This is a genomic window from Mycobacterium sp. NGS45, from assembly GCF_059812645.1.
On record NZ_JCALDB010000008.1, the window covers coordinates 1 to 115,343 of the forward strand.

A 115,343-nucleotide genomic window follows, 5' to 3' on the forward strand; every position below is an offset into this window, starting at 1 on the left:
CCGCCGCAGCCGCACCGGAACCTGCAGTAGGTCCGGGCGGCCCAGCGCGGTCACCGTGCCGGTCCCCACCAGCCCGACCGAAACCGCGCCGGCCGCGACCGCGCACGAACGGGCCAGGAACAGCCGGCGGTCCAACGACGGCGACCCTGCACCGCGCGGCTCTTCGGCGTCCGCGGTCTCGACCCGAGGTTCGTCGGCATGCTCAGCGACGGCGCCCCGCGCTGGTGCACGCCGGCGCTTGGTCCAGGGCCGCAGCACCAATCGCAGCGGTTCCAGCGCCAGCAGAGTCAGGAACAGGTACGCAACCAGGCCGAACCACAGATATCCCGGCCAGGCAATCCACCGCGTCGAGCTGATACCCAGCATCCGGGGCGCGACCAGTGCGGCGACCACCGCCGCGAACAGCACCAGCAACGCAGCGGTGCCGGCCCAGCGGGCCCGTCTCGTCGCCGTGGTGTCCCGAATCAGCCGCTTCCACAGGTACAGATGCAGCGCCGTCAGGATCGCCAGGACGATGACGAAGAACATGTCGCCTTACTTGGAGCGCACGCAACGCAGTCGGCATGAACACGCAGACCCGACGCAGGCCGGCGACGGCGACGGTGACGGCATGAGCACATCGTAGGACTCTGCTTCAAACGCGGGCGCGCGCCACCTCGTCACGCACCACCGGCACGACGTCCGCAACGAACCGCCGGGTTTGATCGACGTCGTCGTCATCGGTGGCGAAGATGAAGGTGTCCATGCCGGTATCCAGGACCAGCGACGTCAACGTCTGAGCCCAGCGTTCGGCGGGGCCGACGAACGGATCCGTTCCGGGCGCCTCGGTGATCTTGCCGAAGACGTTGTAGGCGCGGGTGATCGACGCCGGATCACGACCGGCTTCGGCGGCCCCGGCATCGATGAGACGTTGCATGCCCGGCAGCTTCTCGACAGGGAAATAGGTGTTCGACGGAACCCAGCCGTCGGCGTGACCACCCAGAAAACGCAACAGCTTCGGCCCGCCCACACCCAACCAGATCTGCATGTCGTGCACCGGTTGCGGGCCGGGATGCAGCCCGGCGAGCGAGTAGAACTCACCGTCGTACTTGACGGCGCGCTGCCCGGACCACATCAACCGGGTGACCGCGACGGCCTCCTGCAGCGCCTGCGCGGCCTGCTTCGGAGTGCGGCGCGGGCCACCCATCGCCACGATCGGATCCCAGAACGCGCCCGCGCCCAGTGCCAGCTCCACCCGGCCGCCGGACAGCAGATCCAGGCTGGCCGCGGTCTTGGCCATCACCGCCGGATTGCGCAACGGAACGTTGGCGACGTCGGGTACCACCCGAACCCGTTCGGTACGCAGCAACAGATCGGACATGAACGCCCAGGCGTCGAGGAACCGGCGCTGGTACGGATGGTCCTGCACGGCGATGAAATCCAGCGAATCATCGGCCAATTCGGCCAGCGCTCGGCTGTTCTCCAACAGATCGACCCGCGGCGTGACGAACACCCCGAACTGCAACTCCCGGCCATAGTCGGTCACCAGCAACCTCGATTCATCGGCCTGACCTTACGACGACAGTGGGTCCATTACCGTCGATCGGGTGAGCCTGTCCGGATCCCGCATCGCGCAGGTCTGCGCCGCCGGCATCGTGGTGCTCGGGGTGGCCGCGGCGCCGTCGTGCACCCAGCCGGCCGAAGCACCGCCGCCACCGGCCACCGACACCACGGCGGCCGCTTTGGCCCCGACCACCATTCGGCCCGCACCGTCCACGCCGGAAGTCGTCCCGATCGCCGACTTCGGGGCGGTCGCGCAGCTGGTCGATCAGGCGATCGCGGCGAACCGGCCACCCGGAGCGGTGGTGCTGATCGGGCACGACGGCAACGTGGTGTTCCGGGAGGCGTTCGGATCCCGCAAGCTCGACGGCGAACCAGGACTCGACGGCGCGCCGGCGCCGGCCGAGCCGATGACCGAGGACACCCTGTTCGACCTGGCGTCGCTGACCAAGAGCCTGACCACCGCAACCGCCGTCATGCAGCTCTATGAGCAGGGCCGACTCGAACTCGACGACCCGGTGCAGGACTATCTGCCGGAGTTCAACCCCACCGGCGATCCGCGCCGCGCGCAGGTGACGCTGCGCATGTTGCTCACGCACACCTCCGGGATCGCCGGTGATCTGAGCCTGGACGGGCCCTGGGGACTCGAGCGTGCCGACAAGGCCGAAGGCATTCACCGTGCGCTGGGGGCGTGGGTGGTGTATCCACCCGGCGAGCTGTTCCACTACTCCGACATCGGGTTCATCCTGCTGGGCGAGGTGATCGAACGGCTGACCGGCGAGCCGCTGGATGTCTACATGCAGAACAACATCTTCGACCCGCTCCAGATGGCCGACACCTACTACCTTCCGGCGACGGAGGCCTGCGGCCCGTACCGGACCGTCGGCAATGCGTTGTCCTTCGACGCCGATGCCGCCGTACCCGAACAGTGCCCGCCGGGCAGCTGGGACACCGACCTGTTGGCCCGGGTCGCGCCGACCGCGCTGGACGAAGACACCCCGGAGCTCAACCCGCACTTCGGGCAGCAGCTGCGCGGCACCGTGCACGACCCGACCGCCCGCCGGATGGGCGGCGTGGTCGGCAGCGCCGGGGTGTTCGCGACCGCACAAGACGTGGCCCGCTACGCCCAAGCGTTGCTGGATCGCCTCGCCGGCCGGCCCAGCCCGTTCCCGCTGCAGCAGGCGACCGCGGAGTTGATGACCACTCCGCAGCAGCCTGGCCACGACGGCTTGTCCGGAACCGATCTGCGGGGTTTGGGCTGGGACATCGACACCGCGCATTCCGGCGCGCGGGGCGAGATCTTCCCGGTCGGCAGTTTCGGGCACACCGGCTTCACCGGCACCACGCTGTGGATCGATCCGGGCTCGGATACCTTTGTGGTGGTGCTGGCCAACGTCATCCACGTGCGTGGCGGCCCGCCGATCATCTCGCTCAGCGGAGACATCGCCACCGCCGCCGCGCAAGCCTTGCATCTGTATGGAAGCTGAACCGCTGCCCGGTGCTTCCGATAGCACCAAATCTGTGCACGAATGTCACCGCTCAGCGCCAGCATTTGTAATGTGCACATGCCGGCGCTGAGCGGTGACATTCGTGCACAACCTCCTTGGTTCAGCAGCGACAACAGGTGGTCGCCGCAGCAGATTTCCGCTAGCAATTCGCCCGAGCGGCCAATCTCGGGGCTGCTGCACCCCAGCCTCCAAAGTCCCGACACGCTGCGACTCCGGCGACCATCATGGAGACAACTGCTCGGTGAGGAGTGCAGATGACCGACGGGTTCCAACAGTGGCAGGAGTTCCGGCGCGCCCGGGAAGCCGAGCTCCCCCAACCACGAGGCTGGTTGACGCTCACCGGATTTCATTGGCTGCCCGATCAGCCCACCGAACTCGAGGGACTACCGGGACGCTGGTCCAGCGACGGCGAGCACGCCTACCTCGACGCCGCACCGCAGGACGGGCTGACCGTCGACGGGAGCCTGGTCGACGGCCGCTCACGCAAGACTGTCGCCGAGACCAGCCGGGTGCCCTGGGCCGAACTCGGGGACACCGAGATCGAGCTGTTGCGCCGCGGCGGCCGGCTGGCCATCCGGTCCCGGGCCCAAACCTCGCCGGACCGCGAGAACTTCGCCGGGGTGCCCACCTTCGACTACGACCCGGCCTGGGTGATCCCGGCGACCTTCGAGCCCTACCCGCCCGGCCGCACCGTCGACGTCGCGACGCACAAACCCGAACTGCGTCAACAGTTGCCCGCCATGGGTGAGGTGGTGTTCAGCATCGACGGCCAACCGCAGCGACTGGTCGCCACCAACATCAAGACCGGTCTGAGCATCGAATTCCACGACCCCACCAACGGGATCGAAACCCCGGCGTGGCGCCAGCTCAAATTCGATGACCCGGCCCCGGACGGCAGTGTCGTGCTCGACTTCAACCTGACCATCAACATGTGGTTCGCGTTCACCGATCACGCCACCTGCCCGATGCCGGTCAGCGGCAACACCATCAGCATCGCGGTGCGGGCCGGCGAGAAGTCGCCACACTGACGCGATTTCGGTGCGCCCAGGTGCGCCAGGCGCCCCCAAACGCACCGAAATCCCACGTCATCGCTGCGCTTTGGGCACCAGGAACCACTTCATCAACTTGGTCAGCACCGGCGCGACCAGGAACGTCATGAACCCGACGATGAAGACCACGTTGATCGCGGTGATCAACAGATACGGCAGGCCGAGGTCGGCCCAGATCGGATTCAGGATCCAGTTGATCACCGACACCAGCGGCCAGATGCCCATCCAGGTCACCACCGCGGTCTTCCATTTCGGCGGGTGCATCGCGGCCGGCACCGATGGACCGATGAACCACTCCTCGAGCACGTCGAGGCGCCGATGCTCGGGTTCGCTTTCGGCGTGCTCGCGCATCCGGCCCAGGATCGCCTTCCGGTCGGCCGAGTTGTCCCAGCCCGTCAGGTCGGCCTCACTCGCGAAGTGCACCACCACCTGGTAGACCTCGCCGGCGTGTGCCGGCGGGATCAGTTCGGCACCCTGGAAACCGCGGTGTTGCTTCATCAGTGCGAACATCTCGCGGACGAGTTCTTCGTACTCCCGCTCGTGTCCCGGTATCGCCTTGCGGCGCGCGATGCGGGTGACGATCGAACTCGGCCCGCGCGACGGACTGGACAGCGGCGCCGGCACCGCGGAGGCTTTCGTGTCGCTGCGGCGGCGGGTGTTCGACGCGATCTTGGCCGGCGACGCGGCCAACCGGCAGTTCGCGGCCAGGTTGATCGCCGACCGCGCGCCGGCCGAACTGGCTGCCGTCGCTGCGCCTGCGCGCCGGCCAGTGGCGGGCCTGGCACGCCCAGACGCTCTGGGAAGACCACGCCGGCGCTCGCCACGGAGCCGCCGTGATCGCCGTGGACACCCCGGCGTCGTTCCTGATCGCCCACCCCACCGATCCGCATGCGGTGGATCTGATCGCGGTCCGGCCCGCTGACATCTGGCGGCTGCTGTTGCGGTTGAACCCGCCGCGCGAGCAGATCACCCCGACCGAGTTGCTCTGACGTCCGCGTCGGCTCTTTCCTCGATCAGCCGGTAGCCCGGCTGAACCCCCGCGCCGTTTTCTGCGGCGAATGCATCGTGCTCGGCGATTCCTGCTGTGTCCGACGGCGTTCATCGCAGCTAAACGTGGGCTGCATCACGTCTGAGCTTAATTGGAATGAATCCAGATAAAGCTGAGTTGAACGGTATGTACATCGGCAATCCCGGTAGTCATACCCGAGGCGGCGCATCTCCTGGCGAGCCAACTCAGGCACCGACCGGGCTCCGTTAGAGACGAAGGAAGGGCATGGAGATGAAGAAGATTGGTATTGCCACCGTCGCTGCGAGCGGGTTGATTGCCGGCCTGATCGGTCTGGCCGCCCCTGCGCAGGCTGCCGCCCCGGCCCTGAACTTGGCCGTCGACATCGCCACCGGCATCGACCGTCACCAGTGGTTGGACAACCAGCAGCAGCAGGTGAACGTACCCAAGGTCGACACCACGGTCCGGCACCACGGCCAGCGGTACGTCAACCCGTAACCACCGCAACGACTCTGGTCACTGAGGGGGTCCGGCTACGCCGGGCCCCCTCAACCGCGTCGGCATAGCCGAGGCGTTCCGTCGCGGTCACGTGTCACCAGACCTTGCTCGGCGAACGCCGACAGCCATCCCGCCATGGGCCAACTCTCCCAGCGCCGGTGGAAGATTCGGGAATTCCGCACGATGTCGTGCAGGTGCCGCACCGGCGGGTCGTCGACCGGATGGTACTGATGGAAGGCGTGCGCCCCACCCACCCAGAACATCGGGACGCCGGCTGACCGGGCAGACCAGGCGAAGTCGGTATCCTCGCCGCCGTAACCCTCGTACTCCTCACAGAAGCCGCCGATGCGCTCCCAGGTGGATCGGTGGACGGCAAACGACAGCGACCAGAACAATGCGTAATCGCTTGTCTGCATGCTGATGTCGGCCGGCGGCGTGGGCCGGGCCGGATGCGGGCAGACTTGGCAGTCCAGCCTGGCCAGGTCATACCCGCTGGGCGCGGGCGGGGGCAGATAGGTCACCGGTCCGCACAGCAGAGCATCGCGGCGGCCGAGGTGTTCGGCCGCGGCCCGGTAGCGCTCGAGCAGCCTGGTCGCGGGGATGCAGTCGACGTCGAGGAAGACCAACAGTTCGGCACCGGCCGCTATGGCGTGCCGCGCGCCGATATTTCGCGCTCGCGCCATCGGAAGGTGCACTCCTGCCGAGCACTCCACCACCGTCGCGGGGCGGCACTCGTCGTGCAGGACCGACGCGATCGCCGGGTCGTCGATCGCCACCACCAGGTACGCCTCCGGATGCAGGGTGCTGCGGGCGAGGCCACGAATTTGGTTGCGCAGGTGTAGATGCCGGCCGTGGACCGCAGTGATGACGGCAGTTCTCATGCGCGGGCCCGATCCTGGCGGCAGGCCGCCGCAGTGCGTTCGATCGCCCGGGCGGCCCGCGCGGCCGCGCCGGCCACCTGCCAACGACACCAGCCTTGCGGATCGGCCGCCCCGGCCCGACGAAGCAGCTCGGGCCACTGGTTCGGCCGGGGCCATCGGGGCGTGACGATCGCCAATCCATTGCCGCCCAACATCTTTGCGGTGGCGTGTTGTTCGGCGAAGGGGCGCTGTTGTGGGATGATCACGGCCGGGCGTCGGGCCGCGGCGATGTCGGCCACGCTGCTCTGGCCGGCATGGCTGATCACGACGTCGGCGTCGCACAGGTACGGCCAGGGATCGGCGCACCAGGTTCCCGATCCGCCGCCCAGCATCGTCGCACCCGGCACCGGAGCGCGCGCACCGAACTGATCGGCGGCACCGCCCAGACACAGCAGCCGCGGTTCATCGTGTGGACTCCGCGCGTTCGGCGGCCGGGGTCGGCTCTCGAAGCGGCTGATGCCGCCGACGTAGCTGGTCTTGTGGGCGTGTGGTTGCAACCACTGCGGAGTGTGCAACCGGGCCGGCCACGCGGCCAGTATGTGGTCGGCCGCTTGGTGCACCAGCACGTGCGGTGGATCTGTCCGTTCGCCCGGCAGCGCCACGACCACCGTAGGTATGCCCAAAAGCCGTACGAACAGCGCTATTTCGACTGATACGTCCACCACGACCGCTTCCGGTCGGGCGTCGGCCACCCACTGAGCCACGGTGTGCATCCGGGACCCGTAGCCGGCGTCGTGGTGCGGGGCCCAGTGCAGGGCGCCGTGTGCGGTGGGTTCGTGTACCCGGTCGGCGTCATCATCATGCGGAAGGTTGATGACCGAGGAGAACGGGTGCGGCTGCGGCACTTTCATCGAAGTCAGTGTTGTCACGGGCCGGTGTAGCTGGGCAGCGATGCTGAGGGCCCGGGCGAGATGGCCGTACCCTTGGTGGTGGATGTAGTAACCGATCGTCAGAGTCGCCTTTTACCGAGATTATCTGGCGGTAGCGGGTCAGGTAGGTCTGCAGCATCGCCTCGGCCGAGCAGCAGCGCACCGCGTGCTGGTGCACGGGCAGGCGCGCCAGTTGTGCGGCGACCGGAATCGCAGCGGCCAATGCGGCGACGTCGCCGACCGGCACCAGACAACCCGATTCCGCCGTGACGAGTTCAGGGATACCACCGCAACCGAAAGCGACAACCGGTGTGCCACAACTCATCGCCTCGGCGACCACCAAGCCGTACGGCTCGTCCCATACCGGTGTCACCAAGGCGACCGCGGAGGCCCCTACCAATTCGGCAAGCCGCCGTTGGGTGAGGTGTCCGACGTAGCGCACGTCCTGGCCGAGCTGCGGTTCGATGAACTCGGCGAAGTAGCGTGGATCTGAGATCGGGCCGGCCAACGTGATGTGGCGCCCGGCCCGGCGCGCCGCCGCGATTCCCAGATGCGGCGCCTTCTCCGCGGTGATGCGACCGAACCACACCACCGACGCACCTCCCGGACCCAGCGGCCAGCTTCGCGTGTCGATCCCGTTGCGTACCACCGCGAACGGTCCGCCGATCGGGTGCCAGGTGGCGGCGGTGTGCTCCGACACTGCCGCGAACCATGACCCGCGGCTACTGGACGCCTTGATCGCCGATTCCAGCCAGGGGGTCGGCGGCGTGTGCACGGTGGTCAGCATCGGCGTGCGCAGCGCCGGCGCCATCGCCACCGGCAGGTAATGCAGGCTGTGATTGTGAATGATGTCGAAGCTCTCGGCGAGCGGGCCGGCCAACTGCACCATCAGAGACAAGTAGGCATGGTGATCATCCATGAAACTGGTGGCCGGCATCGAGACGTCCGACCGCGCCTCCGGGCTCAGGTTCAGCTCGCACACCTCAAGGGCGGCACAGCCCAGCGCCGGATCCGACCCGGCTGCGGCGAACAACGTGACCTGATGACCGTGCGCGGCCAGTTCCCGGGCCAGCAGCCAGACGTGCGCCTCCAGACCGCCGGCGAACGGTTGCCGGATCGGGTGCCGGCAGGAGGCGATCAACGCGACGCGCAACGGCTGCGTCATCGCACCGCGGCTTCATACAAGACACGATGCGCCTCGGACAGCATCCGACGTTCGGCGCGGCGCTGCGCCCAGGTGGCGCGCGGAGCCGGCGTGCCGTCCGCCCACCGGGTGTAGGCGGTTGTGACCGCCGCGCGTAGTGAATCCGGGTCGAACTCATCCTCGGTGAGGGTGAAGACGCCGCACTCACGCTGCTCGGCGTAGAAGCCGCAGTTCGGGGCCAGCACTGCGGTTCCGAGATCGAAGCAGGCTTCCAGCCATCCCGAGTGGGTGCCGAACCGGTAGGGCAGCACCGAGACCGACAACCCGGCAAGGTACTCCCACAATTCGGCGTCGGAGAAGTACGGATGCACGCACACGTAGGTGTGTCGGTGGTGATCCAGCGCCAACACTTCGGCACCGAACGCGGGCGCATACCAGTGGCTCGCCGGATCGAAGACCTCGTCGTGAATGTCGATGCGTAGTGCGGCATCTGGCAATGCGTCGACGGTGTCGGCGAGGACCTCGAGCACCGGCAGCGGGTCCATGTTGGCGCGCCGGCTCTTGACGTGCACACCCACCACGAACCGGTCCGCACGGCGCCGGTCTGCTTCGATGTACTGGCGGGGCAACACGTGCGGATGCGGTAATACACAGGCCTGCTTGTCCCACCGCCGGCGGATCTCACTGGCGGCGCCCGGGGTCAGGGTGATCAGTGTGTCGGCGGCGGCGACCAGTACGTCTTGCTGCAGGATGTGCGTCTCGGGGTCGGTGTGATGTGGATTGCGCAGATCGCGGACCGTGTACACCAGCGGCTTGTCGTGAGCCTTCAACTCCTGCATGACCTCGGTGAGTACATCGGCGCCCACCGCATCGAAGCCGAAGTGCACGTGGAAGACGTCGAAGTCTTGATGGTTGGCGCTGACCCACCCGGGTTCGAGCATCAGCGGCGGCCACCACCCGCCAGGCACGGTCCGCCCGTCGGCGGGCTGCGGGTCAGCCAACCTGACCACCGCGTCGTCGCCGTCCGGATCGGCCAGGTGGCGCACGTAGACGTGCGAGGCGGGTACGGATGCAATGCGCAACAACGTTTCCTCCACCGAATGTGATTTAAACGCCGAAGGATCCCGCGGTCACCAGAAGTGCCGTCGCCGATCGGCTGCTGTGTCTCTACCTTCTGAAAGACGGGCACGCTGGCTATACCCCAGGTAGCGCAGCCCAAACGTGGCGTCGTCGTGGTGCCGGTCGGAGTCCCGCGGTCGGGAGTTCCCTCGCGACTCGAGCGGCGATGCGTTTGGACGTCCGGTCAGCGGGTAGCCCACGACGGACCCCAGTTCGCGACGAGAGGACCGTGATGGGCATCCGTTCGATTTCAACCCTGATGGCCGCCGGCGTGCTCGCCGCCGGACTGTCGGGAGGCGCCGCGTGGGCCGATCCGGCCGATGACCCGGGCACCGGCGATGACACCACCCAAGACAGCTACGTAGCCGTCGGCACCGGCACGTTCCGTGATTCGCTGTCCGGATATCAGGCCACCGGTGCCACCCGAGAGGAAGCCGCGGCCGCGGTGATCGCCGCCTGCGAGGCCGACGGCGGCCAGGACTGCACCAGTGACGCCGAGACCAACGACGCCGTCTGCATCGTCTCCGTCGCCGACGACGAGACCGATCGGGTCGCCGGCGGTGGCGGCCTCACCGTGGAAGATGCCCGAACCGATGCGCTGCGCCGCGCTGCCGAGAGCGGCAGCCCCTTCGGTCCGAACTCCGTCGTCGTCATTTCCGACTGCCCGCCAGCGGGTTGAGAGGAACACATGAAACACCCAGGTACGTCAACACTCTTGATTGCCGCAATGGCAGCGGCCGCGCTGGTTAGCGCGCCCGCGGCCGACGCGGAGCGGCGCTGCCAGGCGACTGGTGTCGCCACCACCACCTGCCAGACCAATGGCAGTGTGTCGATCAAGTCTCGTCCGTCGACCACCGCACCGCCGGCCAACCGGCCGGTGATCCCGTGGATCGGCGTCCCGGGGACCTGAGCATGGCGAAATCATCGGTGACCGGCCGCATCGACGACGTCGCCCCCGGTGACATCGTGACCCTGGACCGTGGCCAGGGTGACCGGCCGTACAAAGTCGTCCACAAAGAACCAGCCGAGTCCGGATTCATCGTCACCTTCGAAGGCAACGACGGCGAGACGTTCCAGCTCGACCTGCCCGAGGGTGCGCCCGTGCAGCGGTCACTGGAGGCCAAATGGGAGTCGGCGCAAAGTCCGACCCCGCACGCGGATTGACCCGACCGCTGAATACCCAGTGACGCCGAACGCCCGGAGTGGGTACTCCCCATCGATGACACCGAACAAACCCCGCAGCGGTCGGTCCCAAGACTCCGGCGACGCAGCCGATTCCAGCGTCGCCGACCGCGACGCCGTCGTCATCTTCGCGCCGATGCCGGTGCTCACGGTCACCGTCGAAGACCGTTCTGGTGAGGCCGACATCCACGTGCACGCCGGCGGACAGGGCGTCTGGCAGTCCCGGATGATGTCCTCGCTCGGCGTGCCGGTCGTGCTGTGCGCGGCACTCGGCGGTGAGACCGGCGAGGTGCTGAGCCATCTGCTGCCGGTGCCGGATGTCACGGTGCGGACCGTGCCGGTCAGCGCGCGCAACGGTGCCTACGTGCACGACCGCCGCAGCGGCGAGCGCGAGATCATCGCGGAATCCCCCGGCAGTCCGCTGGACCGCCACGAGCTCGACTCGCTCTACGAACTCACCTTGACCGAAGGCCTGACCCACGGGCGGGTGCTGCTTTCCGGGCCGCAGGACGACCGGGCGCTGCCCGCCGACCTGTACCGGCGGCTGTCCACCGATCTGGGCGCCAACGGCTGCAAAGTGTCCGCCGATCTCGCCGGTGACCGGCTTGAGGCGGTGCTCGCCGGTGGTCCGGACCTGATCAAGGTGAGTCACGAAGAGCTGCTGGCCGACAAGCGGGCGAAGTCCGACGAGGCCAAGGATCTGGTGGCCGCCATGCATGAACTGCGGGACGCCGGAGCCGACACCATCGTGGTGTCACGTTCCGGGGATGCGCCGGCGTTGGCCATGCTCGGTGGGCACGACGACACCGTCGTCGAAATCGTGATGCCCACGTTGGAGCCCGCCGACCCGGCCGGGGCCGGGGACTCCATGACCGCCGGCATCGTCGCCGCACTCGCCGGCGGCCGCGAACTGCACCAGGCCTTGCAGATCGGCGCGGCGTGCGGGGCGCTCAACGTGGTCCGACACGGACTGGGCACCGGCGGTGCCCGCGCGGTAGAGGCACTCGCCGAACGAGTTGAAGTGCGGCCATGGAAGTAAGCACCGGACGACAGACCAGGAGGAGCGACGCGTGCCACGCGCCTTGGTGACCAACGACGACGGGATCGACTCCCCCGGCCTGCACGCGCTGGCCGGCGCAGCCCTCGCGGCGGGGCTGGAGGTGGTCGTGGCAGCGCCGGCCGAACAGTCCAGTGGCGCCAGCGCCGCACTGAGCGCGGTCCGCCGGCAGGGCCGCACCATCGTCGAGCGGCGCGAACTGCCCGACCTGGACGGCATCGAGGCGTGGGCCGTTCAGGCCCAGCCCGGTCACATCGTGGTCGCCGCGCTCAACGGCTGGTTCGCCGAAAGACCGGACGTGGTGCTCTCCGGGATCAACAACGGCGCCAATGTCGGTCGCGCCGTGCTGCATTCGGGCACCGTCGGTGCCGCGCTCACCGCCAAGATCAGCGGAACCCGCGCGCTGGCGGTCTCCCTCGATGTGGCGCTGCACCCGACCGGCGAGCGCCACTGGGCCAGCGCGGCCGGGCTGCTCGCACCCGTGCTGGAGTTGTTGTTCGAGGCTCCCGAGGACACCGTCTTGTCGCTCAACGTGCCGGACCGACCGGCCGGCGAACTGGGGCCGATCCGGCAGGCGCGGTTGGCCCGGGGCGGAACTGTGCAGGCCCGGGTGGAGGAGATCAACGGTGGGACTCTGCGTCTGGCCGAGGTCGAGGTCTCCGATGAACCCGAACCCGGCACCGACAGCGCGTTGCTGGCGGCCGGGCATCCGACCCTGACCGCACTGCGGTCCGTCGACGCCGACGACGGTGAGCTGGTGCAGAACTGGCTGGCGTCGATGGCGCAGCAGCGCTGAGCTTCACGCCAACGGGTGCCACTTCGCCACCCGGCAGGTGAACGCATATCGGCCGTCGTCGACCCCGATCAGCAGGGTGCCCGCGATGACGCCGTCGATGCCGCGGTGCAGCAGCTTGAACGGACTCGCGTCGTCGTCGTCGCGAATCTCCGCCACTGGCCCGATGGTGCCGACGCCGACGTCGTTGGAATCGATGTCGTCCTCCTCGATCACCTTGACTTCGACGCCCGTCAGATACGCGGTGATCTCGGCAGGGATCTTGTCGCCCACGACGCGCACCGCGTCATCCTCGAAGTCACCGATCACTGAGTTCGGGATGTCGGCGATCAAGTCGCCGTCGGCGCGGATTTCGACCGCGATGTCGTCGGCACCCCAGCCCGAGGTTTCCTCCTGGCAGGTCAACGTCGTGTCGATGGCCGGCCGGGCGATGAGCAGATTGATCGGCGTGCTCAGCACGATGTCGAAGGAGACCACGTGCGAAATGGACGAAATCCGCTGCACCAGAACGAAGAAGTGCTCCTTTTCGGCGGCTGGCCAACTGATGTTCAGCGGGGCGTCGTCGGGTCCGGTCTCGCCGATCCACGACGCCGGCGGGTCCAGGCCATCCCACTTGCCGACGGTCAACCGCACCGGGATCGGACTCGCGCCGCCGCCGTCCTCCTCGACCTGGTTGAACACCCCGACCGACAGGTCGACGCCGTGCGGCAGCGGGATCTGTGGCGTCTCCACGAGGAACCACTTGCTCTCCGAGTCGTCCCAGTCGGCGTCGCTGGTATCGACGTTGAACTGCTGAGCCGGAAAGTGTTCGTGCCGAATCTGTTCGGGCACCAGCACGATCGCGTCGCGCCAGGTTCGGCCCTCGTGGCGGTGCGTCCGCAGTGTGTAGGAACATTCGCTGCGGCGCTCGACGGGGTGCACCTTCACGAAGAACGGTGCCGCCAAGACGAATCGGGTGCCGCGCTCGGGGTCGGTGGCGTTGCGGTACGGGTGCTGCGGGGTGCTGAAGTCGTCACCGAGGTAGATCTCGTAGGTGGTCTCGCCGCCGAGTTGGTCCAGCGCGATGTCATAGGTGCCGGCGATGTCGAACCGGTACCACTTCACCCGGCCGTCGACCAGCACGTCGTCATCGTCGAAGTCGACGACGTCGGGCACCGGAAAGGCCGTCGCCGGAGTGCAATTCGGCGTGACCCGGTGAAAATCGGCACGCAGCGGCTGATGATCGCTGAGGAACGGCATGACGCCGTGCGGGTTGGCGAGCTCACGGTCGATCCGTAGGTGCTGCACTGCCAGTTGGCTGGAGGACGAGGTGAACAGGTAGTCGAGGCGCTGCCGGTACGGCGGGTAGACGACGTCGGCGGTGTAGCCCCGATCAGTGCGGCCGGAGCTTCCGCCGGGACATTGATCGCGGCCCCACCGGTCGATGAGCTGGTCGAACATCGGCGCCCCGGGCGTGCCGAAGAGCGTGGTCCACTCCGGGGCCTGCGCTGGATCCGGCGGGTGCGCAGCCGCGTTCAAGTCGCCGTACCCCACGATGTTCAGGTCGCCGAGGAAGAACACCTCTTCGGAGAACGGCGGTGATTCGCCGACGCACTCTTCGACGAACGCCGCGACGTCCTTGATCTGCTTGCGTCGGTCACCGACGTTCTCGCCGACCTTGTCGGTGTCGGCTTGGGTGTGGCTGATGAAGATGTGCCGGGCGGTCTCCCCGGGCGGCTTGACGCGCACGTAGAGAACGCCTTTCGCGGCGAACTTGTCGTTGTCCGATGCGGCTTCGTACATCAGGAAGCGGACGACCGGCACCCCGGTCGCGAACGCGATCGGGTCCAGCATACCGGCCACCTCGGGCGGGGCCGGCACGGTGACGAACGGGAACCTGCTGGCGAGGAACAGCCCGCTGTCCTCGAGCTTCAACTTGGCCAGCGCGGCCAGGTCGGCGACCGGACCGAAGGTCAACTCCCAGACCTTACTCGCCAGATCACCGGCGAATCCCGGGCGCACGACGCGGGTGTAGAAAGTATCCGCCTTGGTCACCTGGTAGGGGAACTGCGCGCGCAGTCGTTGACTCAGGATCTGCCGAGCCGGTTCGTCGAAGATCTCGTTGAGGCAGACGACGTCGATTTCCTCCGGGCTGGTCAGGATGGCCTTGGCGATCATCCGGGCTCGGGTCGGCGCGGTGTAGACCGGTGGGATCGACGGCGGGAAGCCCGTCTCCATCAACGCCGACCTCATCTGGGTGTTGTAGGTCAGGATCCGCATCGACTTGCTCATGACCCGACACCTCCGATCGAATCGAACAGTGCGACAGGGCGATCCGGTGGGCTACCGCGCAGACTTGCTCTGACCGCGAAGTCATCGCCGTCGGGTTCGAGCAGGCGCAGTTCGTTGGCCACCAGGTCAGCGACGACGACGTCGTCACCCAGGGCGGTGACGAAGGTGGGGCCCAGCCAGGTTCCGGCGCCGAGGGCGCTGACCGTCACGCCGTTGTCGTCGATCCGCAATAGTCGCGCATTGCCGACATCGATTACCAGGACACCGTCCTGGTAATCGCAGATCCCGTACGGCACAGTCGGGTTCGGGCCTGCGGGCAGCGCCACCTGAAGCCAGCCGGAGCCATCGACGGCGTCGATGCGGATGACCCGGTGGGCGCGAGGGTCGGTGACCCAGATGCGGTCGGCGGTGTCGACGGCGATGCCGCGTGGATCCGCGAACGCGGCTTCGGCCACGTCACCCGCGCTCGGGAGGCCGCGGTGGCCGTAGGCGGTCCAGCCGGTACCGGTGAGATCATCGAGGCACACCAGCCGGCAGTTTCCGGCGTCGAGCACCAGCAGCGCTCCGGTACTCAGGAACCCCGTTGCGGCCGGGCGGTCGAACGCGCCGACTCCGGGGCCGTGGGTGCCGAATCTGGTCCAACCGGCACCCGGCTGGGCATGGGCGATTTCGTGGGTGGCCATCGCGGCCACCAACACCTCGCCCGCCGCATTGCGGGCCGGTCCGGACGGCGTCGACAGCGGCGCATCGCCGACGGTCACGAGAGTGTTCTCGTCCAGGTCGTCGATCTGATAGACCGTGCCGCCGACGAGTTCGGTGAACGTGAACGTCGTCACCGGTGAGCTCCCCCCTGCTCTGCGGGCATGGAACTGGCTGTGGTCAATGGTGACCTGCCCAGACGCTCTGTGATTGCGGAATCACACCCGTGGGCCGCCGCGGGTGCTGACGCTTCGAGCAGCGCGATGCCACCGCGACGCCGGATGGCGCCGGGCAGATCGAGACTGCACCGCTTCTGCATCGTGTCGAAGCCCGCGACGCCAAGCGATCCCGTGACGGTGGCGGACCCGGTCCGGATCTCGACCAGACGGCCCTGTCTGACCACGGCCAAGGCACCGGTCACGGTGAACCCGATGCGCACCGTGAGTTCGACGATGCTGTACGGCGTCCCGTCGATGTGCAGCTCGACCCGAGGACGGTGGACCGAGTCGATGTGGTGAGTCGCCAACACAACGACTTCTTCGGTACCCGGCGCATCGCGGGTCCGACGCGCAGCCTGCTGCAGTGCCTCATATTTCTGCCACCCGGCGGCCAGGACGTCGGCCAGACTCAGCGACAGGAGTTTGTCTATGGCGGCGGCTATTTCGCGTTCTGCTGCGCTGCGGACCGGCCCGGCCGGGAGCAGCCGACCGAGGGTGTCGTGTTCGCGCAGTGACACTGCAAGGGCATCGGCCGGCGCCTCGGCGGTTTCGGTGAAAAGCAGGTCGCGCACGGTGGCGGCCTCGTTCAGCAGTGCACTCATCATCGGCCTTCCGTGATCGTCAGGGTGGTGGTGCCCGGGAGGATTTCGACCCGGAGGGCACGTGTCTGCTCGCCGCGCTCCGGTGACTCGCGCACCGTGGTGGCCGGGCAGCCGTCGACCCGGGGTACGGCTTGTACCCACGGTGGGCGCGGTTGGCGCCCGGGCCGGCGCCGTCGGATCAGTTCAACTGCACCGAGCGCGGCGGCCACGATCACCGCGATCAGCAGCCACGGCGTGCTCGATTCCGTTGATGGCGGTGGTGTTTCGGAGCGGTCGGTCGTAGGCCGGTCGGTCTGCACCGAGGTGACCTCCGGTGTGCGCTCGCCGATCGTCACGGAACTCGTCACGGTGAAGGCCCGCTCGGCGCTGATCTCGGGGTCGTTTCGACATGCGGCCCTCACCCGGTGGGTGCCGGCCGCGGCGTCCGCGGGGACGGTCACGGACAGACTGAAGCTGCCCGCCGGTGCAGCCTGGGGCGCGCTGCTGCCATCGTTCCAGTTCAGCTCCACATCCCCTTCGGGACACGCGAATCCGCTGCCGGAAACACGAACCACCGAACCGGGTGGCCCTTGTCGTGGCTCGAGATTCAAGGTGGGTGCGGCCACTGCGGTGACGGTGAACGTCGCTGCCGGCTGCGTGTCTGCGCACGCAGCGGTCACGGTGTGCGGGCCGGCCGAGGATCCCGGCGGCACGGTGAAGTCGATCTGCAGGTCGGCGCCGTCGTTGACGATGCGCGATTCGGACGGCACCACGACGGTGGCCTCGCCCCAGCGCAGCGCTGTGTCTGCCTCCGCACTACCGGTGCTGCCGAGGCAGGTTCGAACATTGGTCAGCGTGGCGGTGAGCTGGGTCCCGGGCGCGCCGGTATCGGGGCTGAGCGTCAGGGAAGCCACCGGCGCGGTCACGGTGAAGGATTGACTCAGCGGTACCCGGCGATGGGTGGAAACGCCGCTGCAGGCGGCCAACACGGTGTACTCACCGGGTTCAGCCGTTTCGGGCACGACCAGATCCACCGAGGCGCTACCCGAGTCCAGCGGCGCCGACCCGAGCAAGGTCTGCCTGTCCCAGATGAATCTCACTTCACCCAGGCAGTCCCCGAACTGGGTGACCGTAGCCGTGAGGGTGTCGCCCGGCCCGCCTTGAGGCGGTGTGAGTTCGAAAGTCGGCGCAACGTCCGGGATGTCCTCGGATGGAGACGTCGATGTTTCGGTCGGCGACGGCGACGTGGTCGGGTCGTCGGCCCGCGCCGGGCCACCGGTCAGCGCCAGCAGCACGCATGCTGCGCCCACTGCAGCTAGCACCGTGCGCCGCCGTCGCGCGCCGAACCGTCTCATCCCAGGAGCGTCGCAACCCCGCGACGTCCGGGCACGCGTAGCGGGCTACTCATCCCGGCCACCGTGTCGGCGAACCGGGTCACCAGAATCCAACGGGCTTCGAGGAGATCCGCGTGCTGAGTGGATCCCGTACCCGCCCCGGGAGACTCAGGCCCCGCCCGTCGCGGCGATCAGTAATGCCGCGCCCACGACGAGCAACACGATCGCGGTCACCAGCGCGCGACGACGCTCGATCCACAGCTTGACGCGCTCCAGCGTCGGGTCGATCCGCCGCCCGGCCGCCAGGTAGGCCAGCACCGGCGCGGCAACCGTGCAGCTGGCGACGGCGGCGTAGAAGGCGATCGCCAGTACCGCCGCCAAACCCGTCACATTGGTGCCGATCAGCACGCCGGCCACGCCGTTGGCGGCCATCATCTTCGGGTTGGCCAGGACGAAGACCGCGCCGAGCAACGCTGCGCCCAGCCAGCCGAGTCGCGCGATACGTACCTCCCAGCGGGGTTGCGCACTGGCTCGGTCGCGTCGCAGCAGCACCCAGCCGCCGAGCAGCACGAGCACGAGCCCGAAGACGCCCAGCACCCAAGTCGTCACCGTCGGGTTGGGTTGGGCGAATCGATCCGCCAGCCGAGGCACCTGCAGGAAAACCGCCGTCGCCGCAGCCAACGCGGCCAGCCGGGCAACCAGGAAGGCGATGCTGACCGGACGTGGGCGGTCGCTGTGCAGCAGTAGTACCAACACTGCGACGATCGACACCGGCGACAACGCCACCACCATGGCCGGTGCTGTCAGCTGGCCGAGCAGAACTGCGGAGAGACCCGACATGCACTTCCTCTCCGCGAGCTTTGGGTAGCACGACAGTAGTGGCCGCCGCATCGAACTGCATGACCGGCGGTTGCGTGCCGTAGTTGCACACTGGGTGCACGCAGTGCACATAAAACTGCCAACTTGCGTGCCCTGCTTGCACACTCTGTGCAGTGAAGGCACGGCCCCGCGCCGTTTTGCGTGCCCTGGCTGCACACTCTGTGCAGGCAGGGCACGTCCGAGTCCAGCTCGTCCCCGATTGCCGACCATTTATATATATGTGCTACACATATATATCGTGCAGCACTCCCGCTACGACCAGCTCGACGACCTGCTGACGCGGCTTCACATCTCGCGTCAGCGGCCGAGTTGGCGGCGCCGCCTGCTCGACGGCGCCGGCCCGGTGACCAGCGTGTCGACGTTGCGCGTGCTGCGCGCGGTCGAACAATGTCAACAGTCCGGCGGCGCCTCCATCCGTGACGTCGCCGACTATGTCGCCGTCGAGCACTCCACTGCCAGCCGGACCGTGACCGGACTGGTCGATGCCGGGTTGCTGACCAAGACTTTCGCCGCCGACGACCAACGCCGGTGCGTCCTGGTGCTGACCGACGTCGGGCGCGACGCACTGTCCACAGTCAGCGACCGGCGCCGCGAACTCGTCGCCGACACCATCGCCGACTGGCCGGACACCGATATCGACACCTTGGTGACACTGCTCGGCCGGCTCACCGAACGCTTCGAACGCGAGACCGACGCATGACCGCGGAACTCACTTCGCCCGCGCGCCCGCGGGGTGCGGTCAAGTTGATGTTCGACCCGGTCTTCGGGGCGCTGTTCTGGGGCAAGATGTTCTCGGTCGTCGCAGTGTGGACCCACGGCATCGCCGCGGCCATCGTGATGTACGCCGCGACGGGCTCGGCGCTGATGGTGGGCCTGGTGGGGGTCGTGCAGTTCGCACCCCAGTTGATCCTGAGCCCGATCAGCGGCAAGTGGGCCGACACCGGCGACCCGTGGCGCCAAATCCTGAACGGCCGCGTGCTGTGTGTCGCGGGGTCTGGTCTCACCGCGGTGTGGTTGGTTCTCGATCCTTCGATGCACGGCACCGCGGCCGCCATGCCGGTACTGCTGGGAACGCTGCTGGTGGGCTTCGGCTTCGTCATCGGCGGACCCGCGATGCAGTCCATCGTGCCGAACCTGATCCGCGACGGTGAGTTGTCAACGGCCATGGCGCTCAACAGCATTCCGATGACCATTGGCCGGATCATCGGACCCGTCACCGGCGCGTACCTGGCCGCACACTTCGGCTGGGCGTCGGCGTTCGCGGTCAGCGCCGCCCTGCATCTGGTGTTCGCGATCTTCCTGTTGGCCGTGCGATTCCCGGCGCCGCCCGAACGACACCCGGACGCCGATACCCGGGTCCGGTTCGCGATCAAGTACGTCCTTCGGGACCGCCCCCTGCTGTTGGCGCTGATCGCGGTGACGACAGTGGGGGTCGCCTCCGACACCTCGATCACATTGGCGCCCTCGATCTCCGACGCACTCGGTGGCGGAGCCACTTTGGTCGGCACCTTGTCGGCGGTGTTCGGCGTCGGCGCAGCGCTCGGCATGGTGGTGCTGGCCGGGCTGCAAGGGCGGGTCAGTTCAGCACACGTGTCGGGGATCGGGCTGGTGGGCCTGACCGTGGGGTGCGGTCTGCTCGCCGCCGGCACAGTGGTCGCGGTCGCATTCGTGGGCTTCGCGCTGGCCGGACTGGGCTTCGGTTGGGCGATGACCGGCCTGGCCACCGTGGTGCAGGAACGCGCCCCGGAGGAACTGCGCGGCCGGATCATGGCGCTCTGGTTGGTCGGCTTCCTCGGATCGCGCCCGATCGCCGCGGCGGTCCTGGGCGGCACCGCCGACGCGCTCAACGTCTACGTGGCATTCGGGCTGGCGGCGGTGCTGTGTGCGGTGGTGACGGTGATGTGCCGCCCGGCGAACCTGTGGAAGCCGCTGCCGGACTCGGCCTAGCCGCCCAGCGTGAGTCCGGCGTCGAAGAACGCCAACTCCAGCTTCATCGCGCGTCGGTAGGCCACCCGGGCCGCCTCGACATCGCCGGCCAGCCGGTCGAGCAGCCGTTCCAGCAGGGCAGCGACTTCCTCGAAGCCCGGGTCGGCGTAGGTCTGCACCCACGGCGCATACGGTCCGGCGCTGTTGGCATCCAGCTGTTTCCCGACGTGCGAGTACAACCGCATGCACGGTGTCATGGCCGCGCACACCACGCCCAGATCCGATGTGGCAGCGGTGGCCAACAGGAACTCGGTATAGGCCAGTGTGGCCGGTGCCGGCACGACGCCGGCCATGTCGATCCCCCACGACGCCGCATACGACGAATGCAGCCCGAGTTCCTCACGCACCCCGGCGAGCAGATCGGCGAAGGTCAGCAGCGTCTCGGTGTCTGCGCTGCGGGCCAATGCCAATCCGTAAGCGCGGGCGAAGGATTCGAGGAAGAACGCGTCCTGGGCGATGTACCCGGCGAACAACTCGCGCTGCAGTGAACCGTCGCCGATGCCGCGCACGAACGGGTTGGCCAGCACCTCGGCGACCACGTCTGCGTTCTCCGCCCACAACTTCTCTGCCAGTGTCACTGCGCCTCCAATGCCATATCCCAAAACGCCACTTCGAGTTTCAGTACCTCGGCCACCAAGTCGTCGTGCCCGTCGGTCGCCAGCTCGGTCAGACCGTCGACGTAGTCGGCGAACTCCGGCACGGTCCAGTGCTCCACGAACGCACTGAATTTGGACGTCGGCGAGGCCGCCGAACGCCAAGCCAGCAGGTAGACCCGTTCGATGACCCACAGCGCGGTGACCGCGGCTTCGTATGGCTGCGCGTCGAGTGACTGCAGCAGGTCGCGGTAGGCGAGCGTGGCCGGCTGCGGTTCGGCCGGCAGGGCCAGGTTGCGCTGTGCGGCCTGCTCGTCGAACCAATCCAGTTCGGCGACCAGCGCGGTGCACCCGCCGGCGATGACCGCCTGCGCGTGACGCGGCGCGCGGGCCAACAGCCGGGCCTGGAAGGTCAGCAGATCGGCGACGAACAGCACGTCCTGCGCCAGCCAGCGATCGAATGCTGCGTCGGAAATGCTGCCGTCACGCACGGCGTCGAGGAAGGGGTGCCGGGTCGCGGCTGTCCAAAGGTCATCGAGCACGTCACCGACCCTAGCCCGAGGCTGCAGGGCGTTGGCCCACGCCTACTCCGAGTCTGGAGCTTCTCGGAGAAGTCCCGACGAGTGCGTGCTCGCCGCCGCCAGTACCTGAAGTTCGTGCTTCCCTGGGTTTGTCCACGCCAGGGATCTTCGGGCCGCTCTCCTCGACGGCACGGTCGAGAGCCCGCTCGAGCCGGTCGCCGGTGCCGGGTTCCCGCTTGGTCTGCTGATCTTGCCCGGGAATCTCTGGACCGCTTTCCCGCACGGCTTCGTCCAGTGCTTCTTGCAGTCGGTCGCCGGATCCCGACTGGCTGTCCTGCTGTGCTTTGTCGTGATCACTCATGGTTCACGGCATACCCGCTGCCATGCGCGCAAAACTCGAGCAGTTCGACTGTCACCGACGACCAGGTTCGTGCCATCACCCGAGCTTGGCATGTCCCCAATAGGGCAGCCAGTGCTGCTCCAGGAACCCGCGTAGTTCCGCGCTGCCCTGCGGTGCCGCCGTCGTCGTTCGCCACGCGACATGGCCGTCGGGGCGAACCAGCACGGCACCGTGCTGCCCGACTTCGAAGAGCGCACACAGTTGCTGCTGGTCGCGCGGATCCGGGGCGGCCAAGCAGGCCGTCACGATCGGCAAGGCAGCGCAGTTCCACTGCGCGTGCAGCGCAGCGCGCCACTCGGGCGCACTCGCGGTGAGCAGGGTGAGCCCGTCGGCACGCAGCACATCGTGAACCGGGGTCTTTCGACCTTCGTGCAGCACGACCGCGTGCGGCAGGCGTGCCCCGGGATTGGTGGTGGGGCGGTAGGTGACGACGTCCTCCGCCTCGGTCCTCTGGTCCGGGGGCCGGGCACTCTCCTGGTCTGTCAGTGGGCCTCGGTAGGTGTAGCCGAACTCGAGGCCCTGGAAGACGAAGTGCTCGAGTTGACCCGGGATTGCCGCTGCGATCTGGGCGCGCAGCCGCCGGGCACGGGCGCCCGAACCCAGCAGCGCTTTGGTCCGCCGGGTCTGCAGCCGGGTTGCTCGATCGCAGGCCGCTCCCAGCAGGCGTCCCGGCAGCCAGGACAACGGCGGTCTGGCGACGGCGTTGGTCGCTCGGCAGATCGCCGTGTTGGTGATGCCCACCGGGCGGGTGACCTCATCGAGCCGGAAGAAGTTCTTGACGCTTTGCTGCGCGAACCGTTCCACGACTGGTCGCCGCTCCGGCTCGTAGGTGTCGAGCAAAGAATCGACCGCATGTCCATCGATGATCGCCGCGAGCTTCCAGGCCAGGTTCTGCGCATCCTGCACACCGCTGTTGAGACCGAAGCCACCGGCGGGCGGGAACCGGTGGGCGGCATCACCGGCAAGCAGCAACCGGCCACGCCGAAACCGGTCGGCGATCTGCGAGGTCATGGTCCAGGTGCCGGTTGAGCGGATCGCGAAGTCCTGGCCACTGCCCAAAACCTCGGGAAGCACCCGGCTCCAGAACGCCGCGCCGGCGCGGGCAACAGCCTGGTCGCGGTGCAGGTAGGGGGTCATCAGCACGTAGTGCTCGTCGGCGTGCGCGACCAGCGCGCCACAGAACCGCGGCCCGTACAGCCACGCCAGTAGCGGCCTGGAGGTCCCCGCGCCGAACAAGCCGGGTGCGTGAAAGAAGACGCTGCCGATGTGGGTCAGGACTTCACCCTGCATCTCGATGCCGGCGCCCGCACGCACGGCGCTGTTCGCCCCGTCCGCACCCACCACATACCGGCCAGCCAACCGCTCTGTCGGCCCGGCTCCGGAACGGACGTCGACGACCATGCCCTCGGCCGTCTCGCTGACGCGTTCGACCACCGTGCCGCGCCGAAAATCCACCAGCGGTTCACGTTCCAGCGCTGCCCAGAACACCGGCATCAGAAGATGCTGCCCAATGTGGGAGATCAGGAACGGGCTGTAGCTGCGTAGCCGCTGCTGCAGTTCGGGATCGGCTGCCACATCGATCTCGCCCAGCGCCGGCTCCCCCAGCACGCTGCACCAGCGGATGCCGCCCACCTCCTCGGTGGGGGTCGCCAGCGCATAGAGCTCTTCGGCCAGCGACGCCGAGGCCTGGTGCCAGATCTCGAGCGAACGCGCATTGATGACGTGCGCGGCGGGATGGACCAAGGGCTCGTCGCGGCGCTCGAAAACGGTGCAGGGTATCCCCCGCCGGGCCAGCTGCAGGGCCAGCGTGCAGCCGGTCGAACCGCCGCCCACGATGACGACGTCGTCGTCATCGCTCATCGTCGCCACCTTGCGGGTCTCCGAGCCGGGAGGCCTCGAGCACGCAGACCGGCGAGATGGTCGGGACGATCCGATTCAGCTGAAAGCCGCTGTGCTGCAGGAGTTCACGATACTCATCGGCGGTGCGCTCGCGTCCTTCGCTGAGCACCAGCATCTCCAGATCGGACCAGTTGCCGGTGAACTCGCGGTGGTGTTGCGGAATCACCATCTCGGCCAGCAGCAAGGTGGCCCCGCTCGGGGCGCTTGCCGCGACATTGCGCAGGATCGTCTGCGCAGCCTCATCGTCCCAGTCGTGGATTACGAACTGCAGGACATAGGCGTCACCGCCGGCCGGCACGCTGTCGAAGAAGGAGCCGCCCTCGACCCGCACCCGGGCGCCGACACCGGCGCGGTCGAGCACTCGCGCTGCACCGGTGACGACGTCGGGCAGGTCATAGAGCACGCCGCGGAGGTTCGGGTTCGCGGCCAGTATCGCGGCCAACAATCGCCCGTGGCCGCCGCCGACATCGACGACCACGGGAAACTTCCCGAAGTCGTAGGCGTGCACCACCGAGGCCGCGGTCACCTCGGAGATGGCCGTCATGCCGTCGTTGAACAGCGCTGCCAGATCGGGGTTCTCGGCCAGATAACTGAAGGCATCCATGCCGGTGATCGCCGGAACCACCGGCTCTCCGGTGCGCACTGCGTCGTTCAGCGCCGACCAGAACTCGCGGTATTGGTGCGATCCGTAATAGCGGGCCCACCCGGCCACCGACAGCGGTGCGTCGGCGCGCAGAGTTTCGGCCAATGGCGTCAACGCGTAACGGCCATCCCGCGACTGGCGGAAGATCCCGCGACTGGTCAACGCCCGCAGCAACCGGGCCAGCGCTGCGGGGTCCGCTCCCACCCGGCGAGCCAAGTCGTCGCGGGTCAGGGGCCCGGGTGCCAACGCGTCGGCGAGGCCCAGATCGGCGGCCACCGCGATGGCTTGCGACAGCATGTGCCCCATCAGCAACTCGGTCATCGCCAGCTGGGCCGGGACGAGCCCTTGATGCAGACGCTGAAGCCGGTGCCGCAGACGTTCCAGTGCACGCACCAGCGGAACCGGCGGTGCGGGAAACGGCAGTGAGGTCGTCCGCTTGGCCATGACGGAGTCCTTCCGGCTGGACGTGGCCACTGCAGCCGGCCGGCTGGACACGTCCCGCAACGGCTGCGGACGGACCGGTCAACACGACAGTCACGTCATGCATGCGCAGCAAGATTACGCCGCACCAGCGCCACGGACCTGCTGATCGGTTCGGCCGCCGCGTGGTGGGCATCGTGAGTATCGTGGGCACAGGCCCACTGATCCTCAGCCGCCCGATGAACCAAGCTGGGGTTGTCCGGTGGACCTACGAAGGGGTTGAGGCCTTGAGCCCCCAAGGAGGTCTACACCTATGACGAACCTCGACGGGATCCCGCGCAGCGCGCTGATCGAGCGCGACATCATCGACTATCTGCGTGCTCATCACGGCATCGAAACCGGTGAAATCACCGATGAATCCACGCTCGTCGACCTGGGGCTGGACTCCCTGGAGCTCTTCGCCATCGGCGATGTCCTGCAGAGCAAATACGGCATCTCGATCGATGACGAACGCATCGCGAGTGTGCGGACCTTTGCCGACTTCAAGGCCTTCATCGACATGAAGCAACACGAGCGACCGGTGGCCGGGCAACCTGGCTGACGGCACTGATCAGCGGACGGACACCGTCATGAGCACCTACATCACGGCCACCGGCGCATTCCTTCCCGGATACCCGGTGCCCAACGACGAAATCGAAGACCACATCGGGAAAGCCGGACGGGCGTCGGACGATCTCAAGGACCTCATCCTGGCAAATTGCGGAATCAAGACGCGGCATTACGCGATCGACAAGAGCCAGCGCACCCTGATGTCGAACGCCGCGATGGCGGCTGCGGCAGTTCGCGCCGCCGTCGAACGTGCCGGACTGGGCCCCAACGATGTCGAAATGCTGTCGGCGGCCACCACCATGCCGGACGTGCTGGCGCCCGGACACGCCAGCATGGTGCACGGCGAGTTGGGTTACGGCCCGCTCGAGATCGCCACCGCGCACGGTATCTGCAGTAGCGGCATGATGGCCCTGAAGAACGCCTATCTCCAGGTCGCTGTCGGCGAGAAGCGCACCGCCGTCTGCGTGGCCAGTGAGTTCGCGTCCCGGGGCTTCAAGAGCACCCGCTACCAGGAGATGGCAGCGGTCGCGGACGACGGGTCGCTGCCCATGGAGACCGCGTTCTTGCGGTACATGCTCTCCGACGGCGCGGGCGCAGTCGTGCTGCAGGACGAGCCTGCAGCAGCGGGGATCAGTCTTCGTATCGACTGGATTTCGCTGACCTCGTTCGCCCACACCGAACAGGCCTGCATGTTCTTCGGCAGCAACGACAACGCCTGCGACAAGACCTGGGCCGACTACCCGAACGTCACGGCCGCGGCTGCCGACGGGGTATTCGCGCTGCGGCAGAAGCTTTCGCTGCTGCCGCACCTGGTTCGGGTTGGCATCGATGAGTACGAGCGGCTGCTCGCCCTCGGTAAGTTCGACCCACAGACCCTGACCTGGTACCCGGCGCACTACTCGAGCGAACGCATGAAGACCATGATGCTGGGTGAGTTCGCCCGCCGACAGGTCGCCGTCGGCGGCCCGGAGGCCTGGTACAGCAACCTGACTCGCGTTGGAAACATCGGCAGTGCAGCGATTTTCGTGATCCTCGACGAGATGGTCACTGAAGGTCTGGTCCGCGACGGCGACACCCTGTTGTGCATGGTCCCCGAGTCGGGCCGGTTCGTCGTCTCCTACATGCACCTGACCGCAGTCACGGCGGACACGGCCCCGGACTCCGGACCATGACCCAGCCGACCGAAGTCGTGCCTGGCGGTACCTCGCACCCGCGCGCGGTGGTGTACTGGTACTCGCAGACCGGTCAGCTGCGCGAGGTTGCCGACGCGTTGACCGCTCCGCTGATCGCGTGCGGTTGGGACATCCGCTGGGTGCCGGTGCAGCCGCGCGTGGGGTTTCCGTTTCCCTGGCCGATCCGACGATTCTTCGGGGTGTTTCCCGCCGCCGTGGATCCGGATTCGATGGTGGATCTCGACCAGCCGGCAGCTGGGTTCTGTACTGACCCAGATGAATTGGTGATCCTTGCCTACCAGGTGTGGTACCTGGCGCCCTCGCTGCCGGTCCGGTCGCTGCTGAAGGCACACCCGCAGGTGGTCCGTGGTCGATCGGTGCTGTCGCTGGTCGCCTGCCGCAACATGTGGTACTCGGCGGCGATCGAAGTCTCCGCGCTGTTGCAATCCGCGGGTGCGCGTCACGTCGGGGTGATCGCCGCAACCGATACCCGGCCGCAGGCGACGACCTTCGTGACCACGCTGCGCTGGCTGCTGACCGGTCGTCGCGAACCCTTCTGGTTCTTCGGGCGGGCCGGGATCGGCGATGCCGAGCTGGACCGGATCCGGGAGGTGGGGCGCTGCATCGGCGAATCGGGGCGCTGCCCGCCGGACGCAGCACCCGTCGTTGCGACCTTGGCGGCCGCAGACCTGCTGGCCGGGAGGCTGTTTCGGCGGTGGGGTGCGACGGTCCGCATGGCGCAGCGGCGCGGCGCGCTGCTACATGCCGCGGGCTTGCTGCTCTTCGTGCTCGGTTTGGCGATCGGCATCCTGGCCGGCCTGCCGCTGATCGGGTGTGCAGCGGTGATCGGCGGTGCGCGGTTCCGCCGCGCGGTGCAGGCTTTCGTGCACCACCGAATCACCTCCAACACACCGGTTTTCGGTGCTGCGGCCGACCCTGCCGACTCACCTGGCGGTCCTGGTGCGGTATCCCATGAACGCTGACGCCTCGCAGTATCAGGACCTGGTCGACTGGCTGACCGGGAAAGTGGCCGGCTACGTCAACCTCGCTCCGGAGCTGATCGCCACCGACGTCCCGCTGGCCGACTGTGGCGTCGATTCCGCCTCCGGGCTGAGTTTGTGCGCGGATCTGCTGGACGAGAAGGGATTCGACGTCGAAACCACGGTCGTCTGGGACTACGCGACCATCGAGGCGATCGCGACGTACCTGGTCTCCGAGCGGGCTGCGCCATGATCCCGATCGCCGTGGTCGGCATGGACTGCCGCTTCCCCGGTGCGGCAGATCCGGCGGGGTTCTGGCGTCTGCTCCTCGATCGCGTCGTCACCGACACCGAAGTGCCGGCGCAACGCTGGAACGTCGACACCTTTTATCACCCGGACGGTGTCGCCGGGTCGATGAACACCCGACGCGCCCACTTCATCAACGACGCAGATGCTTTCGACAGCGACTTCTTCGGCATCGCTCCGGTCGAGGCGGCGGCCCTCGACCCGCAGCAGCGACTGTTGCTGCAGACGGCATGGCGGGCCCTCGAAGACGGCGGGATCGATCCGCGGTCGCTGTCCGGCACACCGACCGGGGTCTTCGTCGGAATGATGTCCAGCGAGTGGGGCAGCCGTCAGATGCACGACCTCGCCGGAATGACGGCGTTCCGCGGCACCGGCAGCGGCTATTTCATGACGGCCAACCGGATCTCCTACCACCTGAACCTCACCGGACCGAGTATGGCCGTCGATTCCGCCTGCTCTTCGTCACTGCTGGCCGTGCATCAGGGCTGTGCGGCGCTGCGGTCCGGAGAAGCCGACACGGTCATCGCGGCCGGGGCGAATCTGCTCCTGACGCCGGCGCTGTCGATCTTCTACACCCAGGCCGGGTTGTCGGCGCCGGACGGTCGGTGTAAACCGTTCGGGCAGAGCGCCGATGGCATCGGCCGCGGGGACGGGGTGGCCGCGGTGGTGCTGCGCAGACTCGACGACGCGCTCGCCGACGGCCAACCGATCTACGCCGTGGTGCGCAGCTCGGTGGCCAACCACGACGGCCGCAGCAACGGGATCACCGCGCCCAATCGGCAATCCCAGGTGCGGCTGATGCGCCAGGCCCTCGATCTCGCAGCCCTGGACGCCGAACAGCTCGCGTTCGTGGAAGCGCACGGCACCGGCACCATCCTGGGCGACATGATCGAGGCCAATGCGCTGGGCGACCTGCACAAGACGCGGCGCGGCGAACCGTGCCTGCTGGGTTCGGTCAAGGGGAACATCGGCCACACCGAGGGCAGCGCAGGCATCGCGGCGTTCGTCAAGGCGTGCCTGGCACTGCACCACCGGGTGTTGCCGCCGACGGTGTACGGCAACAGCGCCAATCCCACGCTGCGGCTGGAAGAACACGGACTGCACCTGGTCGACACCGCGCAGGAACTGGCCGCCGGCCAGGCATTCGGGGCGGTCAGCTCGTTCGGCCTGGGTGGTAGCAACGCGCACGCGGTGCTGGAGTCGGCGCCGGCAGCGGCGCCGCCCGAACCCGGTGCGACCGGTGTCCTGACCGTGTCGGCGCCCACCGAACACGCGCTGCAACGCAATGTCGCCGCGACCGGCACCGCCATGCAGACCGTCGACGAGGACCGGTTGGCCGCCTGGTGCCGCACCAGCAACCTGGTGAAGCGCTCGCATCGACATCGCTTTGCGCTGGCCGGTGACCGCGCCGGGCTGCGCGAAGGGGTGCAGGAATTCCTTGCTGGGGGGCGCGCGGAGCTGGCGTCGGCGGCACCGACCCGCAAGGTCCCCGCCGCAGTCGGGCTGCTCTGCTCAGGGCAGGGCACCCAGTACCCGGGAATGACGCGGCCGCTCTACGACGCCAACCCCACCTACCGCCGTCATCTCGATACGGTGGCCGCCGCGCTCGACCCCCACCTGCCCGCGGATCTCCGCTCCACCCTGTTCGGCGGCGAATCGAGCCTCGAACACACCGGGCAGGCGCAGCCGGCGTTGTTCGCCGTTTCCTATGCGCTGGGAAAGACCCTGTTGGAGAGCGGAATCCAGCCGGTCTTCGGTGTCGGTCACAGCATCGGCGAGATCGCCGTTGCCTGCCTGGCCGAGGTGCTGAGCCTGGAAGACGCAGCGCGGTTGGTCGGGGTGCGAGCACGACTGATCGGCTCGCTGCCCGCCGGCGGCGCGATGATCGCCGTCGACCTCGACGCCGAACGCGCGGAGGCGCTCATAGCCGGGCAGCCCGACTGCGCGGTCGCGGCCGTCAACGCGGCCCACTCGGTGGTCATCTCGGGTGCGGCCGACACGGTGGCGCGGGTCCATGCCGCGGTGCTCGAAAACGGGGGGAAGGCCCTGCACCTCAAAGTGTCCCACGCATTTCATTCTCCGCTGATGGCACCGATCGTGGCCGAGTTCGGCAGCGAGCTGTCCGGGATTGGGCCGCGCCCCGCCACATTTCGGCTGTTCTCCACGGTGCTCGGGCGCGAAGTCGCCGGCCCTGAAATGGACTGCGACTACTGGGCGCAACAGATCTGCGCGCCGGTACGTTTCCTCGACGCGATCCGGGCTGCCGCGCACGCCACCCGCACCGACTACTTCGTCGAGGCGGGCCCGCGGCCGATGCTGCTGGCCCTGGCGGCCCAGTGCGGTCTGCCGTCACATGTCACTACCTTGCCGCTGTGCGACGGACCGGGTTCGGACGGGATGGAGATGTTGACGGTCGCGGGTTCGCTGTTGCGCGACGGATTCTCACCCGATCTGACCCCGCTGTACGGCACGTCGGCCGGGTCGCTGCAGCGGATCACGCCGTACGTGTTCGACACGGCCAACCGGTTCTGGTTCGACGGGCAGCACACCGCACCGCCGCCGACGCTGCTGCCCTCCAACGGTGCGCCCGTCGCCAAACCCGATCTCCGGGAGCCGGCGCAGACCGGGCGAGCGGCTACCGTCCTGGAGGTGATCGCCGAAGTCGGTGGGTATCCGGTCGCCGAACTCGGTCGGTCCAGCCGACTCGCCGAAGACCTGGGCTACGACTCGCTGCTGCAGCTTCGTCTGGTCGATCGGCTGCGGGCCGAGTATCCGCAACTCGGGCAGATCACCGTCGCCGAAGTGCTGCCGAAGATTCGCAGCGTCGGCGATCTCGTCGACTTCGTGACGGCGTGGTTCGACAACGCTGATCTGATCCGATGAGCGTCGTGACCCGCGAGATGATCGCCGCTGCGGCGTCGTCGCGGCATGGGCTGACCGCCGGCACCGTTGCTGAACCCATCCGATTGAGCTGGGCCGAAGTCCATGACCAGGCGGTCCGGATGGCCGCCGGCTTGGCGGCCAGAGACGTTGGCCGGCACGGCTCGGTTGCGGTGCTGGCCACCGACGCGGCCGACGTCGCGCCGCTCGCGCAGGCAATCTGGCTGCGGGGCGCGGCGCTCACGATGCTTCAGCACCCCACGCCGCGCACCAACCCCGCCATCTGGCTGCACGACACCCTGCAGGCGATCCGCACGGTGGGTGCCGACCTGGTGATCGTCGGCGAGCCGTTTTTGATGGCGCAGCACCAACTGTCGGCAGACGGGCGCGACGTCTGCACGGTCGCTGCGCTGCGCGACGCGACGTCAGAGCCCGTCGTGACAACTCCGGATCAGCCCGATGAGGCCGATGTTGCATTGCGCCAGTTGACATCTGGATCGACGGGCAACCCCAAGGCTGTCGAGATCACGCACGCCAACCTCGCGGCCAACAGCATCGCACTGCGTCACGCGTTGCAGATCGACACCGCGCACGACGTGATGGCCAGTTGGCTGCCGCTGGCACACGACATGGGAATGATCGCGTTCTTGCAGTTCCCCATGCAGGTCGGGCTGGAAGCCGTCGTCATCTCCCCCGACCAGTTCCTGCGGCGGCCACTGAGCTGGGCTCAGATGATCAGCCGGCACCGCGCCACCATCACATCCAGCCCCAACTTCGGGTACTCGGTGCTGGCCCGGGTGCTGCAGCACGCCGATCCCGCCGAGATCGACCTCTCGTCACTGCGGATCGCGGTGAATGGATCCGAGCCCATCAATCACCACGACCTGGAGGCCTTCGCGGTGGCCGGCGCCCGCTTCGGATTGCGGCCCAGCGCCCCGACCCCGGCCTACGGGCTGGCCGAGGCAACCCTGGTGGTGTCGGTGGCGGCAGCGCAGGACCGGGCGATCGTCGACACGGCGTCCCGGCGCGCCGTCACCGAGACCCACCACGCACTGCCGGTTCGGGGCGACTCGGAGGACGTGCAGCATGTGGTGTGCGTCGGCTGCGCGGTGACCGGCATGGACGTGCGCATCGTTCGGGACCGAACCGTGCTGGGGCACAGGGAGATCGGCGCCATCGAACTTCGCGGTCCGGCAGTCTCCCGCAGCTACCTGACCTCGGACGGCATGCTACCGGTCGCGCAGCCCAACGGCTGGTTCGATACCGGTGATCTGGGCTACCTCGACGAGCAGGGCCGGCTCTACGTGTGCGGCCGCACCAAGGATCTGATCGTGGTGGCCGGGACGAATCTGTACCCGCACGACATCGAACGTGCCGCCGAGACCGTCGACGGTGTGCGGAAGGGTTGCGTGATCGCACTGCGCGTCGACGTCGATCGGGAAGGCTTCGCGGTGCTCGCCGAAGTCCACGGTGCCGAGCAGCAAGACGCCCGCCTGCGCATCACTCGCGACATCATCACCACGGTGAACGGCCACGTCGGGTATGCACCGCGGGAGGTTCGGCTGTTCCCGCCCGGAACGTTGCCGAAGACCGCGTCGGGCAAGCTGCGCCGCGGCGAGGCTCGGACCCTGCTGTCCTGAAGGTGCCGGGTGCCGTCGCTCCGTCCGGAGCCATCGGGCACGCTGGTCTCAACATGTCTGCCACCTCCGAGTCCGGGGCCGCGAGTCCCCCGCCGCTGCTCGCCGATCCGGACGACCTGTCTTCGCTGCGTGCGCTGGGCGATGACGCCGACGAGGTCTTCACGTCCTTCGCCGCGTGGGCCGAGGCTCAGGGCACCGCGCTGTACCCGGCGCAGGAGGAGGCGCTGATCGAGCTGGTGAGCGGCGCCAACGTGGTGCTGGCCACGCCCACCGGCTCGGGCAAGTCGCTGGTGGCCACCGGCGCGATCTACGCGGCACTGGCCGCCGGGCAGCGCTGCTACTACACCGCCCCGATCAAGGCGCTGGTCAGCGAGAAGTTCTTCGCCCTGTGCGACGTGTTCGGCGCCACCAACGTCGGCATGCTCACCGGGGACGCCGCGGTCAACGCCGATGCTCCGGTGATCGCGTGCACCGCCGAGGTGCTGGCCAACATCGCGCTGCGGGAAGGCGCCGACGCAGACATCGGTCTGGTGGTGATGGACGAGTTCCACTTCTACGGCGACCCGGACCGCGGCTGGGCCTGGCAGGTGCCGCTGCTGGAACTGCCCGACGCACAGTTCCTGCTGATGTCGGCGACGCTCGGCGACGTCACGTTCCTGCGCAAGGACCTGACCCGGCGGACCGGGCGCCCCACCGCGCTGGTGGCCGGTGCGCAACGGCCGGTCCCGCTGTTCTACAGCTACGCCACCACGCCGATGCACGAGACGATCAGCGATCTGCTCGACACCTCGCAGGCCCCGATCTACGTCGTGCATTTCACCCAGGCCTCCGCACTCGAGCGCGCCCAGGCGCTGATGAGCGTCAACGTGTGCAGCAAGGACGAGAAGAAGCAGATCGCCGAGCAGATCGGCAACTTCCGGTTCTCCACAGCGTTCGGTTCGACGTTGTCGCGGCTGGTGCGGCATGGCATCGGCGTGCACCACGCCGGCATGCTGCCCAAGTACCGCCGACTCGTCGAACAGTTGGCCCAGGCCGGTCTGCTCAAGGTGATCTGCGGCACCGACACCCTGGGGGTCGGCATCAATGTGCCGATCCGCACCGTGGTGTTCTCCGCACTGTCCAAGTACGACGGCGTGCGCACCCGCCTGCTCAATGCCCGCGAGTTCCATCAGATCGCCGGACGTGCCGGGCGGGCCGGCTACGACACCGCAGGCACCGTCGTGGTGCAGGCGCCCGACCATGAGGTGGAGAACCTCAAACAGTTCGCAAAGGTTGCCGATGACCCCAAGAAGCGGCGGAAGTTGGTGCGCCGCAAGGCTCCCGAGGGGATGGTGCCGTGGAGTGAGGCGACGATGACCCGGCTGGTCGACGCCGACCCGGAGTCGTTGACGTCCAATATGCGGGTGTCGACGTCGATGATCCTCGATGTCGTCGACCGTCCCGGCAACCCGTTCGAGGCGATGCGCCGGCTGCTCACCGACAACCACGAACCCCGCAAGCGGCAGCTGCAGCACATCCGTGAGGCCGTCGGCATCGCGCGGTCGCTGCTGCAAGCCGGGGTCATCGAGCGGCTCGGCAAAGCCGACGCCGACGGACGCCGGTATCAGTTGACCGTCGACCTCCCGTCTGGGTTTGCACTCAACCAGCCGCTGTCGACCTTCGCGCTGGCCGCGATCGATGTGCTCGATCCAACGTCGGAAACGTATGCGTTGGATGTGGTTTCGGTGATCGAGGCGACGTTGGAGGACCCGCGCCAGATCCTGGCCGCCCAGCTGAACAAGGCGCGCGGCGAGGCGGTGGCGCAGATGAAGGCCGACGGCATCGAGTACGACGAACGCATCGAACTACTCGACGAGGTGAGCTACCCGAAACCCCTCGATGAACTGCTGCAGCACACCTTCGGGGTGTACCTGCAAACCAACCCGTGGGCGGCCGACGGCCGGTTGTCACCGAAGTCGGTGGTGCGGGAGATGTGGGAGCGGGCCTTCACCTTCCGCGAGTACGTCAGCGTGTACGGACTGACCCGCGCCGAGGGCGCGGTGCTGCGTTACCTGTCCGACGCGTTCAAGACGTTGCGGTCCTCGGTGCCGGCAGCGGCCCGCACCGAAGAGCTCACCGATATCGTCGAGTGGCTCGGTGAGCTTGTCCGCCAGGTGGATTCGAGCCTGCTCGACGAGTGGGAGCAACTCACCAGCCCCGATCAGCCGCTGGCCGCGCCGGTGGCTGTGCCGGCCCGGCCGCGGCCGCTGACCGGCAACGAGCGGGCGTTCACCGCGATGGTGCGCAATGCACTGTTCCGGCGGGTGGAGTTGTTCGCCCGGCGTCGCTGGTACGACCTGGGGCAGCTCGACGCCGGCTCCGGGTGGACCGCCGAACGCTGGGAGGACGTCGGGCTGGATTACTTCGACGAGCACGACGACGTCGGCACCGGCCCGGACGCCCGGGGTCCGGCGCTGCTGATCATCGAACGCCGGCCCGACCTGTGGCGGGTGCGGCAGATCCTCGATGACCCGGCCGGTGACCGTGATTGGGGGTTCGACGTCGAAGTGGACCTGGCGGCCTCCGACGAGGACGGCACCGCGGTCATCCGGGTTATCGACGCGGGACGGATGGACTAACCCCAATACGCAAAGCTGCAAGTGGGCTGGACCTCGGTCACGAAGGACACCAACTTGTCGCCGTCCATCGTGATGGTGCAGATCAACTCGGCGCCCCCGCCATCAGCCGTGACTTCGGACTCGAGCTTGTCGTAGACCGGGTATTCCTTCTCCCACGGCAGGCTCACGTTGGTCTCGGTTTGCTCGGGCCCGCCGTTGATCCGATAGCGGATGGTGACCGGCGCATCGCCGCCGCGGATCTCCATCACCGCCGTGCCGACCGGATCGCCGGTGGGGGTCACTTCGGTGGTCGCCGCGGCTGGTGCCGACGTCGTCGTCGCTGTGGTCTCCGGACTCTCGACACTGTCTGCCACCGGGGTACCGGAGTCGGTACTGGAACAACCGATCACGGCAGCGGTCAACCCGACCGCACTGGCGACGACTCCGACAAAGCGGGATATGCGCATGTCTCACCCTACGACGGCGATGAGGCCGTTCCGGGCGGGAATCTCGAGCGGGATCGCGACGTTGGATCCAATCGTGCCGCTCCAAGACTTGTTTCAGCCGTTCACCGTCGGCTCGCTGACCGTCCCGAACCGGTTCGCCATGGCGCCGATGACGCGCCAAGCCTCCCCCGGCGGGGTCCCCGGTGCTGACGTCGCCGAGTACTACCGCCGGCGCGCGGCAGGCGGGGTGGGCCTGATCATCACCGAAGGCATTCGACTACCGGATCCCGCCGCCGGCTATCCGGACAGCATCCCGACGTTGGTCGGTGACGACGTGCTCGCCGGTTGGCGACGCGTGACACAAGCCGTCCACGACGAAGGCGCGACCATCGCCGCCCAGCTGTGGCATCAGGGCGCCGAACGCAGCGACGACGACGGCGTGGTCGTGGTGAGTCCGTCCGGTGTCGACGGGCTGGGCCGGGCCAAGGGGCGGGCAATCGAGCGCGACGAGTTGCCCCAACTGGCTGAGCTCTACGCGCGCAGCGCGGCCACCGCCCGCGACCTCGGTTTCGACGCCGTCGAACTGCACGGCGCGCACGGTTATCTACTCGATGAATTCCTCTGGGCCAGAACCAATCTGCGGACTGACGAATACGGCGGATCGCTGCAGGGACGGACCCGATTCCCGGCCGAGGTGGTGGCCGCCGTCCGCGCCGCCGTCGGACCGGACTACCCGATCATCTTCCGGTTCTCGCAGTGGAAGGGCAGCGATTACACCGCCTCGATCGCCAACGACCCCGCCGAGCTACAGGAAATCCTGGCTCCGCTGGCGGCCGCGGGTGTCGACGTGTTCCATCCGTCGACCCGGCGCCACTACCTGCCGGCGTTCCCGGATCAGCACCCCGAGTTGAGCCTGGCCGGGTGGACCAAGAAGGTCACCGGTGTGCCGGTGATCACCGTCGGCTCAGTGGGTTTGGAGACCCAGTTCCGCAGTGAGAAGCGCGGCCAGGTGATTGCGCCGGCCCCGGTCGACCGGCTGGTCGAACAGTTCGACGCCGGCGAGTTCGACCTGGTGGCGCTCGGCCGGGCCTTGCTCGCCGACCCGGGCTGGGTTAATCGGCTGCGCGACGACGAGCTCGACCAGTTCGGCGGGTACGACCCGGAAGTCGCGCTGGCGGCGCTGGCCTGAGCCGGCCCGGCGCATTCATCTAGAACTCAGGTAGACGAAGTGCGAGTGCGCACCTACCTGGTGTACAACTCGATCGACGTGCAAAGCCAACTCCGTAGGGTGGAGGTATGAGCGTCGCACCGATCAAACCCATCGCCCTGGGCAGCTGGTTTGCGCGCGACCTGCCGGAAATGGCAGTCCCGTCGCAGGGCGCTGTCCCAGCCGCCCCGAAGCTGCTGATCCTCAACGAGGAACTGGCCGCCGACCTGGACCTGGACACCGACTGGTTACGCACCCCGGCCGGGTTGGGCTTCCTGGTCGGCGCCGACGTGCCCGAACCTTCCACCCCGGTGGCGCAGGCCTACGCCGGGCACCAGTTCGGCGGGTTCGTCCCCCGCCTCGGCGACGGACGGGCGTTGCTGGTCGGTGAGCTGGAGGACACCGCGGGCAGGGTGCGCGACCTGCATTTGAAGGGTTCGGGCCGGACCCCGTTCGCGCGCGGCGGCGACGGCCTGGCCGCGGTCGGCCCGATGCTGCGTGAGTACCTGGTCAGCGAGGCCATGTACGCACTCGGGGTGCCCACCACGCGGTCGCTGGCCGTGATCGCCACCGGGCAACCGGTGCGCCGCGAGACGGTGCTGCCCGGCGCGGTCCTGGCCCGCGTCGCGAGCAGCCACCTGCGGGTGGGTAGCTTCCAGTTCGCGGCCGCGACCGGCGACGAAGCCCTGCTGCGCCGGCTCGCCGACCACGCCATCGCCCGGCACGCCCCGCCCGCCGCGCAGGCAGCGAACCCCTATCTGGCGTTGTTCGAGGCCACGATCGCCGTTCAGGCTCGACTGATCGCGCAGTGGATGCTGGTCGGCTTCATCCACGGCGTGATGAACACCGACAACATGACGATCTCCGGGGAAACCATCGACTACGGTCCGTGCGCGTTCATGGACGTCTACGACCCGGCGACGGTGTTCAGTTCGATCGACCACGGCGGCCGTTACGCGTTCGGCAACCAACCCGGCATCGGGCTGTGGAACCTGGCCCGGTTCGCCGAGGCATTGCTGCCGTTGCTGGCCGACGACACCGACGAGGCCATCAGCGTGGCGACGCAGGCCCTCGACGGGTACCGCGGCCAGTACGAGGCAGCGCGGACCGCCGGGATGCTGGCCAAACTCGGTTTGTCGGCCGACGCCGACGCCGAGCAGGTCACGCCGTTGATCGAGGAACTGCTGGCCCAACTGATGCAAAGCCACGTGGACTTCACCTCGTTCTTCCGCCAGCTCGGCCGTGCGGCAGCCGGCGATCTGGAGCCCGCGCGCGGTGTGTTCATCGACCTCGCGGCCTTCGACGACTGGTTGAACCGTTGGCGCGCTTTGCATCCCGATCCCGACCTGATGGATCGGGTCAACCCGGTCTACATTCCGCGTAACCATCTGGTGGAGCAGGCGCTGACCGCCGCCACTGACGGCGACCTCGCGCCGTTCGAGCAGCTGTTGGCCGCAGTGACCGACCCCTACGTCGAACGCCCAAGTCTGGAACGTTACGCCGAACCGGCACCGGAATCGTTCGGCCCGTATCAAACCTTCTGCGGCACTTGAGTTTCTGACCTCCCGGCTTCACGCGAAGGCGCGGGATGCCGCCTCCAGGGTGTCGAGTTCGTCGTCATCGAGTTCTACTTCGGTGGCCGCCAACAGATCCGGCAGCTGCTCGGTGGTCCGCGCGCTGGCCAGCAGCGCGGTGACCCCGGGCCGGGTCAGCAACCACGCCAGCGCCGTCGTCGTCACCGAGATGGACCGGCCCGCTGCCACTTGGTCCAGCACGTCGAGCACGGCGAACCCGTCCAGCGTCAGATACGACGCCAGCATTCGGCTGCGCGCCGCGCCCTCGGCGTCCTGCACTGACCGGTACTTGCCGGACAGGAAGCCCGACGCCAACGACGCGTACGGGAAGACCGCCAATCCGTGTTCGGCGGCCACCGGCGCATAGTTCTGCTCGTAATCCTTGCGGTGCACCAGGTTGTAATGCGGCTGCAGCGCAACCGGAACCGCCAACCCCTCGGCCTGCGCGATCCGGATCCACTCCCGAGTCCGCTCCGGCGTCACGTTCGATAAGGCGATGTGGCGAACCTTGCCGGCTCGCACCAAAGCGTCGAAACCCCCGGCGATCTCGGCCAGCGGAACGCTGTCGTCGTCGGTGTGCGCGTAGTACAGGTCGATGTAATCGGTCTGCAGTCGCTGCAGTGACGCGTCGGCTGCCGCGGCCAGGTTCGCCGGCGCCAGCCCCTGGAAGTCCGGGTGTCCCCCGACCTTGGTCGCGATCACCATCGCATCCCGATTGCCGCGTTCGCGCATCCAGTTGCCGATGATCGTTTCGGATTCGCCCCCGCTGTGGCCCGGAACCCAGTACGAGTACATGTCGGCGGTGTCGAGGAAGTTGCCGCCGGCCGCCGTGTACGCGTCGAGCACCTGCCGGGATTCTGCCTCGTCAGACGTCCACCCGAAGGTGTTCGCACCGAGGCAGAGCGCAGAGATTTCGATACCGGAGTTGCCGAGGGTGCGCATAGGGTCCTTTCGCGTGACGCGGTGCGGGATCAGTGAGGTCAAGGCATAACCAATACCGGCCACGGTAACCGCCGACCGGTTCGCGCAGTCGATCGGTGCTGCCCCTGCGTGGCTATCCTGGTCGTCGTGACGATTCCGTGGTCGCCGAGCCGCCTCGGCCAGTTGACAGGCAAGCGCATCATCGTGACCGGAGCGACCAACGGCGTCGGGCTGGGTACGGCACGGGCGCTGGCCCAGGCCGGGGCGCACGTGATCCTCGCGGTGCGCAACACCGAACTGGGGCGGCAACGCGCGGCCGAGATCGGCGGCTCCACCGAGGTGGTCAAGCTCGACCTCGCGGATTTGTCCTCGGTGCGCGCGTTCCCGGATCTGCTCGACGACGACGTCGACATCCTGATCAACAACGCCGGTGCGCTCTTCGATTCACGCAAGGACACCGTCGACGGGTTCGAGCTGACGTTGGGCACCAACCTGCTCGGCCCATTCGCACTCACGAACCTGCTGTTGCCGCGGATCCGGTCGCAGATCATCAACGTCGGCTCCGATGCGCACCGCGGCGCGAAGCTGCATCTGGACGACCTGCACCTGCGTCGGCACAAGTGGACCACGATGGGCGCCTATGCCCAGTCGAAGCTGACCGTGATGCTGTGGGGCCTCGAACTCGACCGCCGACTGCGGGCCGCCGACTCGCCGATCGTCACCCACCTGACCCATCCGGGATGGGTGGCGTCGAACCTGTCGCAGGTGTCCGACAAGCCGGTGTTGGCGTTGGCGCACAAAGCGGTTCATGCGGTCGCCAGCCGGGTGGCCAATGACATCGACGCGGGTGCAGCGCCGACGCTGTACTGCATCAGTGAGCCGATTCCGCCGGGCAGCTACGTCGGCGTCAGCGGTCGACTGGGCCTGCGTGGCGGGCCGGTGCTGATCGGCCGATCGGTTCTCGCCTGCGACTACCGGGTCGCCGCACAGGTGGTCGAGTTCGCCGAATCCGAAACTGGCACTGTGCTTTCGGTGTAGCCGGCCAATCAGAGCCGGTTCAGTAGATGTAGTTCTCGCCGCTCGCGCGTACCGTGACGTCACTGAGGTTGATCCCCCACGGCTGATCGATCACATGCACCACAGCATTCGCCAGATCGTCGGGGGTGATCAACCAGTAGTCGACGGAGTCGACATCGGTCTGTCCCGGCCGCAGCGACCCGTTGACGAAATTACCGACGTTCTCGGCGAACTCGGCGCCATGCTGACCGGCAAGCCGCATGATCGCGGTCTCGTTGACGATCCAGCTGGCCAGATTGGTGCCCAACACACCGGTCGGTTTCACCGTCGTCACCTTGATCTTGCCCTGCGCCTCGACCCGCAGCGAATCCGACAGCGCCGTCACCGCGGCCTTGGTCGCGCTGTACACCCCGGAGCCTTCGATGCCCCCGTTGCCGTAGATCGATGAGATGTTGACCACCTGGCCACGGCCCTGCGCCATCATCTGGTCGTAGACCGCCGAGATGCCGTTCACCACGCCCTTGACGTTGATGTCGATCGCCTTGTGCCACTTCTCCCAGGCCCGCTCGTGGTCAGCGAAGAACGCCAGCGGCATCACCCCGGCGTTGTTCACCAGCACGTCGATCGCGCCATAGGTGTCCAGCGCGTGCTGAGCGGCGGCCTTGACCTGCCCCATGTCGGTCACGTCGGCCGTCTGAGCGGTGGCTTCGAAACCCGCGGCCCGGATGCCCTCGATGACCTCGTTCAGACCTTCCGCGTTGATGTCCACGCCCACCACCCGGGCGCCGCCGGCCGCGCACTTCTCCGAGATCAGCCTTCCGAAACCACTACCGGCGCCGGTGACGATGGTGACCTTGCCGTTCAGATGCTGCGACATTTGTGCCTCTCCCATTCGAGCCTCGACCGGGAGAGGTTAGCCGAGATGGCGAGGTTGCACCGGCGCTACCTGCCAAACCGGATTGCTACCGTGGGTACGCGTACTCGATCCGTCGGATACCCCACATGATGCTGACAGCCACCGAAATCTCCGCACGCACCGCACGAGCGGTGACCGCGGCGACCGCCGCGGGCCAACACCTCGGGCTCCAGGTGAAAGATCCGCGGGTGCTGCACGACGTGTTCTCGGTCGTCGTTCACCTGTCGCCCAGCCCCGTCGTCGTCCGCGTTCCCACCGTGCTGCCGACTTCCTACGCGAGCGCGCCGGAAATCCAGACCGCGCAACAGCGTTCCGAGCTGGCCGTGACGGGATGGCTCGCCGACCACGGGCACCCCGTGGTGCCACCGAGTCCGCTGGTACCCCGCGAACCCGTTGCCCGCGATGGGTTCTCGATGACGTTCTGGCAGTTCGTCGAGGAGGTTCCGGGCGGCGAGCCGGCGGACCTGCCGACCCGCGTCGCACAGATCGCACGGATGCACGCCGCGCTGCGCAGCTACCCCGGCGACGACCTCGGTCTCTGGGCACCGTTCGGCACGTACATCCCGGCGGGTCTGTCCGCGCTGCAGCATTTGCCCGACCTGCTGGCTCCCGCCGATCTGCAACGGGCGCAACGTGAGTGGGAGGTCATCGCCCCGGTTCTGACCTCCCACGCGCAGTTCGCGTCGACCTTCCCCGGCGTCGACCTGCAACCCATCCACGGCGACGCCCCCTACGCCAACATGATCAACACCCCGCACGGCGAGTTGTGGTCTGACTTCGAACTGGTCACGTGGGGCGCCGTCGAGTCCGATCTGGCGTTGGTGGGTCCCGCGGGTGTGGCTGCCTACGACACCGCCGCCGCCTCGTTGGGGCTGCGGCCCGTCCACGCCGGCGTCCTGCAGGTCACCGAGGCGGCGGCCCGGCTCGGGATGATCGCGGCTCTGTCGATGGCGCCCGAGCTACCGATGCTGGTCGACGCCCTGCGCCCGATGATCGACCAATGGCGCGAGAGCCCCCCGATCACCGCCATCGAAGGATCGCCTTAGACCCGTCGCGGGACGGTCAGAAGAACCCTTCGCGCGGCAACGCGGTCCCATTGACGACGTGGTCGCCGATCACCCGCGCTTTGTACGGTGTCGGGTTGTGCGAGAACAGCGTCCGTAGGTTGCGCCAGTGCCGATCCAGCTGCGCCGAGGCCCGGGTCGCCGATGCGCCGCCGACGGCGAACAGATCGCCGGCTGCCTTCAGGGCCAACGCCTCGATCCCCACCTTGGTCTTGGCAGCCAGCAGCGACGCCTGCTCTTCGAGCGCGTCGTCGGAACGCCCGTGCCGGTAGGCGAAATCGGCGGCGAGGTCTTGCGCGTCGGCGGCGGCCAGCACGGTGGATTCCGCAACGAACACCGCTGACGCCAACTCGCCGACGATCTCGAGCAACTGCGGGTCGTGCACCGGGGAGTCGCTGACCGCCCAGCTGTAGGTGCGTTTGCGGCTGCGCAGCAGTTCGGCGGCGTCCGCGGCCACCGCGTGCAAGATCCCGGCCGCGATCGCGTGCAGGATCAACTGCGGCTGGGACTGCCGCGGGCGGCCCTCCAGACCCAACTCCAGCGGGATCACTTCATCGGCGGCGATGCGCACCCCGGTCAGCACCGTGGTGCCGCTCCCGGTCTCGGCCTGCCCGAATCCGTCCCAGTCGTCCAGCAGGTCGACGCCGGCCCGGTCTGCCGGGAACACCACGACCACCTGCCCGCCGTCGGGATCGTTGACCCCGATCCGCAGATAGTCCGCGTACAGACTGCCGGTGCTGTAGAACTTGCGGCCGTCCAGCCGGAAGCCGTCCCCGTCGGGCGTCAGGCGGGTCTCGTAGTTGCGCACCCCCACCGTGCGGTCGTTGAGTTCGGTGTTCGAGCCGCCGTAGATGGCGCCGTCGAGGATGTTGCCAAGCCAGTCCCGGTCGGCCTCGCTGTGCCGCAGCCGGACCCGGTCCTCGGTGAAACCCCAATGCACGCGCAGGATGTGCGGCACGTCCGGATCGGCCTGGCCGAGCCGGATCACCAGCCGGTACCAGTCGCGCTTGGAGTAGCCGCCGCCGCCGAGTTCGGCCGGCACCCGCACCGCGCCGAGTCGGTGGGTGCGCGCCAGCCGCAGCGCCAGATCGGGCCGCCCGCCGCCTTCGGCCCGACGCCGCGCGGCGTCGTCGGCGATCTGCGCGATGATCGCGTCCAACTCGGCCGAATCGATTGCCGGCGGCCGCACGGCAGTGTCGTTGCGTCCGGCGTTCGTCCGGGAGTCGTGGGCCAGCTGCAGATGTGCCATGTGATTTCCTTGCCTTCGGGGACCTTCGGTGTGGGTGGAGCCGATCACCAGTACGGGCGCGCCAAGCCCAGGTGGTCGCGCAATGTGGTGCCGTCATACTTGCGGCGGAACAGCCCGCGCTCCTGCAGGATCGGGACCACCTCGTCGACGAACAGCGGCAAGCTCTCCTCGATCACGTCGAACATCAGGTTGAAGCCGTCGACCAGACCGGTGCGGAACCACTGCTCGAAGGTGTCGGCGACGGTGCCCGGCGACCCGACGATGGTGAGGTGCCCGGAGCCGTCGCGCAGCAGTTCGCGCAGCGGCTTGCCGGACTCGGCCAGCGCCACGATCGAACGGATGAAGCCCTCGGAGTTCACCTGTTTGCGTTGCTCGAGGTCCACCCGATGCAGCGGAAGCGGTGCGTCGAGGCTCAGCTCGTCAGGATCAAGTCCCAACCGGCCCGCGAGATACTGTCGGCCACTGAGTGATCCGTCGACCCCGTCGAGTTCGTCGCGCCGGCGCGCGGCTTCCTCGTCGGTGGCCGCCAGGGTCAGCGCGGCACCCGGCAGCACGATCACCGGGTCGCGGCCGGACGCGCGCGCCGCACCGAACGCGGCCAGCCTCGCCCGGTAGTCGCGCGCCGCGTCGAGGGTCATTGCCGAGACGAACACGGCGTCGGCGTGCCGGTTGGCCAACTCCAGACCGTCGTCGGAGGCACCGGCCTGGAAGACCACCGGGGTGCCCTGTTCCGACGGTGGGACGGTGGAACCGCCGTGCACCCGGAAGAACTCGCCGGTGTGCGCGGTCTCGGTGACTGAGCCCGGCGCCGCGAACACGCCGGCTGCCTTGTCGGCGACGATCGCGTCCGGCGACCAGGTGCGCCACAGTGCCTGCACCACGTCGGCGAATTCCTTCGCCCGGGCGTAACGCTGAGTCTTCTCCGGGATTTCATCGAGCCCGAAGTTGGCGGCGATGCGCGGATTGTGGTTGGTCACGATGTTCCACCCGGCCCGCCCGTGTGACACCCGATCCAGGCTCTGGATCGAACGGGCCAGGTTGTAGGGGTGGTGCCAGGTGGTCGACACCGTGGCGACCAGACCCACCGACTCGGTGTGCGCGGCCGCGGCGGTCAATGCGATCACCGGGTCGAGTCGGGCTGCGCCGGCGTTGGTCTGCCAGTCCGGTTCCAGCGCCTGCTGGTCGGGCAGGAAGAACGCGTCGAACAGGCCCCGCTCGGCTTCCTGGGCCAGCCGCACGTAGTACTCGCCGGTGGCTGCGGCCGTCGGGTCGATGCCGGGCTGCCGCCACGCCGACCGGTAAGTGCCGAGGCCGGGGGCGTTCAAGCCGAAGTGCAGTTGTCGTTCCGGTCCGGCCATGGTCAGCTCTTCCAGGTCAGGTAAAGCCAAGGGTGGCTTTGGGTTTGGGTGAATCCGTGCACCGAGGCGTTGGACACGAAGGTCTGCGTGCGTTCGATCAGCGGCAGCACGTAGGCCTGGTCGAGGACATACTGCGCCAGGTCCACCGCGGCGGTGTGCCGCTGCGCTTCGTCTTGCGGGGTGCCGTAGAGCACGTTCTGCGCCAGGCCCTCGAGCTTGGTGTCGCTGCCCTGCAGCTTGAACACGTCGGCGCCGTCGGCGCGCACCGCGTTGGCCAACGACCACGCCGCCTCGTGGTTGACGCTCTGGTAGATCAAGCCGATGTCCGGACTCTTCGCGGCGTTGGGGTAGTCCGCCCAATCAGCCTGGCGTAGTTCCAGTTCGACGCCGACGTTCTTCAACTGCTGCTGCAGGAACTCGAAGGTGGACCCGGCACCGACGTTGTACACGTCGATCAGCGCCACCAGTTTGAGTGGTTGCCCGGCGGCGTTGTGGCGGACCCCGTCCGGGCCCAGCGGCCAGCCCGCCTGATCGAGCAACTCGCCGGCTTTGGCCGCATCGTAGGCGATCTGTGCGCTCTGGTCGACGTAATCGACTCCGGCGCTGCCGAATACACCCGATGCAGCCTTGTAGTTCGGGGCGTAGACGGTGTCGATCAGCTTCTGCTTGTCGACAGCCAGGATCAGCGCTTTGCGGACGTTCACGTCTTGCAGGTGCGGCGCGTTGCTGCGCAGCACCAGCAGATAGGTGCCTTGGTCGCCGTAGGACTGCGTGATCACTTGCAGTCCTGAGTCTTCGGCGGCCTGCTGCGAGCTGGGGTCGACGTAGTGGATCAGGTCGCCTTGGCCCGACTCCAGGCTGCCCAGCCGCACACTGTCTTCGGTGACCCCGATGGTGGTGAACCCGTCCAGGTAGGCCTCGCCCTGGTTGGACACTCCTTCCGGTGCCCAGGCGTAGCCTTCGCGGCGGATGAGGTTGACCTCGTCGAGGGTGCCGTCCTGGATGACGAACGGCCCGCTGCCGACCAGGTGGGTGGCGACGTTTTGGCCTTCGGCGTCCTGCTCGAAGTACGACGACGAGACCAACCCCGACGTCGGTGCCTCGGCCAGGACGGTCAGGAAGTACGCGTAGGGCTTCTCGAGTTGGACGGTGACGGTGTTGGTGTCGTTGTCTGCGGTGATGGTGTCGACTTCCGGCCAGGATGCGTGTTTGACGTTGCCTTTGTCGTCACCGAAGACCCGGAACTGGAAGTTCTGCTTGACGTTCTCGGCGTCCAGCGGGGAGCCGTCACTGTAGGTGACGCCGTCGCGCAGCTCGAAGGTGTAGGTCAGACCGTCCGCGCTGGTGGTCCACGACTTCGCGATCCACGGCTTGAGCGTGGTGCCGTCGGGGTCGCGCCACACCAGGCGGTCGAACACATTGTTGGCGATCGGTTGGGCTTGGTACCAGTTCAGGTCGGACAACCGGAACGACTTGATCGGTTGGTAGTCGAGGTAGGTCAGGTGCCCGCCGCGCTGCGGCTCTCCGGTCGCGGTGGCGGGGGCGCGGTCAGCTCCGCTGCCGCACCCGGCCAGCAGCACGATGCCGGCGGCCAAGGCCGCCACGGTCTTTCGGATGGGCCGAATCGGCACGGTAGGAGATCCCTTCTGGTACGCGGGCCACAGCCCGCAGCGTGCGTCGTTGTCGTACTGGTCGATGGATCGGGGTTCGGTGGCTCGTTCTCACCCGCCGGCGGCGTACTCCAGCACGGGCTGGCGCGCAGGTCGGTCGGTGCGGCCGCCCGGGATCGACGCGAGCAGGTTGACCGTGTAGGGATGGGTCGGCGCGGCGAACAGTTCCCGGGTGCTCTTCGACTCCACCAACCGGCCCTGCTCGAGCACCGAGACGTGAGTGGCGATCTGCCGCACCAGGCCCAGGTCGTGCGAGATGAACACGTAGGTGAGGTGCTGAGCCTGCTGCAGTTCGAGCAGCAACTCGATGATCCGCGCCTGCACGGTCACGTCGAGTGCCGACGTCGGCTCGTCGAGCACCAGGATGCGCGGTGCCAGGGCCAGTGCCCGGGCGATCGCCACCCGTTGCCGTTGCCCGCCGGAGATCTCCAGCGGTCGGCGGGTGAGGAATTCGCCGGACAGCCCCACCTGGCCCAGGATCTGGTGCACCGCGTCCTTGCGGTCGGCCCGGTCATGCAGGTCGTGGATGTCGAGCGGTTCCCGCACGATCTGTTCGACGGTGAACCGCGGATCCAACGCCGAGAGCGCGTTCTGGTAGACCAGTTGCAGCTGGCGGGCGTTCGAGTTGGTGTCGCTCGGTCGGGGCGGCAGACGGCGCCCGAGGACGTCGACCTCACCTGCGCGGTAGTCGGTCAGTCCGGCCAGTACCCGCGCCAATGTGGTTTTGCCGGAACCGGATTCGCCGACGACGGCGTGGATGGTCCCGGCGGCGATGGTCAAGCTGAGGTCCTCGATGGCCGGCGGGTTCGCGGCGGCCCGGCCACGCCCGGGGTACACCTTGGTCAGGTGGCGGATCTCGATGGCCGCTTCGGCGGGATCTCTGCTTTCACGGCCGGGGTACCGGTTGCGCCCCGTTGCCAGGCCGGGGGCATCGGCGATGAGCTGCTGGGTGTAGCCGGTCCGGGGTCGGCGCAGGATCTCGGGTGTCGGGCCGACCTCTGCGATCCGGCCGCCGTTGAGCACCACCACCGAATCGCTGCGGTCGTGCGCCACACCGAGGTCGTGCGTGATGAGCAGGATCCCGAGGTGCAGTTCGGCTTGCAGTTCGGCGATCAGGTCCAAGATGACGGCTTGCACGGTCACGTCCAGCGCCGAGGTGGGCTCGTCGGCGATGAGCAGCTTGGGATGGCCGGCGATCGCGGCGGCGATCAAGACCCGCTGCAGTTGTCCGCCGGACAGTTCGTGGGGATAGCAGTCGGCTTTGTTGCGTGCGTCGCGGATGCCGACCCGGTCCAACAGCGCGACCGCTTCGTCGTGCGCGGCACGCCGAGCCAGGCCGCGGTGCAGCGACAGCGAGCGGGCGACGAGCGCGCCCACCTTCTCGAGCGGGTCCAGCGAACCCACCGGGTCCTGCGGAATGTAGGCCAGCAGCCGGCCGTGGCGGGTCCGCCACGCGCGCGCACCGAGTCCGACGACGGACGTGCCGTCCAGCCGCGCCTGTCCGGAGGTGATGCGGCCGTTGGCCGGGAGCAGGCCGGCGACGGCTTGGGCGATGGTGCTCTTGCCCGAACCCGATTCCCCCACCAGGGCCACCGTCTGGCCGGCCGCCACGCTGAACGTGACGTCGTGCACGACGGCGCTGAACTCGCGGGAGTCCCGGCGCCGGTACCCGACGCTCAGTTCGTCGAGGTCCAGCAGCGGCTGCGGTGGCTGCGCTGTGATGACAGCGGTCATCTAACCGACCTTCCTACGCACGAGCTGACTGATCCGGCTGATCGCCAGCACCGAGAAGACGATCGCCGCGGCCGGGTAGAGCAGCAGACCGGGTGCGGCGATGATGTACTTGCGCCCCTCCGAAACCAGCCGTCCCCATTCGGGTTCCGGCGGCGGTGCGCCGTATCCCAGATAGCTCAGTGCGGCGATCCACAAGATCGCCGAACCGAACTGCAACGCCGACAACGCGATCACCGAACCGTACGAATTCGGCAGCACGTGCCTGATCAGAACTCGCAGTCGGCCCGCCCCCAAATGCCCTGCGGCCTCGACGAACTGCAGGTTACGCACGGTGAGCACTTCGGAACGCATCAGTCGGGTGAACGTCGCGATGCTCGCAACCCCGACGGCGACGGCCGCGCTCAGCTGCCCGAACCCGAGAGCGACGACCACCACCATCGACAGCAGCAGACCGGGGATGGACAGCAGCACGTCCACGATCCGGCCGATCACGGTGTCGGTCACCCGACCGAAGTAGGCCCCCACCAGGCCCAGGACGACGCCGGCGGCCAACCCGATGGACACCGCGATCAACGACCCCGACAAGGTGCGGCTGGTGCCGTAGACGATTCTCGAGTACAGATCGCGGCCCAGATAGTCGGTGCCCAGCCAGTGTTCGGCCGAGGCCGGCAGGAAGGATTTGCCGACCTCCTCCAGCGGCCCGTAGGTGGTGACCAGGCCCGGCAACAGCACGCAGACGAGCAGCCCGGCGACCCAGAGCACGGCCAGCAGATCACCGGCGCGGACCTCGCGGACGGCGTTGCGCCACCGCGCTGTTCGCACCGGGCGGGCATCGGTTTCCGGTGCTGCCAGCAGGGCGGTCACGCTGACTGCTCCGAACGTTGCCAAACCAGCCGCGGCGCGGCACCGAACACCCGTCGCTGCGGTGTGAATACCGACCGCTTGTCCACGCGCGGGTCGATCAGCGGATACATCAGGTCGGTCAGCAGGTTGATCAGGGTGAAGATGGCCGCGACCAACACCGTGATGAACAGCACCACCGGGCTGTCCTGGTAGGTGACGGCCTGCTCGGTCTCCCAGCCGATGCCGCGTCGGTTGAAGATGATCTCGGTGATGACCGAGCCGGCCAACAGTTCCGCGGCGGTCAGACCCAGCAGGGTCACGGCCGGGATGGCGGCGTTCTTGAGGATGTGCCGGCCGACGATCAGCGGCAGCGGGTTGCCTTGCGCCCGCAGGGTCGCGACGAACGGTGCATGCGCGGACTTCTCCAGGCCCTGGATGAGCACCTGAGCGATGGGGGCGCAGACCGCGAGCGCCAACGTCAGCGCCGGCAAGACCAGGGAGCGCAGACCTTCGTCCCGGATGCTCGACACCCACCCCAGTTGGAAGGAGAAGAAGTACAGCAACAGCAGCCCGGTGACGAACGTCGGGACGGACAGGAACAGGCCCGGCAGCGCGTGGAAGAACGAACGCACCGCCTGGCCGGGCGCGAACACCGCCGCCAACGCGATCGCGGTGGACAGCACCAGCGAGATGACGAACGCCAGCAACGCCAGCTGCAGGGTCGAGGGCAAGGCGGCGTAGATCATCTCGTCGACGGGCCGGCCGGTGCGCAGCGAATACCCGAAGTCGCCCTGCAAGATCCGGCCGGTGTAGGCCAGGAACTGCTCGAGCAGACTCTTGTCCAGGCCGTAGTAGGCCAGCAGTTTCTGCGCGTCGTCGGCCGGCAGCGGGCTGTCCGGATTCTCGATGCGGGACCGGATCGGGTCACCGGGCAGCACGTAGAGCACCGCGAAGACCAGCACATAGGTGAGCCCGATCACCAGCAGCGCCTGCAAGGTGCGCCGCCAGACGTAACCGGGGTCGATGCGCGCCAGGGCGCCGGTGGGCACGCGAGCATCACCGTCGCCGGTCCGCTGAGCGTCGTCGTCCACCAAGAGCACGTCAGCGATCATCACGGCCAGCGCCGCGCAAACGGAGAGCTTCGTGCTACGGGATCGTCGTAGCGATCCTTAACAGTACGGCGCCGCACCGGCACCGGTCGTTGACACCTTCGCGCACAACGAGCACGCTTTGATGGCAGATGTCGCGGGCAACCGCAGCACTCTCCGGATCGGGAGGGCAGATGACGACTTTGGTCAGCCGCTTGACGTCCCCGGTGAACACCCACCGACTACAAACGCTCGGTGCCGCGCTCACGTCCGGATTTCCCAGCAGTGAACACCCACTGGCCACGCCGCCGGCCGGGTCGGGTCTCGAGCCGGTGATGGGCAACTACGGCTTTCCGGTGCTCGGCCACATCTTGAGTTCGCTGGCCGACCCGTTGGAGTTCGCGCGGCGCAGGTACGACAAGTACGGGCCGGTGTCGTGGGCCGGCGGTGTCGGGTTCCGCGTGGTCAGCCTGCTGGGACCCGAGGCGTTGGAACTTGCCTGGGTCAACAAGGACAAGGTCTTCTCCAGTGAGCGCGGGTGGGCGCCGGTCATCGGCCCGTTCTTTCACCGCGGCCTGATGCTGCTGGACTTCGAGGAGCATCGCGACCACCGGCGCATCATGCAGCAGTCGTTCACCCGCAGCGCGCTCGATGGCTACCTCGCGCTCATGCTGCCCAGCATCGACCGCGCACTCGCCAATTGGTCGTCGGCGCCACGCTTTCCGTTCTACCCCGCGATCAAGCACCTACTGCTCGAACAAGCCGCCGAGGTATTCGTCGGGACCACGCTCGGTCCGGAAGCCGACCAGTTGTCGACGGATTTCCATGCCACCGTCCGCGGCGGGCAAGCCATGCTGCGGGCAGACGTGCCCGGCGGTGTGTGGGCGCGCGGACTGCGCGCCCGGGAGCGCCTCGAGCGGTACTTCGCCGACCAGATCCCGGTGCGCCGGCGCAGCGCCGGAGCCGATCTGTTCTCGATGCTGTGTCGCAGCCAAGACGACGACGGCGCCACGTTCAGCGACGCCGACATCGTCAACCACATGATCTTCCTGCTGATGGCCGCGCACGACACCACCGCCATCGCGCTGTCGATGCTCACCTACGAGCTCGGCCGAAATCGTCAGTGGCAGGACGCGCTTCGCGAGGAGGCGCTGGATCAACCGAACGACGCCCCCAATCTTCTCGACCTCGACGCCTACCCGTTGCTGGACGCCGCCTTCAAGGAGGCGCTTCGGATGTACGCGCCGGCCGGCAGCCTGTTTCGGCAAACCCTGAGAGACACCGAGATACTCGGCCATTTCGTACCGCGCAAGGCGCAGGTGGCGATCGGGGTGCATGCCTCGATGCGACTCGCCGACTGGTGGCCCAACCCCGACACGTTCGACCCGAACCGGTTCATCGACAACCCGCAAGCGCACGCGACCGTCAGCCGATATGCGTTCGCGCCGTTCGGCGGTGGCGCGCACAAGTGCATTGGTCAGCAATTCGCCGGCATGACCGTCAAAACCACGATGCACCAACTGCTTCGACGGTTCACCTGGAAGGTGCCGGACGGCTACCGACCGCAATTGACCTGGGGCACCGGACCGACCCCGGCCGATGACCTGCCTATCGAACTGCGCCGCCGCTACCGGTAGTCGATCACCACCCGGCCGTCGATCTCGCCGCGTTCCATCCGCGCGAACACGTCGTTGATCTCGTCGAGTGCGGCCGTCTCGACGGCGGGCTTGATCAGACCGCGAGCGTAGAAGTCCAGGGCCTCGGCCATGTCCTGGCGGCTGCCGACGATGGAGCCCCGGATCGTCAGGCCCTTGAGCACGATGTCGAAGATCGGCGCCGGGAAGTCGCCGGGCGGCAGACCGACGAACACGATGGTGCCGCCGCGCCGGGCCAACCCGACGGCCTGGCCGAAGGCCTGCGGATGCACCGCGGTCACCAACACTCCGTGCACACCGCCGGTGGCCCGTTGCACCTCGTCGACCACGTCGGCGGTGGTCGCGTTGACCGTGATCTCGGCGCCCAACTCGGTGGCCAGTGCGAGTTTGGCGTCGTCGATGTCGATGGCGACCACTCGCAGACCCATCGCCCGGGCGTACTGCACGGCCACGTGACCCAGCCCGCCGATACCGGAGATGGCCACCCACTGGCCGGGCCGGGTGTCGGTGACCTTCAGGCCCTTGTAGACGGTGACGCCGGCGCACAAGATCGGCGCCACCTCGACCGGGTCGAGTCCGTCCGGGATCCGCGCCGCGTAGGCCGCGTTGACCAGCATGTACGCACCGAAGCTGCCGTTGACCGAGTAACCGCCGTTCTGCTGCTTCTCGCACAGCGTCTCCCAGCCGGTGCGGCAGTACTCGCAGCTGCCGCACGCCGACCACAGCCAGGCGTTGCCGACCTTGTCGCCGATCTCGAGGTCGTCGACGCCGGGGCCGAGCGCCACCACCGTGCCGTAGCCCTCGTGGCCGGGGATGAACGGCGGGCTGGGTTTCACCGGCCAATCGCCGTGTGCGGCGTGTAGATCGGTGTGGCAGACTCCGGACGTCTCGAGTTTGACCAGAGCCTCGCCGCGTCCGGGCACCGGCAAGCCCATCTCGGTGATTTGCAGCGGATCGCCGAATCCTGTGACGACAGCCGCTTTCATCGTCTCGTTGTGAGTCATTTCTCCATCCAAGCCGACCTTGACCTGCGCGTCTTCGGAATCCGGATGCCCGGGGCCAGGGGTTCGGCGTCGATCGGATTACAACCGGCCGGACCCACCGACACGCCTGGGGAAAGATGTCACCTGGGGCGTTTACCATTCCTGCGGCAGCTTTGCCCGGCAATCGATGGAAAGGACGAGCAGTGAGTTACACCGCCGCGGACATCACCGAGCTCGACGATGTCCAGCACACACGCCTGCGGCCGGCGGTGAACCTTGGTCTGGACGTCCTGAACACGGCGTTGCGCGAACTGATCGACAACGCGATCGAAGAGGTGGCGGTACCCAGCCACGGCGGGTCCACCGTCACGATCACCTTGCACGCCGACGGTTCGGTCAGCGTCGCCGACGACGGCCGGGGCCTACCCGTCGACACCGACCCGACGACCAAGAAGAACGGCATCGTCAAAACGCTGGGCACCGCTCGGGCCGGCGGCAAGTTCTCCGCGCACACCGACGCCGCCAGCACGGGCGCGGGCCTCAACGGCATCGGTGCGGCCGCGGCGGTCTTCATCTCCGCGCGCACTGACGTGACGGTGCGCCGGGCCGGCAAGACCTACCAGCAATGCTTCGGCCGCGGCTACCCTGGCACCTTCGAGGGCAAGGAGTTCGACCCCGACGCCCCGTTCACCCGCGCCGACACCCAGAACCTGCGCGGCGTCAACAACCGCAAGCCCGATGCGCATGGCACCACGGTGCGGATCCTGTTCGACCCGGCTGTGGTGCCGGACTCCACCGCCGACATCGGCGAGGTCCTGCTGCGCGCGCACGCCTCGGCGCGGATGTCTCCCGGCGTGCACCTGATCGTCGTCGACGAGGGCTGGCCCGGCGAGGAGATCCCGCCGGCACTGCTCGAGCCGTTCAGCGGGCCGTGGGGCAGCGACACCCTGCTGGACCTGATGTGCACCGCGGCCGGTGCTCCGCAGCCCGAGGTACGCGCCGTGGTGGAGGGTCGCGGTGAGTACACCACCGGCCGTGGCCCCACCCCGTTTCGGTGGTCGCTCACCGCGGGTCCGGCCGAACCGGCCACGGTCGCCGCGTTCTGCAACACCGTGCGCACCCCGAACGGCGGATCGCATCTGACCGCCGCGATCAAAGGCATGTCCGAGGCGTTGGCCGACCGCGCGTCCCGGATCCGCGACCTGGGCTTGGCCAAAGGCGAAAATGGCCCCGAACCACAGGATTTCGCTGCGGTCACCGCCCTGGCCGTCGACACTCGCGCACCCGACGTGGCGTGGGATTCGCAGGCCAAGACTGCGGTGTCCTCACGTTCGTTGAACATGGCGATGGCACCGGATGTGGCGCGAAGCGTCACCATCTGGGCGGCCAACCCGGCCAACGCCGACGCCGTCTCGCTGTGGACCAAGCTGGCCTTGGAGTCGGCGCGCGCGCGACGCAGCGCCGAGGGGGCCAAGGCCCGCGCCCGCGCGGCGTCCAAGGCCAAGGGTCTGGGCACCAATCTGTCGCTGCCGCCGAAGCTGCTGCCCAGCCGCGAGACCGGGCGCGGTTCGGGCGCCGAATTGTTCCTGTGCGAGGGCGATTCGGCGTTGGGCACCATCAAGGCTGCTCGCGACGCCACCTTCCAGGCCGCGTTCCCGCTGAAGGGCAAGCCGCCCAACGTGTACGGGTACACGGTGAACAAGGCGCGCGCCAAGGACGAGTTCGACGCGATCGAACGCATCCTGGGGTGCGGTGTGCGCGACCAGTGCGATCCGGAACTGTGCCGCTACGACCGGATCCTGTTCGCCTCCGACGCCGACCCCGACGGCGGGAACATCAACTCGAGTTTGATCTCGATGTTCTTGGACTTCTACCGACCGTTGGTCGAAGCCGGGATGGTCTACGTGACGCTGCCCCCGCTGTTCGTGGTCAAGGACAGTGGCGGCACCGAACGGATCTACTGCCAGGACGAGTCCGAGCGCGACGCCGCCGTCGCCCGGCTCAAGGAGACCTCCAAGCGCAGGGTGGAGGTGCAGCGCAACAAGGGTCTGGGCGAGATGGACGCCGATGACTTCTGGAACACCGTGCTGGATCCAGCGCGCCGCACCGTGATTCGGGTGCATTCGGACATCCGCGAGAAGAAGCTGCACCACACCTTGTTCGGCGGACCACCCGAGGGCCGGCGCACCTGGATGGCCGAAGTTGCCGCCCAGGTCGACACCGCGGCGCTGGACCTGACGTAGGAAACGACTGTGACTGCCACCCTGGATGTTCCGGAGCAGAACCCGGACCTGGTGCTCGACCAGAGCGCCGATGACTACTGGAATCAGTACCAGCTGACGTTCGCGCTCTACAGCGTCAGCGACCGCGCCATCCCGTCGGCGTACGACGGACTCAAGCCCGGTCAGCGGCGTCTGCTCTACCAGATGCACGAGTCGAAACTGCTGCCCGGCAACAAACCGCAGAAGTCCTCGAAGATCTGCTCTGCGGTGACCGGCAACCTGCACCCCCACGGTGGCGCATCGATGTACGGGGCCGCAGCACTGATGGCCGCGGAGTTCCAACGCGTCAAGGTCATTGACGGACAAGGTGCATTCCCCCGCATTCAGGGCGACATCCCGGCCGCGGACCGCTACACCGAGATGCGGTTGTCGGCTCCGGGTGCGGCGCTGACTGCCGAACTCGACGACCACGCGGTGCCGATGGTCGACACCTTCGACGGCGAGTGGACCGAACCGGTGATGCTGCCGGCCCAGTGGCCGGTACTGCTGTGCAACGGTGCGGTCGGCATCGCCGAAGGGTGGGCCACCAAGGTGCCCGCGCACAACCCGCGCGAAGTGCTGGCCGCATGCCGCGCCCTGTTGAAGACCCCCAACATGACCGATGACCGGTTGGTCAAACTCATTCCCGGGCCCGATTGGGGGTCCGGAGCCAGCGTCGTCGGGACGGCCGGCCTGCGTGAGTACATCACCACCGGCCGTGGGCATTTCACGGTGCGCGGCACGATCGGTGTGGAGGGCAAGAACTGCATCATCACCGAACTTCCGCCCGGGGTCGCCAGCAACACCGTGCAGGACCGGATCCGGGCGCTGGTCGAATCCGGTGAACTGTCGGGCGTGGCGGACATGTCGGATCTGACCGACCGGCGCAACGGTCTGCGCATCGTCGTCACTGCCAAGCGCGGCCACAGCGCCGAACAGATCCGCGAGCAGTTGCTGGCTTTGACTCCGTTGGAGTCCACGTTCGCGGCCAGCCTGGTGGCGCTCGACGAGAATCGGGTGCCGCGCTGGTGGTCGGTGCGGGAGTTGATCCGGGCCTTCCTGTCGCTGCGCGATTCGGTCGTGTTGCACCGCAGTGAGTACCGACTGGAGAAGGTCACCGCGCGCCGCCACCTGGTGGCCGGCCTGATGACCATCCACCTAGACATCGATGCCGCAGTGGCGGTGATCCGTGGCTCCGACACCGTCGACGACGCCCGCCAGGGACTGCAGGAGCGGTTCGGCATCGATGCGGTGCAGGCCGATTACGTTCTGGCGCTGCAACTTCGACGGCTCACCAGACTCGACGTGATCGAGCTGCAGAAAGAAGCCGAAAGGCTGGACGCCGAGTTCGCCGCGCTCACCGAACTGGTCGGCGACCCGGAGGCCCGCAAGAAGGTCATCGACCAGGAGCTGGTGGAGACCGCGAAGCTGTTCAAAGGTCCGGAGTTCGACCGCCGCACCGTGCTGGACTTCGAGGCCTCCCCGGTGGTCAGCGCCGAGCAGGACGGCCCGCGCGAGAAGAAGGTAAACACAGCCTGGCGGCTGGATGACCGCGGCGTGTTCTCCGACAGCCACGGCGAGTTGCTCACCTCAGGGCTGGGCTGGGCGGTGTGGACCGACGGCCGGATCAAGTTCACCACCGGCAACGGGCTGCCGTTCAAGATCCGCGACATCCCGGTGGCCCCGGACATCACCGGCCTGTTCGCCTCGGGTGTGTTGCCGCCGGGCTACCACCTGGCGCTGGTGACCCGGCGCGGCAAGATCCTGCGCATCGATCCCGAGTCGGTGAACCCGCAGGGCGTGGCCGGCAACGGGGTGGCGGGGGTGAAGCTCGGCGCCGACGGCGACGAAGTGGTCGCCGCGCTGCCGGTGTCCTGCGGCAACGGTGAGGCCATCTTGTCGATTGCCGAAAAGAGTTGGAAGGTCACCGAAGTCGCCGACATCCCGGTGAAGGGCCGCGGTGGAGCCGGGGTCGGGTTCCATCCGTTCATCAAGGGTGAGGACGCGCTGCTGGCGGCGACCATTTCGGCGACTGGCTACGTGCGCGGTAAGCGGGCCGTGCGCGCGGAAAACCGCGCGAAGGCGTCGATCACGGGTTCCGGCGCGGACGTCGTCCCGGCGTCCTAGCGGTTCGAGCGGGGTGCACCGGTCGCCGAGGAGGTTCCTCACGGATGACGCGTCCGCTCGTCGGCTCAGATCCGTTCGATCCCGACGTAGCACGAGCCGAGCGTGGCGGTCTGCGAGAGCGGGTCGATCCGTCGGCCGTCCACCAGCAGGTTGCGGTTGACGCCGAACGATTCCGGTGCGGCGCCGCCTCGGGGATCGAAGACGCGGGAGCCCCAGCCGTGGTCGATGAGCACCAAACCGCGGCGCGGCCGATCGGACAGGGTCGCTGACAGGCGCAGTTCCCCGACGGCCGAGAACACCCGCACCTGGTCACCTTCGCCGATGCCGAGCGCCTCGGCGTCGGCGGTGTTGATGACCACCTCACTGCGTTTGCCTGAACGGTGCAGACCGGGCAACTCGTTGAGCCACGAGTTCATCGAGTGCCGGTTTCGCCGGTTGCCGAGTTCGAACGGGAACCCTTCTGGCGCAGTTGGTATCGGTTCGGCCAGCAATTGCCGGGTGCGCTCCAGGAACTCGGGCGGTGCGGCATGGACCAATCTGTCGTCGGTGCGTAGCGCTGCCTTGAAGTGCCCGTATTCGGGTGGGCCGAGGACCAGGCCATGCGGGTGGTCGAGCAGGTCACGCCAGGTGAGCTTTCGGCCGTTCACCCTTCTCGACATCTTGACCACCAGCCGGTCGATCCAGTGCGGCCCGAAGGCCAACGCCGGCCGGCCCGTGATCGCGGCGAGTCGCCGCGTCGCCTTGATGAACGCGTTGAGGCCTTTGATGCCGAACAGTGGTCGGCGCATGGCGAGTGCCAGGTCGGTGAAGATCTGCCATTCCTGGCGGGCCTGCGGCGGCGGGGACACCACTTTGGCGCCGTACTGCACGAACGGTTCGTCGTGCATGTTGCTGGTGAACGCCAGCAGGTCGTCGCGTTCGAGCCAGTGCACCGCCGGCAGCAACCAGTGCGCGTGCCGATGGCTTTCGCGTTGTACCAGGTCGATGACGACCAACAGGTCGAGCTGAGCGAACGCGCGGTCGAGTTTCGCACCGTCGGGCCCCGAGACCACCGGGTTGCCGCAGTTGATCAGCATCGCCTTGATCTGCCCCGGCCCGGGAGTGGTGATCTCGTCGGGCAACTCCGCCAGCGCATGCGCACCGGCCACCATCGGGCGGCCGGCAACCCGACTGAGGTGCGGTTTGGTCGAGGCCAGTTCGGCCAGTTTGAGCGCGTCGAAGTAGCCGGGCTCGAACCGCCGCCCGCCCGGACGATCCATCCGGCCGGTCACCACGTTGAGCACCTGGCCCAACCATTCACCCACCGTGCCACCGGCATGCAGGGAGACACCCGTTCGGGTCACCACCATGGCACGTTCGGCGCCGGCGAAATCCCGTGCGACCGTTTCGATCACGTCGGGCTCGATCCCGCAGCGGGAGGCCAGGTCTTCGAGGTCGGCGTCGGCAACGAGTCGACGCAGATCGTCGACGCCAGACGCCAACTCGATGCAGTCCCGGCGATGTCCGAGACCTTCGGTCAGGATCACTTTCAAGATCGCCAGCAGCAGCGCCCAGTCGGTGCCGGGACGCACCGCCAGGTGCAGGTCGGCCTTGTCGGCGGACTCGGTGCGCATCGGATCGACGACCACGATGCGCGCGCCGGCCTGCTGGCGGCGCAGCGCGCGGCGCCAGCCCGCGGGCACGGTTTCGAGCCAATTCCAGGCGCTCACCGCAGGATTGGCGCCGACCAGCAAGAAGTAGTCGCAGTGGTCGACGTCGGACACCGGGATCATCAATGATGAGCCGTACATGGCTTCGGCGACCACGTGCACGGCGTTCTGGTCCACCGAGCCGACCGCGTAGCGACTGCCGGTCCCCACCGCGTCCATCCAGGCGTTCATGAACACCACGTTCGACGACGAATGCCCGGACGGGTTGCCGTAGTAGGCACCGATCGCGTCGGGGCCGTCGGCGTCGATCAGGGCGTTCATCCGATCCGCGATGTCGCGGACCGCCACCTCCCACGATTCCTCGACGTAGGAGTCCCCGACCCGGCGCATCGGCCGCAGGATGCGGCGCGGGTGCTGCACCGTTTGGTGCGCGTTGCGGCCCTTGGCACAGAAGTCCTGCCAACTGTGCGGGTTCTGCTTGTCCGCAGAAATCTTGTGCACCCGGTTGCCCACCACGGTGACCTCGAGCCCACACGAGGCCAGGCAGGTGCGGCAGAAGGTGTACGCGGTTCTCGCCGACGGTTCTCCCGTCATTCGTCCACACTGCCACACCGGTTACATTTTGTCTCCGGACTGTAACGATGGTTTCGGGGTGTGCCCCGGGTATGTCGCCGGCCTGGCAGGACCGCCGCCTTCGACTATCGACTCAAGTGTTCATGTCCGGGGTCGATGATCGCCGTCGTCGAACGCAAGAACGGGCACCCAGGGCAGGAGTTCGTGGTGACGCGGAAGCCGTTTAGTCTTAGTCGGCACAGGGAACAACCCGAACCGGCGGACGACCGGCGAAGGGCGCTTTGAGCCGTCCCCCTGGGAAGCACTTCGGAGGAGACCTATGCGGCGGCAGCAGCGCCGGTCGATGATCGGCGGGATGGCGACGTTCTGCGTGGCAACACTGCTCGTCAGTGGTTGCGCAGCCCGGGCCGACGGCGCACCTCCAGAGGATGCAGCGCAGGCAACCGTGGCCGCTCCCCAAGCCCCAGTGTCACCGATGCCCGAGGCACCACTGGTCGACGCCGACGCCCGCGTCCGTCAAGCCACCGCCGCCGCCGCCGAATCCGGCGCCGACGTCAGCGTCGCCGTGCTGGACCGCAACACCGGGCAAGCCGTCTCCAGCGGAGCCGACACGCCGTTCCCGATCGCGTCGGTGGTCAAGGTGTTCATCGCCGATGACCTGCTGCTGCAGGAGGCGGAAGGCAAGATCACCTTGTCGGCCGCCGACCTCGACGCACTGGGCTTGATGCTGCGCTCCTCGGACGACGGTGCGGCCCAGACCTTTTGGGACCAGAGCGGGCAGAACGCGGCGATCGAGCGAATCGTTGCCCGGTACCGGCTGTCCGGCACGTCGGCACCGTGGAACGGGCACTGGGACGTCACGACGAGCACCGCCAACGATCTGGTCCGGTACTACGACATGCTGTTGAACGGCGGCGGCGGCCTGCCGGCCGAGAAGGCCGACTTCATCATCGGCAACCTGGCCAGGTTCACCCCGACCGGTCTCGACGGCTACCCGCAGCGGTTCGGCATCCCCGACGGACTCTCCGGCGAGCGGGTCGCGGTCAAGCAGGGCTGGTTCTGCTGCTGGAACGGCGGCAACCAGTTGCACGTCTCCACCGGCGTGATCGGAGCCGACCGTCGCTACGTGATGGCGATCAGTTCACTGCAACCGACCAGCGAAGCGGCGGCGCGCGAGACCCTGACGCAGACGGTCAGGACGATGTTCCCGGGCGGCAAGATCTGACCGGACGGGTCAGCCCTTGCGCAGCCGCCTCTTGTTGGCAGACACGCGGCGCTGATAGATGCTGACCGCTTGCTTGGTGGCCCGGTCACTCTTGCCGGTAGCGGCGGCCGACGCGATCGCGATCTGGCTGTCGGTCAGCGCCTTCACCTTTTCGCTGACCATCAGCACGGCCTCGCGCTGAGCCGCCGCGCCACCGGCTGCCAACTTGAGCAGCCGCATGGCGATGACCTGTTGGAATCCCACGCGAGTTGAGTTCCTGCCGCGGCCAGCGCTAGTCCCGGCCAGGCCGACGTGCTGCGCCGACGTGTGGCCGACTTGCGTCGTGCCGTGGTCGTCTTGCGTCTGGTCGACGTCGTCTTACGGGTTGCCATCATTTCGCCTCGGTCGCCAGGCTAGCGAAACCGGCTGTGGCGCAGGGTCGCGCGCCGAAGACTTTCTGCGCAGTGGGATCGGCGACGTCGCGGCGCCACCGCCCCCGTTCAGTGGGTCGAGACACTCGCTCAAAGCGGCAGGTCGCATCCACGGCGTTCGGCCGCGGTGTGTGCAACTATGAAGCCCGTGGCGGAAATTCCGCGCCGCACTCTCGGTCGTGGCGCGAAAATCGCGGGGCTGTCGGTCGGCGCTGCGGGAAGAGCGGCGCTAGGTCGGGTCAAACGTCTGGGCGGAGCCGACGCCGAGTTGATTGCCCAGCAATGGTCCGCGCGCACCGCCGAGCAGATCTTCGCCGTGCTGGGTGAACTCAAGGGCGCGGCCATGAAGTTCGGCCAGGCGATGAGCATCTACGAGGCGGCCATCCCCGAGCAATACGCACAGCCGTACCGGCAGGCGTTGACGCGACTGCAGGCGTCGGCACCGCCCATCGCCGCCGAACGAATCCATCGAGTGTTGGACCGCCAGTTGGGTACGCGGTGGCGCGAGCGGTTCGCCGAATTCGACGACGTGCCGATTGCGGCCGCCAGCATCGGCCAGGTACACCGCGCGGTGTGGCACGACGGCCGGCCCGTCGCAGTCAAAGTCCAGTATCCCGGCGCCGACACTGCGCTGATGTCCGATCTGCGCCAACTCGGTCGGTTCAGTCGGTTGATCGAGCCGCTGTTTCCCGGCCTGGCTGTGCAGTCGGTGATCGAGGAACTCTCCGACCGGATGGCCGAGGAACTCGACTACCGCCGCGAAGCCGACAATCAGCGCACGTTCGCCACCGCGTTCGCCGACGACACCGAGTTCCTCATTCCCCAGGTGGTGGCTTCAGCACCCAAGGTGCTGATCACTGAATGGGTTACCGGTCAATCCTTTTCATCGCTGATCGGCGGCGACGATCAGTACCTCAAGGACCGCGCTGCCAGCCTGCTGTTCGATTTCTGCGGAGCGTCCCTGTCCCGGCTGGGGTTGCTGCACGCCGATCCGCACGCCGGCAACTACCAGCTGACGCCCGACGGCCGGCTCGCAGTGTTGGACTTCGGTGCCGTCGCCACGGCGCACGCGTCCGCGTTGGTGTTCCTGGACCACATCCGGTTGGCTGAACTTGCCGACTCCATACAGCTGGCCGACATCACGGACCACGAGCTGCAAGCATTGGTGCTCTCCGAGTTGGCGAACGCTCTCGCCGCGGTGGGGTTCAGCGACTCGAACGCCGAGGTGACCCCCGAAGACGTGCTGTCCTACTTCGGCCCATTCGCTGAACCTCTACTAGCACAACGATTCCGGTTCAGTAGGCCCTGGCTGCGAGACCTCGCGCCCCGAATCCCCGGTCTGGCGCGAGGTCAAGACTTTCTCGGTGGCGCCGTGCTCACCATTCCGCCAGAGCACGCTCTGCTGTTTCGTTCCCTCGCCGGGGTCCTGGCCGTAGCCTGCCAGCTCGAGGCCGAGGTGGCGTTGCGCGACATCGTCACGCGTTGGTATCCCGATTTCGAACACCCCAAGATTCCACCGAGACTGGCCGGCGCGCTCGGCATCGACTGAACCAGCTTCGGGGTTGACGACGCCCGCCAGCGAGGCGGAATATGATCTGCGTCACATAATCCGATCGGGGGCGGTTCCATGACCACCAAGACCAAGTACACCGAGGTACCGGAGCCCTTCTCGCTGGCGATGCCCAGCGCTGGCGATGCGCGTTTCACCTGGGAATACGACGAGGGACGCGCCCGGCTGCTGTCGTTGTACCAAAAAGGCAAGGACAAGCAGTGGGACGGCCAGTTGCGCATCGACTGGTCCCAGGAGGTCGACCCCACGAACCCGATCGGCTTGCCCGACGAGTTCACCCCGTTGTTCGGCAGTCCGGCCTGGGAAGCGGGCGACCAAAAGAGCCGCTCCGAGATGCGCCAACACTTTCAGGCCTGGCAGTTCTCCCAGTTTCTGCATGGCGAGCAGGGCGCGATGGTGTGTGCGGCCAAGATCGTCGAGGTGGTCCCGGACCTGGACGCGAAGTTCTATGCGGCCACCCAAACCATGGACGAGGCGCGGCACGTCGAGGTGTTCTCTCGTTTCCTCGAGGAGAAGGCCCAGCTGGTCTACCCGATCAACACGCACCTGACCGCGCTGTTGGAGGACACCCTGCGTGACTCGCGGTGGGACATGCCCTACCTCGGCATGCAGGTTCTCATCGAAGGGCTCGCCCTCGCGGCCTTCGGGGTGCTGCGCGATATGGCTGCACCGGACTCACTGGCCAAACAACTGCTCGCCTACGTCATGCAGGACGAAGCCCGGCATGTGGCCTTCGGCCGAATCTCGTTGAAGGACTACTACTCTGCGCTGACCGAGGCCGAGCGCGACGAACGCGAAGAGTTCGTCGTGGACGCCTGCTACCTGATGCGCGACCGGTTCCGCGGTGAGGAAGTGTTCGAAACCCTCGGACTCAACGTCAAGGAATGCGCCGAGTGGGTCGACACCTCGCCGCTGATGATCCAGTTCCGTTCACATCTCTTCAGCCGGATCGTGCCGATCGTCAAGGACATCGGTTTGTGGGGCGACAAGGTGCAGAAGGCGTTCTCCGACATGGGTGTCCTGGACCTCGCGGGCTCCGACATCGAAGCGCTGATGAAAGCCGACGAGGACCAAGCCGAATCGCTGGAGAAGGCGCACGCCGAGATGGCAGCGCGAGCCGTCGAAGTCGATGACGCCATCGCCGCGGGCGCCAGCTGAGCGCTAGCTGGGCCGGCAGCTGAAGCTCAACCGTCTTCCTCGACGGCGTCCTGGTCGCCGTTGCGCTTCGGGTTTGCAGCCGAGCGTGACGACCGACGCCGCGGAATGCGTTCGGTGAGGCTGCTCAACGAGCTGACCATCCGGTTGAGCGTGTCGACCGCGGACTCGAGGGTGTCAGCGGTGGGCGTCAATTTCTCCACCGACGGTCCGAGCCGACTCAGGATTTCGGCGCTCTCGGTGAGCTGTTCGAGCGGTCCGTTCTTGGCCAGCAGCTTGTCGATGATGCCGTCCTCGGCAAGCAACCGCTCGACGATGCCGTCCTCGACGAACATGCGCTCCACCGGCCCGTCCTCGGCGAGCAGCCGGTCCAGCAGGCCGCCGGGCGCCAGGATCCGCTCCAACGAGGACCGGCCTTCACCGGATACCCGATCGAGCAGACCGCCCGGTGCAGTCAACATGTCGACCACCCCGCCGGAACGCATCAACTTGTCGGCGGGACCGCCGCGGACCAGCGCCCGCCCCAGCGCCCGGTCGCCTTCGGTGAATTCGGCAACGCGGTTGGCACCTATGACCGCGCCGCGCAGCGGGAACAGCTCGGTGATCGGGTCGGCCGGCGTCGCGTCGTCCTCGCCCAGGGACTGCCGCACCGCCCCGACGACGACGGACGCCACGGCGATCCCGGCGTCGGCCATCGCGAGACCGACTCGGATCGGAGTCTTTGCTGCGCTGACAATGGCCTCGCCGAGGTTCACTCGGCCAGTGTATGACCCGGTGCCGTGTCCGGAAGGACGATGGCGCCAAACCTCAGCATCGTTCCGCCACCCGTTTGGTCGTGGGAGCAGGCCGGCGGCAGCCGGGGATCGACCAGGTGGTCGTCGCGACGGAACGACGTGTCGGACCCTCGGAGGACGCTGAGTACACGAACCCAATAAAGCCGTCAGAAGGGATCTACCGTGTGCTGGCTATGCGACCATCCCGAGGCCTCCCGGGCCGACTATCACGACGAACTCCGAAGGAAGATCCTCAAACACGGCTGGGCCGTGCAGTTCGTCGAGGACGACCGGACCCCGTTCGCCTACACCATCGGACTACATCCGGCCGGTCTACCCGAACTGCTGGTGACCGGCCTGTCACCCGATCGGTCGATGCGCCTCCTCAACGCCGTCGCTGACTACCTGATCCGGGAGCGGGTACCCGCTCCCGGCGACACGATGCAACTAGCGGACGGCTGGCACGCCGAGTTCGTCGCGGTGGCAACGCCGGACGCTCATATGGGACTGGCGGTCGAGTTGTACGGCCCCGAGGTGCGCGCTCTGCAGCTCGTGTGGCGAGACAAGGACGGACATTCTCCGTGGTGCCCGGAGTTCCACAAGAGCGGGCACAGGCAACCTGTGCTCGGCGTTCGCGGACCGCAGGGCTAGCGGCATCGGTAACGACTCACCTCGTCGAGCTCTAGAGGCGGACGCGAGAACTCGCTATGGCTCGACCTCCCGTGCGTATCATCCGTCGCGTCGTCGACGGAGTTACTGTCATTGCGAGACAGTAGAATTCGGCCTGCAGGCCATGAGTTCTTCACCGTAGTGCGCGTCGGGGACGCCGATGACCTGTTGCGTCACATGAACGGCTCGAGGGCGAACCGTCCCCACGCCACGAACGCGAACAGGCCGATGAAGACCACGTCACCGACCAGATAACCCCACTCACTGCGCCGGAAGCGGGTGGTCGCCGCGCCCGCCATGAACAGCGCCAGCCCGCACGCAGCCAGCGGAGAGAGGATCGGCGCGATGCCCGTCAACGCCGGCAGCAGCAAACCGATGGCGCCAATCATCTTGATCACGCCGATAGCCTTGAGGTGACCGGCACTGAAGTCGTCGACCCAATGCTGATTGGCACCGAGCCCTCGGTACTTGTCCTTCGTCATGAAGGCCTGGGCCGCTCCCCCGATCAGGAAGGCGACAGCCAGGAAGACGGTGAGGATCCACAATGCGATATTCACGAAAATCTCCTTTCGCGGTTACGTCAGCCCCATCGGGCTCGTCATACCTATGACGGATGCGGGCGCGGAAAGGTAACCAACGATGACGACCGACACCGATCTGGCCGCGGCGTTCAACGCCGAGCGGCACCGACTTGTCGCACTGGCCCACCGCATGCTCGGGTCGACGGTCGACGCCGAGGACGCAGTCCAGGAAGCCTGGCTGCGGCTCTCCCGTCAGGACTCCGGCGCGATCGACAGCCTGCCCGGGTGGCTGACCACCGTCGTCGGCCGGGTCTGCATCGACGTGCTGCGCGCGCGTGGTGCGCGGCCCGAGACCCAGTACGGGGAGCACCTGCCGGACGCCGTCGTCACCGAGGACGACGACGGACCTGAGCAGCGTGCGACTCTTGCGGATTCGGTCGGCCTTGCGCTGCTGGTGGTGCTGGACTCGTTGGGCCCCGACGAGCGCTTGGCGTTCGTCCTGCACGACACCTTCGGTGTCCCGTTCGCCGAGATTGCACAGATCCTCGGCAAGACCACCGACGCGACGAAGATGCTCGCCAGCCGAGCACGCCGGAAGGTCCGTGGCCACCCCGAGCCGAACGTGGATCGACGCCAACAGCGCGAGGTGGTCGACGCGTTTCTGGCGGCCGCACGCAGCGGGGACTTCGAGGGTCTGTTGCGGGTGCTCGACCCGCAGATCACGTGGCGCACCTACACGCCCCGCGGTGTGGTCGTGAAACTCGGTGCGACCGAGGTGATCGCGGCGGCCGAGCGCGGCGTGCGCGCGGCCGGGATCGCACGCCGCGTCCTGGTCAACGGGGAGCCGGGCATCCTGGCCTGGAGCCGGAGCGGTAAGCCGCTCGGTCTGATGGCGTGCACCGTGCGGGACGGAAAGATCACCGATGTGGTCGCACTTCTCGATCCGGCCCGGCTCGCCACCATGGACCTGCCTGCGCCGCCTGGCCAGTAGGAATTGTTGAGACCTAGATTGCGCCGCACGGCGGCAATGACCCGACACAGCTCGTCAACTACGCGCGGGCTGTGAAGCCCTAGCAGATCCTCGGTGACCGGTTGACAGGCGTCCGAGTACCCCAGGGAAGTCCGCTAGTTGGCTACGCGGAAATAGGGTTCAACCGTGCCGCTGCGCTTGACGACCATCGGATTTCCGCGGCGATCCTTCGCGGTTGGGACTTCGATGCGCACCCAACCCTCGGCGACGTTGTATTCGTGAACATTGGTCGTCTCAACGCCATTGAATCGAATACCCACGTCGCGGCTGAGTACCGCTTCGTCGTAGAAGGGGCTGCGCGGATCGATGGAGAGGTGATTCGGTGGAACGTCTGGGTTTTCGTCCTCGGGCATGATGACCTTCGTTGAATGTTGCGTTCGATATTTGGGTTTGATCCCCAAGCAATCTACGCGACTCAGCAGTAGCGGGGTGGATGGGTCACGTTCAGCGCCAGGATTCGACAAAGCCGAGTCTGATGGGGAATCACGTCGCCAAGGAGGGGACCATTGCCGTCGCAGAGGAGACGTTGGCAGCCGTCGTCGCTGAGTTCGAGCGCGCAGGCCAGCGATCGCGCGAGATCACCTCGCGCTTCCCCCTCGAGGCCGCGTGAAGACCCGTCGTAGGAAACCTTGAAGGTGCCTGTCTTGCCATGCTGGACTGGTTGGCTGTGGCCGGGTGTCGCTGGAAAACGGGTCGCTACGGTACTGGAACATGAGCGGCAACCATCCGCGAAAGGGCCCGCGAACTCGAAGCACTTGACGAGGTAACCAGGCAGCACCGATATCCATTGAGAGTCGCTCGCGTGTCCCGTAGGAGGATGACGAAATTCATGTCCAAGGCCTTCGAATACGTGCCTATCCAGCTGACCAAGGCGTTCCGGGAAGCGCAGTCCGATGCGATGTTCCAGAGTTGGCTCCAGATGCAGGAAGCAGCGGCAGAGATCGAGTTCGTCATGTCCGACCTGCCCCAGGTTCGCGACCAGATTTTCACCAATGACAGCCTGGCTGTCGTCGAAGCAAAGCTGCTCGAACTCTACCCCGACCACCGGGTCGCGTTTGGTCCGGAGAACATCCACGCCACAATGCGTTTCGTCTACTACATCGGGGAGACCTTCCGCCGCGCATTCGAGGGCATCTGGGTCAACATTCCGATGAGCGCCGGATTCGTGCCGGCCATCGACTATCCGATGCGCGAAGCCATGAATCCGGCTCCCGAACTCGTCCAGATGGCGGTCAACCGGCGCACCGGCACCGAACTGACGATGGTCTACGGCTTGGCCCAGCGCAGCTACGACGAGTGGACTGCCGCCGGCCGGCCTGAACGGACCTTCCTCGGCATTCTGCGTGAGGAGGATTGAGGGCTTCATCGATCACCGCCACCCGAGATCACATCGTCGCGGGCGTCCACATTGACGCCGGTCAATCGGTCGCGGGCACGCACTTCGTTGCCGCCTACACCGTCGGCACTGTGCCGCCGTCGACCACCACATCCACACCCACGATCGAGGACGCGGCATCGGACACCAGAAATCCCACCACCTCGGCGACTTCACTGGGCCGGGCAGGCCGGCCAAGGGGGATTCCGCCAAGAGCGGACAGCAGCGATTCCACTGCCGCATCGCGGCTTCCGTCACGAGCTGCGGCGATCCGGTCGATGAGAGCGTCGGCTGCGCTGGTCTGGATGAACCCTGGTGACACAGTGTTGACGCGAATGCCTTTGGGCGCCAACTCGTTAGCGAGGCCCTTGCTGTAGGCGCGCAACCCGGCCTTGGCCGCGGCGTACCCAAGGGTGCCGTCATACAGCGGCATGCGACTCTGGATCGATCCAATGTGTACGACTGCGCCGGAACCCGCTGCGGTCATCATCGGCAGCAGCGCACGGTCCAAGCGGACCGCGGCCAGCAGGTTGAGGTCGATCTCACGGGCCCAGTCCTGATCGGTCAGCGCGGCGAAACCACCCGACGGCGCGTCGGATCCGCCTGCGACGTGAACCAGGATCTGCGCGCCGCCGCTGTCGCGCACGTGGGCAGCCACCGCCGCGACGCCCGCTGCCGAAGTCAGGTCGGCGGCGATGAAATCGTCGGCGGCCAGGTCGTCATCGGCGGGACGCTGGCGGGCCACCGCCGTCACGTGCGCACCGGCCGATCGCAACCGACCCACGACCGCGGCGCCTGTGCCCTTGGTGCCGCCGGTGACCACGGCGCGCCGACCCTGCAGTGCACTCATGCGTCGGCCCGAAAAACCGGCCAGCACAACGCAGTCACCCATTGCGCGGAATCGTCGGTGTCCCAGGAGAAGCGCTCGTAATACTCGCGCAGCGGGCCCTGTCAGCGGTCACGTAATTCCCCAGGTGTGAGGGGTTGTCTGTCACGTATTTCCTCACCCGCTGTCACGTAATTCCCCACCCCTTGGGGCGTGTCTGGTCGGGGTTGGGGTGCTGCTCAGGTTCGCTCCGTTCAAGAGCCCCGCCCGGCGCCTTGGAAGGGGCTTGAGTTGGCGAGGAGATCGTGGAACGTGACCGACTTTGTGGAGATGTTCCGGCATTGGCATGCCTGCCGATCCCAGGTGCAGATCTATGAGGCGTTGGGTATCGACCGCAAAACCATCCGCAAGTATGTGGCACCGGCGGTCGCCGAGGGCTTGGAGCCCGCGCCACAGGAGCCTTTCGATGAGCAGTTGTGGCGGGAACGGATCGGGCGGTGGTTTCCCGAGTTGATCGATCCGAGCGTGCGTGCGCTGACCTGGGATCAGATCGCGGTGCATCGGGGCTGGATCGCCGAGCAACTCGACGTGCCGGTCACGGTGGCCACCATCGCCCAACGTCTGCGCGATGACCGCGGCGTGGATGTTTCGGAGTCGACGGTACGGCGTTATATCGCAACGACATTCGCTGAGCAGCACCTCGAAGAGAAGGTGACCGTGCCCCGGGGTGCGGTCGATCCGGGCAGCGAAGCCCAGATCGACTACGGCAAGTTGGGATGTGGCTCGATCCGGCGACGGGCCGCCGCGTCGCGGTGTGGGTGTTCGCGATGGTCCTGTCGTGCTCGAGGGCATTGTTCATCCAGCCGGTGTTGAGGATGGATCAGCGGTCGTGGAACGCCTCGCATGTCGCGGCGTTCGAGTTCTTCGGCGGCGTCCCGGCCCGGCTGGTGTGTGACAACCTCAAGACCGGGGTGATTCGTCCGGATCTGTATGACCCGCTGATCAACCCGGCCTACGGAGAGTTGGCGGCGTTCTACGGCACCCTGATCGACCCCGCGCGGGCCAACAAACCGAAAGCCAAACCACGCGTCGAGCGGCCCATGCCCTACATTCGGGACTCGTTCTGGGCTGGCCGCCAGTTCGAGTCGGTGGCCCAGATGCAGCGTGAGGGGCTGCGCTGGTCGACGGAGGTCTACGGGCTGCATAAGCACCGCGGTCTCGACGGCGCTACCCCGGCATCGGTGTTTGATGCCGTGGAGCGTGAGGCGTTGATGTCGTTGCCGCGCAGAGCGTTTGAGCCTGTCGTCTATACCGTCGGTACGGTGGCTCCGGACTGTCACGTCCGCTCCGGGAAAGCGTTCTACTCGGTGCCGTGGCGGCTGCTGGGCCAGAAAGTCACCGTCCGCGCCGCCGGCGACGTGGTGCAGATCTTCCACGACGACGCGGTGGTGGCCACCCACGTCCTGCATCTGTGCGGGCGCTCGACGAGCTTCGAGCACTACCCGCCGCACAAGGTCGCCCACACGCTGCGCACGGTGACCTGGTGCCGCAGCCAGGCCGAGCAGATCGGTCCCGGTGTCGTGGCGATCGTGGCTGAACTGTCGCAGGTCAATGCCATCCATCGGCTGCGCGCGATCCAGGGCATCATCGCGTTGCGTGATCGCTACGGCGCCCCGCGCCTGGACGCTGCCTGCGCTCGCGCTCTGGAGGTGGGCGATCCGCGGTATCGCACCGTTAAAGGCATTCTAGTCGCCGGCACCGAAGCCGGTGACACCCCGGCAGTCGCCGCGGTGCCGCCGCCGGCGCTGCTGCGCGGACCCGACCCCTTCAACACTGAGCGCACCGCCTAACCCGGTGCGAGGTAACCCTTTCATTTCCATTCTGCTGCAATCACATTCATACGAAGGAATCTTGTTGTGACTATTCATGATCCGAGCCTGCGGGCTGCGTTGAAGACCCTGAAACTGACCGGGATGCTCGACACCCTCGATGCCCGCCTGGCTCAAACCCGTGACGGCAAACTGGGGCATCTGGAGTTCCTGCAGGTGCTCTGTGAAGACGAGGTCGGCCGCCGCGAATCGGCTGCCCTGGCGCGGCGGGTCCGCCGCGCCCGCTTCGAACAACTCAACACCTTCGAGGACTTCGACTTCACCGTCAGCCCGAAACTGCCGGCGGCGATGCTGCGCGACCTGGCCGCGCTGCGATGGCTCGATGCCGGGGAATCGGTAATCCTCTACGGGCCAGTGGGTGTCGGGAAAACCCATGTGGCACAAGCCCTTGGCCATCAAGTCGCCCGCCGTGGTGGGGACATCCGCTTCGTCAAATGCTCCCGCATGCTTGCCGATCTGGCCGGTGGCCACGCCGACCGCACCATCGGCCAACGCATGCGCGAATACACCCGGCCACTCGTGCTGATCGTCGATGACTTCGCGATGCGCGAGCACACCCCCACCCAAAGCGACGATCTCTACGACCTGGTCTCCGACCGGGCCATCGCCGGCAAACCATTGATTCTGACCAGCAACCGCGCTCCGAAAGACTGGTATCCGCTGTTCCCGAACCCGGTCGTCGCAGAATCGCTGCTCGACCGGCTGATCAACACCAGCCACCAAGTCCTCATGGACGGACCGTCCTACCGACCCCGGAAACGACCCGGACCCGCCACCACCTGACAACCCCAGCCAACCGCCCCGCTACCCTCACCGCAGCAGGGCCCGAACATGAGGAAATACGTGACGGCAACCCCTGAGGAATTACGTGACCGTCGACAGTATCAGAGCTGGTGGAGTACATACACAAACGCTCCACACCCAAAGCGGGATGTGACTCAGATCACTTTACTCGCTTCGCATGCCTAAATTACAGGGCGTAGTTAAACAACATGTCTGTTTGTCAAACTTCACTGCATCTCGACAACAACAACAACCTGTAGGTTCTCACGCTTCCCTTCAAATCGCCGGCGAGCTGACGTGCAGTTTCTCGATTTGTCTCACGACGACTTCACCACTGTTTGTCTCATCAGCAGCTTCATTTCCTACAAGTGCCCAAAGTCAACCGTTCCCGACCTACCGGATCGATGCCAGGCATTGCCCCTCTTGATATTCCGGTTTCGTCACAGTGACACTGGCCCGCGGTGCAACGAAGCAGGATCTGCCACACCACCCAGCCTGGCCCGGCGTACTCCGGTGCGTCTCTACGTCTTGTTGCCCTTCGGCGAACGCCGGCCCTTATATGAGACGGTGAACGACCTCGGTTCTTCGGACTTGGCCGCAAGTTCAATCAGGGCATCGCCGGCATCACTCGCACCGCCGCGATACAGGAACTGCCCCAGTGCTTGCCATGTCTCCTTCTCGATCTCGCGGGTCCTAGGCGCGGGAACGCCGAGCTTGGCGAGCAGCTCACCGCGATGGAGATCAAACACAGACCTAACCAGATCGCCGAAGGCCACAGCAGCGGTGACGGCCGAACGATACGATCCGAACGCCACCGCCGCCGCCACGGCTGCCACAGGACCCCACACAACACTCGGTGCACCGACACCATCGAAATGCCAACCAACCAATCCCAACCCCAATGCCGCCAGGACACTCAGAACAGCAGCGGTGGCGATGACGATGAGCTGGTCCACGGCGCGACGAGCGTCATCAAGGATTGCTCGAACATCCGTGGGAACTGAGAGATACAGACGGGGCCAAAAGTACACGCTGTCCAGCCCGTACCGCTCCCGGCTGTAATTCTCGGCGGCCAAGAGCACGTTGCCCAACCTAGTTGGCAAGATGGCCGATGAATCCGACGGATAGTGCTGCAGCCGGCGGAACTCGCTCCAGTCATCGTCGCCGAGGCGGTTGAACCGCCGCCGTTGGATACACGCGCCTGCGCGTGAGCACCATTTGGGCCAGTAGTAGCCCTCCCAGAACGCAACCAGCCGATTGACCTGGGTCCCGAGCAGTACGGCAACCAACAACACCGCCGCGGCGATCACTGCAGCGATCGCCCATCGACCGGGGAGCGGAAGGTCAGTCCAGTACCGCAGCGGACCCGGCCAACCGAGCCCGATGACCACAAGCACCGCCGCCGTGGCGCAGAACCCCAGGGAGGGCAACAGCAGGCCTACAAGGAACCGTTTGTCCAGTAGATCGGCTGTCTTGCCGAACGCGGTGGCGAGCATCGGATCACCAGACGAAAGTATGGCTGTTGAGTCGCAGAGGATTCACACACTTTGGCATCACATGCGGTTTCGATTGAAACTGTTGCATATGGGTGCAGTACGACTGGGACTCAAGATATTTGCAGGAGCGAGCCAATGGCGGGATCTTGGGTCGGCCTGGTAACATTGCACCGGCCAAGCGTCGGTGAACAAGGTCGTGTCGCAGTTGCCCAATCGTTGTAACGCCCACAGTCACACGCGATGACCCGGTGACCACCACGAAAGTGCTGTCGTCCAGACTAAAAGCATCGGCTTGGTCCATCACAGACTGGAAAGTCGTAGTGATCTCAGCGATTAGAAAGGCCGGACCCCGTACCGCGGCCTCTATCTGCTCATGCCCTTTTATCCGTACCAAGAGTTTCAGGGACTGAGCGGGCACAATTCGGATTGGTTGGTTGCCCTGGTCGACAACAACCAAGAAAGGAGCGCGTCCCTTCAATTCCCGGGCGGTGTAGTACGCCGCTTCCACGGTGACGCCCGCCCCCAAGGTCGGGACCTGCTGGAATTGAGCGATGCCCTGTAGCGCCCGTTCATCGAATCTAGGCACCTCGTCCCCCTTGCCTCAGCGCTCCGATACTACCTATAGAACTTATACACCAGGCGCTACACTTCGGCGAAAAACCGTGATCCAGCTACAGCAGCCCAGGACCTCCGGATTCGACCCTTGGCTGCATCGAGCGACTCATGAGCGGGGATCTTGTTGGTTGTCTCACGAACCGCTGCATTTCCTATTACGGACAGAGTGGCACCGCCTGGCGGCCATTTTCACCCAGCGCCCTTTCGGTGAGCACGGACATCTCAACGAACCGAACTCGCATGCTGCGTGTCCCCAAGTAGTTCTCTGCGAGCGCGTTCATTGGTCTTGCCATCCAGCCATTCCGGACATTCCTGCCCATCGCGCAAGGGATCGGCATCCGCATGGTCTTCAACCCATTTTTCAATTAGATCGGCCTCATCGAAGGGACCCCGGCGCTTTCGGAGTACTGTGCATCGGAACTTCCAGTCTGGTGTTGTGAAAGGTCCACCGCTGCGTGAGCAGATTGATGCCCAATTGACTCAACACCGCGATCCTTTCTCGACGTCGGGTATCGTCGCCGCCTCAAGCAGTGCCAGATCCACAAAGCTCGCCCAGTAATCAGTACGGTCAGTGAGTTTCGGTAGGGGCATGATCTTGTGGGAACCCGGCCACTTCGGCGGGAGCTGTCCGCTGATCGCTGGGGTCAGCCATGGCCGATCACCATCGACGACGGCAAGGTCGCGCAGGCGGGCCAGTCGTGGACGGCGAGGGCGGCCGGTACAGCTGGTACAAGACCGCGGCAGCGTCCACTCAATCATCGCACGGGCGCATGACCTCTGATCTCGACAGCTCGGAGACGGCTCTTTTCCCTACTGTGCCAGTGTTGCGGAGCTGGTTGTTGTCATTGCGGTGGTCGCGGACCTCGCTGGCCGGTTCGTGGGATCGGCGGCGTAGGCAGAAAATGAACTCGCTCTCCGCCACGTCGCGAAATGCCGCTTTGTGTTCTGGTTTCAGTCGGCGATAGTCGGCGTCGAAGGCTGGGGTCGTCTCGAATTTCACAACTGCAACGCAACATCGCTGTCGACCTCATCAAGCCGATCGAGGTGGCCGAGGAGCGCCCCGCCGTCCTGGTGGACGTCGATCCGGCCGGCGGCCACTTGCTCGTCGACTTCCTTCTCACGCTGTTGCTGGCGGGCCTCCCAGAACCATCGTTGGTCGGCCGGCACCGGCAGCACGGCCCGAAGCTCCAGCACACCATCTTCACGTTCGATGATCTCGACTTGAGCACCGGATTCATCCAGGTCCATCCGCCGCCTTACCTCAGCGGGCAGCGCAACAACTCCTCGGGCGTGGACGACCACGAAAGCGTGAAACGCCATAAGCCCATGGTCGGCGCACGGCGATAGACAGGCAGGCCGTGGTGCAGCGTTCGGGCTATGCCCGTACGGGGTGGGCCTGCATGTTCGATTGCCGCAGCGATGCCGAGCCAAAAAGAACCCACGATGACGGACCGACCGAGTCAATTCAGGCTCGTCCCAGATCCGCTCGGCCGCCTAAGCGTCGCGATCGCGGGCACCTAGATTCGTCGGTGGGAATCACCAGAGCAACCCAGTTGAGCAAGTAGGCACCGGCCCACTCTGCTTCGCACAGCATTGTCGGCACCATTAACTACAGTGACCGAGCAGGTGAGCCAAGGAGGAGGACATTTATGAGTGTGGCCGCTGCCTTCGGGAAGTTTCAGAGCGTCGTGAACGCTGACATCACACACGTCCGCGAAGCACGCGCTCGCCGTGATCTCTTCAAGGGAGCCTTCGGCGCCGAGAACGATGTGGAAGAAGTTGTCGCGTCCGGGTCGCTCGCGAGAGGGACCCATAAGGACCCGATCCACGACGTCGACGTGATCCTTGTCTTCGATCCGGAACACCATCCTGAATGGGGATCGCCGGGAAGCTCCGCCGCTGACGCTCTCGATTTCGTCCGCACGCGCGTCAACACGCTGCTCGGGGCAACGAACGGCACCTACGACCAAGCGGTCCGCCTGGCCCGGTGGCGCAACCATGCCGTCAAGTGTTTCCTGGATGACCCCGACGATCCTGACGCTTTCACGGTTGACGCCATGCCTGCGCTTCGCCGCGATGGGCGACTCCTCATTCCTGAAGCGCTCTCAGAAGACTGGGTCTCTTGTGACCCCGAATTCCTAATCGCCGAGGTCGCGGAACGGCACGCAACGTGGAACAAGTTCGCTGGCACTGTTCGGATGCTCAAGTGGTGGGCAGCCGAGCAAGACATCAAGGTCAAGTCTCTCGTCATGGAGGTGCTCGCACTCGACTTCCTGCCGACAGACGTCAACCAGCCCGCTGCGGTCAAGCAGTTCTTCGTCGGCGCCCAATACCACATCGAGGGTGGGAACGAAGTCGCCGATCCAGCTGGACTTTGCGGGCCAATTCAGCCTGACATCGACTACGACGCGTTCGGCGATGCCCTGCGGTCCGCACGCGACAACGCTATCAAGGCGTTCCAGGCACAGGCGAACAATGACACTGCTGCTGCGATCAAGCACTGGGGTGCGGTCTTTGGGGACGATTTCCCGAAGCCCCCTGTCTCCACTGGAAACCCGGTGCCAGTAGTTGCACCCGCTGCGCCCCGCCCGGTGAAAGACACTCCGCAGGGATGAATCGCGCAACCGGCCTAGATCTTGGCGCGGGCGTCATCACGCTCAATCCCGTTCTCTGGACTGAATGCGAACTTGTGCGACTTGCGCGCGACCACAACGAGGTCCAGGCGTTCGCGCCATCGCTTGAGTATCAGAGTCCAGCAGTGGACGACTTACCTCACGGCGGATGGATCGGCGTCCTCCCGCGATGGCCTTTCCAGCGACCACAGCCCAAAGCGCTCGATGACCTGCTCGGGGACCGAGAGCTCAGGGTGCTCGCCGTCTACCCTGCGGCATATCCGATGGTTCCGCCCACCATCTATTCCCTCGATCCGAAGCCATCGATCTGGGAACGGACACAGTCCGCATGGCATGTAGCCCCAGACGGATCTCTCTGTTTACTCCAGAGTGACGGCGGCTGGCAGCCCGAGGCCAGCCTCACCGAGCTTCTGGCGAAGGCATCGGGCTGGCGAATCGAATACGCCCTCATGAAAGCCGGGGTCATCGTTGAGATGTCGGTCGATGGCATCGTCTCTGACTCCTCGCACGACCACCTGATTGATCTAGCGATTCAACGGGCAGCGCCAACACTGGCCCCAGAACGTGCGCGAGACACAGATGTCTCCTAGTAACCCCTACATCGTGATGCCCAGAGACGCGGTCGCCAAGATCACAGGCTCCGTCCTGTCTGGCGGATCGCTGGTGCTCCGCAGCATCCCCGCGGACGATATGTACGTCGTCCAGACCGTGGAAGCTAGCAAGGACATTCGTCTTCCAGTCGATGTCCCACGCGAGTACGCCGCTCTTCGTTCAGGCGACCCCCACCATGCAGCTCAGTGGATCAGGGTGGCATCGAACGATACCCATCTTCGCCATCTGTTTTTATCCAGACGCCCCGCTATCTCCATGGATTTCGAGGAGTTCAGGCGGCTGATGCCGGGCGTTACCGACCCCGGCAACCACCTTGGCGTGGTCGTCACTCACGCCCCCGACCTTTCGCCGGAACTGATTGAGGCCGGTGTTTCTGAGTTTGCGGGCTGGGCCGTCCGGCGCACTGGTGTGGCACCACTCCCTATCGAGGTCGAGCCTGAAGTTGTAGGCCTTGCACAGTTGGCTGGCAAGTGGCCGATCGAGCTGCTCACTACCAATAGCGTCATGGTCGTGGGCTGCGGCAGCATCGGCAGTGCCACAGTAGAAGCGCTCGCAGGCTACGGAGTCGGGCGTGTCGAGCTTGTCGACCCGGACCGGTTCCTTTGGCACAACATGGTCCGCCACACGCTCGGACCCGAAAGCGTTGGGCGATTCAAGGTGGCGGCGATGAAAGATCACCTCGCCCAACGCTGGCCACAACAGACAGTGGTTGCACACCGACGCGACGTAGTTGCCGAGGCCCACTACATACGGCCCATCGTCGACCGCGTCGACCTGGTGCTCTGTGCCGCAGACGGTATCGCGCCTAGGCGCGTCGTCAGCCACCTCTCCAGGCGGGCACGGAAGACGGCGATCTTGGCGTGCGTGCTCGACAATGGCTCGATCGGAGAAGTCATCAGGCTGCGACCAAGCCCCCGGTTCGGATGTCTCCTCTGTATACGCCGGCAGCTTGCCGATCAGGGAGCGATGGACGCAGAGGCAGATCAGGAGTTGGCCTACGGCACCGGGCGCATTCATCAGCCTATGACGGCGGTGGCACCTGATCTCCGATACGTCGGCACATTCGCTGCAAAAGTCGCGGTCGCGACACTGCTGGAATCGCTTCACGGTGACCACACCCAGCATATCCCCGACGAACACGCAATCATCGGTCTCCGACCAGCAGGTGACCTCGCAGCGCCGTTCGATCTCAGCCAATCCGGCGAGGTTCGGTGGACATCCATCCCCAGACCTCGCGCGTCGTGCCCGACTTGCTCGCCAGGATGACAGCTCGAAGAAAGGTGCCTCCAGTTACGATCACAGGCAGTGCGCTCAGCTCAATCGCGTGCGAGGCGTTGCGATCCCTCGATGGACTCGAAACTGGCGGCCTACTGCTCGGGGACGACGTGGTTGGTGGAATCGAGATCCGACACGCTGGCGGACCAGGACCCAACGCCACTCGCTCCGAACACACTTTCATGCGAGACCTCGACCATGCCCGGCAGCTCGCGGACTCTGCCTGGTCTGAGGACAATAGCCAGTGGATAGGCGAGTGGCATACCCACCCGGCCGGAGGACTGACCCCAAGCGAGATTGATCTTCATTCCTACATGCGCCATCTCCGCGACCCTGAACTGGGGTTCGACAGGTTCGTCGCGATCATCGCTGGATTCGATTCATCAGCACGTGTGGTCCTAGCAACCTGGCTCGTAGAACAGGACCGAATCTTGGCAGTGATACCCGAGAGACTGCCTACTACGCCTGCGGGGGATAGGCCACACGCCCGCGACGCAATGAGGCGTGCTGCGTTCGTAGCAGAAAAACACAAGGAGACGTCATGACATCAGATTCCCCCGCCCCCGAACCAGGAGGCCCTGTCTTTATCTCGTACCGCCAGAAGGACGGTACGGGTGTTGCCGCGGAACTCGCCTGGCTCCTGCGCGCTGCCGGCCTCCCTGTCTGGCGGGACCGAGACGATCTGCCGCCGGGCGACACCGAGGCTCGACTCAAGCAAGCGATAGCGGCCGGTATCTCCGGTGGCGTGCTGGTGACGACACCGGACGTGGTGAACAGCAGAGTCGTGAAGATGCTGGAAGCGCCTCAACTCCTCCAGCTACACCGCGCCCACGAAGTGTTTGCACTCGGCATCATCAATTCGGTGAAGACAGAAGGCGGCGGAACAGATTACGACGCTCCCGACCGGCTCCTAGACATTCGTCCCGGCACCTTGAGCGGCGTAGACCAGCAATCCGCCGAGCGCAGCGGTCTACTGGCATTGACCCGCGGTTTGGTCTGGCACCGAATAGCGTCTCTGCGCAGCCGAATCGCCGCAACTGACCAGACGTTCCGACTGAGCCTCCAGACCAGAAACACACCACAGGTCTATGACCGAACCGGTGATGAACTCGACATCCGACTTAGACCCGCCGATCACGAACGACTTCCAAGCGCCGACGGACTCCGAGACCTCAAGGACACCATCGGTCTCCTCCCAGATGCCGTGACTCGTTCCGGGGCACATCGCCTACGCGTCGCGGGAGGGGCTCATCTCTCCGTGGCATTCGCCGTCGGGGCGGCCCTGCCATCGTCTCGAGTCGGACATATCGACGTGATCGACCAACAGGGCTCCACCTGGGCGAGCGATGGCGAAGCGCGATTCATCACTCATCCGCAAGTACAAGTCGCAGATCAGGGCGAGAACCCGTCTGCCATCACAGCTGGCCGCCCCCAGGTAGCCGTGTATGTCGATCTCCTGGCCCAACGTAGCGACACCGCCTTCACCCGCTATGTTGAAGACCGTAAGCGGGTTCTCTCGGCCTGGCGTCATCTCGCGAATGTGAGTGGTTCACTCCTCGCCCCCGCTGATGCAGGTTCGATCGCCGCCGATGTCGCCGCGCACATCCGTACCCTGTCGAACGACAACTCCAACGCTGAGGTCCACCTCCTGCTGCGCTGCCCATTCCCACTTGCGCTTCTCATCGGCCGCTTGACCAACACTCTGCGCGTAGTAGTCCACGAATGGGACGACTCCGAACCCATTGGCTGCGAAGATCACCGCGCAAGATTTGTGCCCACCCTTCGCGTACGAACGTCTGCAAAGGCCGGGGTGATTGAAGAAGTGCTCCTCCCCCGATGATGGTCTGTCGGCTCGCGCGACCACGGACTGTTGGTCTCTGTCTCTTCGAAGAAATCCTCCTGTCCCACAGCGACCGATGCTACTTACGGGATACGACCTTGTCCCGCAGCGCGTTAGGTGCCGGAGCTAATCGCATATCGGCGACCGCATCAAGCGCTCGTCGGCCCGCGACGGTGACGACCATTAGACGCCCGCGCTCAGCACACTTCAGCAACTTCACACCAAGTTCCTTCTCAAGCCTCCAGATCTGAGCCGTAAGCACCGATTGCTCTGTGGCCAGGTGCGCCGCGGCGGTGAGTGTTGGGTATTGGATGACTTCAGCGAACCGATGCAGGCGCTTCGCTCCACCAGGTGCGGACAGTACCGACCTCAGCAGATGCGGCGCCTGCGCAGCTAATTCCTGTGCCATCCCAACGACGTGAGGCTGGCACCGCCTGTCTAGGCCCCGGTAGCGGCGTCCTTGACGCCTATTCGTCGTTTTGTTCGGCCAGGAGACCGCGCCGGCGAGGCGGCCGATGGCATCGCGATTGGGGAAGATCCCCACAGCGTCGGTGCGGCGGTGATGGCGCCTGCAAGCAACGTGCGCGGCGGCTGTTACTGGCGACGACGGTGGATGCTGAGGATGAGGAAGCGGTGAGCTGACAGGACACGGATGAAGGCGTCAGCCTTTGACGCCATACAAGCGGTTGACGATCCCTTCGATCTTGGACTCTTCCTTACGTGCCAGCTCGTAGGACGCAGCAGCTTCGTCACGGTACTTGTCAGCGAGTTTCTTGAGGTCGTCCCAGGTATCAAGGGGCAGTTTCGTGCTGAAGGAATCACCTAACGCCTTGACCGAGAGCAGCCACCACATCGCGGACTTGTCCGGTAGTTTCAGCCCGAGCGCATTGTGCAGAGTTGACTTGAACTGGTCGTCAACCTTGCTCAGCTTTTCGTAGGCATCCAAACACGCTTCCACCGCGCCCTCAACTGCCTTCTTGTCGGCGGTGGACGGCACCGCGATGGGTAGACGCTCCAAGTAGTTCTTCTTCACTTCGGCGAATGTGCGTCCCTTCTCCTGTCCGACATCCTGATAGATGGCGGTGAGCAGGGACGTGTTCAGCAGACCGAGTACATAGCGAGCACCGTACTTCGCGTCCACGTTCCCCACGTTGAAGACGTTGTTGAGATTGATGCGCTGCTCGCGGTCGAGGTAGCCGATCAGCGAATCGGCGGTCTGTCGTAGCACAATCTTCTCGTCGTTAAAGAACGGTGCGCTGTTGCGCGGCTCAGCGAGCCACTTGCCGTAGCTCAGGTATCGCGGCGGGTTTCCCAGCAGGCGGTAACGGTCGAAGTCGCCGCCGATGAGATACGGCATATAGGTCTCATCGACAGCGCGATCCGAGGTGAACACCTTTCCCTTCACCATCTCCCGCGTCTGTTTCGGTGTCCCCTTTCCCACCTGGTAGGGCTTGATGCCCATAGTGATGTCCGCGATGTCGCCAAGCAGGACGGTCTTGACCTTCGCGCCCACCAAGGGCGCGGAATCCTGCACCTTGAAGTAGCCGTCGTCATCGACGACGCTGCTGTACGTCCGTTCCTCGAAGCCGATGTCGCTGTTGGCGGGGGCATCGATGACGCGCGTGAGGATGCCTGACTTCATGTTGGGTCGGTTGCACGCCACCAGGACGGCGGTATCGCCCACCGAGGCGTCAGCGAACACCTCGTAGTTGTACTTCGTGATGGATTCAACATCGAACTTCTGCAAGAACGCACGGAGCTTCTTGAAATAATACTGGTAGGTGTAGTTGGCGGGGGTGATGTAGCCCATGTACCCGCCCTCAGCCAACAGGTGCATACCGCGCTCATAGAACAGGCTGTATGAATTGAGCTGGTACTCGTAGGTCTCGTAGCTGTCCTTGAGGTATTCCTTCTGACTCTCCGGGATGTCAGCGCCATAGGGCGGGTTGCTGACGATCACGTCAAAGCCACCGCTCTCAAAGACCTTTGGGAACTCCTTGTGCCAGTCGAAGGCTTCCAGCCCGCCTACAGCGGGGTCGGTGATGAGGCTGTTTCCGACACGGATGTTCTCGTCCAGGGAGGTGAGCTTCCTGCCCTTCTCGGCGGTTTTCAGCCACAAACTCAGCTTGGTGATGTCAACGGATCCTTCGTTGAGGTCAACGCCAAATATATTGTCGCCCAGTATTTTCTGAACGTAGTCTTCGGTTGAGAGCAGGTCAGGCTCCCCATGCTCCGCCAAAATGTCAGCCACGCGGCGGTTCGCCGCCATGAGGTAGTCGAAGACACCGACCAGGAACGCGCCGCTCCCACAGGCGGTTATGCGCTCTTTCTGGGCGTGTCTCACCAGAGATGCTTCCGTGGACCGCTACCGTCGGGACTGGACGCAGCGTTTCGCCAGCAAGCGGAAGGCTCAGGAGGGTGGCCCGCACATGTTTCGAGAGTCGGACGACGCTGTTGGAGCCTTGCTGAAGTCGCGGGTGCTCGGCCAGGCCGGTCAGATCGACGATCCGGTCAGGGTGAGCAGTTGGTGGGCCGATCACGGCATCGCGATTGACTCGGCCGAGCTGGACCGCGAAGCGTTGTTCGCGCTCGCCACACGTTGCCGGGAGAGCAAGGCCCTTGATTGGGTGGCATTCCTTTGGCATGTTCTCGCGTGGGGCGTAATGGGTGATTACCGGAATGCCCCCACGATCGTGGGAAGTGCAGCTGGCCCCGAACAGCACGATCGCCTCAACGACATCCTCTGTGCTGCTGCTGAATCCAGTCATCGCGGTGAGATCGGGGCCGCCTATAAGGCTATCCGTGGCAAGGTTCCTCGACTTGGACCCGCGTTCTTCTCAAAGTTTCTCTACTTCACCAGTGATCGCAACTCGTCAGATCCGCGTCCCGCGATCCTCGATTCCCGTGTCAACTCGGCTGTTTTCACACTCACCGGTCGCGATTACTCCGAGGAGAAGGCGGTGACGTACGAGCGCTTCTGTCATGAACTCCACAAGTGGTCACACCAATTCGATAGCCCCGTTGATGTCATCGAGTTTCGCATGTACCAGTTTGGTCAACTCATAGACACTCGCCGATGGAAATGGCTGCACGCAGAAGCAACGTTGTACCGAGAAGGCCAGCGCCAGGTCGAGTTCGACGACATCGCCGAGCGCCGAGCTCATCTCGCAGGCTGGCGGAAGTAGCACCGTGGAGCTCTACTACGCGAACTGGAACCGAGTCCGCGAGATCGGAAATCACGACCTCGATGTAGGCAGTTCTCCAATAGTCCCGACCGGTACGCCGATCATCGTGGACGACGCCATGCGGCCGTTGGAACCATGGTGCACCTTCCTTCGGCTCTACAGCCAGAACCTGCGGACAAACTCGATATACGCCTACGCCCGTGACGCATTGGAGTTCGGACGGTTCTTAGAAGCGAGAGGGGTCGGAGTACTGGATGTATCCGAGCGTGACCTCGTCGCCTTTCGGCAGCACCGTCGCGACCAAGGCGTGTCGGCCAGATCCTGGTCAAGGCATCTCGTTGTCATTCGAGCCCTCTTTACGTACCTGCACGAAACGGGGCAGCGCGACCATCTGCCCTGGATTCAGGTCGGGAGCAGATCAGTCGTGACTCCGAGAACTCCGCGTACGGAAATGAACGTACGAGCGCTTTCGCAGAGGCAATGGATTGCTCTGCGCAACATCGGCTTTGGTGGTGGGCTCCCTTCAGGAGAACTGGACCCGTCATATCGCGGCCAATCGACCGTCCGAAATGTCTGTGCAGTCGACCTGGCCCTGACCAGCGGGATGCGTCTCACCGAGTGGTCCACGCTGCTGGATGCCGAGATCCCCTCGTCTGATGGCGGCGCTTCGCTGATGCTTGAAGCATGTGCGAAGAATGCGCGCCGCCGACGGGTCTATATTCCGTGTTCAACCGTCAAAACCGTCGACCTCTACCGCGGCACGGAACGTAAAGCCCTTGTCCGCAAGGCCCAGAACGCTCTGCAGCGCAAGCTACCGACGCTGGCGATTGCCACCCACATCGATCCGGCTGCGGGCAAGCTCACGTACCGTCACCACGGGATCGAGAAGCGCGCGGAGTTCGCGATGATCCCTCCCGATGTGCGCCGCGTCCTGGTCCGAGTGGACGAGACCGGAAGCATCGAACCCTTGTCGCTATTTGTGGGCAAGGGTGGACACCCGCCTTCGCAACGGCGCTGGCACCAATACTTCGAGGACGCCAACGACCGCCTTGCCGCGTTTGCGAGTGCAACCCCCACCATGCCTCCTGCGGTCACACCCCATGACCTGAGGCACACATTTGCTGTGGTCATGTTGCGTAGCCTGCAGCGTCGCGCTGCACAGTTGGAACAGCGCAGGAACAGAACAGGATTTGGCACCATCAGCGAACACATTGTGCACAATCCGCTTCTAACTCTGCAGCGTCTACTCGGACACGCCAGCCCGTCCACAACGATGATCTACCTCCGGTACGTCGATGAGTCAGATGAGTTGATCCAGCGAGCCTTTGAATCCTGGAGCGACAACACCCGCGACTACGCCACTTACGTTCTGGACGAGCTGGAACGGGAGGCCCAGACGTCGTGACGTTCGATGACCGTGAACCGCGCATAGTGCACTTCCCGCCCGGCGGAAAGATGAAGTCGGCGCGAATCGACCCCAGTAAATATGTCGCCGCACGGCTGGTCGCCGAGTTGGCTGACGTCTGGAAAGAGGCCGCCGAGCACCTCGACCTCACACCCGGGACCGTCTCTCGCCTAGGCGGGGTCATCAGACGAGTTGGCGAGTTCTTGACCGACCGCGCCGACCGATTTCTCACGTTGTCCGGCGACGGCGCCGAGGTTGCGCGTCGGCTGCACGACTGGGAATCGGCCATGGTCGTGCGCTATCCGCCACCCAGCGTGCACGCAAAAGACCTCGGTATGGAGTTGCGCAATCACGTCTCCCGATATCTCCAATCACACAGGGTGTTTGAGGGTGTGCTCGTGGACTGGGCCAACGCATGGGTGTTGGACGGCAGCCCATGGGAGGGCTTGCCGCTCGACGAGTTCAGCAATAACGAACGCCTCCAGCTTGAGCAGACATGCCGAACGATCGTGCGCGACACCGAAGAACGTCTCGCCCGCGGCAACACGCTGCTGACCGCCGGGAAGGATCCTTGCCGGCACGGCTGGAACCGAGTGGAGAATGTTCTATGGGCGCTTCGGAACCTGCCCTACGACGAATCGTTCCATGCCCACCTGGCGGGGCCACGTCGAGCGCTGAATGGATGCGACGTCGACCGAGAATCCGGATTCAACCGCGATGCCCGCCTGAAGGCCCGCCCGTTGACGACCGCCGTAGGCGCATACCTGACGCCAGAGGATGAGTACCTTCTCGCGATCAGGGTGCTGCTCCACCTGCAAACAGGGTGGGCACCTGAGGAGAGCGGCCAGTTGCTACGAAGCGATATCGAGTTCGGCGAGTCTTCCGTCCGCGTACGAGCGACCAAGCTACGGGCCCAGCGGATCCGTTGGCACACGCTTTCCTCGGCCCCGCAGCCGCCCTGGGGATGGAAGGCCGGCGATCTCATTCGACGCGCCGCCGACGCGTTGCAGCATGCCCATGCGCTTAGTCCCGACGAGCCGCTCTTCTGGGTGACAGGTATCCGCTCAGTACGGGACCGGCGTTCTGACGAGTATCCCCAATATTGTGTTCGTGCAAGATATTTCGGATCGACAAATAGCCTCACCAAGCTGATTCATCGATATGGTCTTATAATCAGCGAACCGCACGACATGCGTCGGCTCCGTAAGACAGTGAAAAGCGCGCGGGCCGCGTTGCTCGGCACTCTCAACGGCGCCGCCGGCGACGACCACTCCGTCGAGGTCTTCCGGGGTCACTACGCCCAAACCACCACGGTTCACACCATCGCGGCACAGACGGTCCTGCGCGCCCAGCGCAAAGTCCTCGAACGCGCATCAAACGGACCGACGTTTATCGACGCGACCGCCGCCGATGTCGCCGCCAGGCCAACAGACTCCGATGTAGCGACCCTTGCCACGTCGGTGGCCGAAGAATCACCCACCGAGCAGCAACTGACACTCTCGGCATGCCGAGACCCCTACGATCCGCCGGTCGGGGAAACAGGCTCGTTGTGCCACGCTTCGCCGTCGCTGTGTCTGCAGTGCCGAAACGCCGTCATCTTCCGCGACCACCTGCCACGCCTCGTCGTATACCGCGACGTGATCGATGACATTGAAAAAACCATGCCACCAATACAGTTCAGCGAGGTTTACGGCCAGCAACGCGTGAACATCGACGCCGTTCTCACCGAGTTCACCATCGACCACATCGAAGGCGCGCGCCAACAAGCCGCACACCTTCATCGACCGCTCGGACAGAGGGCAGAACAGTGACCCGCCAACTCGCCTCACCGATGACGGCGGCGTGGGAGCCGCCCTTCGCTCCCGACGAACCCGTCCTACCAGCGGCTCGCCGGATCGCGCCCGGTCCTGAGCCGCGATTCGGCGATATGCCCCGATGGGATCTGACCGCCGGCGGAATCGCCCCGAACCTAAGCCCTTCTCGCGCGTGTCTGCGTTTCGACGACCTGCCCAAGGACTGGGTGCCGATCGCCAAGACGCTGGCAATGGTGATGCTGCAACCAACTCACAGTGTCGTTCGCGAAGCTCACGTCTACCGGTCCAACCGGCCCTACAAAGTCAAATCGATCCAGCACGCCCTCGCCGAGATGCGACACCTCGCTAGATGGGCCGAGGACCGCGACTACACGGCAGACCTGTCGCAATGGACCGACGATGACAGCGAGGCTTATCTCGCTTCGGTTCGCGCCACCCGCGCAGCCACCGCCGAGCATTCCGCGAACGATCTCTTGCGCCACCTGGTGACCTTCGGGCCGCTGATGCAAAACGGCGGGCTGCGCGTAAGGGTAGGAAGTTCCACGACTGGCAGCTCAGGCGAGATCAAAACACCGGTCATCCGTCCGGACGCATTCTGGCCACTGATTCGCGCCTGCTGGACCTACATCGACGTGTTCGCCCCCGATCTTCTTGCCGCCCGCGACGAAATCGACACACTGGATGCCCGCCCGCGTCCCGACAAACGACTGACGGCGCAAACCATTGACCGTGCGATCGACACCTGGCTCACATCACCCGGCAGCTTCATTCCACTGCACATCTATACCCTCGGCCGCGGAAAAGCCGGTGAAATCAACTGGGATGGCCTCACGTTATGCACCACACCGCGCCTACAGACTGAAAACTTCTACAACCGGTGCGGACTCGCCCGCCAACAACACGTGCGTGACGCGATCGCCGCCGGCGTGCCTACCAGATTCGGTTATGCCAGCATGACTCCCACCTTGATCGACCGTCCGGACGGGACACGCGGACCATGGACGAAGGGGTTCGACCGCGTCATCGTCAGTAAAGAACTCACTCAGATACGCAATGCCGCTTACATTTTCGTTGCGATCATGACGATGATGCGTGATAGCGAGGTCCAAGGAATCGCGTCCGGAGCCATCGGCACCCATTACGGCGCACCGGCGGTAACCAGCATTCTTCACAAAGGTCAGACAGGTGGCGGTACAGCGCATCGCTGGTGGGTAAGCCCACCGGTCGTCCGGGCCCTCGAAGTCGCTGAGCAAATCACCCGCGACCCCCGCAGGCTGTTCGGCAGCGTCCGCACCGGAATCAACCGCGACCTCACCGGGTTCGACCAGCATGAACAGATCCGCTCCTTCATTAACTGGGTGAACGACCACTCGCCCCACAACGGATTGGTACCGATTCCAACAACAGCGTTGGCGCCGCATATGTTTCGAAGAACCATGGCCGTCATCACCGCCAACGAACCTGACGGTGAGATCGCACTCGGAATCACTCTCAAGCACAACGCCACACGCGCACTGGCCAATGCGACCACCAGCGGCTACGCCGCACCAACACCCGAGTGGGCCAAAGAATTCGAACATCACGCGAAAGAGGCCGCCGCCGGAGAACTCGTCGCCGACTGGGCCAGGCACGCCGACGGTGAACGAGCCGCACGCGGCCCGGGCGCCACCACATTCGTAAACGGGCTGGCCAACGTCACTGACCGTGCCGAGACCACAATCGCTATCGGCAATGAACGTATGCTCCGAAGTCTGCTCCGTGATGAATTCGCCACCATCCGCTTAGGCACCCTCAACCACTGTCTTGGTGACCCTGGCAAAGCGCTCTGCCTCGAAGGCGCATCCGCCGCCGTCAAAGCCGGCGGTCCCATCCCAAGCATGTGCCAACCGGCCACCTGCCGAAACTCAGTCATCGCCGACAAGCACCTCCCGATCTGGCAGCAGGAGGAAACTGATCTCGTTGACAAACTCAAGGACAAGAAAATGGCACCCATCCACCGCCATCGCCTCGAAGCCCAACTTTCCGACGTTCGTCGAATCACCCACCAAGAGCCCAAATGACCACCGTCAGCCCGGCCACAGAAAAGAAGCTGCGCGACGCCATGCAACGACTGCTCGCAGGCCAGCCCAAGCGCACCGACGGACGCCTCACCAAAACGAACCTTCACATCGAGGCCGGCGTCAGCCGCGCCTCCATGAATCGCGCCGACGCCCTCATCGCCGACTGGAACACGGCTGTCGGCACACAGACCGCCCCCCGAGACGCCCAGATCATCGAACTGCGAGAGGCGGTCTCCAAGCTCAAGCAGACCATTGTGACGCTACGTCAACGGAACACTGAGCTCGAGAGAAGGAACCAGGCCGCTGTAACCCTCATCGCCGAACTCCACGCCCAGCAACGTGCGGTTCGTGGCGACGAGCCGCACGGCACAGTCACGCCCTTACCGGATCGTCAGGCACGTAGACGCTGGAGATGATCGCGAACCGACCCCCCGTCCGCGACACAGGAGGTTGAACCCGCAAATACCCGGTCTAAAGCGGTTCATCCCGTTAGGATCGGGTAATCGGCACATTGGGTGTCGATAGCCAGGAGGTAGCCCGTGCCCGAGCCATGGCTGTCAGCTGACGACATCGCCGCCCACCTGGGTGTAACCAAGGACACCATCTACAGCTGGATTGCAGAGAAGGCGATGCCAGCGCACAAGGTCGGACGCCTGTGGAAATTTCAATCCGCCGAGGTCGATGACTGGGTGCGTCGCGAAGGCGCGGCCGGCGATACCGCCCGGGACTGACCGTGCGCATCATCGACAACGTCAACGAACTCCTGGGTGACGACCTCAAGGCCGAGGTGCGTCCGGGCTCGAAGCTGCGGATTGCGGCGGCGACCTTCTCGATTTATGCATTTGAGTCCCTGCGCAAGGAATTGGACCGGGTTGAGGAGCTTGAGTTCATCTTCACGTCGCCATCGTTCGTCGCGGCGAGCGCAACCGATCAACTGCCGAAGGAACGGCGGCAGTTCTTCATCCCCCAGGCCTCCGCCGGGGAATCGTCGCTCTACGGTTCGGAATTCGAGATTCGGTTGCGAAATCAGCTGACGCAGCGGGCTATTGCGCGGGAGTGCGCGGACTGGGTGCGCCGCAAGGTTTGCTTCCGGTCGAACCGGACCGGTGCGCCGATGCAGCAGTTTGCCGTCGTGGATGACAGGGTCGCTTACCAACCGATCCAGGGTTTCACCTCAGCTGACCTTGGATACGAGCGTGGCAACGCGGTGTCCAACATCGTCACCAGGCTCGACGAAGCGCCGATGGCGTCGCAGTACGTCGCTCTGTTCGACCAGATTTGGAACAACCCGCACCAGCTCGAAGACGTGACCCAGACGGTGCATGACCATATTGCGAGCGTGTATGCGGAGAACTCGCCGGCCCGGATCTACTTTCTGATCCTGTACAACCTGTTCTCAGAGTTCCTCGGCGACATCAGCGAGGACGTATTGCCCAATGACCGCACCGGCTATCAGGAGACGCAAGTCTGGCAAAGCCTGTACAACTTCCAGCGTGACGCTGCGACCGGGATCATCAACAAGCTGGAGACCTACAGCGGGTGCATCCTCGCCGACAGTGTCGGTCTCGGCAAGACCTTCACGGCGCTGGCGGTCATCAAATACTACGAACTGCGCAACAAGTCCGTCCTCGTGCTCGCACCGAAGAAGCTCGCTGAGAACTGGACTAATTACAACGCCAACCTGACGACCAATATTTTCTCCCGCGACCGCTTCAACTACGACGTCCTTGCGCACACCGACCTTTCCCGCACCAAGGGTGAGTCCTTGGGCTTGCGGCTCGACCGCATTAATTGGGGCAACTACGATCTCGTTGTCATTGACGAGTCGCACAACTTCCGCAACGCCGATTACGCGGAAGAAAAGGAGTCGCGCTACCAACGGCTCATGCGGCAAGTCATTCGCGAGGGTGTCAAGACCAAAGTCCTCATGTTGTCGGCCACCCCGGTCAACAACCGATTCAACGACTTGAAGAACCAGCTTCAACTTGCCTACGAAGGGGAGTCGGAGAACCTCGCCCAGCACCTGAACATCTCGACCACGGTCGAGAAGGTGTTCAGCGACGCTCAGCGTGTCTTCAATGAGTGGTCAAAGCTTCCGACCGAATCACGCACGGCCGAACGCATTCTGCAGATGCTCGACTTCGACTTCTTCGAACTGCTCGACTCGGTCACTATCGCCCGATCCCGCAAGCACATTCAGGCGTTCTACGACACTACAGAGATCGGTGCATTCCCGCAGCGCCTGCAGCCGGTCTCGATCCGTGAACCGCTCTCCGATCTGCCCAACGTGCCCACTTTCAACGAGATCTTCGGCCAACTCCAAGCGCTCACCTTGGCCGTTTACACCCCGCTGGCCTACGTGTTCCCGAGCCGGATCAGTAAGTACGAGGACCTATACAACGTCAAGGGTGGCACCGCACGTTCCAACATCGGGCAGCAGGGGCGGGAGCAGGGCTTGAAGAAGCTCATGACCGTCAATCTGCTCAAACGATTAGAAAGTTCAGTTGAAGCGTTCCGATTAACTCTCGCCAAAATCGAAGGCGCAGTGGATAAGACTCTGGGGCGACTGGAATCGCACACGGGTTCTCTGCCCGAGCTCAACGTCGACTTCGCTGGCCTCGACCTAGATGTCGACGACGAGGACGACGCGAACGTTGAAGCCCTCTCCTTCGGAGAGAAGATCAAGATCGACCTCAACGACGTAGACCTAGAGTCCTGGCAACGCGACCTATGGAACGACCGCGAAACGTTGCGTGAACTACTCGACGAAATGCGCAAAGTCACGCCAGACCATGACCTCAAACTACAGAGACTCAAGCGACTCATCGAGGATAAGACCGCCCACCCCATCAATCCCGGCAACCGGAAGGCGCTGATCTTCTCCGCGTTCGCCGACACCGCGCAGTACCTCTACAAAGAACTCGCGCCGGCACTCGCCGATACGGGCACCCAGACCGCGCTCGTCACCGGCGGCGCCCACGCCGCGAAAACTACCCTGGGCACCGGATACGACTTCCAGCAAGTGCTCACGCTGTTTTCCCCGAAATCCAAGCAACGTCACCTCACCATGCCGAAAGAGACCGCTGAACTCGACCTCCTGATCGGCACCGACGTGATCAGCGAAGGTCAAAACCTCCAAGACTGCGATTACCTCGTCAACTACGACATCCACTGGAATCCGGTACGAATCATTCAGCGCTTCGGCCGTATCGACCGCATCGGCTCGACCAACGCTCAGATCCAGCTGGTGAACTTTTGGCCCGACATTTCCCTCGACGAGTACATCAATCTCAAGGAACGCGTCGAGAACCGTATGGTTATCGCCGATCTCGCCGGCACCGCCGACGACAACGTCCTCACCCTCGAAGAGGGTGACGCGGCGTTCCGCAAGGAACAGCTCCGCAAGCTCCAGGATGAGGTCATCGAACTCGAAGACGTTCGAACCGGTGTCTCCATCACAGACCTCGGGCTCAACGACTTCCGCATGGACCTCCTTGCGTACCTCAAGGACTACGGCGATCTCGCCACCACCCCGAAGGGACTTCACGCAGTTGTTCCCGCAGACCCCGAAAAGGGTCTGCGGCCAGGCGTATTGTTCGCGCTGCGCAACGTGAACGCCGACGAGGGCATCAACCGCGGGAACCGACTCCACCCGCACTACCTGGTCTACCTCGACGACGACGGCACCGTGATTGCTGACCACACCGAGGCCAAACACCTGCTCGACCTGATCCGCACAGGTTGTCGTCCGTACAACGAGCCCGTTACGGCTGTCACCCGCGTGTTCAACACTGATACCGGTGAAGGTGCAGAAATGGGCAAGTACTCCGAATTGCTCACCGCAGCAATCCGATCCATGGTCGATGTTACCGACGAACGCGATATCGACAGCCTGTTCACCGGGGGGCACACAACCGCGCTGACTCAAGAGATCGCGGGTCACGATGATTTCGAACTCATCGCCTTCATCGCCGTCATCGAACCTGACGAAATGAAGTTATGACCGGTTTCCTTTACCGTTGGCCGACGGCCGCCAAGTTTGGTCGTGTGGTCCCCAAAACCAAGTTCTACGAACACGGTTCGATCTCGGTCGCTCTGCGTGAGAAGTTTGTGGACGAGATCCAGCGCATCACCTGGGCTTACAAGCTTGCCGAAACAACCATCAATCTCCCCGGTAGCAAGGACGTCCCTGAGATCCAGGTCTTTCAGATCGAGGCTAAGGGTTCCGATGTCAGCGAGGCCGTCCTTGCATCGATCGACAAGACGGTGCGGACACCGATCATCTTTGAGATCGTCCGCGACGACAGGCAAGTACGGATGACCGCGACACACAAACAGACCGGTTCCGGTGCGCCCAAACTCGGTGCCTACTACACCACCGGATGGCACCCCGAAGACGCTGAACGTCAGCCGCTGCCGACCACCATCACTGTGCCGGCCCTGTACACAGCACTCCTCCAACCGCTGAGCGGTATATCGACACGGCCTGGCGAAGAACTGTCGGAGGTGTCCGCAAGACTGGACGCGACACGCAAGCTCCAACGCGAGATTGCCGCACTCGAACGGAAACTCCGCACCGAGCCACAACTCAACCGCAAGGTTGAACTACGGCGCACCCTGAAGAAAAAGCAGTCAGAACTCGAACAGCAAAGGTAACCCGTGGAGAAACAACGCATGACGTCACCCGATCTGACCGAGGTTCACATCGACAAGGTCGCCGAATTGTTCCCGAGTGTCATCACCGAGACACTCGACACCGACGGAAACCCGAAGAAAGCCATCGACTTCGACCTCTTGCGCCAGGAACTATCCGACCACGTAGTCGAAGGGCCACAAGAGCGCTATCAACTCGACTGGCCAGGCAAGCGAGAAGCGGCTTTCGCTGCGAACGCGCCGATCGCTAAGACCCTCAGACCAATTCGTGAGGAGTCCGTCAACTTCGACACAACCCAGAATATATTCATCGAAGGCGACAACCTCGATGCTCTGAAGCTACTGCAGGAGTCGTACCTCGGCAAAGTCAAACTCATATACATTGATCCGCCCTACAACACTGGTAACGACTTCGTCTATGCCGATGACTACGCGACGACCACAGACGAGTACTTGCTGCGTTCAGGCCAGACCGACCAGAACGGTGCAAAGTTGGTTGCAAACCTCGAATCGAATGGACGGTTCCACTCGGACTGGCTGACCATGATCTATCCTCGCCTCCGGTTGGCGCGGAATCTTCTCCAGTCTGATGGGTACATCGTCGTCAGTATCGATGACGGCGAGTTTTCGACGATGGAACTTCTTCTTGACGAGGTCATGGGAGCAGACAATAAGCTCGGAGTGCTCGTGTGGGATCGCAACCGAAAAAATGACGCACGGTTCTTCTCAGTTGGACACGAATACATGCTTGTGTACGCCCGGAACAAGGCGGACCTCCTTGAAACGGATACACGCCTCCGTGAACCACAACCTGGAGTCGACGAAGCCCGCGACTTGATTGGGCAGCTCAGAGCTCGTTTCGGCGACGACTGGGAATCAATCCAGACGGAGTGGCGAAAGTGGGCGAGCGGGTTCCCTGCCAGTGATGAGAGGCGAAAGCTTGGTCGCTTTAGCAAAGTTGGACCGCGTGGGCCTTTCCGTGATGACGGCGACATCTCTTGGCCCGGCGGCGGCGGTCCTCGTTATGACGTATGTCATCCGGCGACAGGCGCACTGTGCAAAGTACCCCCAAGAGGGTGGGTCTTCCCGAACAAGGCTCGTTTTGATGAAATGGTTGCGAACGGCAACGTTGTTTTCGGCCCTGACGAATCGACTCTGCCTCGACGCATTCGCTATCTCTTCGAGTCCGAGGGGCTCGTCATGGGATCAGTCCACTACAGCTACGCGCAAACTGCTGCCGTTGACTTCGCCCAACTGATGGGTGGAAAGGTCTTCGACAACCCTAAGAACTGGAAAGATCTGCGTCGCCTCATTGAGTACTTGAGTGGACCTGACGACATCGTTCTTGACTTCTTTGCGGGCTCGGGCTCGACTGCACATGCGGTCCTCGACCTGAACGCAACCGCTGGCAGCACCCGCCGCTTCATCATGATCCAGATCGCCGAAGAGCCAGACCCGAAGTCGGAGGCAGCCAAGGCTGGCTATTCGTCCATCGCAGAGATCACCCGGGATCGCATACGTCGAGCTGCCTCAACAATTATCGACGGGCTAGGGCTTGCTGGTGACGGAATCGATGTCGGATTTCGAAACCTGAAGGTCGACACGACGAATATGGCGGATGTGCTGCAAACTCCGGACGAAACCGGTCAGCAAGCACTCGCTGAGCTGGAGAACAGTGTGAAACCCGGCCGGTCGGGCGAGGACCTTCTGTTTCAGGTGCTGCTCGACTGGGGTCTCGAACTGAGCATGTCGATCGTCGCGGAGAAGCTCGAAGGTCACGAGGTATTTGTAGTTGAAGACGATGCCCTTATCGCCTGCTTCGATTCGGAGGTCAGCCCAGAGTTAGTGCGAGCCATTGCACAGCGTGCACCAACTCGGGCCGTGTTCCGCGACTCCAGCTTCGCCTCCGATGCTGCCCGGATCAACGCGGAACAGATCTTCCGCGAGTTGTCCCCGTCGCTGACCGACGTGAAGGTCATCTGACCCTGATGAAACTTCAATTCAAAGTCCAGCAGTATCAGACCGACGCGGTCGACGCAGTGGTCGAAGTCTTCGCCGGTCAACCGAAGAGCGACGGCATTTCATATCGCATTGATCCGGGCAAGGCGAAGTCACCAACCGACCCAACGTTGTTCGAGCCGAAGACAACGCCTCATTCGGGTATGCGCAATGCCGAGATCGTGCTGACGCCAACACAGTTGCTGGGTAACGTTCAGCATGTTCAACGATCCCGAAACCTACCGCTGTCCGACAAGATGGTGGATAGCAAGGCTGCCCCGGGTGCTCCGAATCTCGACGTGGAGATGGAGACTGGCACCGGTAAGACCTACGTCTACATCAAGACGATCATGGAACTGTACAAGCGTTACGGTTGGTCTAAGTTCATCATCGTCGTCCCATCGGTCGCGATCCGCGAAGGCGTGAAGAAGTCGTTCGATGTGACGGCCGAGCATTTTCAACAGATATACGGCACCAAGCCGCGTCCGTTCATCTACAACTCATCCCAACTCCATGAGCTGGAGCGATTCAGCTCGGACGCTGGGGTGCAGGTAATGATCATCAACATTCAGGCGTTCAACTCGACGAGCAAGGACAACCGCCGCATCTACGACGAGCTCGACGACTTCCAATCACGGCGACCCATCGATGTCATCAGTGCGAACCGGCCGATCGTGATCATCGACGAACCCCAGAAGATCGGCGCCCCAAAATCGTTGGAGGCTCTGTCCCGATTCAACTCGCTTATGGTTCTGCGCTACTCGGCCACCCACAAGGTCGAACACACGAAGGTCCATCGGCTGGATGCCCTCGACGCTTACAACCAGAAGTTAGTCAAGAAGATCTCAGTACGAGGGCTCACAGTTAAGGGGCTGGCCGGCTCGACCGCCTACCTGTACCTCGATGCGATCGAGATCGCCAAGGGGGCAAAGCCTCGTGCCCGCGTCGAGATGGAGGTGCAGACAAAGGGCGGACCGATCAAGCGCCAAGTCAAGCGCCTCGACGTGGGGACGAACCTGCACGACGTTTCCAGTGGCATTGAGGCCTATAAAGGCCTGTTCATCACCGACATCGACGCCAGCCGAGACGTGCTCGAACTCAGCAGCGGTGACGTTGTCACGGCTGGGCAGCTCGCTGACCGCGACGTCACTGAAGAAACTAAACGCCGCATCCAGATCCGCGAAGTGATCCGAGCCCACCTCGAAAAGGAACGAGAGCTGTTCGCGCAGGACATCAAGGTGTTGTCGCTGTTCTTCATCGACGAGGTTGCAAAGTACCGCGACTATGAACGCGAGGACACACTGGGCGACTACGCGCGTGTATTCGAAGAAGAGTATGTGGCGATCGTCGAGGAGATTCTCGGCGAGCTGGAGCTCGATGCTGCAACTGCCGCCTACCAGGACTACCTACGCCGCGACCAGGTTCGCGCAGTGCATGAGGGCTACTTCTCCATCGACAAGAAGACCAAGCACGCGGTCGACGGACCGGTACACAAGACAGGTGATGAGAAGGGTCAGTCCAAGGACGTCGACGCCTACGACCTGATCCTCAAAGACAAAGAACGCTTGCTGTCTTTCGCCGAGCCCGTCCGGTTCATCTTCTCCCACTCCGCCCTCCGTGAAGGCTGGGACAATCCCAACGTCTTCGTTATGGGCATGCTCAAAAAGAGCGACAACACAGTCTCACGACGCCAGGAAATTGGACGCGGCCTGAGACTGGCCGTCGACCAGCATGGTGAACGCATGGACAACCCAGTCACCGTTCACCACATCAACGAACTCACGGTCGTCACCGACGAGTCCTACACCGACTTCGTTTCCGGACTGCAGAAGGAAATCGCCGAGACGCTTGCCGCCCGGCCCCGCAAGGCGAGCGTTAAGTTCTTCACCGGCAAGACCATTCACACCGAGTCGGGGGAAAGCGTGGTCGAAGAGAAGCTGGCAACCGCCCTTTACTTCCACCTCGTTCAAAACGGCTACGTCGACGAGGAAGGACTAGTCACCGACAAGTACAAGGACGACAAAGAGTCTGGTGCCCTCTCCGAGCCGGCATCAGACACTCTTAAACCGCTGATGGCGCACCTTTGGCCATTGGTCGACTCGCTCTACATCGACCTACCTGTTCCGACCGACAACCGCAAGGGCAAGAAGATCCCGCTCAACGAGGCGAACTTCGCCAGGAAGGAGTTCCAAGCGCTCTGGCAGCGAATCAACCACAAGGCCGTCTACCAAGTCGAATTCGATTCAGCCGAACTGATCCGTAAGTGCGTCCAGGCACTCGACAAACACCTCAACGTCGCCTCGCTGCAATACGTCGTCCAAGCAGGCACGCAGAAGGCGTCCCTCGGCGCCGGCGATCTCTCCGCAGGCACCGGGTTCGGCGTATCGAGCAGCGAGACCCACACCGACACCGTCTCTTCCAGCTCCCAGGTCCCATACGACTTGCTTGGGGAGATCGCCGAGAAGACGCAACTTACCCGACGCACCACGGCAGCGATCCTCACTCAAGTCGCCCCGGAGACGTTCGCGAAGTTTCGGCTCAACCCGGAGCAGTTCATTACCGAAACCGCCCGACTCATGAATGAACAGAAGGCCACCGTAATCGTCGAACACCTGGCCTACGATGCGCTCGAAGATCACTTTGACACAGCGATTTTCACCGAGAATCAAACCAAACAGGAACTCACCCATTCGGGTGAGAAGCTGACGAAGCACATCTACGACTACGTCGTCACGGACTCCAAAGTCGAACGCGAGTTCGTCACTGAGCTCGACACCAGCAAAGAAGTTGCGGTCTACGCCAAACTGCCACGCGGATTCTTCATCCCGACCCCGGTCGGCGACTACAACCCAGACTGGGCCATCGCTTTCACCGAGGGAACCGTCAAGCACATCTACTTTGTCGCCGAAACGAAGGGTTCTCTCTCATCCCTCCAGCTTAAGGGAGTCGAGGAGGCCAAGATTGAATGCGCCCGGAAGTTCTTTACGTCGGTCAACGAAAAGAACGGTCATGACGTCATGTATCACGCTGTAACCAACTACACCGAGCTGATGCAACTCGTGACGGCGTGAACGGCGGACCGGCGAAATGTCAGACGAGGTAATGGAATCCCAGGTTGTCAGCCAGGAGGAGTCGAATCCTCCGGACCCGCGTGAAACTCTCGCGCAATGGGCCAACGAGCAGGATGGATGGGTCCGCTCGATCGTCCGAAGTGTTTTGAGCACTGGCCGAGCCCTTTCAAGCGACGACCTCGATGCCGCATATGCGCTTTTTCGACAGGAGAAGGGACTCGATGAGCGCACTCTCCCAACGGAGCCCGGACTCACGGTGGAGGCGTTAGAGGAGGATGCTGAACTCCCGCTTGCCATCACCAGAATCTCCGAGGTAACAGGTGTCAATGCGATCGTGACGGGTTCTGTGATTGAGCCCCATGCCGGAATGACCATCTTGTTTGGTGAGAACGGCACCGGAAAAACTGGTTATGCACGAATCTTCAAGGCGCTCGCAGGAAGTCGCACAGCAGATGCGATCCTTGGCGATATTGCCGTGAGCGAAGACGTACCGATTTCGGCGAAGGTTGAGTACACCGTCGGACCTGAAGTCAAGACATTTGCGTGGACCGGAGAGCAGGGACAAGCCCCCTTCACGCGGATGTCGATCTTCGACAGTCCCGCAGTGCACTTCCACGTAGACGACGATCTGGAATACGTCTACGTCCCGACCGTCCTTGCCCTGTTCAATCATGTGAACACCGCCATTAAAGGCGTACATGAGCGCATAGGAAATTCCATTGGGAACCTATCATCCGGCTCAACAACACTGCTAGATCGTTTTCCGCGAGACTCGACGATCTATCCCCTCGTGGAAACACTCGGCGCATCTACGGACCTGGCTGAACTCAACGCACGGGCGGATCGGGGTTCCGACATTGACCAGCGGGGCGATGTCCTGCGCCGCGCAGTAGCCGCTCTCGAAGCGGATACTCTCACCGCGCAAATCGCGGAGCGACAAAGAGGCGAGAGAGTACTGCGGCAAGCAGTGCTTGCTATCACCACGCTCGGCTCGCTAAACGTTCAAGCACTTAATATGCAGCTCCAGCAACTCGAGGAACTCCGGACTGATTATCGCAGCTTCCGCACGGATCTCTTCGCAGCTGCCGACCTCCCGGCAGACCCCGAAGACACCTGGGATGCGTTCGTATCAAGCGGCGACCGGTACAGGGTGCACCTGGAATCGCTTGGCGCGCATGACGCGGAGCGCTGCCTCTACTGCCGCCAGCCCCTGGCGGATCCCGCCAAGGCCCTGATCTCAAAGTACGGTGAGTACCTCACCGACAAAATCAGCTCCGATATCGCTGCCGTGGAAGAAAGCATCAGAGGCGTGACTGCACCGATCCTGGCAATCCAACTCAACGAGGTCAACGCATTCATAGATGAGCACGAGACTCAAGCCGACCGGCCGTCATTCTTCGCTGCAATCTCCAGCATCAGCAATGCCGCAACTGCTGCAGCGGAAGCGCTTCGCACATCAGGGCCTATCGACGAGTCAACCATGACCAACGTATCGGCTCTAACTTCTGAGGCGTCGACGGCGCATAGGGCCATCGAGGCAGAGATCGCGGACTTGAAGACACAGGCAGCGAATCGCGCCGATGCTCTGCAGGAAAAGAAGCGTGAGCTAGTGGAGCTAACGGCGTCGGGAGAACTAGCCAAGTCGTGGACAACGATCCAGACTCAGGTAGAACGTGCCAAGGAATCGGACAAGCTACAAGTTCTGGCCGGCAAGTTCTCCGCCCTGGGTCGGTCCGTGACTGAGCTCGCAAAAGCCGCGAGCGACGAGCTCATTAATCAAAGCTTTGACAAGCTATTCGCTGAAGAATGCGCCGCACTCAGGGCCCCCGCCCTCCAAGTTGAATTCGTCGGCCGGCAAGGCCGAGCGCAACGTCGCAAGACGTTGGCGGGTCAGCACAAACCTTCCAAGATCCTGTCCGAGGGAGAACAAAAAGTACTGGCGCTCAGCGATTTCCTTGCCGAGGCGCGCCTGGCGGGGATCACAGCGCCAGTCATCTTCGACGACCCTGTGTCCAGTCTGGATCATCGGCGCATTAACGAGGTTGCCCGCCGAATCGCGAACCTTGCTGAACATAATCAGGTCATCGTCTTTACGCACGATGTCTTCTTTGCGGCCACGTTGCTGGCACTCTTCGAGTCGTCGAAGCGATGTACCTACTTCCACGTGACTGATGAGGACGGGAAGGGCAAAGTCACGAGAGCGTCTGGCCCCCGCTGGGATTCGCTCGGAAACCTTAAGTCCAACATCAACAAAACGATCGAGGCCGCCCGCGCCGTGGATGGCGAAGCTCGGGCGGCGTTGGTCCGCGATGGTTATGGATGGATCAGGTCTTGGTGCGAGGTATTCACCGAAACGGAGCTGCTGAAGGGCGTATCCCAGCGGCTACAGCCCAACATCCGAATGACGACGCTCCGCGACATCAAGGTAGGTGCGTTGCCAGCCGCCTCCGAGGTTGTGGCCCGCATTTTTGACGACGCCTGCCGATACATCGCAGCGCATTCCCAACCACTACTCACCCTTGGAGTCGGTCCGAGCCTGTCCGGCCTTGAAGCTCACTGGAAGGAACTGCAGGATGCGCGCAAGAAATATCTAGATGCAACCGAATAGCTCCGTGGCCAACGCGAAGCACGGCCAGCTTCAAAGCGAGGTCTAGGCAGCTTGCCGCGAGCTCTGCGGCTCCTGGAAAAGAGTGTCTCGTGAGACACGCTGATTTCGCATAAAAGCCGGATCTAACACCTTGACCTTCCGCAATGCGTCCTGGAAGCGTAGATACGCGGTCTTCTCCCGCTTTTCGAAGCCTTTGTCCGAACGCGCCTGCTTGAGACGATGCTCGACCTTCAGCCGTTCCTCCAACTCACCCAGCCAAGCGCCGAGGGTGTTGTCCACGATGCTGCGCACCACGTAGTCAGGGGTGTAGAAGATGCCGTCACGCTTCCGCTTCCCGCGTTTCGGGATCGTCGGTTGCGTCAAGTCTTCAATGGGATGCCCTGCGGCTACCTTCCGCTGGATCTCCTCGATGTCGGTGATGGACTGCTCGAAGATGTGCCCGAGCACTTTGACGCTGAGTGAGTCCTCTTGGAAGTCGTACCCGCCAAGTTCGGCTAACAGCAGTAGCGGTGCGTCGGAGACATCTAGCGAGTCAACGAACTCGTCCTTGGCGAACAGCCCGCCGTTGTATCCGGTGGGAATGCCGAGGCGGTCGCTGCCTTTGTCGATAGCGTTGAAGAAACCCTTGAGGTGATGGAACAGCGGCTCGTTGACGGGTGACTTCTTGGCGTAGTCCACGACTTCGGCGAGGATGGCGTCGGGCAAGAGCCCGCGGTCTTCGGCGAAGCAAGCGAAGACCACCCTGTCGATGATGGTCTGAACTTTCTCGATAGCCAGCTCGAACCTCGGGCGGGTCTTCGGGTTGCGCTCCCAAATGTCTCGCAGCAGGTTCTCCCGCGCGGCTTTGTACTGGGCGTAGAAACGTTCGCCGATCTCCTGCTGCTCTTGGCGGATGGCGCTGAGCAACTGTTCGGTGGTGGACTTGCCCACTGCCGTCGTGAAGTTGTCCGCGCGCAGCAGCAGGTACCAGGTCTTGAACTTGATGTAGTCATCTGTGGGGTCAACCAGGTCTTCCAGAGTCCAGACCTCATAGTCGAGCTGGTTGTCGTTGTACAGCCTGAACTCGTAGAAGTTGCTGACGATGACGAACGGGCAGGAGCGGTACTGCGGCTTGTACTTGAACGCCTGTTGGACGGGACTGAGGTTCCCGTCCCGGGGTTGCGGACGGTCGAGCGGTGTGGAGGCGTCCTTGAGTTCGACAACCGCCGCCACATTCTCGATGCCCTTGGCGGGGTCGCTGTAGCTGAGCAGCACGTCGGGGAACTGCCTCTTGTCGGTGGTCGCCTTCGGTTCCAGCGTGTGAGGGAACCCGTACTTCTTCTCGGCGTAACCGAGGATGGTGATGAAGAAGTCGTAGTTGTACCCCTGCTCCCGCCCCGTCTCCTTGTCGGTCTTCAGCGAGCCATAGCGGAAGTCGTCCAGCCATGCCTGGGCGACCTCAACGCCGTTGAGGATGTCCGATGTGGGGATAGCCTCCGCTCGCTCCCGCACCGTGTTCCGCCCGAAGAGCCGCGCCCGTCCCATGGCAGGCAGATTACGGTGGGAATGAGCCTTAGAGACCTCAGGAGCCGCTTTCGCGACCGTGTCGTGTCCAAGGTGACTTCTTCACGACGCTGCGGCGGACGTCCCGCAAACATCTGCCCACAAGGGACGTGTCGGTGCCCGTGTCTACGCTCAGCTCATGATCCACGAACACCATGAGTGGCTGACGGACGTGAACAACTCCATTGTGGAGTCGTTCCAGCGTGAGCAAGCCACCGCGAGTGAGAGGGGACGTACCCAGGAGACAGGTCACGGCGTCGAGTCGAACTGGGATGAGGTGCTCACCGACTGGCTGCCTCCGCAATATGAGATCGGGAAACGGAAGTACCTCATGCTCGAAACGGAGGACGGCGCGCCGCTCACGAAGGAGACCGACCTCGTCATCTTCCATCCGCACTATCCGACCAAGTTGCGCAAGAAGCATCACGTACTCGCGTCCGGCGTCGCCGCCGCGTTCAGCATCAAGCGCACCGTTGGACGCAAGGACATCGTTGAGGCGTACAAGGATGCGATAGCGCTCCGTCGCGGGATGCGGCTGCGCGGATGGTGGAAACTGCAGGATCATCTGGTTCCGCCCGTGTTCTACGGGCTGCTCGGGCAGTCCCATGAGTGGAAAGCGCCTTCGAGCACACCGGATGAGAACGTTCGTGACATCTCAATCGAGTTGGAAAACAAGATCGTCACCGCGCCGCGTGAGGGACTGGACTTCATGTGCATTGCCGACCTCGGGGCATGGACTCGGAAGACCATCGCGCTGCCGCAGCAGTTCTTAGACAAGAACGTCAGAACCGACTCTGTCGGCGTGTACTCGATGGGCCCGGTTGGCGACGATGCCCGCGTCATCTCGGGGCTGGGGCGCGACTACGAACAGCAGAACCTGTCCCCACTGACCAACTTCATCGGCGCGCTCTGGGACAAGCTCTCGACTAACGACCCGACACTGAAACCGCTTGCGGACGGGCTCCGCATCACGAAGACGATGGACACATCGTTCAGCCTGGGGGCGGGACAGAAGGTGTACAAGCTGTCCGAAGTGACCCACCCTGACGTGGCAGCCCGTTACTGGAAATCTGACCCATGCGCCTACTGACAGTCGCACAGGTCGGAACGCGGTGGGGTAGGGCAGACCGCGGTGACGCATACGATCTGTCGGTGTTCGCATCTGATTTGGACGGGCTATCGTCCGATGTCTAGGAGCAAGGAGACGGTCGCCAAGGTCTCGGCAGCGGCGTTGGTGAGCCTCGCCGCGCTGTTGGGTGGTGTCGCGTGGTTGTCGGCGAATGACGTGGCGAACGCGGCGACAACCTGGACGGCGCTCGGTTCTCTCGCGACCATAACGGCCGCCGTGGTGGCGATAGGGACTCTCGTCGCGCTGAAACGTGACAGCGCCGACCGCACCCGTCCAGTGATCCTCGCGGAGCTGCGTGCGGCGGTGCTCACCCGTGACGCCGAGTTCATCGTGAGGAACGTGGGTCAGTCGGTCGCCAGGGATGTGAAGGTGGACTTCGACCCGCCACTGCCCGTCCTGGAGGGGGATGATGCCGTGGGACTCACGACTCCGTACCTGCAACGGCGCTACAGGCAGACCATCCCGACGTTTCCACCAGGGCTGGAACTGTACAACTCGTACCAAGACGCCAACGACAACGACGAGCCGACGCCCGACGACTTCGCCGTCACGATCACTTACTACGACATGCACGGGCACAAGTACAGGGACAGCTACGACTTCACGATGGAAGTCCTGCGGGGTCACACCGCTGCGTATCCCAGCAACACCGACGATAAGGGGATGCAGCGGCGTGAAGTGAAGGCGCTGGAAGCCATCGCGCGCGGCATTGGGCGACACTGACCGGGCAGCTGTAATGGTCGATTACACGGGTTCGCTAGACGGGCTCCGAACCCGTTCTAGCTAGGAAGGGTAGAGGGCTCTTTTCCCTACTGTGCCAGTGTTGCGGAGCTGGGTGTTGTCATTGCGGTGGTCGCGGACCTCGCTGGCCGGTTCGTGGGATCGGCGGCGTAGGCAGAAAATGAACTCGCTCTCCGTCACGTCGCGAAATGCCGCTTTGTGTTCTGGTTTCAGCCTTCGATAGTCGGCATCGAAGGCTGGGGTCGTCTCGAATTTCACAACTGCGGCGGGGTCTCGCGGTCGGCCTCGTCAAGCCGATCGAGGTGGCCGAGGAGCGCCTCACCGTCCTGGTGGACGTCGATCCGGCCGGCGGTCACATGCTCGTCGACTTCCTTCTCACGCTGTTGCTGGCGGGCCTCCCAGAACCATCGTTGGTCGGCCGGCACCGGCAGCACGGCCCGAAGTTCCAGCACACCATCTTCGCGTTCGGTGGTCTCGACTTGAGCACCGGATTCATCCAGGTGCATACGCCGCCGTACGTCAGCCGGCAGTGCAACAACTCCTCGGGCCTGGACGGCCACTAAACCGTGAAATGCCATGGGTCCATGGTCGGTGCACGGTGATAAGCAGGCAAGCCGTTCCCGACAAGTGGCCTCCGGCGTAGGTACTCAGCGATCCTTCAGGGCCTGAGCGGTAGCCGCAAGTGCGCCACGGTGACTGGCCCCACCTCTGCCACGCATGGGGATGGAGAACGCTTTCGCCCATCGCGCAACACTGGCGGTGCTGAGTCCGACATCTTGGGCGATATCAGACAGCGGTCGGAGGTTATTCACGTACTGGTCGTATAGCCACACCGGATCAATGACTGCCTTTGCCTGTCTTCCGGGCTCGCGTAGCGGCAGGTCATAGTCACGGATGAGGCGTGTGATCGTCTGGCGGCTGACTCCAGCCACCTCCGCGATGTCCTTGAGCGCCATACCGTCCCGCTCGTAGAGGTGCACCATGCGCTCCTTCGGAAACGCCGCTCGTGCCCTCGCATAGGCGCGCTGCCTGCTGGCGGGAGTGCAGGGACCCGGCTCTTGCGACAGCCGAGGTGCGGGTTGGAACTCCAGCAGATGGCGGACGGTATCGAGGCTGGTATTCAGTCGGAGTGCCGCCGCTCCAAGCGCCAGCCCTTCGTTCACGACTAGCCGATGCAGGTCGACGACGGGCACACGTGAAGGATCCGTCCCAGGGAGGTCTAGACCTTTGAACACATCGCTGAGCGGTTGCCACCAAACTGGTTCTCGGATGCCCTGGTTAGCGAGGAATTCGTGTGCGTGTTGATCGAGTGCCTGGGCGAGTTCAGGAGTGAGGTGACCAGGAAAGTCGGCAACCTTGGTGCGTGCAGCACCGTTCTCGGGGCCCCACGGTGACGCAGAAGCTGGCTGGCTGCTGATCCGTTCGAACAGGAACCGCCGTGCAATTCTGAGCCGAGCAGTGTGAGGTCCTGGCGTGGATGTGGCGCGGCAGATGTGTTTCCAGACCCGGTCCGGCAACAGCGGACTGTAGTCGATCCGCCGACGACGTCCGTAGTCGATCGGAACGTCATTGCTGACGAGGTAGTCGGCCATCCGAATAAGTGCCACCCGGAGATCAGGCCACTTGTCCTGCTTCTCCAGCAGCTGAAGTACTCGGGAGACGGCGTGACCATCAATAGGGCTGCGAACAAAGCGTGCAGCTTCGCCGAGGCTAAGTCTGCTGCCGACCAAGAGAAGGATCACCGGCAGAGCTGACCGGAGCTGCCACTGGTGGCAGTTCGGGATAGCCATGGGTAGCGACCATGCTTGCCAGATTCTCGTTGGCAGCTTGCTCGCGAATCCCGAGCCGCGTATCGGACGGGCAGGCAAGGGCGTACCGATGCGGTACCGCAGTTGATCAGTGGGCTTGAGCAGCGGTCCGAGCGCAGCAAGCTGGACGGCCGCGAGGACCGGCGAGGTGTTCTTGCCCCATGCGGCGTTGGTGGCCCGGACCGTGGAACCCCGTTTTCGAGAGGCTGCCACGAGCCAACGCAGCGCGGTGCCACCAGCTTCCACGTCGCCGCGTTCCACAGTATGCAGGGCAGCTACGACGCCAACGGCGGCCTCCACTGCGTGAGCCGGCGCCGCCAGGCCGGGTTTGGCAACGCCTGGACCACGCGCAGTCGATTGCCCAGCACGGTCCACCGTCTCGACGTAGATGCGGTTCAGGTCGTCGGGAATGACTGATTCGAGCTCGTCCGGCGTCGCATAGGCCAACGCACGCCCAGCGATGGCACGAAGGTCTGCGAGGACACGTAATCGAGGCTGCGGCGAAATTTGGTACACCCCGAAAGCAGTCGACACTCGGTCGAGGACGTCGTCCACCCTGTGCTGGGCACGAATGACTGGGTGCGCCTCATCGAATAGGCCGACGGTCGCGGTCGTTAGGTCCGCACCGCACCTTCTGGGCGTGCGCCCCGCCGCTTCAGCGGCTCGGTGAGCGCAGCGACCGGGAGTTGGCACGATATCTGTGACACTCGTCCGGCGCCGCTGAACTGATCCACAGGCCGGGCAGGTATCGGCGAGCAAGCAATTGTGGACCGTACACGCGAAGGTCCAACCCAATCGCCACTTCAACTGCCAACGCCCTTGAGTCGACGCAAGGCATGCTGGGCAGAACCGTGATCCTCTGCCGGGGCCCCAGGGAAACGCTCGATTCAGCTTCCTCCTTTCGTCCGGCTCGACTCGCAGTGCCCGTCCTGCGTAGCGCTGAAGGGTCATCTCTTCGAGGACATCGGTTGAGACTCCGGTGCCCGCGCTGATTGTCACCGCCTCCGTAGGTGTCAATTGGATCATCCAGGGGCTGGTGACCGCACCGTGACCGGTGCTGAGGCCAAGTGCGGTGAGAAGATCGCCGAACGCGGCGTTAGCTCGGTGCGCGAGAGCGTCCAGCCATGAGTCCAGTGCCTCTCCTGCGAGCGGTGTCAGGCGGATCGGCAACGTGCGGACCGTTCTCTCCATCACGGGTGCCCCATACTGGGTTCCTCCTATCCCACTTTGAGCCGGGTTCGGAGCTTGCCCGTCGAGATCGCAAGGTCGAGCTCGTGACGTGCTTTCTCCGAAGCCGCATCGACTTTCACTCGATCAAGCAGGTCAGCGGTCAGCTTCTCTTCACCGCTGCGAACGGCACGTTGACAGCCTCGGTTGATCAACGTCATGAGCGATCCGATGTGGCCGGTGGACCGCGCGTAAAGATAGTCACAGAGATCGTCCGCGATCATGCCGGGGCGGCTATCGACCAATGCCACGCGTTGCTCGATAGCTAGGAGAAGCTGTCGCCATTGACGCCGCCCACTCTTGTTGTCTACCGCGAACGGCTCCATACTCAATGCGGTTGTCCGGCGGCCTGTTTGGGCGAGCACCGCGTCTTCGTAGTCGCTGCCTTCGGAAAACAGACCCCGGGCACCAAGCCCGACACCGATGAAGACCATCGTTACGGGGAATTCGTTCGCGATGTACTTGAAGTGGTTGCTGATCGCAACTCCGGAACTGTTGCGCCAGGGCAGGAAATGCAGGTCGTCGATAATCAAGAGTCTTGTTTCACAAGAGAGCACGCAATCAAGGGCTCGCCGGGCATAGTCGACCGCGGTCCCTCTGCGCGATCCTGGGTGTGCGAAGAACTCCAGCATCGCCCGGTTGAATTCTTTCATCCCGGTATTGCCCGTGAGTCCAACTCGGCAGACCGGCCACCGTTCGTCTCCGGAGTCAGTGGTCGTACCTAGTTCGGCGATCTCCCTGCGATGATACTGGCGGGCGAAGGCCAAGACTGCGGTCGTCTTTCCAAGTCCCGGGAATGCGTCGATCGCGACGGCGCCTTTAGCTTTGTCGCCGTCTTGGGCATTGCTGTCGATGATGTCCCAAAGGTCTTCGTGCAGTGCCTCGAGTTGTGGGGTCTTGATGGGGCCGAGGTTGGCATGCCACTCACGGCGCTGCCGGTTGTAGTCTTCGGTGGCCTTGTCCCCCAATGCATCGAGTTCAGTTCGTGTGAGCCTCTCGGGTGGAACTCGCGCCGGCGTGTTGACGAAGCGCTGCCAGCCCTCCTTCCGCGCCAAGGTCAAGTTGTCGAGCCTCAGCGCGCTCTCTTCCCCAACTACTGGCTGCTGCTCTCTCACATCTATGCCTCCTTAGGCATCGGGCTCGACCGTGAGGTCTACTGGTCCTGACGCCGGAGGCGGGGTTCTTACGTATGCCGGCAACCCACGTGCGGGGAGCTTTCGGATGCTGCGCCTCGTCGAAATGGTCGGGCCAGCGGGACCACCACGCTCAGCTAATACCTTTGTGGCCGCGACGATGTCCTCTCCAAACGCGGTCAGTTTCTGTGGGCTGTTGCGGTCTGCCCGAACGAAGACGGGCCGTCCCAGGTCCCGCTCAATGAGTCGGACCTGATTCCACAGAGTCGACAAATGGATGTGTAAATGCTTTGAGGCAGTGGCTAGGTTGGCGAACCGAGCAATGGCCACCAGACGTTGGAGACGTTCCCAGCCACCCTGTCCTGCCAGCGCCGGCCGCAACACCTCCGGTACGTTCTCATTGTTATCGATCTCATTCCGTGAGTATCGGCCGAGGCGCCGGACGGAGATCTGCTGGTTTGCGTGCTTGGACATGGTTGCGACGCTGACCCCACGTTCGCGGGCCAGTTCAGACAGCGACCGTCCGTTGAGGACGTGTTCCCGGTATAGCCACGCTTGATCAAATGTGTACCTGCGCTTCGCATGCGCCGGACGCAACGCAATCTGGTAGTCACGGGCTAGTTTGGTCACGGTCGCCTTGCTTACCCCTGCTAGATCGGCGATGTCACGCAGACTGAGTTGTTGCTCTTCGTAGAGTTCGACGAACCGTGTGCGTGGCAGTGCCAGATTCGCCTGCTGGTAGGCGGGGCCAACTCGTCGGACAGTGACCGGAGGGATTGGTGCTTGGCGCGGCGGGCGTGGCGCCGGGTGCTCTTCGAGTGCGAGCCTCACCGTGTCAGCGCTGACCGACAGATGCTTGGCGGCATCATAGATGTCCAGCTGGTCTTCGCGAATCATTCGGTGCATTCCCGAAATATCCAGGCTGCGAACATCAAACCCTGGCAAATGCAGGTCGTCGAGCAACTCCATCGGGGGCTGCCAGTGCACCGGTTCATCGGTCACACCCTGATCTGCAAGAAACTCTAGGCTGTACGCATCTAGAGCGGATTTGAGCTCGGGCGTTAGCCGTCCCGGGAACAAGAGAAGTCCCGTCATCGCTGATTCGTCATTGGCCGGAATTGGATTGTCAATCGCTGGCAGACCACTGAGTCGTTCACGCAGGTACCTGCGGGCAGTGGCGACCCCCTCAGATCGCGTCCGTCCCCGGTGCAGATGCCCCCAGGTCGAATCGGGGAGCAAGCTTGAATAGTCCAACATCCGGCGGCGGTGATAATCAATTGGCGGTGGACAATCCGCCAATCTGTCGTTGAGCCGGATGAGTGCCGAGCGGATCTGCTGCCAAGATTCGGTTTTCGCCAAACGCCAGAGGACCGTGACGACGTGTTGCGTGCGGGCTCGCGCACCGAGCAGTGCGCTTGCTTGCGCCCAGTCGACTGTATCGCCGACAAGCAGAACCCCGACGGACAACGCTAGTCGTGCACCCCGTTGAAAGAGATCCGCCGGGCATAGACGCAGTGACCAGGACTGCCACATCATCGTCGGCAGGCCCGACGCGATCCGCTCCCGCCGGTCTGAATCGCCCGCGGGCCGGCTCGGAAATGTAGTACCGATTCGACAGCGCAACTGATCCGGAGCTCCAAGACGATCGCCAAGGGCGGTTAGGTGCACTGCCCGCAGGACCGGGCTCGGTTCCCCCCGACGCGCGTTTAGGCTTCCGGTGACCACCGCCTGAATTGCGCGACGATCCACATGCTTGTGCGCGGCCTTGAGTTCGTGGGCGGCTGCATTGATATCTGGCCGTCCCAGCACCGAGTACGCGGCAGTGACCGCGACGGCGGTAGTCAAGGCTGGCAGCGGCTTGTCTCGATATTTCCGCTCCGATAAGTACCGGCCATAGCCGGTCAGCAGACCGCCGGCACGCGCGTGGTTGTAGGCTGACGCGACGTCGTCCGGAACAAGACCAGCGATCTTGCGTTCGCCGAGTCCGGATAGAATCCCTTGAGCGAGGGCGCGTATGTCCGCAAGTGCGCGCGCAGCTGGAAGTGGATATTGGTTATAGACACCGAAGTTGGCTCTGCCAGATTCGATGACGGCTGAAATGGTCGTCTGAGCGCTCAGGACGGGGTTGTCCGACGAAAGTCGAGCGGTCGGAGTATCGGCTAAAACACCCTCGCAGAGCCGTTTCCCGTGCGGCGCTTCGACCGCGACGACGGTGTTGTCGCAGAATCCTGGTCGAGGAGTGCCGATTCCATAGCGATAGCGTTGGGGTCCACAGCATTCGGCGCAGAGGTCAACGAGTAGGCATCGGTGCTCCACACAAGCGAAGGTCCATAGCAATCGCCACTGGAGTTTCCACGCCCCGCCACGATCACGCAGACAGTCCGGACAGAATCGAGATCCGCGTATACGGCTCCACGGCGTCGCGGGCACCAACTTGCCCGTCTGACTGTCGATTCCGACAGCTATGTCGGCGTACCGGCTGAGGGTCATCGCCCGCACATCGACCGGTGCAGCCCCGGTCGCAACCGCGATAGCCGCGACCTCATCGTCGCTAAGTCGTAAAACAATATCGCGCCATAGGCTGGAGTGAGGAGGTCCAAACCCCATGCCATGAAGTAAATCCGCGACGCAGATACCCAGCCGAGCAGCAGTCCGCTCTAGCCACGAGTCCAACGGTTCGTCCGCTTGCGGAGCCACCCGCAAGGGCAACGAGCGCCATTCACGCATGCGGGCCGACCTCGTCAGCCATACCAGCTTGACGCTGTATCGTCCCGAGTACCGTCATAGCGAATCCAGGGCGTCTGAGTAGAAATCGGAGTCGGGGTCGTCAAGTTCATCCTCGATATCGTCGTCTCCCAGCTCTGGGTCCGACTCATCGCCATGTTCATCGCCTGACAGTGGACCTTCAGATGTGGCGAGCACCCGTGCAACAGACGGCAGTGCGGCAATCAGATCCCCTTCCTCGGCTCGGTCTAGCAGAGAGTCTTCGCGCGACAGCCGCAAGGCCATGCGGCGTTCCGCCAGGGTCGTCCCCAATCCGAGGTTCCACCGCTCCAAGAGGTCTGCGACTGCAAGCCGGTCGTCGGGATAGGTGTACTTCGAGGCTGCGAGTTTGCGCGCGTACTTCAGGGCGTCCTCGCTGAGAGGCATCTGGATTGATGGCGCGTGCTCCCACGTCAGGGTGTGCCATTCACGGGTTTCGGGATCGCGGAAGTAGGCGCGAGTGACGTCATCAGGGTCATAGTGAATCGGCCAGCGACCCTTGGCTTTCCCGCCGTACGGACTCTTCATATTGCGGTACGGATCCAGGCCGGGGCCGTTGTAGCGGCGGCCAAGCTCCACCCCGTAGTGCTGGATCGTCCGGAACTCCACCTTCAGAAATTCATAGGCTAGATCGGGGCTACGCGGAGCCTCGATGTAGCCGGCGCGTGCAACCCCATGCTCGAACATCTGCGCGGGGGACATCCTCAACCCGGGAACGTGCGGATCGATCAGACTGTCGTGCGGGCGGTGATGGTATTCCAGGGCGACCCACTCACGGATGATCAGTTCCAGCTCGTCGAGGTAGAAGAAAGCCTCTGATTCGGGGTCCAACCCGCGGGAGTGGACGTCGGGCCCTTTGTATGCCGGTAAATTCTGCAGCAGGTCCTCGCGGATGGTGCGGAAGAACCGCTCGACCGGCCCCTTGTCGCGGCCGGTCCTCAACCTCGCTGGTTGGATCGATATCCCCATCCGCTGACACACACTCGTCAGATGCTCCGAGACGTAGATCTTGCCGTGATCGATCACGATCGTTTCCGGCACGATCGCAGGTCCGGAGACACCAGGCCGTTCAACTGCCTCGATATCGATTAACACTGATCTGGGCACGCCGTGCTCGGGCCAGACCGCGTACGCGGGCCAGTCGTTACCAGCAGCCCGCGGTCGATATGCCTGGTACAAGACCGCGGCCGCGTCCACTGACTTCGTCGATACCGGCGTCACACGAATGCCGGTGATGCAGCGGGTGTACCAATCCATAGCAACGGTGAGCTCAGCTTGTAACCAGCGCAAGGTAATCGGGTCGAAGGCGAAGACATCCAACCGCGTGGTGTCCATCAGCATGTATTCACCGGGCCTCGTCGGCCGCAGCTTCCCGTAAACGCCATCAGGCCGATCGGCGATGTCGCGGTTGCGTTTCGTGCTCAGACGAAAGGTCGGATACCGCTTCTCCAACTCGGCGAGTGCGCGGAATGCGGTTGCCCGAGACGGTAGCGGCACCACGTCTGCACCAAAACGCGCCGCAACCCTGGCGTTGGTTCGTTTGATTACTGCTGTCTGTGACGGACGCGACTGGTCAGCGTGCTCAACCATCACTTCGACCGCGATCTCAGCCCACCGCGGGTCGACGTTCGTACGCATACTCGTGAACTGATCTCTCGAGTTCGGCGCTAACCCGGCCTCGCCGTTCTCTCGGAAACCTGCGACCCACTGACTGATCGTTCGTACCGTGACGCCTACTTCGGCCGCTTTTGCTGCGTATCGCTCCATTAGCGGGAGACCTGGGTCGAATTCCTTACGCGGCTCGCCGGCGGCTGCGAGTTCTGGATGCCCGGATCGATATCCCGTCAGTACTTCACGAACGTGTGCGGATCGCGTTCGCACTGTCTCCAACTGCGTATCGGTGAGGCCGCCAAGGGTTACAGCAGCCGCCTCAGACGAAGGATCGACATCGACGTGATCATCGATGATGCGGGCATTACCGCTGCCAAGGAGCTCCCGTAATGCGATGCGTGACAGTCGTCTTCTAGATCCAATGCGTAACGTGAGGCTCACTCCAGCCTCGCTCGGGTGCAGTTCGACGACCTCAGCCGCTTCGCCCTCGAAAACGATCCGTGTCCCAACTCCGATCCGAATAGCAGTGTCTGTCATCTCGTCATTTCTCCCGACTCAGGACCGATCTTGGCGTTAGTGGCTGGTGCAGGTCGACGTGAAGGTCCTGCAACCACAACAGATGGAACAGCGCTCCTTTCATGAGCGGCCGTGGCCAGCCCGATACCTCGTCAAGCACCTCGGCGATAGAAAGGCCGTCAATCGTTCTGCCACGCAGCACCTCAAGTAGTGATGGGTCGAACAGCGCTGCCCGGCGATACCCCGCAAGGAAACGAATAGTGTTCAGCAGCAATGGTTCTGGCTCGGTCCTTACTTCGTAGATCCATCCGCGGCTTTCCATGGCTGTTCGCGTCCAAGCGAAAGTCGCTTCAACCTCCGGTTGCGTTAGTCGGCGCTTAGGCTTGACATCTACAACCTTCGGCCCCCGGTCAGTCATCAGGAAGAAGTCGGGGATGTGCCTGCCTACCGTCGTTCCTGACTCCTGCTTCAGGAGGAACGGCTGGGCGCAGATGCGGCGGACTGACCGGTCGAAGTCGGCGAACAGCAGGCTGCTTAGTTCGAGCCGCGATTCATAGATGACGTGTCGGCCTTCGGTTGCCGACCAGTAGGTGCCTGAGTAGTGCTTCTGTCCAGCGCGCCAGCGGAATTCCCGCCATGTATGGGCGTTGGCAAGTACGTCTGGATCGGCATCAGCCAGGGCGACTGAGGACTCATCACCTTTCGGCGCGGTTCGAAACCGTACCGTTGTGGTCGCAGCGGTCCCGGCCGCCGTAACCATGTTCCTTCTACTACCGCTCGGTCAGAGGTGTGCTCGGAGTCATGTCCACAGCGTGACACCCGTTCGCCCGAGTGCTCCGCAGGCGCATCGGCGTGTCTCTCACTCCGACATCAAATTTGAAATCCATTTGAAGTCACCCGTGAGATTTTGAAGTCGAGCGTGAGACCCTACACAACCAGCAGCCTCAGTGCGCCATGTTCGTAAACCGCGACAGATGCAACTGGTGCGCCACCGTGATCGTCGCCGTCGGACCGTTACGGTGCTTACCCAGGATCAGGTCCGCTTCCCCACCACGCGGATCGTCACGGTCGAACGCATCCGGACGGTGCAAGAGTATGACCATGTCCGCATCTTGCTCTAGTGAGTTGTGCACTGAAATCCCTTGTGCCACAAAGTTACTGGGACCCGGCACCGTTCCGTCGTAAACATCCTGCGCACCGATGCTGGTGATCTCGACGATCTCGTCCCAGAACACGTCGTCGGTGGCGATGTCGTGAATCGCGCGGTCCTCGAGAACCGCCGCGGCCCGGTGTAGCCGGGATCGACTCGGCGAATGCTTCCACATCGTCGAACCGCAGAACTCGGTGCCCATCGCCGCCGCGAACTGACGGTGTGTCATCTCCTGCTGCGTCAGCGCCTGCCGCACCCGGTCCCACACCTTTGCGGGCACGGTATCCGCATTCGGATTGCGTACCAGCCCTTCGAGATTGGCCAGTACCTCACGGCCCTTCACTCCCCGCTCGCCGTGTACCCCGACATGGGTCAGGAAGCGCTTCTGGTTCCCGCCGCCGTAGATGTACACATGCCAGCAGTCCCGGTAGCCGGACTTCTTCACCCGCTTGACCCGGCTGAAGACACCCATCCGCAACAGCAGTTGCATGACGTCGTCGGCCAACCGGCGACTCGTCGACGCGTAGTAGATCCGGCCCTGACCGCTCTTCGCATCCCACCGCACCGAGCCGTCGGTGGCCCACA

Annotated in this window: 93 protein-coding genes and 4 pseudogenes (1 of these 97 running past the window's edge); 51 read left to right on the forward strand and 46 right to left on the reverse strand. The window is 64.7% G+C overall.

All coding sequences use genetic code 11. The features are described 5' to 3' along the window. Both AC5Y3P_RS09075 and AC5Y3P_RS09080 read right to left on the reverse strand, forming a co-directional pair. A pseudogene (locus AC5Y3P_RS09075) lies at nucleotides 1-528 on the reverse strand (metallophosphoesterase); the annotation flags it as partial. Between the two features lie 106 nt (nucleotides 529-634). Continuing rightward, a complete protein-coding gene (locus tag AC5Y3P_RS09080; RefSeq protein ID WP_500045577.1) occupies nucleotides 635-1,525 on the reverse strand; it encodes an LLM class flavin-dependent oxidoreductase in 891 nt (296 codons plus the stop codon). A 61-nt stretch (nucleotides 1,526-1,586) separates the two neighbouring features. On the opposite strand from AC5Y3P_RS09080, the gene AC5Y3P_RS09085 reads away from it, so the two are divergent. Together AC5Y3P_RS09085 and AC5Y3P_RS09090 are read left to right on the forward strand one after the other, a co-directional pair. Beyond that, complete coding sequence (locus AC5Y3P_RS09085; RefSeq protein WP_500045578.1) at nucleotides 1,587-3,026, forward strand: serine hydrolase domain-containing protein; 1,440 nt, start codon at nucleotides 1,587-1,589, stop codon at nucleotides 3,024-3,026. Nucleotides 3,027-3,301: 275 nt separating this feature from the next. Further along, on the forward strand, nucleotides 3,302-4,075 hold the full coding sequence (locus tag AC5Y3P_RS09090) for a DUF1684 domain-containing protein (RefSeq protein WP_500045579.1): 774 nt from the start codon (nucleotides 3,302-3,304) through the stop codon (nucleotides 4,073-4,075). Nucleotides 4,076-4,132: 57 nt separating this feature from the next. On the opposite strand, the gene AC5Y3P_RS09095 is transcribed toward AC5Y3P_RS09090, so the two are convergent. Next, nucleotides 4,133-4,786 (reverse strand): antibiotic biosynthesis monooxygenase, encoded by a 654-nt coding sequence (locus AC5Y3P_RS09095; protein ID WP_500045580.1) that lies wholly within the window; start codon nucleotides 4,784-4,786, stop codon nucleotides 4,133-4,135. 143 nt (nucleotides 4,787-4,929) lie between these two features. Here AC5Y3P_RS09095 and AC5Y3P_RS09100 point away from each other — a divergent pair, with 143 nt between their 5' ends. Beyond that, nucleotides 4,930-5,085 (forward strand): hypothetical protein, encoded by a 156-nt coding sequence (locus AC5Y3P_RS09100; RefSeq protein WP_500045581.1) that lies wholly within the window; start codon nucleotides 4,930-4,932, stop codon nucleotides 5,083-5,085. Nucleotides 5,086-5,375: 290 nt separating this feature from the next. Further along, nucleotides 5,376-5,600, forward strand: a complete 225-nt coding sequence (locus tag AC5Y3P_RS09105) for a hypothetical protein (RefSeq protein ID WP_500045582.1) — start codon at nucleotides 5,376-5,378, stop codon at nucleotides 5,598-5,600. Nucleotides 5,601-5,650: 50 nt separating this feature from the next. Here AC5Y3P_RS09105 and AC5Y3P_RS09110 read toward each other — a convergent pair whose 3' ends face one another. From AC5Y3P_RS09110 to AC5Y3P_RS09125, 4 genes are read right to left on the reverse strand one after another with little or no spacing between them, the layout of a single operon-like run. Further along, nucleotides 5,651-6,481 carry a glycosyltransferase family 2 protein gene (locus AC5Y3P_RS09110; RefSeq protein WP_500045583.1) on the reverse strand — a complete coding sequence of 277 codons (831 nt, stop codon included), beginning with the start codon at nucleotides 6,479-6,481 and terminating at the stop codon, nucleotides 5,651-5,653. Continuing rightward, a complete protein-coding gene (locus tag AC5Y3P_RS09115) occupies nucleotides 6,478-7,365 on the reverse strand; it encodes a glycosyltransferase (protein ID WP_500045720.1) in 888 nt (295 codons plus the stop codon). The genes AC5Y3P_RS09110 and AC5Y3P_RS09115 overlap by 4 nt, the downstream gene beginning before the upstream one ends. Beyond that, nucleotides 7,319-8,554, reverse strand: coding sequence for a glycosyltransferase (locus AC5Y3P_RS09120; RefSeq protein ID WP_500045584.1), 1,236 nt, complete (start codon nucleotides 8,552-8,554; stop codon nucleotides 7,319-7,321). The genes AC5Y3P_RS09115 and AC5Y3P_RS09120 overlap by 47 nt, the downstream gene beginning before the upstream one ends. Beyond that, complete coding sequence (locus AC5Y3P_RS09125) at nucleotides 8,551-9,618, reverse strand: glycosyltransferase family protein (protein WP_500045721.1); 1,068 nt, start codon at nucleotides 9,616-9,618, stop codon at nucleotides 8,551-8,553. Before AC5Y3P_RS09125 ends, AC5Y3P_RS09120 begins: the two co-directional genes overlap by 4 nt. A 266-nt stretch (nucleotides 9,619-9,884) precedes the next feature. Between AC5Y3P_RS09125 and AC5Y3P_RS09130 the strand changes: the two genes are divergently transcribed. From AC5Y3P_RS09130 to surE, 5 genes are read left to right on the forward strand one after another with little or no spacing between them, the layout of a single operon-like run. After that, entirely contained in the window at nucleotides 9,885-10,331 is a 447-nt protein-coding gene (locus tag AC5Y3P_RS09130; protein WP_500045585.1) for a DUF4189 domain-containing protein, read from the forward strand. A gap of 48 nt (nucleotides 10,332-10,379) precedes the next feature. Continuing rightward, nucleotides 10,380-10,562 carry a hypothetical protein gene (locus tag AC5Y3P_RS09135; protein WP_500045586.1) on the forward strand — a complete coding sequence of 61 codons (183 nt, stop codon included), beginning with the start codon at nucleotides 10,380-10,382 and terminating at the stop codon, nucleotides 10,560-10,562. Between the two features lie 2 nt (nucleotides 10,563-10,564). After that, on the forward strand, nucleotides 10,565-10,816 hold the full coding sequence (locus tag AC5Y3P_RS09140) for a hypothetical protein (protein WP_500045587.1): 252 nt from the start codon (nucleotides 10,565-10,567) through the stop codon (nucleotides 10,814-10,816). Nucleotides 10,817-10,871: 55 nt separating this feature from the next. Next, nucleotides 10,872-11,873 (forward strand): 1-phosphofructokinase family hexose kinase, encoded by a 1,002-nt coding sequence (locus AC5Y3P_RS09145; protein WP_500045588.1) that lies wholly within the window; start codon nucleotides 10,872-10,874, stop codon nucleotides 11,871-11,873. A 31-nt stretch (nucleotides 11,874-11,904) separates the two neighbouring features. Continuing rightward, the gene (gene surE, locus AC5Y3P_RS09150) at nucleotides 11,905-12,687 is read left to right on the forward strand and encodes a 5'/3'-nucleotidase SurE (RefSeq protein WP_500045589.1); all 783 of its coding nucleotides are present in this window, start codon (nucleotides 11,905-11,907) and stop codon (nucleotides 12,685-12,687) included. A gap of 3 nt (nucleotides 12,688-12,690) precedes the next feature. Here surE and AC5Y3P_RS09155 read toward each other — a convergent pair whose 3' ends face one another. The 5 genes from AC5Y3P_RS09155 to AC5Y3P_RS09175 form a co-directional block, all read right to left on the reverse strand. Beyond that, nucleotides 12,691-14,955, reverse strand: a complete 2,265-nt coding sequence (locus AC5Y3P_RS09155) for an endonuclease/exonuclease/phosphatase family protein (protein ID WP_500045590.1) — start codon at nucleotides 14,953-14,955, stop codon at nucleotides 12,691-12,693. Next, nucleotides 14,952-15,791 (reverse strand): NHL repeat-containing protein, encoded by an 840-nt coding sequence (locus AC5Y3P_RS09160; protein ID WP_500045591.1) that lies wholly within the window; start codon nucleotides 15,789-15,791, stop codon nucleotides 14,952-14,954. The genes AC5Y3P_RS09155 and AC5Y3P_RS09160 overlap by 4 nt, the downstream gene beginning before the upstream one ends. Further along, a complete protein-coding gene (locus AC5Y3P_RS09165) occupies nucleotides 15,788-16,444 on the reverse strand; it encodes a hypothetical protein (RefSeq protein WP_500045592.1) in 657 nt (218 codons plus the stop codon). Before AC5Y3P_RS09165 ends, AC5Y3P_RS09160 begins: the two co-directional genes overlap by 4 nt. A gap of 29 nt (nucleotides 16,445-16,473) precedes the next feature. Further along, complete coding sequence (locus AC5Y3P_RS09170) at nucleotides 16,474-17,763, reverse strand: hypothetical protein (RefSeq protein WP_500045593.1); 1,290 nt, start codon at nucleotides 17,761-17,763, stop codon at nucleotides 16,474-16,476. 192 nt (nucleotides 17,764-17,955) lie between these two features. Then, nucleotides 17,956-18,627, reverse strand: coding sequence for a GAP family protein (locus AC5Y3P_RS09175; protein ID WP_500045594.1), 672 nt, complete (start codon nucleotides 18,625-18,627; stop codon nucleotides 17,956-17,958). 277 nt (nucleotides 18,628-18,904) lie between these two features. On the opposite strand from AC5Y3P_RS09175, the gene AC5Y3P_RS09180 reads away from it, so the two are divergent. Then, a complete protein-coding gene (locus tag AC5Y3P_RS09180; RefSeq protein WP_500045595.1) occupies nucleotides 18,905-19,366 on the forward strand; it encodes a MarR family winged helix-turn-helix transcriptional regulator in 462 nt (153 codons plus the stop codon). Further along, nucleotides 19,363-20,613, forward strand: a complete 1,251-nt coding sequence (locus tag AC5Y3P_RS09185) for an MFS transporter (protein WP_500045596.1) — start codon at nucleotides 19,363-19,365, stop codon at nucleotides 20,611-20,613. Before AC5Y3P_RS09180 ends, AC5Y3P_RS09185 begins: the two co-directional genes overlap by 4 nt. On the opposite strand, the gene AC5Y3P_RS09190 is transcribed toward AC5Y3P_RS09185, so the two are convergent. The 4 genes from AC5Y3P_RS09190 to AC5Y3P_RS09205 all read right to left on the reverse strand — a co-directional run bounded on the left by AC5Y3P_RS09190 (nucleotide 20,610) and on the right by AC5Y3P_RS09205 (nucleotide 25,152). Then, the gene (locus tag AC5Y3P_RS09190; protein ID WP_500045597.1) at nucleotides 20,610-21,230 is read right to left on the reverse strand and encodes a TenA family protein; all 621 of its coding nucleotides are present in this window, start codon (nucleotides 21,228-21,230) and stop codon (nucleotides 20,610-20,612) included. The genes AC5Y3P_RS09185 and AC5Y3P_RS09190 overlap by 4 nt on opposite strands. Then, entirely contained in the window at nucleotides 21,227-21,787 is a 561-nt protein-coding gene (locus tag AC5Y3P_RS09195) for a TenA family protein (protein ID WP_500045598.1), read from the reverse strand. The genes AC5Y3P_RS09190 and AC5Y3P_RS09195 overlap by 4 nt, the downstream gene beginning before the upstream one ends. Before the next feature lie 415 nt (nucleotides 21,788-22,202). Continuing rightward, entirely contained in the window at nucleotides 22,203-24,026 is a 1,824-nt protein-coding gene (locus AC5Y3P_RS09200) for an FAD-dependent oxidoreductase (protein ID WP_500045599.1), read from the reverse strand. Beyond that, nucleotides 24,016-25,152: a methyltransferase gene (locus tag AC5Y3P_RS09205; protein ID WP_500045600.1), complete on the reverse strand. Its 1,137-nt coding sequence runs from the start codon at nucleotides 25,150-25,152 to the stop codon at nucleotides 24,016-24,018. Before AC5Y3P_RS09205 ends, AC5Y3P_RS09200 begins: the two co-directional genes overlap by 11 nt. Nucleotides 25,153-25,441: 289 nt before the next feature. Between AC5Y3P_RS09205 and AC5Y3P_RS09210 the strand changes: the two genes are divergently transcribed. The 7 genes from AC5Y3P_RS09210 to AC5Y3P_RS09240 are packed head-to-tail and all read left to right on the forward strand — an operon-like array spanning nucleotide 25,442 to nucleotide 35,333. After that, entirely contained in the window at nucleotides 25,442-25,729 is a 288-nt protein-coding gene (locus AC5Y3P_RS09210) for an acyl carrier protein (RefSeq protein WP_500045601.1), read from the forward strand. 28 nt (nucleotides 25,730-25,757) lie between these two features. Next, the gene (locus AC5Y3P_RS09215) at nucleotides 25,758-26,909 is read left to right on the forward strand and encodes a StlD/DarB family beta-ketosynthase (protein ID WP_500045602.1); all 1,152 of its coding nucleotides are present in this window, start codon (nucleotides 25,758-25,760) and stop codon (nucleotides 26,907-26,909) included. Further along, nucleotides 26,906-27,892: a hypothetical protein gene (locus tag AC5Y3P_RS09220; RefSeq protein ID WP_500045603.1), complete on the forward strand. Its 987-nt coding sequence runs from the start codon at nucleotides 26,906-26,908 to the stop codon at nucleotides 27,890-27,892. The genes AC5Y3P_RS09215 and AC5Y3P_RS09220 overlap by 4 nt, the downstream gene beginning before the upstream one ends. Continuing rightward, nucleotides 27,882-28,142 carry an acyl carrier protein gene (locus AC5Y3P_RS09225; RefSeq protein WP_500045604.1) on the forward strand — a complete coding sequence of 87 codons (261 nt, stop codon included), beginning with the start codon at nucleotides 27,882-27,884 and terminating at the stop codon, nucleotides 28,140-28,142. The genes AC5Y3P_RS09220 and AC5Y3P_RS09225 overlap by 11 nt, the downstream gene beginning before the upstream one ends. Further along, nucleotides 28,139-31,078 (forward strand): type I polyketide synthase, encoded by a 2,940-nt coding sequence (locus tag AC5Y3P_RS09230; protein WP_500045605.1) that lies wholly within the window; start codon nucleotides 28,139-28,141, stop codon nucleotides 31,076-31,078. Before AC5Y3P_RS09225 ends, AC5Y3P_RS09230 begins: the two co-directional genes overlap by 4 nt. After that, entirely contained in the window at nucleotides 31,075-32,715 is a 1,641-nt protein-coding gene (locus AC5Y3P_RS09235; protein ID WP_500045606.1) for a long-chain-fatty-acid--CoA ligase, read from the forward strand. The genes AC5Y3P_RS09230 and AC5Y3P_RS09235 overlap by 4 nt, the downstream gene beginning before the upstream one ends. A gap of 53 nt (nucleotides 32,716-32,768) precedes the next feature. Then, nucleotides 32,769-35,333 carry a DEAD/DEAH box helicase gene (locus AC5Y3P_RS09240; RefSeq protein WP_500045607.1) on the forward strand — a complete coding sequence of 855 codons (2,565 nt, stop codon included), beginning with the start codon at nucleotides 32,769-32,771 and terminating at the stop codon, nucleotides 35,331-35,333. Here AC5Y3P_RS09240 and AC5Y3P_RS09245 read toward each other — a convergent pair. After that, the gene (locus AC5Y3P_RS09245; RefSeq protein WP_500045608.1) at nucleotides 35,330-35,779 is read right to left on the reverse strand and encodes a hypothetical protein; all 450 of its coding nucleotides are present in this window, start codon (nucleotides 35,777-35,779) and stop codon (nucleotides 35,330-35,332) included. The genes AC5Y3P_RS09240 and AC5Y3P_RS09245 overlap by 4 nt on opposite strands. Nucleotides 35,780-35,852: 73 nt before the next feature. Between AC5Y3P_RS09245 and AC5Y3P_RS09250 the strand changes: the two genes are divergently transcribed. Both AC5Y3P_RS09250 and AC5Y3P_RS09255 read left to right on the forward strand, forming a co-directional pair. Next, nucleotides 35,853-36,947, forward strand: coding sequence for an NADH:flavin oxidoreductase (locus AC5Y3P_RS09250; RefSeq protein ID WP_500045609.1), 1,095 nt, complete (start codon nucleotides 35,853-35,855; stop codon nucleotides 36,945-36,947). 107 nt (nucleotides 36,948-37,054) lie between these two features. Further along, entirely contained in the window at nucleotides 37,055-38,518 is a 1,464-nt protein-coding gene (locus tag AC5Y3P_RS09255) for a protein adenylyltransferase SelO (RefSeq protein ID WP_500045610.1), read from the forward strand. 18 nt (nucleotides 38,519-38,536) lie between these two features. Here the strand turns inward: AC5Y3P_RS09255 and AC5Y3P_RS09260 are convergent, their stop codons facing one another. Continuing rightward, entirely contained in the window at nucleotides 38,537-39,481 is a 945-nt protein-coding gene (locus AC5Y3P_RS09260; protein ID WP_500045611.1) for an aldo/keto reductase, read from the reverse strand. Nucleotides 39,482-39,607: 126 nt separating this feature from the next. On the opposite strand from AC5Y3P_RS09260, the gene AC5Y3P_RS09265 reads away from it, so the two are divergent. Next, nucleotides 39,608-40,498: an SDR family NAD(P)-dependent oxidoreductase gene (locus AC5Y3P_RS09265; protein ID WP_500045612.1), complete on the forward strand. Its 891-nt coding sequence runs from the start codon at nucleotides 39,608-39,610 to the stop codon at nucleotides 40,496-40,498. A gap of 19 nt (nucleotides 40,499-40,517) precedes the next feature. Here the strand turns inward: AC5Y3P_RS09265 and AC5Y3P_RS09270 are convergent, their stop codons facing one another. Beyond that, nucleotides 40,518-41,354 carry an SDR family oxidoreductase gene (locus tag AC5Y3P_RS09270; protein WP_500045613.1) on the reverse strand — a complete coding sequence of 279 codons (837 nt, stop codon included), beginning with the start codon at nucleotides 41,352-41,354 and terminating at the stop codon, nucleotides 40,518-40,520. Nucleotides 41,355-41,479: 125 nt separating this feature from the next. On the opposite strand from AC5Y3P_RS09270, the gene AC5Y3P_RS09275 reads away from it, so the two are divergent. Then, nucleotides 41,480-42,439: an aminoglycoside phosphotransferase family protein gene (locus tag AC5Y3P_RS09275; RefSeq protein ID WP_500045614.1), complete on the forward strand. Its 960-nt coding sequence runs from the start codon at nucleotides 41,480-41,482 to the stop codon at nucleotides 42,437-42,439. Between the two features lie 16 nt (nucleotides 42,440-42,455). Here AC5Y3P_RS09275 and AC5Y3P_RS09280 read toward each other — a convergent pair whose 3' ends face one another. From AC5Y3P_RS09280 to AC5Y3P_RS09305, 6 genes are all read right to left on the reverse strand, one after another. Beyond that, nucleotides 42,456-43,706, reverse strand: coding sequence for an acyl-CoA dehydrogenase family protein (locus AC5Y3P_RS09280; protein WP_500045615.1), 1,251 nt, complete (start codon nucleotides 43,704-43,706; stop codon nucleotides 42,456-42,458). 44 nt (nucleotides 43,707-43,750) lie between these two features. Then, the gene (locus AC5Y3P_RS09285) at nucleotides 43,751-45,064 is read right to left on the reverse strand and encodes an NtaA/DmoA family FMN-dependent monooxygenase (RefSeq protein ID WP_500045616.1); all 1,314 of its coding nucleotides are present in this window, start codon (nucleotides 45,062-45,064) and stop codon (nucleotides 43,751-43,753) included. A 2-nt stretch (nucleotides 45,065-45,066) separates the two neighbouring features. Further along, nucleotides 45,067-46,695 (reverse strand): ABC transporter substrate-binding protein, encoded by a 1,629-nt coding sequence (locus tag AC5Y3P_RS09290; protein ID WP_500045617.1) that lies wholly within the window; start codon nucleotides 46,693-46,695, stop codon nucleotides 45,067-45,069. A gap of 90 nt (nucleotides 46,696-46,785) precedes the next feature. After that, a complete protein-coding gene (locus tag AC5Y3P_RS09295; RefSeq protein WP_500045618.1) occupies nucleotides 46,786-48,468 on the reverse strand; it encodes a dipeptide ABC transporter ATP-binding protein in 1,683 nt (560 codons plus the stop codon). Continuing rightward, nucleotides 48,469-49,332, reverse strand: coding sequence for an ABC transporter permease (locus AC5Y3P_RS09300; protein ID WP_500045619.1), 864 nt, complete (start codon nucleotides 49,330-49,332; stop codon nucleotides 48,469-48,471). Beyond that, on the reverse strand, nucleotides 49,329-50,411 hold the full coding sequence (locus AC5Y3P_RS09305) for an ABC transporter permease (protein WP_500045620.1): 1,083 nt from the start codon (nucleotides 50,409-50,411) through the stop codon (nucleotides 49,329-49,331). Before AC5Y3P_RS09305 ends, AC5Y3P_RS09300 begins: the two co-directional genes overlap by 4 nt. Before the next feature lie 182 nt (nucleotides 50,412-50,593). Between AC5Y3P_RS09305 and AC5Y3P_RS09310 the strand changes: the two genes are divergently transcribed. Then, nucleotides 50,594-52,036, forward strand: coding sequence for a cytochrome P450 (locus tag AC5Y3P_RS09310; protein ID WP_500045621.1), 1,443 nt, complete (start codon nucleotides 50,594-50,596; stop codon nucleotides 52,034-52,036). On the opposite strand, the gene adhP is transcribed toward AC5Y3P_RS09310, so the two are convergent. Continuing rightward, nucleotides 52,027-53,058 (reverse strand): alcohol dehydrogenase AdhP, encoded by a 1,032-nt coding sequence (gene adhP / locus AC5Y3P_RS09315; protein WP_500045622.1) that lies wholly within the window; start codon nucleotides 53,056-53,058, stop codon nucleotides 52,027-52,029. The genes AC5Y3P_RS09310 and adhP overlap by 10 nt on opposite strands. A gap of 182 nt (nucleotides 53,059-53,240) precedes the next feature. Between adhP and AC5Y3P_RS09320 the strand changes: the two genes are divergently transcribed. Both AC5Y3P_RS09320 and AC5Y3P_RS09325 read left to right on the forward strand, forming a co-directional pair. After that, nucleotides 53,241-55,280: a toprim domain-containing protein gene (locus AC5Y3P_RS09320; protein ID WP_500045623.1), complete on the forward strand. Its 2,040-nt coding sequence runs from the start codon at nucleotides 53,241-53,243 to the stop codon at nucleotides 55,278-55,280. 9 nt (nucleotides 55,281-55,289) lie between these two features. Further along, on the forward strand, nucleotides 55,290-57,425 hold the full coding sequence (locus tag AC5Y3P_RS09325) for a DNA gyrase subunit A (RefSeq protein ID WP_500045624.1): 2,136 nt from the start codon (nucleotides 55,290-55,292) through the stop codon (nucleotides 57,423-57,425). A gap of 65 nt (nucleotides 57,426-57,490) precedes the next feature. On the opposite strand, the gene AC5Y3P_RS09330 is transcribed toward AC5Y3P_RS09325, so the two are convergent. Continuing rightward, on the reverse strand, nucleotides 57,491-59,668 hold the full coding sequence (locus AC5Y3P_RS09330) for a molybdopterin-containing oxidoreductase family protein (protein ID WP_500045625.1): 2,178 nt from the start codon (nucleotides 59,666-59,668) through the stop codon (nucleotides 57,491-57,493). 298 nt (nucleotides 59,669-59,966) lie between these two features. On the opposite strand from AC5Y3P_RS09330, the gene AC5Y3P_RS09335 reads away from it, so the two are divergent. Next, nucleotides 59,967-60,872 (forward strand): serine hydrolase, encoded by a 906-nt coding sequence (locus AC5Y3P_RS09335; protein ID WP_500045626.1) that lies wholly within the window; start codon nucleotides 59,967-59,969, stop codon nucleotides 60,870-60,872. A 9-nt stretch (nucleotides 60,873-60,881) separates the two neighbouring features. On the opposite strand, the gene AC5Y3P_RS09340 is transcribed toward AC5Y3P_RS09335, so the two are convergent. Further along, on the reverse strand, nucleotides 60,882-61,091 hold the full coding sequence (locus AC5Y3P_RS09340; RefSeq protein ID WP_500045627.1) for a hypothetical protein: 210 nt from the start codon (nucleotides 61,089-61,091) through the stop codon (nucleotides 60,882-60,884). Between the two features lie 339 nt (nucleotides 61,092-61,430). Here AC5Y3P_RS09340 and AC5Y3P_RS09345 point away from each other — a divergent pair, with 339 nt between their 5' ends. Continuing rightward, complete coding sequence (locus AC5Y3P_RS09345; protein WP_500045628.1) at nucleotides 61,431-62,831, forward strand: ABC1 kinase family protein; 1,401 nt, start codon at nucleotides 61,431-61,433, stop codon at nucleotides 62,829-62,831. 78 nt (nucleotides 62,832-62,909) lie between these two features. Next, entirely contained in the window at nucleotides 62,910-64,010 is a 1,101-nt protein-coding gene (locus tag AC5Y3P_RS09350) for a ferritin-like domain-containing protein (protein ID WP_500045629.1), read from the forward strand. 26 nt (nucleotides 64,011-64,036) lie between these two features. On the opposite strand, the gene AC5Y3P_RS09355 is transcribed toward AC5Y3P_RS09350, so the two are convergent. Beyond that, entirely contained in the window at nucleotides 64,037-64,762 is a 726-nt protein-coding gene (locus AC5Y3P_RS09355) for a hypothetical protein (protein WP_500045630.1), read from the reverse strand. A 201-nt stretch (nucleotides 64,763-64,963) separates the two neighbouring features. Between AC5Y3P_RS09355 and AC5Y3P_RS09360 the strand changes: the two genes are divergently transcribed. After that, on the forward strand, nucleotides 64,964-65,431 hold the full coding sequence (locus tag AC5Y3P_RS09360) for a DUF4262 domain-containing protein (protein ID WP_500045631.1): 468 nt from the start codon (nucleotides 64,964-64,966) through the stop codon (nucleotides 65,429-65,431). Between the two features lie 191 nt (nucleotides 65,432-65,622). On the opposite strand, the gene AC5Y3P_RS09365 is transcribed toward AC5Y3P_RS09360, so the two are convergent. Then, entirely contained in the window at nucleotides 65,623-66,006 is a 384-nt protein-coding gene (locus AC5Y3P_RS09365) for a DoxX family protein (protein ID WP_500045632.1), read from the reverse strand. 82 nt (nucleotides 66,007-66,088) lie between these two features. Here AC5Y3P_RS09365 and AC5Y3P_RS09370 point away from each other — a divergent pair, with 82 nt between their 5' ends. Beyond that, nucleotides 66,089-66,961: a sigma-70 family RNA polymerase sigma factor gene (locus AC5Y3P_RS09370; protein WP_500045633.1), complete on the forward strand. Its 873-nt coding sequence runs from the start codon at nucleotides 66,089-66,091 to the stop codon at nucleotides 66,959-66,961. A gap of 134 nt (nucleotides 66,962-67,095) precedes the next feature. Here the strand turns inward: AC5Y3P_RS09370 and AC5Y3P_RS09375 are convergent, their stop codons facing one another. Continuing rightward, nucleotides 67,096-67,353: a DUF3297 family protein gene (locus AC5Y3P_RS09375; protein WP_500045634.1), complete on the reverse strand. Its 258-nt coding sequence runs from the start codon at nucleotides 67,351-67,353 to the stop codon at nucleotides 67,096-67,098. 476 nt (nucleotides 67,354-67,829) lie between these two features. Here AC5Y3P_RS09375 and AC5Y3P_RS09380 point away from each other — a divergent pair, with 476 nt between their 5' ends. After that, on the forward strand, nucleotides 67,830-68,357 hold the full coding sequence (locus tag AC5Y3P_RS09380) for a hypothetical protein (protein WP_500045635.1): 528 nt from the start codon (nucleotides 67,830-67,832) through the stop codon (nucleotides 68,355-68,357). 94 nt (nucleotides 68,358-68,451) lie between these two features. Here the strand turns inward: AC5Y3P_RS09380 and AC5Y3P_RS09385 are convergent, their stop codons facing one another. Further along, the gene (locus AC5Y3P_RS09385) at nucleotides 68,452-69,267 is read right to left on the reverse strand and encodes an SDR family oxidoreductase (protein WP_500045636.1); all 816 of its coding nucleotides are present in this window, start codon (nucleotides 69,265-69,267) and stop codon (nucleotides 68,452-68,454) included. 246 nt (nucleotides 69,268-69,513) lie between these two features. Here AC5Y3P_RS09385 and istA point away from each other — a divergent pair. Both istA and istB read left to right on the forward strand, forming a co-directional pair. Then, nucleotides 69,514-71,051 (forward strand): annotated as a pseudogene (gene istA / locus AC5Y3P_RS09390) (IS21 family transposase). Between the two features lie 66 nt (nucleotides 71,052-71,117). Continuing rightward, a complete protein-coding gene (gene istB / locus AC5Y3P_RS09395) occupies nucleotides 71,118-71,873 on the forward strand; it encodes an IS21-like element helper ATPase IstB (protein ID WP_500045637.1) in 756 nt (251 codons plus the stop codon). Nucleotides 71,874-72,394: 521 nt separating this feature from the next. Here the strand turns inward: istB and AC5Y3P_RS09400 are convergent. Next, nucleotides 72,395-73,369, reverse strand: coding sequence for a hypothetical protein (locus AC5Y3P_RS09400; protein ID WP_500045638.1), 975 nt, complete (start codon nucleotides 73,367-73,369; stop codon nucleotides 72,395-72,397). 1,611 nt (nucleotides 73,370-74,980) lie between these two features. Beyond that, nucleotides 74,981-75,232, reverse strand: coding sequence for an AbrB/MazE/SpoVT family DNA-binding domain-containing protein (locus AC5Y3P_RS09405; RefSeq protein WP_500045639.1), 252 nt, complete (start codon nucleotides 75,230-75,232; stop codon nucleotides 74,981-74,983). 401 nt (nucleotides 75,233-75,633) lie between these two features. Between AC5Y3P_RS09405 and AC5Y3P_RS09410 the strand changes: the two genes are divergently transcribed. From AC5Y3P_RS09410 to AC5Y3P_RS09430, 5 genes are read left to right on the forward strand one after another with little or no spacing between them, the layout of a single operon-like run. Next, nucleotides 75,634-76,599 carry a nucleotidyltransferase domain-containing protein gene (locus AC5Y3P_RS09410; protein ID WP_500045640.1) on the forward strand — a complete coding sequence of 322 codons (966 nt, stop codon included), beginning with the start codon at nucleotides 75,634-75,636 and terminating at the stop codon, nucleotides 76,597-76,599. Further along, entirely contained in the window at nucleotides 76,596-77,207 is a 612-nt protein-coding gene (locus tag AC5Y3P_RS09415) for a hypothetical protein (RefSeq protein ID WP_500045641.1), read from the forward strand. The genes AC5Y3P_RS09410 and AC5Y3P_RS09415 overlap by 4 nt, the downstream gene beginning before the upstream one ends. After that, nucleotides 77,182-78,495, forward strand: coding sequence for a HesA/MoeB/ThiF family protein (locus AC5Y3P_RS09420; protein WP_500045642.1), 1,314 nt, complete (start codon nucleotides 77,182-77,184; stop codon nucleotides 78,493-78,495). The genes AC5Y3P_RS09415 and AC5Y3P_RS09420 overlap by 26 nt, the downstream gene beginning before the upstream one ends. Then, complete coding sequence (locus tag AC5Y3P_RS09425; protein ID WP_500045722.1) at nucleotides 78,492-79,049, forward strand: Mov34/MPN/PAD-1 family protein; 558 nt, start codon at nucleotides 78,492-78,494, stop codon at nucleotides 79,047-79,049. Before AC5Y3P_RS09420 ends, AC5Y3P_RS09425 begins: the two co-directional genes overlap by 4 nt. Then, nucleotides 79,046-80,344, forward strand: a complete 1,299-nt coding sequence (locus AC5Y3P_RS09430) for an SAVED domain-containing protein (protein ID WP_500045643.1) — start codon at nucleotides 79,046-79,048, stop codon at nucleotides 80,342-80,344. Before AC5Y3P_RS09425 ends, AC5Y3P_RS09430 begins: the two co-directional genes overlap by 4 nt. A 79-nt stretch (nucleotides 80,345-80,423) precedes the next feature. Here AC5Y3P_RS09430 and AC5Y3P_RS09435 read toward each other — a convergent pair whose 3' ends face one another. The 3 genes and pseudogenes from AC5Y3P_RS09435 to AC5Y3P_RS09445 all read right to left on the reverse strand — a co-directional run bounded on the left by AC5Y3P_RS09435 (nucleotide 80,424) and on the right by AC5Y3P_RS09445 (nucleotide 82,688). Then, entirely contained in the window at nucleotides 80,424-80,753 is a 330-nt protein-coding gene (locus tag AC5Y3P_RS09435) for a LysR family transcriptional regulator (RefSeq protein ID WP_500045644.1), read from the reverse strand. Nucleotides 80,754-80,768: 15 nt separating this feature from the next. Continuing rightward, nucleotides 80,769-80,903, reverse strand: a pseudogene (locus tag AC5Y3P_RS09440) (transposase); the annotation flags it as partial. Nucleotides 80,904-81,005: 102 nt separating this feature from the next. Beyond that, complete coding sequence (locus AC5Y3P_RS09445; RefSeq protein WP_500045645.1) at nucleotides 81,006-82,688, reverse strand: N-6 DNA methylase family protein; 1,683 nt, start codon at nucleotides 82,686-82,688, stop codon at nucleotides 81,006-81,008. Between the two features lie 13 nt (nucleotides 82,689-82,701). Here AC5Y3P_RS09445 and AC5Y3P_RS09450 point away from each other — a divergent pair, with 13 nt between their 5' ends. The 11 genes from AC5Y3P_RS09450 (at nucleotide 82,702) to AC5Y3P_RS09500 (ending at nucleotide 101,138) form a co-directional block, all read left to right on the forward strand. Next, nucleotides 82,702-83,529, forward strand: a complete 828-nt coding sequence (locus tag AC5Y3P_RS09450; RefSeq protein ID WP_100488808.1) for an 8-oxoguanine DNA glycosylase OGG fold protein — start codon at nucleotides 82,702-82,704, stop codon at nucleotides 83,527-83,529. A gap of 4 nt (nucleotides 83,530-83,533) precedes the next feature. Then, nucleotides 83,534-84,934 (forward strand): tyrosine-type recombinase/integrase, encoded by a 1,401-nt coding sequence (locus AC5Y3P_RS09455; RefSeq protein WP_346404737.1) that lies wholly within the window; start codon nucleotides 83,534-83,536, stop codon nucleotides 84,932-84,934. Next, nucleotides 84,931-86,745 carry a hypothetical protein gene (locus tag AC5Y3P_RS09460; protein WP_100482397.1) on the forward strand — a complete coding sequence of 605 codons (1,815 nt, stop codon included), beginning with the start codon at nucleotides 84,931-84,933 and terminating at the stop codon, nucleotides 86,743-86,745. The genes AC5Y3P_RS09455 and AC5Y3P_RS09460 overlap by 4 nt, the downstream gene beginning before the upstream one ends. Beyond that, entirely contained in the window at nucleotides 86,742-88,808 is a 2,067-nt protein-coding gene (locus tag AC5Y3P_RS09465) for a hypothetical protein (RefSeq protein ID WP_346404739.1), read from the forward strand. The genes AC5Y3P_RS09460 and AC5Y3P_RS09465 overlap by 4 nt, the downstream gene beginning before the upstream one ends. Next, nucleotides 88,805-89,224 (forward strand): hypothetical protein, encoded by a 420-nt coding sequence (locus tag AC5Y3P_RS09470; protein WP_346404741.1) that lies wholly within the window; start codon nucleotides 88,805-88,807, stop codon nucleotides 89,222-89,224. The genes AC5Y3P_RS09465 and AC5Y3P_RS09470 overlap by 4 nt, the downstream gene beginning before the upstream one ends. A gap of 123 nt (nucleotides 89,225-89,347) precedes the next feature. Then, the gene (locus AC5Y3P_RS09475; protein WP_346404742.1) at nucleotides 89,348-89,539 is read left to right on the forward strand and encodes a helix-turn-helix domain-containing protein; all 192 of its coding nucleotides are present in this window, start codon (nucleotides 89,348-89,350) and stop codon (nucleotides 89,537-89,539) included. Between the two features lie 2 nt (nucleotides 89,540-89,541). Beyond that, on the forward strand, nucleotides 89,542-92,811 hold the full coding sequence (locus AC5Y3P_RS09480) for a helicase-related protein (RefSeq protein ID WP_346404743.1): 3,270 nt from the start codon (nucleotides 89,542-89,544) through the stop codon (nucleotides 92,809-92,811). Continuing rightward, nucleotides 92,808-93,464, forward strand: a complete 657-nt coding sequence (locus AC5Y3P_RS09485) for a DUF4391 domain-containing protein (protein ID WP_346404745.1) — start codon at nucleotides 92,808-92,810, stop codon at nucleotides 93,462-93,464. The genes AC5Y3P_RS09480 and AC5Y3P_RS09485 overlap by 4 nt, the downstream gene beginning before the upstream one ends. A gap of 18 nt (nucleotides 93,465-93,482) precedes the next feature. After that, nucleotides 93,483-95,444: a site-specific DNA-methyltransferase gene (locus AC5Y3P_RS09490; protein WP_346404746.1), complete on the forward strand. Its 1,962-nt coding sequence runs from the start codon at nucleotides 93,483-93,485 to the stop codon at nucleotides 95,442-95,444. 5 nt (nucleotides 95,445-95,449) lie between these two features. After that, complete coding sequence (locus AC5Y3P_RS09495) at nucleotides 95,450-98,530, forward strand: type III restriction-modification system endonuclease (protein ID WP_500045646.1); 3,081 nt, start codon at nucleotides 95,450-95,452, stop codon at nucleotides 98,528-98,530. A gap of 16 nt (nucleotides 98,531-98,546) precedes the next feature. Then, nucleotides 98,547-101,138, forward strand: coding sequence for an AAA family ATPase (locus tag AC5Y3P_RS09500; RefSeq protein ID WP_346404750.1), 2,592 nt, complete (start codon nucleotides 98,547-98,549; stop codon nucleotides 101,136-101,138). 42 nt (nucleotides 101,139-101,180) lie between these two features. On the opposite strand, the gene AC5Y3P_RS09505 is transcribed toward AC5Y3P_RS09500, so the two are convergent. Then, nucleotides 101,181-102,662, reverse strand: coding sequence for a hypothetical protein (locus AC5Y3P_RS09505; protein WP_500045647.1), 1,482 nt, complete (start codon nucleotides 102,660-102,662; stop codon nucleotides 101,181-101,183). Between the two features lie 157 nt (nucleotides 102,663-102,819). Here AC5Y3P_RS09505 and AC5Y3P_RS09510 point away from each other — a divergent pair, with 157 nt between their 5' ends. Together AC5Y3P_RS09510 and AC5Y3P_RS09515 are read left to right on the forward strand one after the other, a co-directional pair. Further along, on the forward strand, nucleotides 102,820-103,770 hold the full coding sequence (locus AC5Y3P_RS09510; RefSeq protein ID WP_500045648.1) for a DUF6602 domain-containing protein: 951 nt from the start codon (nucleotides 102,820-102,822) through the stop codon (nucleotides 103,768-103,770). Between the two features lie 96 nt (nucleotides 103,771-103,866). After that, complete coding sequence (locus AC5Y3P_RS09515; RefSeq protein ID WP_500045649.1) at nucleotides 103,867-104,532, forward strand: DUF8453 domain-containing protein; 666 nt, start codon at nucleotides 103,867-103,869, stop codon at nucleotides 104,530-104,532. Nucleotides 104,533-104,804: 272 nt separating this feature from the next. Here the strand turns inward: AC5Y3P_RS09515 and AC5Y3P_RS09520 are convergent, their stop codons facing one another. The 8 genes and pseudogenes from AC5Y3P_RS09520 to AC5Y3P_RS09555 form a co-directional block, all read right to left on the reverse strand. Next, nucleotides 104,805-105,056 (reverse strand): AbrB/MazE/SpoVT family DNA-binding domain-containing protein, encoded by a 252-nt coding sequence (locus AC5Y3P_RS09520; RefSeq protein ID WP_500045650.1) that lies wholly within the window; start codon nucleotides 105,054-105,056, stop codon nucleotides 104,805-104,807. A 141-nt stretch (nucleotides 105,057-105,197) separates the two neighbouring features. Next, complete coding sequence (locus AC5Y3P_RS09525) at nucleotides 105,198-106,913, reverse strand: hypothetical protein (protein WP_500045729.1); 1,716 nt, start codon at nucleotides 106,911-106,913, stop codon at nucleotides 105,198-105,200. Between the two features lie 210 nt (nucleotides 106,914-107,123). After that, nucleotides 107,124-107,549, reverse strand: a pseudogene (locus tag AC5Y3P_RS09530) (TniQ family protein); the annotation flags it as partial. Between the two features lie 26 nt (nucleotides 107,550-107,575). Then, nucleotides 107,576-108,706 carry an AAA family ATPase gene (locus tag AC5Y3P_RS09535; protein ID WP_500045723.1) on the reverse strand — a complete coding sequence of 377 codons (1,131 nt, stop codon included), beginning with the start codon at nucleotides 108,704-108,706 and terminating at the stop codon, nucleotides 107,576-107,578. Between the two features lie 6 nt (nucleotides 108,707-108,712). After that, nucleotides 108,713-111,445 (reverse strand): TniQ family protein, encoded by a 2,733-nt coding sequence (locus tag AC5Y3P_RS09540; protein ID WP_500045651.1) that lies wholly within the window; start codon nucleotides 111,443-111,445, stop codon nucleotides 108,713-108,715. Nucleotides 111,446-111,499: 54 nt separating this feature from the next. Next, nucleotides 111,500-113,629, reverse strand: a complete 2,130-nt coding sequence (locus tag AC5Y3P_RS09545; protein ID WP_500045652.1) for a TnsB C-terminal domain-containing protein — start codon at nucleotides 113,627-113,629, stop codon at nucleotides 111,500-111,502. Nucleotides 113,630-113,633: 4 nt separating this feature from the next. After that, complete coding sequence (locus AC5Y3P_RS09550; RefSeq protein ID WP_500045653.1) at nucleotides 113,634-114,368, reverse strand: TnsA-like heteromeric transposase endonuclease subunit; 735 nt, start codon at nucleotides 114,366-114,368, stop codon at nucleotides 113,634-113,636. Between the two features lie 184 nt (nucleotides 114,369-114,552). Next, nucleotides 114,553-115,343: the 3' end of a replicative DNA helicase gene (locus AC5Y3P_RS09555; protein ID WP_500045654.1), read on the reverse strand. The gene runs 2,296 nt beyond the window's last position; only the last 791 of its 3,087 coding nucleotides appear in the window; its start codon lies beyond the right edge, outside the window; its stop codon occupies nucleotides 114,553-114,555.

Excerpts from the sequence above, each read along its gene's own strand:
- AC5Y3P_RS09090 (WP_500045579.1), top strand. The coding sequence starts at position 3,302 with ATGACCGACGGGTTCCAACAGTGGCAGGAGTTCCGGCGCGCCCGGGAA.
- AC5Y3P_RS09105 (WP_500045582.1), top strand. The coding sequence starts at position 5,376 with ATGAAGAAGATTGGTATTGCCACCGTCGCTGCGAGCGGGTTGATTGCC.
- AC5Y3P_RS09110 (WP_500045583.1), bottom strand. The coding sequence starts at position 6,481 with ATGAGAACTGCCGTCATCACTGCGGTCCACGGCCGGCATCTACACCTG.
- AC5Y3P_RS09120 (WP_500045584.1), bottom strand. The coding sequence starts at position 8,554 with ATGACGCAGCCGTTGCGCGTCGCGTTGATCGCCTCCTGCCGGCACCCG.
- AC5Y3P_RS09130 (WP_500045585.1), top strand. The coding sequence starts at position 9,885 with ATGGGCATCCGTTCGATTTCAACCCTGATGGCCGCCGGCGTGCTCGCC.
- AC5Y3P_RS09135 (WP_500045586.1), top strand. The coding sequence starts at position 10,380 with ATGGCAGCGGCCGCGCTGGTTAGCGCGCCCGCGGCCGACGCGGAGCGG.
- AC5Y3P_RS09140 (WP_500045587.1), top strand. The coding sequence starts at position 10,565 with ATGGCGAAATCATCGGTGACCGGCCGCATCGACGACGTCGCCCCCGGT.
- AC5Y3P_RS09145 (WP_500045588.1), top strand. The coding sequence starts at position 10,872 with ATGACACCGAACAAACCCCGCAGCGGTCGGTCCCAAGACTCCGGCGAC.
- AC5Y3P_RS09155 (WP_500045590.1), bottom strand. The coding sequence starts at position 14,955 with ATGAGCAAGTCGATGCGGATCCTGACCTACAACACCCAGATGAGGTCG.
- AC5Y3P_RS09175 (WP_500045594.1), bottom strand. The coding sequence starts at position 18,627 with ATGTCGGGTCTCTCCGCAGTTCTGCTCGGCCAGCTGACAGCACCGGCC.
- AC5Y3P_RS09185 (WP_500045596.1), top strand. The coding sequence starts at position 19,363 with ATGACCGCGGAACTCACTTCGCCCGCGCGCCCGCGGGGTGCGGTCAAG.
- AC5Y3P_RS09200 (WP_500045599.1), bottom strand. The coding sequence starts at position 24,026 with ATGAGCGATGACGACGACGTCGTCATCGTGGGCGGCGGTTCGACCGGC.
- AC5Y3P_RS09205 (WP_500045600.1), bottom strand. The coding sequence starts at position 25,152 with ATGGCCAAGCGGACGACCTCACTGCCGTTTCCCGCACCGCCGGTTCCG.
- AC5Y3P_RS09210 (WP_500045601.1), top strand. The coding sequence starts at position 25,442 with ATGACGAACCTCGACGGGATCCCGCGCAGCGCGCTGATCGAGCGCGAC.
- AC5Y3P_RS09215 (WP_500045602.1), top strand. The coding sequence starts at position 25,758 with ATGAGCACCTACATCACGGCCACCGGCGCATTCCTTCCCGGATACCCG.
- AC5Y3P_RS09220 (WP_500045603.1), top strand. The coding sequence starts at position 26,906 with ATGACCCAGCCGACCGAAGTCGTGCCTGGCGGTACCTCGCACCCGCGC.
- AC5Y3P_RS09225 (WP_500045604.1), top strand. The coding sequence starts at position 27,882 with ATGAACGCTGACGCCTCGCAGTATCAGGACCTGGTCGACTGGCTGACC.
- AC5Y3P_RS09230 (WP_500045605.1), top strand. The coding sequence starts at position 28,139 with ATGATCCCGATCGCCGTGGTCGGCATGGACTGCCGCTTCCCCGGTGCG.
- AC5Y3P_RS09235 (WP_500045606.1), top strand. The coding sequence starts at position 31,075 with ATGAGCGTCGTGACCCGCGAGATGATCGCCGCTGCGGCGTCGTCGCGG.
- AC5Y3P_RS09240 (WP_500045607.1), top strand. The coding sequence starts at position 32,769 with ATGTCTGCCACCTCCGAGTCCGGGGCCGCGAGTCCCCCGCCGCTGCTC.
- AC5Y3P_RS09245 (WP_500045608.1), bottom strand. The coding sequence starts at position 35,779 with ATGCGCATATCCCGCTTTGTCGGAGTCGTCGCCAGTGCGGTCGGGTTG.
- AC5Y3P_RS09255 (WP_500045610.1), top strand. The coding sequence starts at position 37,055 with ATGAGCGTCGCACCGATCAAACCCATCGCCCTGGGCAGCTGGTTTGCG.
- AC5Y3P_RS09260 (WP_500045611.1), bottom strand. The coding sequence starts at position 39,481 with ATGCGCACCCTCGGCAACTCCGGTATCGAAATCTCTGCGCTCTGCCTC.
- AC5Y3P_RS09270 (WP_500045613.1), bottom strand. The coding sequence starts at position 41,354 with ATGTCGCAGCATCTGAACGGCAAGGTCACCATCGTCACCGGCGCCGGT.
- AC5Y3P_RS09275 (WP_500045614.1), top strand. The coding sequence starts at position 41,480 with ATGATGCTGACAGCCACCGAAATCTCCGCACGCACCGCACGAGCGGTG.
- AC5Y3P_RS09280 (WP_500045615.1), bottom strand. The coding sequence starts at position 43,706 with ATGGCACATCTGCAGCTGGCCCACGACTCCCGGACGAACGCCGGACGC.
- AC5Y3P_RS09285 (WP_500045616.1), bottom strand. The coding sequence starts at position 45,064 with ATGGCCGGACCGGAACGACAACTGCACTTCGGCTTGAACGCCCCCGGC.
- AC5Y3P_RS09295 (WP_500045618.1), bottom strand. The coding sequence starts at position 48,468 with ATGACCGCTGTCATCACAGCGCAGCCACCGCAGCCGCTGCTGGACCTC.
- AC5Y3P_RS09310 (WP_500045621.1), top strand. The coding sequence starts at position 50,594 with ATGACGACTTTGGTCAGCCGCTTGACGTCCCCGGTGAACACCCACCGA.
- adhP (WP_500045622.1), bottom strand. The coding sequence starts at position 53,058 with ATGACTCACAACGAGACGATGAAAGCGGCTGTCGTCACAGGATTCGGC.
- AC5Y3P_RS09330 (WP_500045625.1), bottom strand. The coding sequence starts at position 59,668 with ATGACGGGAGAACCGTCGGCGAGAACCGCGTACACCTTCTGCCGCACC.
- AC5Y3P_RS09335 (WP_500045626.1), top strand. The coding sequence starts at position 59,967 with ATGCGGCGGCAGCAGCGCCGGTCGATGATCGGCGGGATGGCGACGTTC.
- AC5Y3P_RS09340 (WP_500045627.1), bottom strand. The coding sequence starts at position 61,091 with ATGCGGCTGCTCAAGTTGGCAGCCGGTGGCGCGGCGGCTCAGCGCGAG.
- AC5Y3P_RS09350 (WP_500045629.1), top strand. The coding sequence starts at position 62,910 with ATGACCACCAAGACCAAGTACACCGAGGTACCGGAGCCCTTCTCGCTG.
- AC5Y3P_RS09370 (WP_500045633.1), top strand. The coding sequence starts at position 66,089 with ATGACGACCGACACCGATCTGGCCGCGGCGTTCAACGCCGAGCGGCAC.
- AC5Y3P_RS09375 (WP_500045634.1), bottom strand. The coding sequence starts at position 67,353 with ATGCCCGAGGACGAAAACCCAGACGTTCCACCGAATCACCTCTCCATC.
- AC5Y3P_RS09380 (WP_500045635.1), top strand. The coding sequence starts at position 67,830 with ATGTCCAAGGCCTTCGAATACGTGCCTATCCAGCTGACCAAGGCGTTC.
- AC5Y3P_RS09385 (WP_500045636.1), bottom strand. The coding sequence starts at position 69,267 with ATGGGTGACTGCGTTGTGCTGGCCGGTTTTTCGGGCCGACGCATGAGT.
- AC5Y3P_RS09400 (WP_500045638.1), bottom strand. The coding sequence starts at position 73,369 with ATGCTCGCCACCGCGTTCGGCAAGACAGCCGATCTACTGGACAAACGG.
- AC5Y3P_RS09405 (WP_500045639.1), bottom strand. The coding sequence starts at position 75,232 with ATGGACCTGGATGAATCCGGTGCTCAAGTCGAGATCATCGAACGTGAA.
- AC5Y3P_RS09410 (WP_500045640.1), top strand. The coding sequence starts at position 75,634 with ATGAGTGTGGCCGCTGCCTTCGGGAAGTTTCAGAGCGTCGTGAACGCT.
- AC5Y3P_RS09415 (WP_500045641.1), top strand. The coding sequence starts at position 76,596 with ATGAATCGCGCAACCGGCCTAGATCTTGGCGCGGGCGTCATCACGCTC.
- AC5Y3P_RS09425 (WP_500045722.1), top strand. The coding sequence starts at position 78,492 with ATGACAGCTCGAAGAAAGGTGCCTCCAGTTACGATCACAGGCAGTGCG.
- AC5Y3P_RS09430 (WP_500045643.1), top strand. The coding sequence starts at position 79,046 with ATGACATCAGATTCCCCCGCCCCCGAACCAGGAGGCCCTGTCTTTATC.
- AC5Y3P_RS09435 (WP_500045644.1), bottom strand. The coding sequence starts at position 80,753 with ATGGCACAGGAATTAGCTGCGCAGGCGCCGCATCTGCTGAGGTCGGTA.
- AC5Y3P_RS09470 (WP_346404741.1), top strand. The coding sequence starts at position 88,805 with ATGACCACCGTCAGCCCGGCCACAGAAAAGAAGCTGCGCGACGCCATG.
- AC5Y3P_RS09485 (WP_346404745.1), top strand. The coding sequence starts at position 92,808 with ATGACCGGTTTCCTTTACCGTTGGCCGACGGCCGCCAAGTTTGGTCGT.
- AC5Y3P_RS09490 (WP_346404746.1), top strand. The coding sequence starts at position 93,483 with ATGACGTCACCCGATCTGACCGAGGTTCACATCGACAAGGTCGCCGAA.
- AC5Y3P_RS09495 (WP_500045646.1), top strand. The coding sequence starts at position 95,450 with ATGAAACTTCAATTCAAAGTCCAGCAGTATCAGACCGACGCGGTCGAC.
- AC5Y3P_RS09500 (WP_346404750.1), top strand. The coding sequence starts at position 98,547 with ATGTCAGACGAGGTAATGGAATCCCAGGTTGTCAGCCAGGAGGAGTCG.
- AC5Y3P_RS09505 (WP_500045647.1), bottom strand. The coding sequence starts at position 102,662 with ATGGGACGGGCGCGGCTCTTCGGGCGGAACACGGTGCGGGAGCGAGCG.
- AC5Y3P_RS09510 (WP_500045648.1), top strand. The coding sequence starts at position 102,820 with ATGATCCACGAACACCATGAGTGGCTGACGGACGTGAACAACTCCATT.
- AC5Y3P_RS09515 (WP_500045649.1), top strand. The coding sequence starts at position 103,867 with ATGTCTAGGAGCAAGGAGACGGTCGCCAAGGTCTCGGCAGCGGCGTTG.
- AC5Y3P_RS09520 (WP_500045650.1), bottom strand. The coding sequence starts at position 105,056 with ATGCACCTGGATGAATCCGGTGCTCAAGTCGAGACCACCGAACGCGAA.
- AC5Y3P_RS09540 (WP_500045651.1), bottom strand. The coding sequence starts at position 111,445 with ATGCGTGAATGGCGCTCGTTGCCCTTGCGGGTGGCTCCGCAAGCGGAC.
- AC5Y3P_RS09545 (WP_500045652.1), bottom strand. The coding sequence starts at position 113,629 with ATGACAGACACTGCTATTCGGATCGGAGTTGGGACACGGATCGTTTTC.
- AC5Y3P_RS09550 (WP_500045653.1), bottom strand. The coding sequence starts at position 114,368 with ATGGTTACGGCGGCCGGGACCGCTGCGACCACAACGGTACGGTTTCGA.